Here is a 115,343-nt window from a genome sequence, read left to right on the forward strand (position 1 = left end):
CCCAATGCCGCCGAGTCCCTTGGAAAAATACGACAGCCAGATGGGAATCTCGTTGCCCTGAGACAGTTCGGAGGCCTTGCGCTCCTTGTGCAGTTCGAGCTTCCCTTTGGATTGATTGACCGCCTGGCGCAAGGTATCGAGGTCCTGATAGAATTCGTGGGCCTGGCTGATTTCCGCTTCGCTGATTTCGAAACTGGCGATCCGTTCTTCGTTCCAAGAGGGGTCGATTTTTGAAATTTTGAACTGAATTTTTTCGTGCAGATTGTCGCGGTCGTTTTCAACGACGGGCAAGTCCTGCAGAGCGGAGCGAACTTTTTCGGTGGATTGTTGAAGGTAGTGTATGTCGCTCTCGCATTCCAGTAATTCGGGTTGATAGCGGACCGCTTCCAAATCCCTCTGTATAGATGCGAGCACGGCGCGTTCTTCCTGCAGGCGTTTTTGGATCGCGTCTCGTTCCCGTTGCAACTGGCTCAGCGTCTGGAGTCCATTTTCAGGAAAAAAAGGATACTGCGGAGTTTCCTTCAACTCATTCTCCGCCGCGAGCATTGCGGCGATGGCCGGATAAAGATCCCGGCGCATTTCCAGGTGCCGCGCCGACCGTTCCAATTGTTCAATATTTTTTCCGATGCTTTCGCGCTGGCTTTCAAGATCGCGAATCGTTTCCTTCAGCTGATCAAATTTCTCGACGCCTTGCTGGATGGCGCGTATCTCCCGCTCGCATTCCTTGATCTCGTTGTGCAAGGCGTTCAGCGCCTGGGTGGAGCCCCTGGGGCGAAACAGGGAGAGAGACTGGTCGTTGATCCATTTTTCGACATCGCCCAAAGAAACGGAACCCAGGCCCAGACCGGCGCCATAGATTCGGTTTTTGATTTCGTCGCCGTGCAGGGAATTGACGCTTTGCAATTCATCGAGGGTGAAGGCGTAGATGTTCTGGTAAATTTCTTTCCCGGACAAGTTGAGCAGTTTGTTCAAGCTGTCCTGGCCGCTCAGCGATTGCGTCGGCGTTTCAACGATAACATCGCCTACTTGAGTTCCCTGTTGAACGCGCTTGATTTCGATGGACGAGCCGTCCTTCAACTGACAGCTCAGCGAACCGCCGCACAGGCCGCCGTTGCGCGGCTGGTAGAAATTAATTTTCTTTTCATTGCGTTTGGGAAAGCCAAATAAAGTGCGGCGGATGAATTCCAATAGCGAGGTTTTACCAATCTCGTTTGGACCGTAGACGACGTTGATGCCGGGACGAAAATCCACAAGACGCTTGTCGTTGAATATGCCGAAGCCGTCAATTTTGATTTCGCGAATTTGCATAAGGGTCAGTCTTGGGGAATGAGTTGGTTGAGCGTCAGGTCGCGGGCCTGCAAGAGCAGTTCCCGCAATTCGTCTTCTGATATTTCATCCAGAGAATTTCTGCCCGGCCAGTCTTCGAACAAGGGTTTCAGCAGGGCCATGAGTTCTTCCCGATCCGGTTCCGACAAGGTTTGATCGTATAAAGCCAGAACGTCGGAAATGAAGCTGGAACCGTTGCGATAGGTTTCGATATCGTAGACCCCGGCGGTTTCAATCTGGATGTCGACCCAGATCGGAGGGCTTTGAGAATCCAGAAAGGACTGAATCTCGCCTTGCAGATCTTCGCGGCCCTGGGGCTTTCTCAAGTCGCCGTCGATTTCGGCGCGCCCGACAAGGTGGAGTCGAATCACGCTTTCGCGTCCTTCGGATTGCAGGGCGAGGTCCATACAGCGCCGTTGAGCCTGTTGCACTGCGTCGTTGAGGGTGGTCGCTCCGCTCAGGTCGAGCGTGTCTTCCATGAAGCGGATGGCGTCGATAGGAACAAATGCGATCTGCGGCGAACTGTGTCGCGTCAGGTTGACGATACAACAACCTCTGGGACCGGCTTCGCGAAATTGACGGGCCTGCACGTTGCCGGGATAAACCACGGCGGGATGTTCCTGGCGTAAAATTTTGTGAGCGTGAACGTGTCCGAGCGCCCAGTAGTCGAAAGGTTTGGAGACGAGGTCCTGCAAGGTGCAGGGCGCATAATTTTCATGTTGGGAATCGGCTCCGACGTTGGCGTGCAGTACGGCGATGGAAATGACCTCGGCGTTCTTCACGTTGAACTGGAGCGACAGGTTGTCGCGGATGTCGCGCCGCGGAAAACTGACGCCGTGAACATGCGCAAGTTCCCTGCCGTTGCGAATGACCGGCATGCACTGCGGTTCGCGTCCTGAAAAGATGTGAACGTTTGCGGGTCTTTCGAGCGAGGCGGACCAGCTGTCGAGCGGGTCGTGGTTGCCGTGCGCGACAAAAGTCGGAATCCCGGCGTCGGACAGTTGTTGCAGACCGCGATGAAATTTGAATTGCGCTTGCAGGCTTTTGTCGGCGCTGTCATAGATGTCGCCGGCGATGACCACGGCGTCGACTTCCTCGCTGATGGCGAGGGCGACGATATTTTGAAAGGCCTGATAGCCCGCCTCGCGGAGTCGTCGCGCCAGTTCAGGGCGCACCCGGGCCAGACCCTTGAAGGGGCTGTCAATATGCAGGTCGGAGCAATGCAGGAAGCGGAAAGAACTCATGCGCTGGATTCCCGGCGAGGACTCTCGCCGATTTCAGGATTCATGGCTTTGAATCTGTTGAATCAGTTTACCGCTGTTTTCGTACCATGGAAAACGGCGTTTGGCCAAATACACCAGCCGATCTCCACTCTCTAAATTTAAACTATTTAAAGGATTTAATAAAAGGTTTTCTTCATTCTCGCGTTTGAGTCCCATGACCTCGACCGGGTAATTCATCTGGATCGCCGCGATTTTGAGTTGTCCGAATGTGATCGTTTGAGTCGCGTTCCAGGCGCTGACGGGCGTCCGGCTGATGTAAATCTGGTTGCCGTTGCTGTTCGACGACAACTGGCTGTAGACTTCAAACACTCCGGGGTCTTCCAGTTCCTGAACCATGAGCCCCATCTGCAGATTGACCGCGCTGACGCCGCCGTCGATGTTGAAGTCTTTCAGGTTGCGCAGGGTTTCGGCGCGTCCGCAGGCCATCACCGTCACCACCTGCGGCCAGCGTTTTTCGATGAGTCCGGCGGTCAGCGCGTTGGTGTCGTCCATCATCGGATTGGACGGAGAGGACATGAGCAGACAGCCTCTGGAGGTTTTGACGTTCGCGCGTTCGAGGGTTTCCAGCATCGAAGGCAGTCCGTTGATATAGCCGTCGATCTTGTTGGCGATGAAATCCGGGAGTTCCTTGTCGCCTCCTGGCAATGCGGCGGTGATGAGGACGCGAGGTGTTTCTCTGAAATCGGGACTCAAATCCAGCTCTTTTAACAGATCGCGAATTTCCTCGTAGGAAGGAACGTTGATGATGGTCAGATGGCCGGAACCCTTGTAGCTTCCTTCACCTTTCATTTTGCGTGTTCTCCTTTGGATGGCTTTTTCAAGAATCATTCCGGTGAGGACGCCGAAGCACCCGATGCCGATCATCGACGCGACGACGGTGACAATGCGGCCTTCGAGGGTCTTTGCCGAAAAGTCGCCGTAGCCGATCGTTGTTAAGGTGACGTAGGCGGTCCACAGACCATCGCTGAAACTGACCCCTTCCTCATACTGGGAAAAAATGATCGCAAAGATGAGGAGGATGAGAAGGAGGACGACGGAAAGAACCACAAGGTTTCGCGCATCGGGACGACGCATCACCTGAACGAGGCGTCGGAATATGGGTAGTTGAATCATCGCTCTCCGGTGGTCGGCGTTGCATGACTGCTGGCTGTCATTATAGCGGCTAAGCGTGTAAAATGAAATCAGACCTTGCCGATTATTTGTGATTGCAGTTTGCCGTTGATTGGCGGGATGCCTTTGTTGACAGAGCGATGGAACTTGTTTAGGCTGGTGTCTGTTTTGATCTTTTTATGAGTCATTGAACTGAGATATGAAAATTCGAAGTTTGTTTTTAATGGTTATTGCGATTCTGTGTCTGACGACTCTGGGCGGCTGTTCGGGAAGTTCCGACCCGGTGGTGAATTTGCAGGAGAAGCTGGCGGATAAGCCGGAGTACGCGATCATTCTTAATGATATGCGCGCTGAGGGCAATTTTGTGCCGAGCTATTATCATCAGTACCGCGTCGACGTCGGCGAAAAGAAAGACGAACTGCCGTTTCAGGAAGTGGACGAAGAGGTCTATAAAAAGTATGAGCCCTATCTGGGCATGGTGATCGCCTCTAAAGGCGCCGACGGCGCTGTGAGCAACACTCCTTTTCCCAACGGCTATCAACACGTGGGCAACCCACAGTATGGGCAATGGCGCACCGATTCGAGCGGCGGTAGTTTCTGGGAGTTTTACGGCAAGTACATGTTGCTGTCTCAGGTGATGGACTGGGCGGGCTATGGACTGAGCCGAAGGAATTACGATCAGTACGCTTCGACCCGGCAATCAGGCAAACCTTATTTCGGTTCCCAGCGCCAGTTTGGCACCGCGGGAAGCGTCACCCAGAAGAAGAAACCGGAATTTTACAAGCGTCGCTCCATGCGCAAGGCGTCGTCGGAGAAACGTTTTCAGGATAAGGTCAATCGCAGGATCGGCCGCAGTAAAAACACCTTCCGAAGCCGCGGCTTCAGCTTCGGGAAATAAGAGCTATGGATCTCGATCATTTACTGACATCTCTGGTTTATCTGAGCGCCTGCATGGCGGTGTTCATCCTCGGTCATGCTTCTTTTTTGCTCCTGCGCAGGGACTACAATATTCAGTATGAACTGGTGGAGCAGGATAATCCCGCGCTGGCCCTGACCATCAGCGGATTTTATCTCGGCCTGGTGGTCGCCGTCGGCGGGGTTGTGACGGGGCCTTCCCTGGGACTGGGAGAGGATCTGATTGATTTTTGCATCTACGGTCCGCTGGCGATTCTGCTTCTGCATGTTTCTGCATGGGTCAACGATACTTTTATTCTCACCCGCTTTAAAATCCGCGAGGAAATTCTGGAGGACCAGAATTGCGGCACCGGCGCGGTGGAGTTTGCGGTGTATGTGGCTTCGGGCATGAATATTTACGGCGCGGTGTACGGTATCGGCGGTTCCATTTTCACGACGCTGGGTTTTTGGGCTTTGGGTCAGATGACCCTGGTGGGCTTCGGTTTGTTTTATCCGCGCATGGTGGGTTACGACGTTCACGATCAAATCGAAAAGGATAATGTGGCGGTCGGCGTGGCGTTTGCCGGCGCTATTATCGCCGTGGGCAATCTTCTGCGCGCGGCTTCGGCGGAGGATTTCCATTCCTGGGGCGAAAACACTGCTCTGTTCGCCGGTTACGTTGTCGTGGGCCTGTTACTTCTCCCTGCCGCTCGCAAGCTGACGGATCGCGTCTTGCTTCCCGGTCAGGATTTGTCCGAAGAACTGGTCGGTCAGGAGCGGCCGAATCTTGGCGCGGCTTTCCTCGAAGCGGGATCGTACATTGGTTCTTCCTTTCTTGTGACCTCGTGTCTGTAGTCTGAGCGTCTTCGCTCGCCGTTATGCAGAATCCTCAATTACCCGGCGGTTTGTCTCCCTCCCGACTTTCATTTTTTCTCAAGCTCTGCATGTTCGCCACCGGCGCGGCGGCGATGGCTACGGAATACACGCTGGCGACGCTTGCCAGTTACCTGCAGGGCAACGCCATCTTGCAATGGACGGTGGTGATCTCCCTGATGCTGTTTGCGATGGGCGTGGGAAGCCGATTCAGCCGTTCGCTGGAAGACCGACTGCTTGACGTGTATGCGGCGACGGAGCTGGCGCTTTCTCTGCTGTGCGCGGTCTCGGCCCTGTTTTGTTTCTGGGCGTCTTCCTTCATTCAACCGTCGGGCTGGGCGGTGTACCTCATGGCCTTCGGTATTGGTTTTCTGATCGGTCTTGAAATCCCGCTGGTGGCGCGCATCAACGACCGCTTTGAATCCTTGCGGATGAATATCTCCTCGGTGATGGAATACGATTATTACGGCGCCCTGGTGGGCGGCGCCTTGTTCGCCTTTGTGTTTTTACCGGTACTGGGTTTGACCTACACGCCGATGATTCTGGGCGCGGCGAACTGGCTGGCGGCAGGGCTGATCCTGTTCCCTTTCGCGGATTTATTGAAACGTTCCGCTTTATTGAAAGGCTGTTTTGTCCTGTCGGGACTATTGATTGCGCTGGCGGCGGCCTTTGCGAAGCCGATCATTTTGTACGGCGAACAGCACAAGTACAAAGATAAAATTGTTTACGAGGAACAGACGCAGTACCAGAAGATCATCGTGACGCAATGGAAGGACGACTTCTGGTTGTTCCTCAACGGCGGCGTGCAGTTCAGCACTTTCGATGAGGAGCGTTACCACGAGCCCTTGGTTCACCCGGCGCTGGCCCTGCTGAAAGAGCGGGACCATATTTTATTGCTGGGCGGCGGCGACGGTCTGGCGGCGCGCGAAATTCTGAAGTATGCGGATGTGAAAACCCTGACGCTGGTCGATCTCGACCCGGCGATGACGAAGCTTGCGAGCGATAATCCTATCTTCACCCGCGTCAACAAGGATGCGCTGAAAGACCCGCGAGTGACGGTGGTCAACGAAGACGCCTATCAGTTCATTCAGAACACCCAACGAATGTATAACGCGATCATCGTCGATCTGCCCGATCCGAAAACGGTTTCGCTCTCTTTATTATATACCCAGGGTTTTTACACAGTGGCGAAGCGGCAACTGGCGCCCTTTGGCGTTTTGATAACGCAAAGCTCCAGTCCCTTGTACTCGCGCGAGGCCTTCCTGTGCATCAAAAAGACGATGGAGGCGGCGGGTTTTTCAGTGGTCCCTTATCAGAATTCCATCCCGACGATGGGGCGCTGGGGATGGAACCTCGGAGTTTCTTCCGGCTGGCTGGATGCCGGTGCGCTGAAGACGCGATTGAACGAGCAGAATTTCAATACGGCTCCCACGCGATTCCTGAATCGCGATGCCATGATTTCCATGACGCATTTTGGCAAGGGCGTGTTCGACGATGAGGCCGACATTGAGGTCAACACGCGTTTCAATCATGTGCTGATGAAGTACTACCGCCGTGGAGACTGGGAAGTGTATTGATTTTTTTCGTCCACCCTTCCGGAAAAAAATTAAAAATTTTTAAGAAACTTGCCATCCTTAATTTTCGTTTTATATATTTCAGGAACTAACGAAGTGGACGCTTGGACGATCCGCTTTATTCAATTTAAAATCATTATCTAAAGGGAGGTTTGTCATGAGAAAACTGATGTCATTGTTGATCGCGATTTCCTTTTTCTTAATGAGCGTGGGAAGCGCGCTGGCTTCGGAGCCAATCAATGAGCCGTGGGATCGTCACGCAGTCTGGACGAAGAATTATGATCAACAGGACATTCGCGATGGTACCGACTGGAGTCCGGGCGCTATGGACGAAGCCCGGGGAGAATCTTCATCGGGAGATTCGGAGTCCATGGAAATGAAATCAGGGGATTCAGGTTTTGATTTCGTTCAGGAAACCAAGTTCTATGATTTTAGCAAAGACCAGAATGATTCAGCCTGACCTCGATTGTTCGAGTGGAAATCGTCAACGGCCTCTCCAACTGGAGAGGCCGTTTTTCTTTGCGAAGATTATTGTTAGAAAGGTTCGCCGGGGAGGATATTGGAGAACTGGTATTCTTCGACGGAAAAACCGAGAGTGAGATCGAATTTGCTTTCGCCCCATTGTTCGATGGTGAGAAATTTCTGCTCCGTCTCGTCCTCGTAGTCCCATGAGACAAAATGCATCGGTTCTTTGGAATCGCCGCGAAAAAACTCGCCGATATCGTCTTCCTCGAAATGGAACTGCGTACCCTTCAAGGTTACGGTTTCAGGCGGGTCTTCATGTTCTTGAATATGAGCGGCGATATCGCCTTCGAGTTCTGAGATGGAAAATTTCTGGCACAGCGACCACTCGACATAACCGTCTTCTTCAATGCGTTCCAGATAGAATACCTGGTCGCCGAGCTTCAACTCCCATTCGTCGGTGACTCCGCCTTCCTCCCATTTGTAGCAGTTCCTGGCGGCCACCTGGTAGGTGTTCATGTCGTAGTCCACGAGATAGCCGGGGCGTAGCTTGGAAAGGACGAGGTCCTCCAGTTGAGGCGCTTCCTGTTTTTTATCGTCTTTATTTTTTTTGAAAAAACCGAATACCATGAACGCTCCTTCAGGAAATTCCCATTTTTGCTTTTAACTCAGCGAGGCTGTCCGATGCTCCGGGAACGGCGCCGCCAGAGCTCAGGGCTTTGTTGATCTGGTCGTCGATGCTGGTGTTGGAGTCGGCCATTTCGCCGTAAGCTTTGGACAGCGATTCGTCTTCCTCCACCTTGGCGCGCATTTTTTCCAGCATGGCGATGGTGCCTCCCGCGTCCACCTGCGCGATCTGGGCGTTGAGTTTCTTGGTCGCCGCCGCCGTCTTGGCGCGCGCGCGCAGGGTCACGAGGTCGTTCTCATAACGTTGAATGGTGGAACGGAGTTTGTCCACATTTTTCTGCAACTGATTGGACATGTCCTCTTGCGCAATGAGTTCTTTTTGCAGACGCAGGGCCTCTTGTCCGCTGGTCTCCTTGCGCGAAAGCGACTCCGTGGCCAATCGTTCGGCTTCCGTAGGTTCGATAGCGCCGCCCTGGCCTTGTTGCAAAAGGGCCATGGCTTTTTTCTCGTAGTCTCCGGCAAGGCGTTTGTGCTTTTCAACGTCGTTGCGCATGCGAATGACGATGCCCTTGACCTGCGCCAGACTCTGCATGGCGGTGGTCAGATCTTTTTTCAGATCGCGTATGCCCTGCTCGGTCATTTTGATGGGGTCTTCGATCTGGTCGACGACGGAATGCGCTTCCGACTTGCTCCAATTGATGATTCTTGAAAATAATCCTGACATGAGCGGCCTCTTCGTTTGATGGGTTGAATACGTAAGTTATTGGGATTTTGCAAACTCAAGCAGTTCGGAGCCGTGTTCCGCCATGGCCAGGCTGAGGGCGTCGATGCTTCCTTCCAGTTCATTGCGGTCGAGATTCTCCAGTTGCAGAGTGTCGCGGAAAATGAGAATTTTCCCGTCTTCGTCGAGCGCGTAGGCGCCATGCACCAGGGAACGATTGAGTTGCAGGAGTCGTTTGTGGAATTTGGGATCGTCCTTGTTTATTTTCAGGATGACCTGTTCGAGGATCAGAATGGGGTCTTCGCAATCGACCACCAGATTGTTGATGCCGCGTTCTTCGTCGTTGATGACGCACAATTCTTCCGCTTCGTTTTCCGAATCGATGCTGAAACCCATTTCCAGCAGGTGGTTCTTTACGGTGTTGAAATAGTCCATTGATGGCTCCAGTTGCTGATAGGAAAATTTTTCAAATCACATTTATAAATTGTCGGCGTTGTTCCGGCGCAACGCCGGGCCAATGCTTTGTTCTTTATTTAGACAGTTCCTTGTTCAGCGTATGATACGCTTCGGTCAGGCGCTGGGTCAACTCTTCCGCAACCTGTTTCTTCTGCGGGTCTTGCGAATGCAAATCGGGATGATATTGCTTCATCAATCGCCGCCATGCTTTCTTGACCTCGTCTTTAGTCGCGCCCGGTTGCAATTCCAGATTGGCGTAGAATCCGGCGAGACGGTCGCTTTGCGCATTCCTCGGCGGAGGCGACTCGGGCTGGAAATAATCCTGTTCTGTAAAATTTTGTCGCGAAGGGTCCGCAGAAGCGTCCTGCCGTTCGCGCCAGTCGCCCCAGTTCGCTTTTGCGATGTCGAACAATCGTTTGATCATGAGATCAGGCTCGCCGACTCTGCCATATGCGCCGGATTCCGGCTCGAAATTCGAGTTTCGCTGAGAATTGAAAAACCGTTCTCAGGATAGGTGTGTATGGTGAAAAACCGGTTGTCGCGAACGTCGATAGCGATGCCGGTGAAGGGCGCGTCCTGTGAATTTTGCGACGGATTCTCGAAGCCATGCGAGATGCATTGCAGGGCGGCGTCCGTCGGAAGCGCGGCGCGATAGGCGTCCATGTCGATATAAAGCTGGTTGACCACTTCAATGCGATAATGGTATTTGAAACCGGCGCTCGTGAATTCGTTTTCGTGCGTCGCTCCGGGCTGGAGAGGGGTCTGGTCGATGGAATCTCCGACCAGTTGCTCGGGACCGCAGGCGATGAATTCTGTGAGAACTTCCCTTCCGGACTGACTGATGATACGGTGACTTTGCCCGATGATGGCGACGTCCAGTCGGGAACCGTTGGCCAAAGCCCAGGCCCCGCGTTTGAATATCGAAACCGGGGCGTCGTGAAAGCCGCGGAACAAGCTGAATGAAATCTGATTGTCCAAGTGTTGTTTCGCTACAATTAAAAGAAGTCGTACTCATTTTTTAACACGATTGAGGATGTGAAATCAATTGCCGAACTCCGCCGCATCGGTTGCGTGAAGCGGCGGCGCTGATGAACAGAACTATGGAATACCGACGTTTTGGAAGAACCAACGAGAGCATTTCCGTCATCACCCTGGGCGGAATGCGATTCAAAAATGTGTGGACGCCGCCGCGCGACCGATTGCCGAAGGAATCGATCGCGCATTGCATCGACATCACCCGGCGCGCGCTCGACCACGGTATCAATCATATTGAAACGGCCTACGGTTACGTCAAAAGCGAGCATCTATACGGTCTGGCGCTTCAGGAACTGAAAACGCCGCGCGAGCAGTTCAAAATGATGACCAAGGGCGCGCCGAAGACGGCGGATGAAACCCGGGAACTGGTCGAGCGGCAATTGGATGCGCTGAAACTGGACTACGTCGATTTCTACGGCTGGCACGGAATCAATAACGATGAATTGCTGGCGACTGCCGTGAAGACGGGAGGCCCGGTGGAGACGCTCCTGCGAATGAAGGAAGAGGGACTCATTCGCCATGTGGGTTTCTCGACGCACGGGCCGCTGGACGTCATCATGAAGGCTCTGCAAACCGATTTATTCAGTTTTGTGAACCTGCATTATTATTATTTTTTTCAGCGAAATTATCCAGCGGTCGAACTGGCGCGCGAAAAGGATATCGGAGTGTTTATCATATCCCCGAATGAGAAGGGAGGGATGCTCTGGAATCCATCGGACAAGGTTCGGGATTTATGCAAACCGCTCACGCCGATTCAGTTCAACGGGCGATTTTGTCTGAGTCATCCGCAAGTCACGACGCTCAGCTATGGCATCCACGAGCCGGAGCATTTCGAGCAAAACCTCGCCATCTTGACGGGCGGCTCCTACCGCGAGGAAGAGGAGGTGCGGGTTCGCCAGCGTATGGACGCTCCATTAGAGATGTTGCCCCGGCAATGCACTTATTGTAGCGAGTGTTTGCCTTGCCCGGAGAATATCAATATCCCCGAAATCCTGCGGTTTCGGAACCTGTTGAAAGCCTATGATATGGAGACCTACGGGCGCTTTCGCTACAATATGCTGGAGGAGCACGGTCACTGGTTTCCCGGAAGTTTTGCTTTTGCCTGCACGCAGTGCGGGGACTGCCTGCCAAAATGCCCTGAAAAACTGGACATCCCGGTCTTGTTGGATGAAACGCATAAAGCGCTGTTCGATCGTAAGTCCTATCTCAAAACCCAGGTCAAAAATAAGATCAAATCCCTTCTGAATTTCTTTAAAAGCTGATTTAATTTGTCTCTCTCCTGAATTACTTATGTATTTTCAATGGCTTTTCAATTAACTCCCGTTGGCCTGGCTCCAGCCTTCCTTGCCTTAGGGTGTGTCCCCTCAACTACCGCAATTTGAATAGCATTCCGAACCCCAATTTATAAAATCTGATCGGGTCGAAATTTTGTTGACCTGCTATTGGACTGGGGATAATATGTGGCCACACAGAAAGTCTAGGTAAATTAAAATATTGGGAGAAAATTATGGAATCTCCAGATATCAAACTGGCAAAAATTCTCATTGTTGACGATGAGTCTGGCAACGTACGTATCTTGAACCGGATATTGAGGAATGAGGGCTATGAAAATGTCCATGCGATCACGGACCCACGCCAGGCTAAAGAAACATGCGGCACGTTTGAACCCGACCTGGTCATTCTGGATCTCAAAATGCCGTATCTGAGCGGTTTTGAAGTGATGGATTTGTTGAAATCGGAAAATGGGAGATTGGAACGCTCCGTTCTAATTCTATCGGCTCAAATGGACCGGGAGACTCGCGTGAAGGCCTTGGAGTCTGGGGCGAGGGATTATATCAACAAGCCGTTGGACCGTAGCGAGGCTTTGTGTCGTATCCATAATATGTTGGAGACGCAAATGCTGCACCGGCAAGTTCAGGAGCAAAATTTTGCTTTGGAAAAACGGGTCAAGATGCGCACGCAACAGCTGGAGGAAACACGCCTGGAGGTCATTCATCGACTGGCGCGCGCGGCCGAGTATCGAGATAATGAGACGGGAGAGCATGTCATTCGTATGAGTATGATGTGCGCGCGGCTGGGAAAAGAAATTGGAATGAACGAGCAAGAGTGCCAGATTTTGCAGGATTCCAGTCCCTTGCACGACGTTGGCAAGATTGGAATCCCCGACAACATCCTTCTTAAGCCCGGAAAATTGTCGGAAGAGGACTGGCATATCATGAAACTGCACCCGACCATTGGCGCGCAAATTTTATCCGGCAGTAGCTCCCGCACCATGCAAATGGCGGAGGTGATTGCCTTGACGCATCAGGAGCGTTGGGACGGTTCGGGATATCCGGCGGGATTGAAGGGCAAGGAAATACCCATTGAAGGGAGAATTTCCGCGATCTGCGACGTGTTCGACGCATTGACCAGCGAACGACCTTATAAAAAAGCGTTCTCAGTAGAACAGTCGGTGGCTTTGATTAAGGAAAATCGCGGCATCATGTTCGATCCTGAACTGACCGACGCCTTCATATCGATTTTGCCGGATATGGTGAAGATCATTCAAGAGCATCATGACGATGATGAGCCGTCGCCGGAAGACCTTAAAGTCTATCGCCTGGCGGCCGTTCAAGGCGCGACGGCTAAGATAAACTGAAGGGCGTCTCTGGCGCTTGAACGGAATCGATGCAGTCGTCGTACAGACGTTGGGCCTGCGGGTAGGTATCGTCGGCTTTCAATACCTTTTTTAATCTGGGCACGGCCTGATCGCAACGCATGAGTTTGGCGTAAATCTCGCCGAGGATGAATTGCAGATGTATGTCCTCGGAATCCAGCATTTCAAAGCGTTCGCCGTACATGATGACCTCGTTGGCGATCCCGAGCGAACGATAGCTGAACACGATGCTCTGCAACACCTTTACATTATTCGGATCCAGTTCCAGAGCTTTCAAAGAATATTTCAGCGCATTATAATAATCTTTCTTCATATTGAAAAACTGCGCGGCCGAAATGAGCAGGCCGACGTTGTCGGGTGTTTCATCCAGTTTGTCGAGCAAGTCTGCGAGCGCCGTTTCCTGCATGACAACGCTGAAATTCTGCGGGTCTTTTTTTGCGGCGTGTTTGAAGTAGGATCTCGATTCTTCGCGACGGCCCGCTTCCGCAAGATTGAAGCCCATGTATAAATTCGCATGCGGCTGATCCGGATCTATCGCCAGCGCCGACTTCAGGGCGGCCATGCTTTTATCGTATGCGCCCATTTGGAAATAGGCGTGTCCGAGGTTCAGATAATTGAAAATTTGATCGGGCTCTTCCCGCGTCAATTCGACCAGCTGTTGGATTTGTTTTTCATCCGCCTGCAAGTGATAACGGAGTAAAGCCGGGTTATCCCCAATCGCCGCGGCTTCCATCAACTGACTGCGGTTGGCGTACATCACGCCTCTCTGGTAGAGGTCCATGCGATGGTAATATTTTTCAAAAATTTTACGATCCTCGGCGGAGAGATTCTGAATGCGTTCGGAAATGTCGTCGAATGAAGAGCGGTTGAAGACGTATTTCTCCTGAGCGGACAGGTCCACCACGCGACCGAGGTCGAGGTAGAACTCGATATACGGCCGATTGTCTGTAATAACGGGAGCGCGCTGGCCCAGTTCTTCAATCTTGTCTTCCAGATACCAAAGGTTGCTGAGGAAATCATACACGTTGGCGATTTCGATCTGCTCGAGCAAGGCTCGCGTCTCTTCGTGATTTTCGATGCGGCGTTTGAGGGTTTCGAAATCGAGGGTGATCGGCTGGTCGGAACCGATGATAAGAATCTCATTGGCGACGGACATCCAGGCCAGCGAATGCGGAAAGACTTCGTGGAAGGTCTTGAAATGCATGTCCACTTCTTTTTCGCCCTGCGAATGCATGGGAATCCATTGCGCGACAATGCCGCCGGGCTTCAGACGGTTTTTAGCGGCTTCGTAATACTCTTTGGTGTACAGGTTGACGGTGCCCGCAGTGCGCGGCGGCGGCGGTTCGGCGGTGATGACGTCGTAACGCTTGTCGGTGGAGAGCAGATGGTTGCGCCCGTCTTCGATGATGAAGCGGACCTTGGGATTGCCCAGCACGTTGTGGTTTTCTTTCGCAAACACAGCGCCTGAGTGAATGACTTCAGGCGACAGGTCGACGGCGTCCACGGCTCTCGTTAGAGGATGAATAGCGGCGGCTCCGGTGGTCTGTCCCGTGCCAAAGCACACCACCAGCACGTCGTCCGGGTTGGGAGACAGCAGGATCGGGACGTAGGCGAACAGCTTCATGTAGCGCGTGGCGATCAGGTTCGACGCCGACATGGAGATGCCGTTGGTGATCAGCCGTTTGGCGTCCGGGTCGAGAATGCCGTAATTGTCCTTGAACACGGCGACGGTGTCGGTCAGCCCTTCCTTGAAATAAAGCAGTTGCTTGACGTTGCGTTTGCCTGCGCTGTCGCGCATGAAAAAAGACTGGAGCAGGTTTTCCGGGATCATCACATTAACGAACAGGATGAGTCCGGCAAACACCACGGTCAGCCCCTTGCGGACGGGCAGGGTCAGATAAGGTCCGGTGCGAAACAGCAGGGTCGCGGCAAGCAGATTCAATGCGGCGATCGCCGTCAGACTTTGCTGAACGCCAAGACGCGGCAGTAAGAAGAAACCGGCGGCCAAAGAGCCGGTGATCGCTCCCAGCGTGTTGAAGGCATAAATCCAGCCGGTGCCTCGACCCACTTGTTCTTTGTCCGGGGAGATGATGCGGATGAGGATGGGAAAGCTCATGCCAATCATCGCCGTCGGCAAGAGCATCAAAAATGTGGAATCCGCAAAATACTGCCGGAAGGCCTTGAAGGGTTGTTCCAGGTTGTAGCTGTTCCAGGGCGCGGATAAAATCAGTTCCATATTGTATATGGAGATGATGACGTAGAGGCCGACTCCCAATTGCAGGAAGGCAAGCCATTTTCTCAGGTCAATCGACCGGGTCAGCAGGGGCGCGGCGACCAGGCTTCCAAGCACGATGCCGAGCAGGAAGACGGCGAGCATCATGCTGAATGAATAGACCGTGCTGGAAATGCTGAAGACGAGCAGACGCGTCCAGAGAATTTCGTATGCCAGAGCGGTGAAACCGCACAGAAAGCTGATGCCGATCCACAGATTATTATCTTTATTCCAGACCAGTTCGGGGCGTTTGAAAGCGGGCCACTGAATCTTCGGGGCGTCGTCGCCGCGTTCCTCCTGATAAATGCGAATCGCGCCGATACCGATGACAAGGTTCAGGAAAGCGGCGAACAGAACGGTTTGCAAGACGCCGAAAACGCTGATGAGGAAAAAGCCCGTCGCCAAAGCGCCCACCGCCGCGCCGAGGGTGTTCAATCCGTATAAAAGTCCTATTTGGGCGCCCAGTTTAGCGCTGTTTGTGACGGCATATTTGCTGATGATGGGCAGGGTTGCGCCCATCAGAGTGGTCGGAACGATCATGAAAACGATCGCTAAAACGGCTTTTGCCAGATTGTTCGCCGCCGTCGAGTCGGGCAAAATCAGATGCACCCATGAATAGATCAGGTCAAAATTGGCGAACAGTAACGACAGCCCGGCCCCCGTCAAGGCGATTAGAATTTCAATCCAGCCGTATACCAGAAGAGGGGCGGGGGAATCCGGCGGGCTTGCCGGGTCCTGATTTCCATTGGCGCGCGCAGGGACGACGCCGACAGGTCCCCTGGGGCGACAAAGCGCGTCGACCCAGGCGCCGAAATAAAACGCTCCCAATCCCAGCCCGGCCATGAATGCGCACAAGACGACGGAAACCGAATACACGGTGTGCCCAAAAGTGAGCGTGAGCATGCGCGTCCAGATGATCTGATAAATCAGAGCGGAGACGCCGGATGTGAAAAACAGCAAATAAACGATTGGGGAACGTTTCATGAAAATATTATAATCCATTATGGAAGCAGGGAGTCTTTAAAGCCTTCCAAAATAATTGACATTGCCCTGCGCATCAAGTAATTATTTAATATCAATCCTTTTATTGAATTCAGGCCCAGGAGAATCCCATCAAATGAGCGAGCAAGCAAATCCTGCTGAGGTGATTGATCATCCTTACGCAAAGGAAAACGGGGTGGAGTGGTCGTTGGACGCCTGGGAGCGGGTCAAACACGCTCCTGAATTTGTCCGACCCGGTATCCGCAAATTAATGGTTCAGCGCGCCATGCGCCGCGGTTATAAGTTGATCACATCCGATTTTTTGACCGACATTCGCAATGAATCGATGATGCTGGTCTCCAAACGAGTCAAACAGTTCGGTTTTGAAGAATTGTCGATGGGCGCGTTTGAGGAAGCCAAGGAAAAGATGAAGGAAAGCCCTCGCAAGGTCGAGGTCATTGAAGAGATCACGGATTTTCTCGATCAGCGCACGCAGAAAAAAGACGATATCATCGAGAAATTCAAAAATTATATGGACGTCGCCCCGACTTCGGGAATGCCCTGGACCAAAGAAGCGATGGCCAAAATGGAAAAAGTTCCGCCCTTTGTACTGGGCATGGCCAAGCAGACCATTGAGGCGCGGGCCCGAGAACGCGGCGATAAAATGGTGATGCCCGATATCATCGAAGAAGTGTTCGACAATATCATGCCCGCATCCGCGAAAAAAGCGATGGGCATGGAAGTGACGGAAGAGGACGAGGCGCGCGACGAGGAATACGCCAATAAAGCGGACGAGCCGGTGGTGACCGCGTTGAAATGGACCGATGATGCGGTTGAAAAAGTCAAACGCATTCCGATTCCCTTCATCCGCAATATGGCGATCAAACGCATTGAGCAGGAAGTGTCTAAAGAAGGAAAAGACGAAGTGACCCTGGAGTTATTTGATAAATACCGATTCACCTTCTAAGGAGTTATATTGTATGTCTCTCACTGCTGAATGGTTCGCGCCAATGGGCGTGGTTTTGATCGTCGCGACGGCGATCCTGATGGGTATGCGTAGCGCGATGACGGCGGTTCGTATCAAAAATAACAATGACGCAAGGCGTCGAAAATAGCTTTTAAAGATTGTTTTCTTGAATCTGTGAGTCCGCAACCTGCGCGGGCGATTGAGTTTTGTTTATGATTGACGACGACGGGGAAGGGTCCGAGCCGACGGAGAACGAAACTCCTACAGGCGGAATGGCGGAGACCGACCTTTTCATGGAAATGCTGGATGCGGTCGAAGACGATATCGCCGATTTTGAATCGCGCAATATGGACCTCGGCGCCAATGAATGCGTGTTCCTCATGTTCGCGTATCTGAAAGGCTATTGCAAGGAAGTCGGCGTTAATTTCAACGAAGTGTTCCAGAGTTTTGAGCGGCTGGACAAAAACTGGTCGCTGGAACACAGGCGACCGCAAGCGCCGGATCATCTGGTATTGAGTCTCAGTCAGAAAGAGCGGCGTTTGATGATCGATCAGGAGCTGGCTCCGGATTATCTGATCGACCGCATTAAAATCGCGCCTCTGGAAGGCAATGGGGATTCGAACTTCAAATATTCCGTTGGCGAGTTGGAAGAGCTGGAAGATTACCTTGCGGCGGAAGTGGACGACTCTGAAGACGATCAACTGGGCGAAGAATTGGGCGTCATTCGCCTGAAAATTTTTGAGACCCTTGAAGAACATTCCTCAAAATAATCCGTATTTCCCCTCAATAAGACGTCAGGCGCAACGCGCGCCTGAAGCGAAGCGGGTCTGATGTTTCGATTCATTCTTAGAAGCGTTGGCCAGCGAATCATCCTTCTGGTTTTCATTTCCATCATCTCGCACGCCATCATTCATCTGGCGCCGGGCGAGCCGAGTCTGGTCGATCCCTCCAATCCCAGAATGAAGCCGGAGGACATTCAGAAAATCCGCGCCGCGTTCCATCTCGACGAACCCCTGCATATCCAGTACGTCTACTGGCTCCGCGATCTGTTCAAAGGGGACTTGAAGTCCTTCAAAGACAATCAGCCTGCGCTGGAAAAAATAGGCGAGCGTTTTTTGAATTCCCTGCCGCTGTTCATCGTCGCCACCCTGCTGACCTGGACGCTGGCGTTCCCGCTCGGCATCCATTCCGCTCTGCGTAAAGGCTCGACCTTTGACAAATCGACCACTTTTCTATCCTATGCGTTGATCTCCATTCCCGGATTTTTTCTTTCTTATATCTGCATCATCGTCATGGTCAAACAGTTTCACATTCCCGTCATCGGCATGGAGACCTTTGGTCTTGAAGAAGCCGACGCCTGGTCGCGGACGATGGACCGACTCGCGCATATCGCCATTCCCGCCCTGATGTCGGCGGTCGCGGGTATCGCGATACTGTCGCGTTATGTGCGTTCGCAAATGCTGGAAGTGATCGGTCAGGACTACATTCGCACCGCGCGCGCCAAGGGCCTGTCCGAAGACGTGGTGGTGTATCGACACGGATTGAGGAATGCGCTTCTCCCCTTCATCACCATGTTCGGACTGATGATACCGGGATTGATTGGCGGTTCCGTCATCATAGAAACGATTTTCGCCTGGCCGGGCATGGGGCGTTTGGGTTACGAAGCGATTCTGGCGCGGGATTTTCCGGTCGTGTTGACGCTGAATTTCATCGCCGCCATTCTCGCCCTGGTGGGAACGTTATTATCGGATATTTTGTACGCCGTGGTCGATCCGAGGATCAAATTATGAAAAGTCCGGAGACTGCGACATTGGATGCGCCTCAGTCCGCCAGCCTGTTTCACGAGAGCTGGGGCTTTTTCAAAAAAGACAAGATGGCTTACTCCAGCTTTCTGTTTCTGGTCGGCCTCGGTATTTTTGCCGTTCTTGGAAAAGCGGCGACGGCATGGATCGCCGCGTTCGATCCCTCTGCGGTGCGCCTTGCCGATAAATTCATGGCTCCGTTTTCGGCCTACCAAGGCGCTCCGGGAGACACGCCGCCGTTGTTTGGAATCTACTGGATGGGAACGGACGAATTGGGACGCGACGTTTTGTCGCGCATGCTGGAGGGAACCTCGGTGTCGCTCACCGTCGGTTTCATCGCCGTGGGAATCGCGATGGCGGTTGGTATTTTCATGGGCGGCATCGCCGGATTTTACGGCGCGAAGAAAATCGGATTCGTCACCGTGGACACGCTCATCATGCGCTTCGTCGACATCATGCTGTGCTTTCCCGCGTTCTTTCTGATTCTCACCGTGGTCGCATTGTTGCCGCCGAGCATTTACAACATCATGATCGTGATCGGCCTGACCAGCTGGATGGGCGCGGCGCGATTCGTGAGAGCGGAGTTTCTGGCGATGCGCGAACAGGATTTTGTGGTGGCGGCGAAAAGTCAGGCGATACCCGAATGGCGCATCATCTTCATACACATGGCGCCCAATGCGCTGGCTCCGGTTCTTGTCTCCGCCGTGATCGGCGTGGCGATGGCCATCCTGACGGAGTCGGGCCTGAGTTTTCTCGGCTTTGGCGTGCAACCGCCCGACGCCACCTGGGGCAATATTCTGGCGGACGGCAAGCAGTTCATTTTTGATGCGCCCTGGCTCACCTTCATTCCCGGTTGCGCCATCCTTGTGGTGGTGCTGGCCTTCAATCTTTGCGGCGAAGGTTTGCGTGAAGCCTTCAATCCCAAACTGCGCGAACGCCGCTAGAAAGGCCGAACGAACCGCTCATGATTTACCTGCGAGATCTTTCAAAACGTTTCGGCTCCAAACTGCTGTTTGAAGGCCTCAACCTGCACCTGCGCCCGCGCGAGAAAGTCGGGCTGGTGGGAGAGAACGGCGCGGGCAAATCGACCCTCTTCAAGATCATTGCCGGACAGGAACTGCCGGATGCAGGGCAGGTGGACTGGAAAAAGGGCGTGCGCTCCGCCATGCTCACCCAGGAACTGGAGCAGGAAAATGTCAGCGCGCTGGAACGCGCGCTTTCAGGACTGGAACCTTATTATCAGGTGCGGCGCGACAAGGAACGTTGCGAAGCCGACGAAGCCCTGCATCGGGAACGACCCGACGAGTGGGGCCGCCGTCTGGCGGAACTGGAAAACGAGTTCCAGCATTTGGGCGGAAGCGAACTGGAAGCCCGCGCCAAGAAAATTCTGCAGGGCCTGGGTTTCAAGCCGGGAGAAGACGCGCGCCCGCTGGAGGAATTTTCCGGCGGCTGGCGCATGCGCGTGGAACTGGCGCGGCTGTTGTTGCAGGCTCCCGACTTGTTATTACTGGATGAACCGACCAACCATCTCGACCTTCGGTCGGTCGTCTGGCTGGAATCCTTTTTACGATCTTATGAAGGCGCGCTCCTGCTCATCTCGCATGATCGCAGGTTTCTCAACGCCCTGGTCGGGCGCATCGCCGAACTGGATCGCGGCGTGTTGACCGTCTATACGGGGAATTACGACCGCTACGAAACAGAGAAGGCCGCCAAGGAAGAACGTCTGGCGGCGGAAGCGCTCAATCAGGGCAAGCGCATCGCCGAGATTGAGCGTTTTGTCGAACGCTTCAGGGCCAAGAACACCAAGGCCAAGCAGGTTCAGAGCCGTGTCAAAATGTTGGATAAAATGGAGCGGGTGCAGGTCGCGCAACAATCCAAATCCGTTCATTTTCGATTTCCACAGCCCCCGCGCACCGGGCGCATGGTGGTGCGTTTGACCGATATTGGAAAATCCTATGGCGCGGTGGAAGTGTACCGGGATTTTTCCATCGAGCTGGAACGCGGTTGGCGCATCGCGCTGGTGGGCGAGAACGGCGCCGGAAAGTCCACTTTGCTCAAGCTCATGGCGGGCGTTCTCGACGCCGATTCGGGACAGATCGAACTGGGTTCGAATGTGAGCCGCGCTTATTACTCACAGCACCATTCCGACGCGCTGAATCCGAACCACACGGTGATGGAATCCATGGAGGAAGTCGCCGGGCATTTGACGCGGACAGAGAAACAGAATCTGCTAGGCGCTTTTTTGTTTTCAGGCGATGATGTGCAGAAGAAGGTATCGGTGCTTTCCGGCGGAGAACGCTCCCGGCTGGCGTTGGCGCGTCTTCTGGCCCATCCGTCTCCGCTGATGTTTCTGGACGAGCCGACCAACCATCTGGATATGAAAACCTGCGAGATTCTGGCGGCGGCTCTGGCGGATTTCGACGGCACGCTTTGCGTGATCTCGCATGATCGTTTTTTTCTCGACGCGATCATCGACCGGGTCTGGGAAGTGGACGGCGGCGGCGTGAAGGAATACTCGGGAAACTATTCCGAGTTTGAAGCGGCCAAGGCCATTGAAGCGGAACGCGCAATGGCCCTGAAGACGGATAAAGACAATCAAAACGCATCGCCGGGCGGCGATAAAGAGCGCAAGCGGCGAGAGGCCGAAGCGAGAAACCAGAGGTACCGAACGCTCAAACCTCTCGAGAGTCAGTTGAGCAAGACTGAAACCGAACTCGAACGGGTGATGGACGCCAAAAGCGAAATGGAGCAGGAACTCGCCGGTCCCGATGTGTATGAAGATTCGCAAAAAGAACGCTTACGAAGCTTGTTGCAACGATGCGCCGAACTGGATAAGGAAGAGACGGCATTGCAGAACGAATGGACGCGACTTACAGAACAGATCGAACAGCTGGAACAAGAGTTGATGGAAGAAGCGTGATTTTTCGAAAGGGTGGGTATGGGAAAAGAAAAGGTTCTCGTTGTTGAGGACGAGGAAGATATTCAGGAACTGCTGGCCTATAATTTAACTAAAGAAGGCTACGAGGTCTATCGCGCCGACACCGGCGAGATGGGGCTGGAACAATTCCGAAGTAAAAACCCCGACCTGGTTTTACTGGACCTGATGTTGCCGGGTTTGAGCGGACTCGAGGTGTGTCGCAAGATTCGGGAGGATTCCAAACATGCCAATGTGCCTATAGTTATGTTGACAGCCAAGGGCGAAGAGTCGGATGTGGTGAAGGGGCTGGAGTTGGGCGCGGACGATTACGTTACCAAACCCTTCAGTTTGAAGGTGCTCATCACGCGCATTCGCGCGGTATTGCGTCGCAGTCCACAGAAAACGGATGAATCGGGGCAGACGATGCATTTTCCCGACCTGGAGATCAACCTGGACAAGCATGAGGTTCGCGTGAAGGAAAAGAACGTGACGCTGACCCTGTCTGAGTTCAGCATTCTGCATGCGCTGGCGCAACGCCCTGGCTGGGTGTTCACGCGCTCCCAGATCGTCAACTGGATTCGCGGCGACGACTATGCGGTGACAGACCGGTCGATCGATTTCCAGATCGTGGGATTGCGGAAAAAACTGGGCGCGGTGGCGCATTATGTCGAGACGGTTCGCGGCGTGGGTTATCGCTTCAAGGATTTCAACGAAGAGTGATTTTTCTGATAGATTAAGAGACGAACGTTTTCAAAAGCGAAGAAATATCAAATGCCCAAGCAAAGAAAATTCAAACGCAACTACCCGGCCTATTTTCTGATGCCATTTTTGATCGTGGCTGGAGCGTCCTGGTTTTTGCTGATCGCAATCAAGGAGCGTCTGATTGAAAACGCCTATCAGAATTTAGAGCATGAGGCGCTTCTGGTTGCCGGGCAATCAGCGGGATTATTTTCGGAAGGAAAGAAGCAGTTCGTTCAGGAGATCGTCCGTAAATGGGAAACGGACACCGGTCAACGCTACACCCTGGTCGACCCGACGGGTAAGGCGCTGGCGGACTCAAGAGAAGTTCCGGATCGAATGGAAAATCACGCCGGTCGGCCGGAGTTTCAAGAAGCGATGGCGCGAAAAACCGCGCGATCCGTTTATGAGGAACCGCATGGCGACACGCAGTGGTTTGTCGTCGCCTCGCCGATATTGTCTGGAGAAAAATTGAAAGGGGCGATCATCGTCTCTTCCCTGCAGAGCAAGGCGACGGATGAGTGGAAGGACTGGGTTGTCTGGTCGCTGGTCAGTTTTGGCGTCGCCGGTTCTTTGCTGGTCTGGGCGATCGGTTTCACCTCCCGGCAAATCTGGCAGAATTTTTTGAAGATAGAAAAAGTTGCGGGTCGTTTTTCTTCAGGAGAGGTCGCCGCCGAGTTGTCCACCCGTGAAAGGGATGAATTTGACGGCGTGTCCATGGCGCTCAATCAAATGTCGCAGTCCATGAACGAACGCATTCAGGAACTGACTTCCCAGCGCAACGAGGTCGAAGCGATCTTGTCGAGTATGGTGGAGGGCGTGCTGGCAGTCGACCCGCAGGAAAAAATACTTCGCGTCAACGACGCGGCAAGCCGTTTGTTCGGCGTCAATGCGGCGGATGTTTGCGGTCGTCGATTCCAGGAAGCATTTCGCAACACCGAGTTGAGAAATTTTATCAAGCAGGCTTTGGAGAGTTCGCAACCCATCGACGCGGAGTTCCTGGTGCAGAGCGACGGGGAGAAGATCGTTCATGCCAGAGGCACGTCTCTCAAGGGCGCCCACAACAACAGCATTGGCATGTTGGCGGTTTTGAACGACGTGACGGAATTGCGGCGCCTGGAAAATATCAGAAAAGATTTTGTCGCCAATGTCTCGCATGAACTCAAGACCCCGGTGACGGCGATCAAGGGATGCGTTGAAACTCTGTTGCAGGAGGCTTCACCCGACCCTGATATGTCTCAGAGATTTCTGAATATTGTCCTCAAGCAGGCGGACCGTCTCAACGCCATCATTGACGATCTTCTCAGTCTTTCCCGCATTGAAAAAGATTCCGAGGATCAAGAGATTGCGCTTGAAGACGCCTCGGTCTTGAGCGTGTTGAAGTCCGCGGTTCAGGCAAGTTCGATCATGGCGGAAAATCATGGTATTGAAATTGAACTGGACTGCGATTCGAATTTATCGGCGCGTATGAATCCACAACTGATCGAGGAAGCGATCGTGAACTTGTTGCAAAACGCCATTCGCTACAGCGGAGACGGCAAGCGCGTTCGGGTCAGCGTCCACGAGAAAAACGAAAACCTGATGATCTGCGTGCAGGATTGGGGCATTGGCATCGAACCCAGACATCATGCGCGCATCTTTGAACGATTTTATCGCGTCGACAGGGCGCGCAGTCGCAAGCTGGGCGGCACCGGACTTGGCTTGTCGATCGTCAAACACATCTCCCTTGCCCATCAAGGGAGCGTTTCTTTGGAAAGTTCTCCCGGCCGGGGAAGCCGATTCTGCATCCATATTCCCATTTAGTTCCCTCCATTTTTCCCTCTTCAATCTAACAAAAAACTAATACTTGCCTCATCAAAGGCAAATGTTTGTTTTCTATTCTGCTCTCGTTGGAACACAAAAGCGCATTCAGGCGCGTTGACCCTTGCGGTCCAATGCGCATTGATATTGTTGAAGCACGCTATAAATCTAAGGAGAGAAAATGGAAAAAACGAAGAACAAGTTGTTAAAACCTCTGGCCTGTTTGACCTTGGCGGCGGCCTGTCTGATTCCCGCAACCTCGTCTGCATTGACAAGCGAGGAGTTGCGGGTCATGGCGATGGAAGAACGAATCGGCGCTAATTCTGAAAAGTTGAGTATTCTGGATCGATTTTCTTTCAACGGCGATTTCCGCATGAGAATGGAAAATATCAATGCGGATCTTCAGAATGCAAATACCACCGGTGATCGAACGCGATTGCGAATCCGCTTTCGTATTGGCGGAGATTTTCATCTCGCCGAGAATCTGGATGTGGGTTTTAGACTCGCGGGAGGCGGTATCAATAATCCAACTTCCACGAACATCACGCTGGACAACACGGCGGGCACCAAGGATTTTGATCTCGACCGCGCATTCGCAAAATGGACTCCGGGGCAATTTGAATTGATCGCGGGTAAGTTCGGCGTTCCCTACCTCAAGTCTGAAATGATCTTCGACAGCGACCTTAGCCTCGAAGGATTCTCTGAGAAATACACTCACAAAGCAGGCGACACCACAATGAGCATGGCTCTCGGACAGTATGTCGTGGAAGAAACAGGCGATTCTCTGGATAGCGATGTTTTCATGATCGCGTATCAGGGGCAATTGGAGCATAAGGTTTCTGCCGGCAAATTGGTTCTGGCGCTGAGCTACTACGACTTCGCTAACCTGCAAGGCTCTGCAGTGACCAACAACGCGGGCGCAGGTCGAAGAAATACCATCGCTGGCGGCGTTTACTCCTTTGACTTCAATATTTTTGAAGTTGCGGCGCAATTCAAGACCGATGTGATGGGCAAACCGACGACCTTTATCTACGGCAATGCCACCAACACCGCAGATGGCGTTAACAACGATCAGGCATGGGAAGCGGGCGTGAAAATTGGCAAAGCCAGGGATTTTGGCGATTGGGAGGCCAAGGCCCTCTATCGAGTGACCGAAGCCGATGCCGTGTTCTCAGCCTGGAACGATTCTGATTTTCATGGCGGCGGCGTGAACTCAGAAGGCGTGGAACTGGGAGTTAAAGTGGGTTTGTACAAAGGCGTTGTTCTTTCTGTCAGCCAGTTCTTTACGGATGAAGAATCCGGAGCGGCTGAGAAACACGAATTGACCCATGTTGATCTGGTCTTGAAATTCTAAGGTCATTGAAAACATTGGTTTTTATAGGTTTGATGGCGATGTTTTTTGGGCTGAAGGGGTTAAGCGCTCTCCTCCAAGAGTCCCTCGTGCAAGGCTTTAGTCCTTGCGTCGAGGGGGCCCCAACCCTTCATCTCAGTTAAATAATTATCATGTCCTAATCAAATCCTAACAAACGAAGGTTATCTTTTTAATCAACAGGAGAAATAAATCAATGAAAGCAAAATTTAAAGTATTCAGCGTGGTGGCGGTTTCGATGTGGATGGCGACGAGCTTTCCTGCAAGCTCCAACGCGATTGAAGTGGACCCCAAATTGCCAAGCTACGCGAAGGTTCAGGGAGTCAGCGGCAACTTGAACAGCGTGGGTTCGGACACCTTGAACAATCTGATGACCTTCTGGAGCGAGAAATTTGGCGAGTTTTATCCCAACGTCAATATCCAGGTCGAAGGCAAAGGCTCCTCCACGGCTCCCCCAGCGTTGATTTCTGCGGTATCTCAATTAGGACCGATGTCCCGAAGAATGAAAAATACGGAAGTGGATGAATTCGAAGCGCGTTTCGGTTACAAGCCGATGGAAATTCGCGTTGCGGTTGATGCGCTTGCCGTCTTCGTTAATAAAGATAACCCGATCAAAGGCTTGAACATGGCGCAGGTGGATTCGGCGTTTTCCAGCACCCGTCGTCAAGGTTATAAAGAAGTGACGACCTGGGGCGATCTGGGCATGACCGGCGACTGGGCGGGACGCAAGGTGAGTCTGTTTGGTCGCAACTCGGCTTCGGGAACCTACGGTTACTTCAAGAAATACGTATTGAAAAAAGGCGATTACAAGAATGAAGTGAAAGAGCAACCCGGTTCTGCTTCTGTTGTGCAAGGCGTGAGCGTGGATCGATATGCGCTGGGTTACAGCGGAATCGGTTATCAAACGTCCAATGTGCGCGCGCTCCCTCTCGCAGAATCCGGTACGGATTATGTCGAAGCGACGCCTGAAAATTCTCTGACGGGCGATTATCCTCTGGCGCGTTTTCTTTATGTGTACGTCAACAAAGCGCCCGGCAAACCCCTCAACCCGCTGACGCTTGAGTTCTTTAAAATGGTTTTGTCTAAAGAAGGGCAAAAGGTTGTGGCAAAAGGCGGTTATTACCCAATCCCGGCGAATGTAGCCGCCGAAGATCTGGCGCTATTGTCAGGGTCGGCTCCCGTTAACTAGGATGTCCAAAACACCTTCATCAGATAGTTCGGCCGAGGCGACCGCGCAAGCGAGTCGTCCGGCCTCTTCCATTTTTGATACCACTCTTTCCAAGGCGAAGCTGAAACGACGCCTTGCCGACAAGATCGCATCGGGAGTGGTCACGCTTGGCGGGACGATCATCATCTTTTCGATCCTTGCCATCCTGCTGGTCATCGTCATCGAAGCGCTTCCTTTGTTTCAAGACCCCACGGTAGAGCTCAAAGAGAAGAAAGCGGGCGCGGTGCAAGAGCCGACCTATGGACTCGGAGTGGATGAATATCAGAAAGTCGCTTACGTTATTGGAAGCGAAGGCATTCAGTTTTTCAATCTCCCCGACTGGCATCCGGCCGACGCGATTCCATTAAATCAATTGCAGGGAGCGACAATCACTGGAGCCGCGCACTCGCCCAATGGCGCGGCGGCGCTGGGTCTGTCCAATGGAAGCGTTCTACCCGTGACAATGGCATTTGATGTGGTCTATGGGGAGGATCAGAAAACGGTTCAGCCGCGCCTGGATGAAGGGGACGCTCTGGTGATGAGCGAGACGGGACAGCCGATCACCGTCGTTGGATTTTCCAAACGGGAGGCTCAAACGACGATCGCCGCCGGCACGGGCGGTAACGAGATTTCCACGGCGCAGATTAAAGTGAAACGTTCTTTGATGGGTGGCGTGAAAAGAAAAGTCAAGCAAGCCCATTGGAATCTTCCTGTACAAGGCGAGATAACGGCTCTGGCGGTGGACGTATCCGGTAACAGCGTGTTGGTTGGAACCTCTTCCGGTCAAATTCTGAAAGTCAACATCAACAGCGAAGACCCGAAAAATGCAATCTTTGTCGTCGGCGCGACGGCGAATTCCGGCGTGGGCGTTTCCTTCCTGAATTTTTTAAACGGCGGCTACACCTTGATCGTAGGCGACACCGAAGGGCGAATCAAATCCTACCATCTCGATAAAGACCATCCCGCCGGAAAATTGAAGCATATCTACGAATTCGATAAAAATCAGTCGCCCCCGCGCGCCATGACAATCTCCCTGCGCGACAAGGGATTTTTCACAGCTTCCGAAGATGGGAGTATTGAATACCGTTACGGCACAACGGGAGAAACCCAGTTTTCCATCGACGGCTCAAAAGGCGTCTATTTCACCCAGCTTGCATTGTCGCCCAAGAACAACGCCTTGCTGGCGTTGGATACGAAAGGCGATTTTTATCACTGGGACGTCGACAACCCGCACCCTTCCATTTCTTTGAAAGGCCTGTTTGGCAAGATCTGGTACGAAGGGCACGACGAACCCAAGTACATTTGGCAGTCGACCGGCGGGAGCGATGATTTCGAATCCAAATACAGTTTGATGCCCCTGATTTTTGGCACGATGAAAGGAACTTTTTACGCGATGGTTTTTGCTCTGCCTTTGGCATTGCTTGCGGCGTTCTATTCATCCCAGTTCATGCATCCGCGTTTGAACGAGATCACCAAACCGGCTGTTGAATTGATGGCGACCCTTCCGACGGTTGCATTGGGCTTTGTCGGGGCGTTGATCGTCGCGCCGCTTCTCGAAAAATATTTTGTTGGTTTTGTTCTGTTCCCATTATTGGCGATGTTGTTTGCATTTTTGGGATGGTGGAGCGAACGGCGCTGGAAACTGGGTCAGCGTTGCGGTCTCAAGCCGGGAATGGAAATGATACTCCTTTTTCCTCTGGTGCTCCTCGGAGCCGTTGGTTCGATTTATATCGGCGGGCAAATGGAGCAGGGACTCATGGATGGTGATTTCAGATACTGGTTGCTTGAATTGTTTCAAATCAATTACGACCAGAGAAATGCGCTTGTCGTCGGCATTGCGATGGGTTTTGCCATTGTGCCCTTGATCTTCACGATCGCCGAGGATTCATTGTCCAATGTACCGTTTCATCTGAGGGCCGGTTCGCTGGCGCTGGGCGCGACGCCCTGGCAGACAGCGGTGAAAGTCATTTTACCCGTCGCCCTGCCCGGAATATTCTCCGCCGTGATGATTGGGTTTGGAAGAGCCGTTGGCGAGACCATGATCGTGCTGATGGCGACCGGCAACACGCCTATCATGGACTGGAGCGTGTTCAATGGATTTCGCGCAATGTCCGCCAATATCGCCGTGGAATTACCCGAGGCGCCTGAAGGGGGGTCGCTCTACCGAGTCCTCTTCCTGATGGCGTTTCTCTTGTTCATCATTACCTTTGCGACGAATACCGTAGCCGAACTGGTTCGACTGAAACTGAGACAAAAATTCAAAGCCTTATGAAAAAAAGTATCTGGAAAACAGGCGATCTCTTTATCTGGCTCACAGGCGTGTGTCTGGCCTTTGCCTTGTTTCTTGTCGTCGCTCTTTTGTTGAATTTATTGGTGAACGGGGTCTCGGCATTCTGGCCGTCGCCTTTGCACAGTTTTGCGCTTGAAGGCGGACGAGCCGAACTGGGTTCCGTCACCATGAAGGAAATCATTCCCAACCATTCAAAGACCGACGCAGACCGCTTTCGTACGCAGATCAAACGAGGCAACCGCGATCTGGACAACTCGGACTATATCTGGATGGACGACGATAAAATCAAGTCAACCACGCTGGAGCTCAATGCCGTTGCTCTTGAGCGCAGGGAATGGGGCGATCTCTATGGTTTTCTGGAAGCCTATAAAGAAGACGGAAAGGTGATCGCCGAAGGATTTGAAAATACCTTGTCAGCCATTAAAAGCCGTTTGCCGGGGATGAACGATTTGGTGGCGGAATTGGATAAGGTATCTAAAGACGACGTCGGAAAGATCAATTACTATCTCGAAAAAAACCGCATTCGCTTGAACCGTCTCAAAAGAGACAACGCGGACGCGGGCGAGATCGCCGAAGTGGAGCAGGCGATTGCGGAACTGAACAGCGAGTACAAAGGGCTGGAGAAACAACTCGCGGAGTTGCGATCCAGAATGAAGGGGGATGTGATCGTTAAAACGGCCTCAGGGGCCACAACCTCCGTCGCGCTTGAAAAAATAATCAAGATTCATCTTCCAAATACCTTTGGATTTTTTGACAAGCTTGGATTTTTCATCGACAAGTTCGCTCGATTTCTTTACGAAGACCCGCGCGAGTCGAATACGGAAGGCGGCGTGTTCCCTGCCATTTTCGGCACGGTCATGATGGTTTTGCTAATGAGTCTGATCGCCGCGCCGCTTGGCGTTCTTGCTGGATTTTATTTGAGAGAATACGCCAAGCCGGGGCTGTTTGTGAGCATGATACGGATCGCCGTGAACAATCTGGCGGGTGTTCCTTCCATTGTATTTGGCGTGTTTGGAGTGGGTTTTTTCATCTACTTCGTTGGCGGCGGTATCGACCGGTTTTTCTATGAGGACGCCTTGCCCGCTCCCACTTTTGGCACCGGCGGCATTCTCTGGGCTTCGTTGACGATGGCTTTGCTGACGGTTCCTGTGGTGATCGTTTCAACGGAAGAAGGGCTGGCTTCGGTTTCTCGCGGGGTGCGCGAAGCGTCTCTGGCCCTGGGCGCGACGAAATGGGAGACGTCCTGGCGCGTGGTTTTACCTGCAGTGATGCCTTCAATTTTGACCGGTTTGATTTTGGCGATGGCCCGCGCCGCAGGCGAAGTCGCTCCCTTAATGATAACCGGGGTCGTTAAATTGGCTCCCTCCCTGCCCGTCGACGGATTCTGGCCGTTCTTGCATCTTGACAGAAAGTTCATGCACCTTGGCTTTCATATTTTTGACGTTGGTTTTCAGTCGCCAAACGTGGATGCCGCACGACCCATGGTGTTCGCCACCACATTGCTGTTGATCATGATCATATTGTGTCTGAACCTCTCCGCCATCTGGTTGCGCAAACGTTTGAGAAGAAAATTGGAGATAAGTGCGGTATGATAACCATTGAAAATAAAATCATGAAAAATCAAATGAGCTTTTCGACCAAAGATAAACAAGAAGAAAAGAAGGCCCAGTCTTTAAAGCAGGAAGTCGCGGTGCACATCAATCGCGTTTCGTTTTATTACGGTTCCAAGCAGGCCCTCAACGAAATCGAGATGATCATCCCCAAGAATAAAGTGACGGCCTTCATCGGTCCTTCCGGTTGCGGAAAGTCGACTTTGCTTCGCTGTTTGAATCGCATGAACGATTTGGTGGACAACACCCGGCTGGAGGGCGAAATCAATATCGGCGGCTTGAATGTGTATTCGCCGAGTATGGACGTCAGCGATTTGCGCAAGAGCGTTGGAATGGTGTTTCAGAAATTCAATCCTTTCCCCAAGTCGATTTTTGAAAACGTTGCTTACGGCCCGCGCATTCACGGTTTGAGCAATAAGAATGAACTGGAGGAAATTGTCGAAAACAGTCTCAAGCGCGTGGCGCTTTGGGATGAGGTGAAGGATCGCGTACATGAAAGCGCCTTGCAATTGTCTGGCGGTCAGCAACAGCGCTTGTGCATCGCCCGGGCGATCGCGGTGGAACCTGAAGTGTTGTTGATGGACGAACCCTGTTCCGCTCTTGACCCGATCGCTACGGCGCGAATTGAAGAGTTGATCGTTGAGTTGAAATCTCAGTACACCATCATCATCGTGACGCACAACATGCAACAGGCGGCCCGGATTGCAGATTACACAGGCTTCCTGTTCATGGGAGAATTGATCGAGTTTGACGACACAGAGCTTATTTTTAGAAAACCCAAAGAGAAGAAAACAGAAGATTATATCACCGGTCGGTTTGGATAAGGATTGAATCCATGGCTAGGCACCCGTTGCATCTCGAAAGAGAAATCACTCGTTTAAAAGATCTGATCCTGTCTCTCGGCACCAAGGTTGAAGAGAACGTCCAGAACTCCGTCAAGTCTCTCGTGGAGCGGCAGACGGAACTGGCGATGAAGGTCATTGAATCGGATACGGAAATCGACCAGATGGAAGTTGAGGTGGAAGAGGAATGTCTGAAAATTCTCGCCTTGTATCAACCCGTCGCCAATGATTTGAGATTCATCGTTTCCATATTAAAGATCAATCAGGATCTGGAGAGAGTCGGAGACCTGTCTTCCAACGTCGCGGAACGCGCCGTTTTTCTGGCCTCGAAGGAAGACCTGCCCATCCCTCAGGAAATTCACTTGATGGCGGACAAGGTGAAAGAAATGTTGAAGGAAAGTTTGAACGCTTTCGTCAACGCCGACGCGCTGATGGCGCGTAACGTTTGCGCCAAGGACGACGAGGTGGATGATTTGAATCGGGAAATGTACGTGCAGATGGAAGAGGCGATGCGCCGGAACCCTGAACGCATCAGCGGTTACATTCATATTTTGTCCGCGTCGCGCTATCTGGAGCGCATTGCCGACCATGCCACGAACGTGGCGGAAGACGTGATTTATCTGGCGGAGGGAGAGATCATTCGCCACCGTACCAATATGCGCGGGGAATGATTTCTAGTCATTAGCATCTCTTACGCCGCGCACGCCGCCGTTCTGGCAAAAGGAAAAGCGGCGAATGTGCGACATGCCGTTCACGAAATACAAGGTCCTGCCGCAACAATCGCTCATCTTCGTGTTTTTGAAATTGGCCGACCAGTACCAGTAAGCCGCCCCGTCGGCGAAGCGGTTGTCCAGGGCTAAAGGATTTTCCTCGCTGTGATCGAGGCTGATGGCATTTTCCTGGGTGTTGTCGTAGATCGAAGCCAGTTCCTGCAGGGTGGGCAGTCGCCAGTCGTCATAGCCCGCCACTTCCAGATTCTCAATATAATCCACGGATTGATGAAAGTTCAGACAACGCTTGAGGTCGGCGTAGCTGTCTTCCTGCGCCCACATGAGGCCGGTGTCCAAATCCGTCAGAGTCCCGTCGCCGTTGTCTCGATAATGTTTGGGTGATTCTGGTTTGGGAGGAGCGACCCATGCCGGGGCCTGGTATTCGGGCCTGGGGCCGATATCGTCAATGCCTGCCGCGCGCGCCGGGGAAGTCTGCGTTGCGCAGAGCAGTAGCGCGGCTAATGTGAAAAACCTTACTGAAGAAGATAAGAACCCTGTCATCCAGATTCCTCCCGCGAGGGTCAGTATTATCCTCTATATACTCCGAAATTCTATCCATGCCAAGCGATATTATAAGCCCGTTCAAGTCGCTTCGCGCAGGGTTTTGCCGGGCTTTCCGTTGAGCGAGTCGAGACTGCTCACGATGCCGGTCACAGCGGCGGCTACGGCGGTCAGGAAAATCGCCGAGAAGGTGACGGAAGGATAAAAATGCCAGGGGGCTTTGACCAGATATTCCATGACGCCCCAGGAGAGCAAGGCGGACAGCCCGGCTCCGATCATTCCCGCGAGTAATCCGAGGAGAGCGTATTCCACTCCAAGAATTCGCGCGACCGCAAAACGTCGGGCGCCCAGAATTTTCAGGATCGCAGATTCCTGCATGCGTCGGTATTTGGTCGACGCGATGGAGCCGGAGAGAATGATCAAACCGGAAAGGATGCTGAACCCCGACATGAAATCGACCAGAGCAGACAGTTTTTCAGTGATGTTCTGCACCGTTTTAACGATATCGCGCGAGCTCAGGGCGGTCACGTTGGGCAAGCTGTTCACGACGGCGCGTTGCACTTCCATCTCCTTGTCTTCAGGAACGTGGGCGGTGGCGACGAAGGTGAGCGGCGCTCCTTCAAGCGCGGAGGGCGAATAGATCATGTAAAAATTAGTGCGCATGTTGCGCCAGTTGACCTTGCGAATATTGGTCACAGGAGCTTCAATCTGCACGCCCTGAATCTCCATCGTTAAAGTCGCGCCGACGTCGATATTCAATCGTCTCGCGGCGTCTTCTTCCAATGAGACCTGCGGCGTCGAGGCGCCTTCCTTGCCCCACCATTTCCCCTTGATGATTTCATTGTCCGGCGGCGGTGCGTCGGACATATGAGTCAGCACGAACTCGCGGTTGATGAACCATTCCTCTGCCGCAGGGTTGTCGAACTTCCAATCCTGCGCCTTCACTCCGTTGGCTGAGTAGAATTTGGATCGAACTAGCGGCGTCAAACTACGTTCCGCCTCCGGAGCGACGGAATCAAGCGCCTGGGTGAACTGCTCGGTCTGGTCGGACTGGATGTCGATGAAGAAATAATTGGGCGGCGAATTTTCCGTGTTGGAGGAAAGCATCGCCATCATGTCCATTTGCGTCAAACGCACCGTCAGCAGGAGCATGACGCCCATTCCCAGACAGGCGACGATCGGCAGAGTCTGATTGTTGGGGCGGTGCAGATTGGCCAGCCCGTATTGACCGCTGACGGTTCCCGTCCATGAATATTTTTTGAGCAGACGGACGACGAGGAAGGCGGAACCCATCGACAGCAAAATAGCGACCAGGATTGCGGCGAGAAAAACCGCCGCATTTTTTACGGAGCCCGCTTGCCAGATAGACAAAGCAATCAAGCCCGCGGTGAAAGCGAAGCCTGCGGCGATGCGTTCCCTGCGCCCAATGTTGGGTTGATGTTCGTCGTCGAATCCGCGTCGGAACAAGCGGAGCGGTTTCACGCGCGAGGCGCACAGCAGGGGCCAGGCGCAGAAGAGCAGAGTCGTTCCCAGTCCAAGGATGATGGCGCGGAAAGTCGGTTCCCAATAAAATTCGGGTTTCACTTCAATAGCGAGCAGTCCGGCGAGTTTGGCGGGAAGCAGGAATTGAAAGCCGTAACCCGCCGCAGCGCCCAGGATCGAGCCGAGCAGGCCAAGGCCGAGCGCCTGCAATAAATAAATATTCCAGATGGTTCGAGAGCGCGCCCCCAGACATTTCATGATCGCCGCCGAATCGAGTTTCTGGGCCATGAAGACGCGAACGATCATCGCCACGCCAATGCCGCCCATCAGCAATGCGACCACGGCGATGGAGCCGAGATAACGACCGATGCGGTCGATGGATTGGGCGAGATTGGATTTGCGATCTTTGTAGGTTCGCGTTGAAGCGGCCTTGTCAGATAATTTGTGTTCGATATTGAATGCGACGATTTCCGGATCGCTGGAGTCGGCCAGACGAACAAGGGTTTTGTGGCGGACGCGACTGCCCGGCTGGATCAATTCCGAGGCATCCAGGGTTTTCAGGGAAACGAACAGGCGCGGCCCGATACTGAAGGCCCGCGACAGGCGGTCGGGTTCGGAGATTACGATGCCGCGAATGGTCACGCGGGATTTGCCAAGGTCGAAGGTGTCGCCGGCTTTCAGGTGGGTGCGGGCCAAAAAGGAAGTTTCGACCACAGCGCCGGAATCTTCAAGCAGGACTTCGAGCGCTTTTCCGGGTTTTGCTTCAAACTCTCCATAAAGCGGGTAATAGGGCGCTTCGGTTGGAACCGCTTTCAGTTCGGTGAGAATGGAACCGTTCTCCCCAGGTTTCGCGGGATCGGGAAAGCGCGCCATGGCGTGCAATTCCTTGATCGAGAGAAATTCCGCTTCCGGCCCAAGTTCTTTGCGAAGAATTTGCTCGTCTTTCGCGCTCATCGCCCAACTGCTTTTGATCTCGATGTCGGCGGCGAGCAAACCCTTCGATTCGTTTTGGATAGAGTTTTGAAGCGTCAGGGTGAAGGAGTTTATCACGGTAACGGCGCCCACGCCGATGGCGATGCACAGAATGAAAAACGACAGACGCGCTGAGGCGCCGCGACATTCCGCCAAAGCCAGGCGGAACAACTGCCTGAGGGGTAAGGTTCCGTATGTCATGAGGCGGCGTTGCGTTGCGGGTCCGTCAGGACGTCTTCGATGATTTGCCCATCAGCCATCTTGAGGATGCGTTGCGTGCGTTCGGCGACATGCGCCTCATGGGTGACGATGAGAATGGTGGCTTGCCGGGTTTGATGCAATTCCTGAATCAATTCGAGAATATGCTGGCCGTTTTTTGAATCGAGATTCCCCGTCGGCTCGTCCGCCAACACAATATCCGGCTCGTTGATGAAGGCGCGCGCCAGAGACAGGCGTTGCTGTTCGCCGCCAGACAACTGCGCCGGGTAGTGCAGGATGCGGTGCCCAAGGCCCACGGTTTCGAGAAGTTCTTTCGCCGATCCGTTTGTGTGCGCATTCCCGCCGAGTTCTGCGGCGAGAGAAACGTTTTCCAATGCGGTGAGCGTGGGGATCAGATTGAAATTCTGGAAAATGAATCCGAAACGCTGACCGCGCAGGACGGCGAGTTCATCTTCATTTAATTTCGTGATATCCTGCCCGTCGATGAGAATCTCGCCGGATGAGGGAAGGTCGAGTCCGGCGATCAGACCGAGTAAGGTGGTTTTGCCGCTTCCGGACGCTCCGGTGATGGCGGTGAATTGACCTTTTGGCACGTGCAGGTTGATGGATTTGAGAATGTTGACCTGGGTCCCTCCCGCCATGAGGGATTTGGATAAGTTATTTATTTTAATCAATGATTGATCTCGTTAAGTTTCGGATTGAATGAATCGTTATGAATAGGATTGTATATGGTATCTATTGTCGCAAAATCTGGATTAAATTTCCGGTGTTTTTTTTCCTCGCTTTTTTTATGCAGAGCGCCTCGGTTTGGGCGACGCCGATGGAGGAGCGCCCGGTGATTCTTGCATTCGGAGACAGTTTGACGGCGGGCTATGGCACGCCGCCGGAAGAAAATTATCCGGCCCGGCTACAGGTCATGCTGGACGCGGCGGGTTATGAATACCGCGTCGTCAACGGCGGCGTCAGCGGAGACACCACGGCGGGCGGATTGCGTCGCATCAACTGGTCGCTGCGTCTGAAGCCGAGCATCGTGATTCTGGAACTGGGAGCGAACGATGGCTTGCGCGGACTTCCGCTGGACGCCATGCGCTCCAATCTTGATGGAATCATTCAACGTTGCAACGAAGCCAATGCGCAAGTTCTGCTGGCGGCCATGAAGATTCCTCCGAATTATGGCGAAGAGTACACGACTGGATTTGAACAAACCTTTCATCGACTCGCTAAAAAACACGAATTGCCGCTCATTCCGTTTTTTCTGGAAAACGTCGCGGCGCGCCGGGAGTTGACGCAAGACGACGGCATTCATCCCACCGGAGAGGGTTACAAGATCGTCGCTGAAACGGTGATGGCGCATTTGAAGCCTCTACTCAAAACGACGACCTCGCCCTGATCATTCGTTTTTGAGAAATTGCAGATAGCCTTGTAGCGATTCAAAGACGCCACCGTCTTTCAGTCGGTCCATGCAGGCATCGTATGCCTTCTGGTAGTCGTCGAATTGATTGAACAAGACGGATAAGGCCGCCGCCTGGCAGGCGATCAGCGGAGCGGCTGGTCCCGATCCGGATTCCAGCGCTTCCTCTCCGAATTGAACAATCGCGGGTGCGGTCGCGGGCAGATTTTTAATTTCGGCGCAAGCAGAGGCGATCTTTTTTGCAGTTTCCGGGGCAAAGGTTTTTCCCGCATCAAAAAGAATTTCTTCCGCCGGATTCTGCCCCACAGCGCGAAACAAACGCGCCGGTTTGTGCACTCCATAGAGAGAGGTGCCTTCCATCCCATTGCCGATGACGGTTGTGTCGAAGCCGGCGAGCGCCGCGATGGCGGTCATCGGAACTTCATATCCCTTGTGGAAATAGGTGGAGGCGAGGAAATTCTCTTCCGCCTTCAGCGGGATCAACAGTTTTTCCAGCGTCGAAAGCGTTGTGCGTTTGACGATTTCCGAGCGAAGCGAGGCCATACGGTCCAACAGAGGGTGGGTGTGTCGTAAGGAGAGATAGCTGAACTGGAACTGTTCGAGAGCCGCCAGGCGGCGGTCGCGTGCGGCCTCTACAGGAGATGCGGGAATCTGATAATGTCCGATCAGCAATTCTTCAAAGGTCACGCCGAATTTGGGCGCGGCGGGCGCGGAGGAATGACCGTAGACCGGAAGTCCGAGCGCGGCGATGAGCGGGATCGCGTAAAAACCGAAATAGGGCCAGCGCGTGACGCCGTCAAAAGGATCGGCGATTTGCAGTAAACGCGGCAAGGGAACGGAAACGTTTTCGCAGGTCGCGTGCAAAGCGCGCCAGTAGCCGATATTTTCTTCGAGCGTTTCCAGCTTCATGCGCGCGGCGATCAGGAAAACGGCGGCGCGCGTTTCAGAGACGGATTGATTCAGGATCAGGCTCAAAGCGTCCTCGGCTTCCTGTTCCGTCAGGTTCTTGCTCATTTTCGGGCCAGCGGCGATTCTTTCAATATAAGACTTCATGCGCGCTGTGGGGTCGTTATTAATATTTGACGTCATATGGGGGCAATCAGTGGTTTGAAACTGCGTTTTAGAGTATCATATGGAATTCGATTCCATCGCCGGGCGACCGGTTTGAAAAATACTATTCCCATTATAAAGGTTTTATGTTGAAGGTTCTCCTGGTTTATCCCAATACGTCCGACGTTGCTTTGGACAATCTGGGATTTCAGCGCGTCTATGCGTTGTTGAATTCTATTGAAGATGTTGAATGCGATCGTTACAGCCTGCCCTTGGGTTGGGTTCCTGAAACGCAATCTCTGAATAAAGACGCTTTGGTTTCGCACGAACTGGGCCGCCCGGTTTCGGATTTCGACGTGCTTGCGTTTTCCGTTTCGTTTGAACCGGATTACCTGCATGTTGCGACGATTCTGAAATACTTCGGCCTGCCCTTGCGGCGCGAAGAGCGGGGGGCGGACGCTCCACTGGTCATTGCCGGCGGCTCTGCAATCTTCATCAACCCGGAACCTTTGGCGGAGTGTATGGACGCCTTTCTGGTCGGCGAGGCGGAGAATCTTGCCGAGACTTTTTTTGCGGAACTGAAGGCGGCGCAGGGAATTTCCCTGAAAGAGATTTTACCCAAGACCGCGTCGATTCCCGGCGTGTATATCCCGGCTTTATATCGTCCGATTTATAACGACTTTGAGTTTTCCGGTTTTGAGGTCGATGACGGAGCGCCCAAACGGGTGGCGCGTTACTGGACGCCGAAGCAGGAAGATTTGTGTTCCCACTCGGTCGTTCACGACGGAGCGTCGACCTTCAATGGAATGGCCTTGCTGGAAGCCACGCGAGGGTGTATCTGGGCCTGTCGCTTTTGTACGGCAGGATTCATTTATCGTCCGCCGCGAGAGCCGGATTTGCAACGCACTTACGACAGTCTGGAAGCCTCGCTGGCGAAGTCGGGCGTGGAAACCCAGACAGTGGGTCTGATCGGCCCTTCGGTGACGGATCACCCGGATTTGATGGGGCTGGCGAAACGCATCACCGATGCGGGCAAAACGCTTTCGTTTTCCTCCTTGCGCATGGAGACGCTGACCGATGAGTTGGTCGACCTGATATTACAGAGCGGACAAAAAACGCTCACCGTCGCGGTCGACGGCCCGTCCGAGCGAATGCGCGACGTGATCAACAAGGCGGCAACGGATGACTTCATCGTTGAGAAATGCCGCTTCCTCACGCAAAAGGGCTTACTGCATCTAAAAATCTATTCCATCATTGGATTGCCTGGCGAAACCGACGAAGACCTCGATCAGTTCATTGCGCTGGTTGAGCGCATCATGGCGGCTTATGTTGATGAAGCGCGGAAAAAGAAAAAGATCGGTCAGGTGACGGTGAGCTTGAGTCCGCTGGTTCCCAAGCCGGGCACGCCCTTTCAGTGGCATCCGATGGAACACGCGGCGAGCCTTAAGAAAAAATTCATGCGCTTGCGCAAAGTATTCTCGCGTCTGCCGCATTTGAAGCTGAGTTTTGGATCGCCTAACGAAGCCTATCTGCAAACGAGTCTGTCTCGCGGTGATCGCCGACTCACCGATTTCTTTTTGGAATACCTCGATAATGGGCACAATGAGAAAGAGGCGTTGAAACGTTATCGCCCTCTGGCGGATCATTTCGCCTATCGGCAATTCGAGGCGAACGACGCCTTGTGTTGGGACATTGTCGATCATGGTTATCGCAACTCCTTTCTCTGGGAGGATTACCAGAGAGGTTTGAAGGCCGCAAGAACCCCTGTCTGCGATACCGCTGTCTGCAAAATCTGCGGGATTTGCTGAGTTCCTGAGCGGTTGTCGACCTTCCGCAAAGAAGCAGGCGTTGGCATCCGTCGCGCTTCCATTCGGTCCGGCATTCCTTATTGAATCGGTTACAATAAATTGAACTGCGCAATACGCCTGTCAGGCGTTTGCGTCGCGCGCCAGCGTGTTTTAGTTTTTTCAGGCCCCTTTAGGACGCCGAGGGTGAAAGTGAATCAAGCGCCGTTTGATCCCAACTCAATGAACAAGTTACCGCCGGAGGATCGCTTCTTCGACGTCAACGACCTCTGGTATTTCTGGAATGTCTGGGTGGTGCGTATTCTCTACCGCGCGCCGGTCACGGCGAATCAGATCACCGGTCTCACTCTGGTCCTGGGCCTGGCGTCTGCGGCCTGTTTCCTTTGGGACGATCCGAACGCTTTGTTATGGGCTGGGGCCCTGCTCTACGGAAAAATTTTTTTTGACAATGTCGACGGCAACCTCGCCCGCGCTCGCAAAGAGGAAACGCGGCTCGGAAGGTTTTTCGACTCCCTGACCGATTTTCTGTCTTCTGTACTGGTATATCTGGCCGCCGCCTGGCGACTTTATGACTCGACCGGACAATGGGAATGGCTGGCGCTGGGCGCATTCGCTCTTGTGTCCTGTCTTCTACAATGTTCCTACTTCGTTTTTTATCTGGTGCAGTACACCTCGATCTCCGGTTCGTACCGCAAGAATCGCGTGGATGAAAGCGTGACAAAAGCGGATATTCGTGCAGTTGAAGCGGGAGCGTCTCCGTTCATTCTTTTTTTGCAACGCATGCATGTCTTTTTTTACGGCTGGCAGGACAAATCGATCTTGTGGCTGGATCGTGTTGTGAGAAGCCGCGTCGGCGCTCAGGAAGGCGACCCGGACTGGTATCAGGACAAACGCTTCATGACCCTGGTAAGCCCGCTCTGCGTATGCACCTGCAACATGGTTCTGGTGGTGTTCGCGTTGGCGGACCGCCTGGATTTGTTGTTCCTTGTCTATGCTCCTCTCAGCATTGTCTATTGGTTTGGATTGATTGTCTGGCAATGCCGCCGTTATACAACGCAACGTATCGCCCGGACTGAATGCCCATGACAGATTCTCAGCAAATCATGCAGTCGGCGATGGAAGTTCTGCAAAGCGGCGACGTGAAATCTGCGATTGAATTGTTCGAACAGGCGTTGGCGATGACGCCTGCGGATTTCGATGCGCTTCACATTCTGGGCGTCCTCGAACATCGACAGGGCCATTGTGAGCGAGCGGAATCTTTGATCCGACAGGCGCTTGAAGTGAATCCGCAGTTCCCGGAAGCGCATTACAATCTGGGGCGGGTTCTGGATGATCTGAATCGAGGCGATGAGGCGATCGCGTCTTATCGTATCGCTCTGTCTCTGAATTCGAATATGGACGCGGCCTGGTTCAATCTGGGGCTGGCGCATGAGCGAAGGCAGAATCTGAATGAGGCCGCCGAGGCTTACCGGAATGCGATTCGGGTCAACGCCGAGGATGCGGATTATCATTTCAATCTCGGCAATATTTATTTCGTTCAAAAAGATCCTGTGCTCGCCATTGAGAGTTATGATGCGGCGTTGAATCTAAATCCTTCCTATTACATGGCCTTGAACAATCGCGGCATCGCCTATCGGGAATTGGGGAATCTGGAGCGCGCGATCGATTCCTATCAGAAGGCGATCGGCTTGCGTCCGGATTTTGGGGATGCGTATTTCAATCTTGGCAACGCCTACGAGGCGGCGGGCAACCTGCAATGGGCGGGCGAGGCGTACGAGACGGCGATTGACTATCGCCCGGATATGACCAAGGCGCACAATAATCTTGGCAATGTTTATTATTCGCTGGGTCAATGGGACAAGGCCTTGTCGGAGTATGAAACCGCTGTAACCCTCGATCCCGACAGCGAGTCCGCACAGCATATGTTGCATTCGCTCAAAGGAGAAAATGCGAACAAGGCTCCAGACCGTTACGTCGCGACCTTGTTCGACAAGGCGGCGACGGATTTTGAAGACCGGCTGGTCAACGATTTGAAATACGATTCTCCGAGAGAATTGCGGGAAGAGCTTTCCAAATTAGTGTCGGCAGACAAACGCTTTGCCAACGCGCTCGATCTGGGTTGCGGCACAGGCCTGTCCGGCGCAGCGTTTCGATCGATTGCGGATCGTCTGACCGGCGTCGATCTTTCATCGCGCATGGTGGCGCTGGCAAAGGCGAAGGGGATTTATCAGGAACTTGCAGTGGGAGAGATTCTGGACTATCTGCAAGGAACGGAAGAGAGCTTCGATTTGTTTCTGGCGGCGGATGTTCTGGCGTATTTGGGCGACCTCTCCGCTTTGTTCGAAGCGGTGCGACGGCGCGCCCTGCCGTCGGCCTATTTTCTGTTCACGCTGGAAGGCGTTGAAGGCCAGGATTATGTGTTGCGCAAGACCGGGCGGTTTGCGCATTCACGTCCGTACATCGAGAGGCTGGCGATGCAATTGCAGTTTCACATCGAAGTTTGCGCGGAGACGGTGATCCGAACGGAGAATGACAAGCCGATCACCGGCATGAACCTGATATTGAAATGTTTGTGATTTTCAGATCAGCGGTTTTTAAATTAAAGATGAACGCTTCGACTCAGTTCATGCGCGGGTCGACTTTCTTTTTCGACAAGGCGTGCGATAGAGAGATCAGGTCGGTTTTGAGTTTGATTTCTTCGAGGAGCGTGTCGGCGCGTTTCATCACGTCCTGTTCTTCAAGATAACCTTGTTTTTGTTCCGGGGTCAGGTCGAGAGACATGATCATGCGGTCGACAAAGACGCTCAGCCGGTCGCATTGCGGGATGTCTGCGATTTTCGGTTCTCTTGCGATCTGCGTCAACTTTTCGCAGTAAGCTGTCAGCCGCGCCGCCAGTTCTTGTGCGATGGGGTCGTTATGCCCTTCGAGCGCGCGGTCGTTGATTTCTTTTAAAAGAAGCACTTCCGCTTGACGGTAGGGCGCATCGCCGATTTCGCGGACGATTTTATAGCGACTGAAACCTTTGAGCGCGAAGTTGTATTTGCCGTCGGGCAATTGGTGGCAGTCTTGAATATGTCCGACGCAACCGAAGCTGTGAATGGCGGGGCGATCGAAATATTCCGCTTCGAATCCGGGCTTCAGCAGAACCATGCCGATCTGCCTGTCTTTGCCGAGCGCGTCGGCCGTCATTTGGCGGTATCGCGGCTCAAAAATATGCAGGGGGAGCATGATGTCTGGATAAAAAACTGTGTTGGGCAGGGGGAATATGGAAATGACGCCGCCCGGCGTGGCGTCCTTGAAATCTTCTGTCATAAGTCGAATAGTTTCCGTTAAATTTTGTGGTATTCTAACCGCTTTTCCGCTGACCCGCGAGAATAATCTGGAACCTTGGGGTGGTTTGAGGCCTGTCTTCAATGCCCTTGCGTTTTTAATCGTTTGAACTACAAAAAATAAATGAACATCCCTACAGCAAAGAATTGTACCGAAATTCAGGAGGCTCTGGTTTCGGCGGGCCTGTATTCGCTCCCGGGCGAGTCGGAGACCGACCCTGAGGCGGCGAATCATTGGAGAATCTCTCCGGAGCCTTATTATTTGACGCAAGAGGAGCTGCGTTTTTTTAATGATCTGGGTGGACACCTTCTCAAATTCTATCAGGTTCTCGGGAAATTGTACGCCGACAGCGCCAATGGCAAAATGCCGGGCTGGGTGGCGGGCTATCTGGACCAGGGCAAGCCGCAGGACCTGCTGAAATTTTCGCAGATGAAGCGTTTTCGAAACGATCTGCCGGGCATCATCCGTCCTGACGTCATTCCCACGGAAAAGGGGTATGCGGTCACGGAGCTGGATTCGGTGCCGGGCGGTTTCGGAGTCACTTCGCACTTATCGGATTTATATGCGGAAGCGGGCGCGCGCATTGTTGGCGCGGAGGCTGGCGGCATTATGGGCTTGTTTTACGAGATGCTGGAATCGTCGGCGAAGAAAAAAGGTTGCACCGTTGCGGTTGTGGTTTCCGACGAGGCGGCGGATTATCGGCCTGAGATGGATGATCTGGGCAGACGTTTGCGGGCCAGAGGATTGCCGGTATATGTGACGCATCCGAAGGATTTGAAGTACACTGAGGAGAATCTCTGGATTGTGGACGAAGATCAGGAGATCGCGGTGGATGTGGTCTACCGTTTCTACGAATTGTTTGACCTCGCCAATATCCCGAAGTCGGAACTCATTCAATACAGTCTCAAAAAGGGCCGGGTCCGGGTGACGCCTCCCTACAGGCCGTTCATGGAGGAAAAGCTGGCCTTTGCCTTGTTTTCGCATCCTATTCTGGAATCGTATTGGGAAAAAGGCCTCGGAAGCGAAACTTTTAGCGTTCTATCCCATCTAATTCCAAAAACCTGGATACTCGATAATTGCGAGTTGCCCCCACAAGCGGTCATTCCAGGATTGAATTTCAAGGGATCGGCGGTTCAGGATTGGAAAACGCTGGAAACTTTGACGCAGAAAGAGCGCGAGCTGGTGGTCAAGCCCTCCGGGTTTTCTCCCGATGCATGGGGAAGCCGTGGTGTGGTGATTGGACACGACGTGTCTGGCGAGGAGTGGAGCCGGGCCTTGCGCGAGGCTCAGGATCGTTTTGAGTCGCGTCCCTCGATCCTTCAGGAATTTCACAAGGGTCGTCAGGTGAACTGCAGGTTTTGGGACTGGCGGACAGAAACGATGAAGGAAATGGCCGGGCGGGTTCGATTGACGCCCTATTATTTTGTTGTAGAGGGAGAAGCGCGATTGGGCGGCATTCTGGCGACGGTTTGCCCCAGGGATAAAAAGAAAATTCACGGCATGACCGACGCCGTGATGGTTCCCTGCGCTGTACATTAACCGCGCGATCCGCTTTCGTATTGAAAGGAATTGAATGATTCTCAGACTTTATAATATTGACGGTTGCGGCTATTGCGCCATGGTTCGAGAAACGCTCAGCCAGCTGGATCTGGAGTACGAAAAAATCGACGTTCCCTGGCCTCACAATCAAAGGAAAGAAGTCTTTGACGTGTCGGGACAGACGACGGTTCCAGTTTTAGTGGATGGAGATGTGATTCTTGATGATGAGTATGCAATAATCGATCATTTGAAGCGAAATTACTCCAAGCAGTCTCCCTCTGCCTGAACGGGCAGGATGTTTCCTTGCGAGTTGTTTTTAAATTAAACCCAAACAAGGTTTTTTTATGGAAGAATGGCAAAAACTTTTGAGCCGTAGCGTGGTAAAAGTCGAAGATTTACCCTTCATTCCCGAATCGGAAGAATACCGGGAGAAACTGGAAGAAGTGTCGAAGGTTTTCCCCATTCGCATCAATTCCTATTTTCTCGATCAAATAAAAAGCGCCGACGATCCTTTGTGGAAACAAGTGGTTCCCACGATCGAAGAGTTGGACGATATGCTGGACGATGAAGAGCTGTTGATTTCGGACCCGCTCAACGAAGAGGGCGACATGCCGGCTCCGGAACTGGTGCATCGCTACCCGGACCGCGTGTTGTTGATGATCAATAACCATTGCCCGATCATTTGCCGTTTCTGCACGCGCAAGCGCAAGATTGGCTTTCCGGGAATCGTCACGCGCGAGACTCTGCGTCAGGGCATTGAATATATTCGGGAGCATACGGAAATTCGCGACGTCATCATGTCCGGCGGCGATCCTCTGCTGGTCCCCGATAAAGAGCTGGATCGCATACTCGCCGAGTTGCGTTCCATCCCGCATCTGGAGATCATTCGCATCGGAACGCGCGTTCCCGGCACTCTGCCCCAGCGCGTCACCCCGGAACTTTGCGAGATTCTAAAAAAATATCATCCTCTTTATTTCAATATTCATTTCAATCACCCTGCGGAGATCACGCCGGAAGTCGAAAAGGCTTGTGGCATGCTCGCCGATGCGGGGATTCCACTGGGCAGTCAGACGGTTTTGCTGAAAGACGTGAACGATAATTCGGAGACCATGCGCGAGCTGGTCAAGAAGCTTTTGCGAATTCGCGTGAAACCTTATTATCTGTTTCAGGCGGACATGACTCTGGGCACGAACCACTTTCGCACGATGGTGGAAAAGGGGCTGGATATCATCCGCGACTTGCAGGGGCATACCTCCGGCATGGCGGTTCCGGCTTTTGTTATCGACACGCCCGGCGGCGGCGGCAAGGTGCGCCTGCTCCCGGATTCGGTCATCGAATTCAACGATGATGAAGTCATCCTGAAAAATTACGACGGCAAAACCTATCGTTACCCGCAAGCCAACGGCAAGGACAAGGCCGCCGCGCAAAACGATAATGGAGATGCGTCGTCTTCCTCAGAAGTTTGCAGTATGACCGCGTGAATTTGTTTTGATTTTGAATCGCGGCGATTGAAGTGAAATAACGCTATTAATTTCGCGTCTGCCGATTGAGAGCTTGACGCGCATTTGCGCCTATAATATGGTTACTTGATGGGGTTCTTCTCATCCAGTTTGCGTCGTGAATGCGCGTTATTGTTTTTGATCGGCGCTTGCCTGAGCGTCGCCCAATTCATCATGATCCGCGATTTTGTCGCCATTCTTTATGGCGAAGAAGTCGTGATCGTTTTGGTGACGGCGGCATTTTTTACAGGTCTGTCTTTCGGATACCTGCTCTCCCTGCGTCTGTCCCGCTCCGTTTTTGAAGCGCTGTTTCTGGCGTCCATCTTCATCCATCTCACCTTTCCTTTTTCTTATCGCTACTGCGCGGTCTGGCTCAGCTCTTCCGACAATAACGGCGTCGCCTTCATGGCCTTCATGTTCGCCTACGCTTTGATTTTCAGTTCCGCCTTTGCGGCCTTCCTGCCGCAGTTGATTCATGGCGAGGGTTCTGGTGAAAATACATTGCAACGATTGAAGTTGTTTTATTCCTTCGAATTGGTCGGTTTCGTTGTCGGCTTCGCGCTTGTGGGCTGGAGCTGGAATCGTTCGCTGGATCAACTGCTGATGGTGTATTGGGGATTGTTGAGCGTGGTTCTGTATCTCGCCTTGAAGGATAAATTGTTCACGGCCTTGTTTGTGGGCCTGGCGATCTGGTCTTCGTTTCAATTGCCGGCGCGCGATCTGCAAAGCTCGCAAATGCTGTATGAGGTCAAGCATGGCAAAGACGATTCGCGTATGTTGATGTCCATCAACTCGCCTTATCAAAAGGTGGAAGTGCTGGAGCGACCGGGCGGCAACAAATATCTCTATCTGGACGGCTTGTTGAATCTCAACTCCAGCGATCTTGAGACCCTGAATTATTATATCGCCACCGTTCCCGCCAGTTTGATAAAACCCGACAAGGCGCTCATCATCGGCAACGGAACGTTGTCTTCAGTGACGAAGGTTTACCCGCACGCGAAAGAACTGAAATCGGTGGAACTGGATTCGGGCGTACTGCTCGCCGGACAACGCTATTTCACGCCGCCTGAATCTTTGGAAGGGCTGGAGCGCTGGAGTTTGCAGATCGACGACGGCAAACATTTCCTCAAGACCAGCGAAACGATTTACGATCTCATCATCATGGACATTCCCTCTCCATTGACGGTTCAGGAAGCGGTTTTGCACACGGCGGAATTTTACCAGTTGGCGCGTAGCCGCTTGAGCGAAAGCGGAGTCATCGCCGTGCAACTGAGCGGTCCGCTCCAGCAGAACAATCGGACTCCGGCGCGGGTGACGGCGGCGCTTGCGAAAGCCTTCAAGGAAATCATGGTGGTCGACAGCGAAGAGGGCGACCGCAGTTTTGCCTACGCCTCAGATCGATTGCCGTTCAGCTTGAAGCAGGTGCGGGCGTTTACGGAAGATTTTGAGGACGAAGACTCTCTGACGCTGATCGGCCCCGAGGAGGTCCCCGCATATTTGACCGAAGCGACGCCTTTGCAAATTGATAATCTGGATCTCGTTTTACGGCGTGGCTGGGAACGCTTCGTGGGGAGGTATTTCGACGATGATTAAAAACGCGCTCTCGGCCTTCCTCACCGGATGGCTGTTTTCAAATCTGCAATTCAGCTTCCTCATGCTATTGCAAATCAATGTCTCATCGGCCTACCGCACCTATATGCTCATCACCCTGGCCTGGATGGCGGGAACCGTCGCCGGATTATGGATACCGCGCCTGACCATGCGTGTGGGTATCGCGTTGGGTTTAGCGGGTTATTATGTCTCAGCCTTCCTGCTGTCGAAATTCCCCTTTTCTCCCGCAACGCTTCCCATTGCGGCGGTGTGCGTCGCGCTCGCCGGTCTGTGGGCGGGTCGATTTTTTGTCGTGATGTTTCACCGCTTCAAAAGCGCCGACCGGATTTTCTTTCACGAGAACAACGGATTCATCCTTGGCGGAATCACGCTGTTCATCGGCTTCACACTCTGGGGCCGCCCCTTCCTGATGGCGATGCCCCTCGTTCTCTCCTTGGCATTGCTCATGATTCACAGAACCGAAAATAAGCCGGATTACTCGTAAGACGGGTTATTGTTCACGCGGGTTTGTAGCGACCTCAAGTTCATTTTGCCTTCGCTTATTTTCCTGAGCGACACGCGAATGTCAGATCGCGGGTAACTGCAGTGATATATATTGATAATAATTATCAAAGTTTTCTATATTTATATCCTGTTTAACCTTCTGAATATCTATTGTTCATTCTCCCTCTCCCTGCCTGGTAAGAAATAAATATTCGTTTTGAGTTAATTTTTATTTAAATAAATAACTGATTTTAAATTGGTTTAACGTTTTCATTCGAGTTATTTGGGGGGACTTTCGCTGATTAATTTCGTGAAAGAGGTTGAATTAATCCTCTGTTTTTGCGATAGTTCGGATTTTATATTTATGATAATCATTTTCAATATTAGTATTTAAAGGTTTTTTGTGCGTATTGAAACTTCATCCGCAGAGAGGGGAAAAATCAATGTTTATATCAAAATCACTGAAATGGAATCTTGCGCGTTTGGCAACGATTCTTTTCGCTAGCGCGCTATCCGTATCCGTGGTCTGCGCTGAAGAGGAGGCCGATCCCGCGGAAATTGCGATCGGGGAACGCTTGTTTCTGGAAACCCGGTTCGCCCAGTTTTTCTTCGCCAATTCGGGGGGAGACGCCAATCACGAACTGCTAGCGGGGGATCCCGTTATGGATACGACTGCGACTGTCAATGGATCCCTGCCGGGGCCTTTCGCCGGGCAGTCGATGAATTGTTCGGCCTGTCATCTGGTCGATGCTCAGTTGGAAGAGCTTGGCGGGGGAATGCGGTCCTATGGCGATTTTGCGCCGCGCAGTCCAATCCCCGATCGCCCGGTTTCTGAAGGCGGCGACGGTCAGTTGTTTGCGGTGCGTAATTCTCCGCCTCTGGTGAACGCTTCCCTGCCGCGGCGCGGCGGTTTCTTTTTTCACTTCGATGCCGAGTTTGCGACGATGGAAGATTTGGTCAAGGGTACTTTGTCGGGCCGCAACTACGGCTGGTTAGCGACGGAAAGCGAGCAGGCGATAGCGCATACGGCGTCGATCATTCGCGACGACAACGGTCTTGGAGAACTGGCGCAGGAATTTGGCGGGGCCTATAAAGAAGTTCTGCGCGGCAATCCGCGGGATGGTGGCGGAGCCCTGATCGAAGACCTGGTCCTGCCGGAAGAATTCCAGGTCGACGTGGACGATCCGGCGACGACCGACGATATGATTTTCTCGGCGGTCGCCAAAATCATTTCCGCTTACGTCACCGACCTGGCCTTCAGTCGGGATGAGGCGACGGATGAATTTAATCTCTCGCCTTATGATGTGTTTCTTGAAAAGAATAGTCTGGATCGTAAACCGGCGAATGGCGAAAGAGAGCTGGAATACAGCCAGCGTCTGTTGAGAGAAATCAAGAACCTGTCGAGTCCGGTTTATGTGCGGGACGGCGTGGACGGGAGCTTTCAGTTTCACGATCAGGATTTTGAATTCGGTCGGGAGGAATTAAAGGGGTTGGAAATTTTTCTGACGCAATCCAGCAACAAGCATCGACGCGGGCCGAAAAAGAAGAGCGGCGTTGGAAATTGCGTGGCCTGCCATGCGGCGCCGAATTTCACCGACTTCAATTTTCATAATACCGGGGCGACGCAAAAAGAATACGACGCAATCCATCGCAGGGGGGCATTCAAACGGATCAAAATACCGGGACTGTTCAAACGGCTGGCGCATCACGACCGCTACCTTCCGGCGACTCCGGCGCATCCCAACGCTTCCGGAATGTTTCGAAGCGTGCCTGAAGCAGATAGTACCAAAACCGATCTGGGCTTGTGGAATGTCTATGCCAACCCGGATTTCCCGAGTTCTCAACAACGGCTGTGGAAACTTCTTTGCGAAAAGGAAATTGGCCAGCAATTTGAGATGGAGACGCTTTACCAAAACCGTCGCCTGATTAAGAAAGTCTTCGGCAAGTGCTGGAACCACAAACTGCTGGACGGCTCCGTGGCTTTATTCAAGACGCCGGGATTGCGCGATCTGGGACATTCCGCTCCGTACATGCACAACGGACAGGAGAATCGCATTGAAGATGTCGTTGAGTTTTACAGGGAGTCTTCGGATCTGGCGCGCAAGAAAAAGTTGCGCAATGCAGCGCCTGAACTGAAAGATATTTTTATTAAGCAGAGGGATGTTCAACCTCTGACTCGTTTCCTGAAATCCTTGAATGAGGATTACGAGTAGGAAATATTTCCCAAGGGGTCAGGCGGTTTGACGGGTATCCATGAGACCGCCTGATCCTGCAGGGAATCTGCGTAGTGAAATGATTTTGTAGATGAGGCTAATATTATTATTGCCGTTCCTTGAAAAACGAAATGTGTATCCAGACGAGCAGGCTGGAGCCCGCGAGTTCGGACATTTCCTCGATATTGGAAAGGGTTTTGTATCGGCTCAAGCTCTGCGCGTCGATCGCGCTTCCAAACAGTTTGGCCTGAACGGTTTCGAGTACGGCGGCGAAAACGAACAGGGCGGTCATGACGACGGCCCATTTGAACAGATGCGGCGTGGATCGAAATTGCAGGTAGTAAAAAATGCACAAGGCGCCGCCGATCCCCAGAAGAAGGGGCGATAGCAGGACGACCCACAACAAGGCGCCGCCCGCTTCGGACACGCCAAAATAATCCCGCAGATTTTGTCCCCCTTCGCTTTGCATGATCCATCGCGTCGCGGTTTCATGAACCTGTCCGGTTTCGTCGGCCGACATGGCGAGCATCAGGACTGCGACTGCAAACCATCCATAAACGCTGAAATTATTTTCACGCGGGGAGCGTTGCGCGCTGTCGTAGCCGCAGGCGAGGGCGGCGATAGCGGCCAGGGTGAATTTGAAACTGGAATACCAGGTCGGCAGGTTGCCTTCGCCGCCGAGATCGATGAGCGTTCCGATTTGCGAATGGTCTGCGTAGGCGCTGTGCAGTAACAGGAATAGCAAATCGCAGGCAAGCAGGACGCAGAGAATGGTTTTCGTCGGCAAAGTTTTCATGGCGTTTCCTTTGGCAGATAGCCGCCTGCAATCAGCGCGGCGCGCATGGCGTCGCTGATTTCTTTATTGTCCTGAACTGAGGGCTTGGAAGTATGATCGCGCCTCCATTGATCGAGGAGCGCGACGTACTCGCTGACTTTTTCGGGATGTTGTTCAGACACTTCATTTTCTATTCCTGCGTTGCGCAGATCAAACAGGAGGCGACGCTCGTCGCCAAAGTCATCAGTTTCACGGACCAATTTCCAGTCCTTGGAGCGAATCATTTCATATTCGGTTTCATAGGGAGTTTCCTGCGCGAACACATAGGGCGTGTGCGTATCGTTCAGGAGCGAATGACCGGCTAGCCCGGCGACGGACGGGAAGCCGAGCAGGTCAAGAGCGGTCGGCGCAACGTCGATGCTTGAGACCATGCGTTTCACCCGGTGCGGTTGCATCGCTTTTGCTTTTGGCGGTTTGATGATTAGCGGAATGCGGATGGCCGGGTCGTAATATCGGGCGGTGTGCCCCGGTCCCTTTTTAAAAACGCCTCCCTCTGGATACTCGAACAGAAGTTCTCCGTGATCGGCGACCAGCAAGAGGGCGGTGTTGTCGTAAAGGCCTTTTCGTTTCAGCAGGTCGATCAACTCGCCGAGTTGATCGTCGACCAGACGGATTTCGCCATCGTACAAAGCCTGAACAGGTCCTTTGAATTCGTCCGGCAACAGGCCTTGTCGCCATGCCGTCGCCAGATCGTTGGAGCAACGGATGTTGAAGAGACCGTCGAACCCTTCCAGCGTTTGAGGCGGCGGAATGTCGGCGTACATGGAATCGTAGGGCGGCGGCGGGTCGTAACTTTCATGAATATTTTGAACATGCAGCCAGACGAAGAAATTTTCTCTTTGACTGACCTCATTTGACGGCTCTTTTGTGAGATTGCTCCAGTTTTCGAGCCAGTTGCGAAACGCCGTGAATACGGCGATGTCTTTTTCCAGAGATTTATCGTCGTGGTCGTGGCTTTCTATTTTATGATATTCAAAGGTGTCGAAGCCGCGGTTGAGACCCGATTCCTCGGCGAGCGCATAATAACCGACAAAGGCGGCGGTTTCGTAACCCTTGCCTTTTAAAAAATCTGATAGAATCGGCGCGTGATCGGGTAGAGCTTGCCCGTTGTCGACCAGCCCATGCTGGAAGGGGTACAGTCCTGTCAGCAGGCTGGCGTGCGAAGGCGCGGAATTGGTGGCGATGCTGAAGGCGTTTTCAAACAGCAAACCTTCATTGGCGAGCGCTTGCATGACGGGGCTGGTGTCGCGCGAGTAACCATAGGCGTTGAGATGATCGGGGCGCAAGGTGTCGAGGGTGACGATGATGAGATTCGCTCGCGTGGGAGAGGCTTCGCCGCTAAAGATTTGGACGAGTCGGATTCCCTGCCATGAAGCCGCGCCTAGCAGAGTGAACGCAAAAACGATGAGGAACGCCCGTTTTTTTATTGAGAGATGTTGAGTGATGGTCATTGCAAAAAATAATTCTGGGAATCCATGAATGCTTGAAAGATCAAGTCGTGCTGGCGATTGATTATTTGAAAACGACGGTTGAACGATATCCCGACAAGACGGCGATTGTCGACTCCGGCGCAAGCGTTTCGTTTTTACAAGTCTGGAATCGCGCCCTGCATCTGGCTCGCTGGATCAGCGTTCGATTTCCTGATCGCGGTTTGCCTGTGGCGATCGACCTGCCCAAATCCATCGACGCCATTATAGCTCTGGTCGCGGTTCAATTGAGCGGTAATATTTACGCGCCGCTCGACCCGGAAAGTCCGCCGGGGAGAAAACGAGAGATTTTTAAATCGCTGGGCGAGTTCCTCTGGCTCAGAGAAGAGGCTGGGCGGATCACATTGAACGACGAGGTCTACGACGAAGCGCCCGTTCAATCAGAGAATCTGGCGGGATTGGAGCAAGCCTTGCTCGAACGATTGGCGCACGGAGCCGACGCTTGTCCCCTGTACATCATGCACACTTCGGGCACGACGGGCAGACCGAAAGGCGTCGCCATTTCCAACGCTTCGGTGATCGATTATATTGAATGGGCGATTGAAACCTACGCGGTCAGCGAGGCCGAGACGATCGGCAGTCAGGCGCCGCTTTGTTTTGATAACTCGACTCTGGACCTTTACCTTTGTTTTTTCACGGGAGCGACTCTGCACTTGATCCCGCGGGACACGCTGGCCTTTCCCCCCTTGCTGGGAGAATACCTGGAATCGATCCGGATCAATTTCATTTTCTGGACGCCTTCCTTGATTTCCAATATGCTTGCGTTGAAAATCTGGCGCAGTGGAGAGGTTCCCGGTCTGAAAAAAATTCTGTTCGCCGGTGAGGCGATGCCCTTGAGCGTGTTGCGTCAGTTGCGGGAACTATTTCCCGACGCCTTGTTGTCCAACTTGTACGGACCGACGGAAGCGACGGTCGATACGACCTACTGGATTTTCGGCGATGAACTGGAATCGCTCGAAGCGACGCCAATCGGCAAACCCTGCCGCAATCACCGTATCCTTCTGCTCGACGATGCGGGGCATTTGATCGAACGCGCGGATACGCCTGGGGAAATTTGCATCGCCGGAGCGGGGGTCGCGCTGGGCTATTGGAACGAGCCGGAGTTGACGCGACAGGCGTTCATCGCAAACCCGGAGCCGGGGCGCTGTGATGAGATCATTTATAAAACCGGCGATATGGGATACGTATCGGGCAAGGATGCCTTGATTTATCTGACGGGACGCAACGACGGTCAGTTCAAGCATCAGGGGCATCGCATCGAGTCCGGGGAAATCGAAAACGCCTTGAACGCGCTGGAGGGAATCGCGCAGTCCTGCGTGTTTTACGACGCGGACAGCAAGGCGATCATCGCCTGCTATATGGCGGTGAAGGGCTACGAAGGGCCGCCGCAACGCGCGGACTTCAAAGACCGTTTACCGACCTATATGTTTCCACGACGCTTTATCAAGGTGGAGACCTTTCCGCAGACGGTTAACGGCAAGCTGGATCGAAAGGCTCTCCGCGAACAATACAATCAAGGGCGTTATGAGTAAGACAGAAATCGAATCTCAACTCCGCGACTTCATCGAAGCGGAATTTCCCAATCCCGGCGTTGTTCTGGAGGCGACCACGAATCTGCTGGAGGACTGGTTTGTGGACTCCTTCGCAATCGTAAACACCATCCTTTTTATCGAAACGCAATTCGGCGTTGAAGTGGCGCGCGCCGATGTGAACCCCTCTCATTTTCAAAGTATTCAAACCCTGGCGTCTTTCGTCGAAGAGCGCCTTCAGTCAAACGCAGGCTGATGGCCGGATTACTGGGAGCCGCCCCGGTCAGCCGCGAAACCCAATTGGCGAATGATCGTCATTCGCCCGCTTTGGTCGTCCTCGTTCTCGCTTTTCTGTGCGTCTATATTTATTTGTTCACCCAGGCGGCGGACGAGATTGGCGCGCCGCTTCCGAAAGCGGTCGCCGATGCGGTGGGATGGCACCCGGAAAAAGTTTTTGACGACGATAACGTCAGCAGTGAACTGTACGTTCCCATGACCTGGCTATACGATAACGACGATGAACGGTTTGTTTTGTTCGTCGGCGTCGCCATCGCTTTCCTGCTGGTTTATTTTCTTCCTCTCGATTTAAAACGTCCGTCCCTTGTAATCTCATTTTGCGTGATTGTGTCTATCCTTTACGGGCTAAGGGGGATCGCCGGTCTGGCCGCATCGCACGCTATTGTGTATCTGGTTCTGCACCCGGCGCGCGGTCTGCGCGTCTGGCTCGCGGGATGGCCCGGTTTTCTCGGCTATCTCGCGCTGGGAACTTATGAAGCGCTTTCTGTTTGGGCGATTTTGATTGCTGTGACTTGCGGCGTCGCTTCAGCAGTCCTGTATCGTTACCTTTTGATCCGCGCGCTGGACGCTCCGCGTCTGGCGCCCTGTCTGCGCGTGGTCGCAACGCAGTCCGCCATGATTGTGGCTCTGGGAGGCGCGGTCTGGGAAGGTCTTTCCGGGCAAACTTTTGAGCTTGCGCTCGGCGTTTTACTATTCTTCTGGCATTGGGAGCGCCTGCTTCTTTATTACGTCGACTATAAGGATGGGCAGATTCCGGCGGATATCAGCTTCTGGTCCTATCTCTCCGTTTTCATGGCGCCGGGGCAGATAGGCAACTGGAACTGGGGCGTGACGATCGGGCAGGGCTACGCCTATTGCCAGAATAATTTTTATTGCGAAGACAAGAATCGACTGATTGTCGACGGCTTGCGATTGTGGGCGCTTTCAATCACCTATCTGGTTCTGGCGCAATGGGGCGTTTATCTTTTGCTTGCTGTATTGCAGGATTTGGGGTTTGTCGTTTTTTCAAGGAATAGACAGATGACCTGCCATTTTATTTTTGACGGGCAGGTAACTACGTCTACCGTTCTGTTGACCAGCTTGATGGATTTATTGAGGTGGACCGCCATATGGGGCGGCGTCGTGCATTTCAAGGTGGGCTTGTGGAGAATTTGCGGTTATCGCATTGATCCTTATTTCAATTACCCCTGGCTTTCGACCAATATGGTCGCGCTGTGGTCGCGATTTACTTTTCATTATCGCGAATTCCTCGTTAAGGTTTTTTACTATCCGGTCTTTTTTCGTTGTTTCCGTACTCGACCCTATTTGCGGATCGCCTGCGCCACCTTTGCGGCGGCGGGCGTCGGTAATATGGTGTGGGGGCATCTTAGTGAAGCGGTTTTTTATAAGGGCGTGGCCTGGGGAAATATTGCCGGAGCCTTGCGCCAATGGCCTTATTTTGTTTTGTTGAGTCTGGGGATCACGGTTGCGCAGTTCTGGTTGATGCGCAAAAAAAGGGATTCGCGCAAGCCCTGGACTTTTGATCGCCGAATCGTGCTGGACGCATTTGCCGCATACGTTACGCTACAGTTTTACGCTTTGATCCATGTATTTTATCACTATTGCCAAGAGGGAACGACAGCGCAACACTTCAAATTGTTTTTGATTGGTTTTGGAATCGGGGGGAACTGATTTTTTTAATACGGGCAACCACGGTTTCTGAATGAACTGAAGAACACGTAGTTTTTACTTTCTCCCTGAAGCAGGAAGCGACAGCTGGGGCAGTTGCTGAACTTGTTGACGGTTTTTGAGTCGACAGAAATGAATTGATTGTTGAATTTGGAATCCCTCGGAAACAGAAAGTTCACCGCGTTGCCGCCTTCCTCGTCTCCGGCATCTTCTGCATCGGTCGAGTCTGCGATATCATCTAGCGCGACGGTCTGATTGACCGTCAAAACCTTGTTGCCGCCGATCGAATCGGGCTTCACGCAATATTGAACCCGAATATTTCCTTCAATCGTATCAAATTTTCCATGACCGATCAGGCCTTTGCCTGACAAGTCGCCTGTTGTGGACTGCAAGGTGACATTCTTTGAGGTTACGTCTGCGAGAATACTTCCAGAGCTGGAATAAGCGTCCATTTTCGCTTTCATCCCTTCGATCTTGACGACGCCTCTGGCGGCGCAAATACCTCGCTCTAAAATGGAGCAAGCATAGTTAGCGTCCGCATCGGTATCCTTATCCTTGTCTTTGTCTTTGTCCTTATCTTTATCTTTGTCTTTGTCTTTGTCCTTATCTTTATCTTTGTCTTTGTCTTTGTCTTTATCTTTGTCCTTATCCTTATCGCTATTATGGAAGAAGGCCAAAGCGCTTTGAGGAGACAGAGGCTGTAAGGTTCCTTCAAGGACAAACTGCTTCCAGTCCGCCGAAAGAACGGCGAAGGCAATGAACGCTGACACTATGTATTTTTTATAGTTCGTCATCTGTTTCAGGGACCGGAGGGTTTTTAGGGAAAATTTTAGTTTCTCTGGGGATGATTGCGGAAATCGTCATCTCGCAATTACTGGCCGAATTGATCGCATCGGTCTGGACGCGCAAAATATTTTTCGTTTTGCTCCAGTAGAAACCGCAATCTTCGCCGCCGCTGATTTTAGTAATGGTCAGCGTGCAGGTGGCTTCGTCTGTTCCCTGGACCAATATATTGGGGCCGCCCGCGTCGTCGGTGGCGGCAAAGTCTTCATCGTATTCAATCTGGATTTTGTTGATCTCGCATTCGGTCCAGGTGTGGTTAAAGCTGGACTGATCGTAAGTATAGGTTACGCCCTCGTCCTCTGCCGCTTCCGTATCGACGTCCTTATCTTTGTCTTTATCTTTATCTTTGTCTTTGTCCTTATCCTTATCTTTGTCCTTGTCTTTATCAGACGAAATGACGGGATTCAGGAGAGGGTTCAGTAAAGGAGTAACTGCAAAGGACGATTTCGGAGACAGGTCTGCCACGACAATCGCGGAAGCGATCAGAGCGATTCCCAATTTGATTTTCGAGTCGGTTTTCATGTCGCGGCAAATCTTCTTTTAGTATTTTTGATTACACTTAAAGTATAAGAACAGGAGGTATGGGACTCAAGCGAAATTTTTGAATCTGTTGGCGGCGCTGGAAGACAGGGCGATTTTTCAGTCTATTTCATTGAAAAAAAAATTGTTGCGGTTTTTCTTGTTTTGACTCTTTTCCCGCCCACTCCTATAATAAAATGGATAGGAGACGAGAAAAAAATATGCTTCATTTTCAAAAAAACGAAGGTTTCCGCAAGGGAGATTCCGGGTTCACTCTGATAGAAGTCATCAGCGTGATCCTTATTTTAGGGATTCTCGCCGCAGTGGTCCTGCCCTTAATAAACACCGGCAACATTGGCGTGACCACGGCGGCTTCTACCGTGCGCACGGATATTCGTTTTGTTCAGGAACTGGCAATGTCGCGCAACCCTTCGACGACGGGTGAAATCGGGATCACTTTCACTACAGGGCAGACGAGTTACAGCATCACGGACCCCAAGAATATGTTTAGCGTCACTCGTCAACTGCCTGAAGGCGTCTTTATATCTTCAGGAGCCACGGTTTCATTCAACAAACATGGCGAACCGGAAAACGGCGGACTCGATACAACGGTACAGATCAGCGATGGAAACGAAAGCGTGACGATCACCGTGAAGGCCTACTCGGGGCGGGTGACTTATGCTTGATTCTAAAATTAGAACCGCGTGCCCGGGGCCGCGACTTCAATTCATGAGGCGCCTTGCCAACGATGATTCGGGCATGACCTTGATAGAAATCATCATTGCCATCGTGCTGATTGGCATTGCGATTCCCAGCATCATGATTCCGTTTTCCGGTTTGGGCGATTCGCAGAGACCGGAGATCGCCGTGCAGGCCACTTATCTTGCGCAGAGGCAGATGGAGGCCTTTGCCGAACTGGGCTATGACGATCTGGCCGCGTCGACGGATTCGCATTCAACCTGCGCCAATTTTGTCGCCAATGGAACCGGGCTGGGGAATATCTCCTGCTCGGTAGCGGATTTTACGGATTACACTTATACATGGTCTATAGAAGACGTCACCGCCGGAACGCCCAGCACGCAGAGCGGCGGCGCAACGTTTGGTAAGAAAGTCACCTTGACGATCACGCATTCGTCGGGCGACTCCTACGAATTCTATGAATTTTTTGGAATGTGATGATGACGCGACGGGTACGTACAGATAATCGGCGCGGAGGCGAAGCGGGCTTCACTTTGATCGAACTCATCATCGGCATGGTGTTGATTGGTATTCTGGGTGGGTTCTCGGTCCAGTTCCTGTCGCGCACGATGCAAATGGGGCAGTTGGTGTCCGGGCAGAAAAGTCTGGTGGATGAAGCAAAAATTGCGCTCGACCGTATGGCGCGCGAGGTTCGATTCGCCAATAGCATCGCCAGTTTCACGTCGACCTCGATCACGATAACCACTTCCGGTTATGCGCAGGACACGTCGACAAATGTCAGCTATTCGTATTCCGGCGGAGTTTTGACCAGAACGGGCGACGTTTCCGGAGCGCACACGATTGCTGAGAATATTTCCAGTTTCTCGATCACGCAATCGGGAAGCAGTTTTTATGAATTCAAAATGACTCTGACCGATACGGATGGACAGAATTTTAAATTAATGACGGCGGTATTTCCAAGGTCCAAAGTGGGCGTATGATGAAACCTTCTCTAAAGAATTTGCCGGGTCGTTTGCGCAGGCAGGAAGACGGCGTTTCCATGTTGATCGCTGTCGTTGTGGCGATTGCGATTATCGGAGCGATCAGTCTGAATTTTCTCGCCGAAACGTCTCAGAAACAATCTGGCGCATCGGTGGCTTACACCTCTCTCAACGCCTTCCTCGTTGCCGATGCGGGAGTGCGTTATGTGGAAAAATGTTTGCGCGACCACGACGCCAATTGCCCCATCGCCAGCAGTACGGACTGGAAAACGGATTTCATTACTACGCCGGGGACCAAGATCAGTAAGAATTTTCCCAGCAATACAGGGGAAGAGTTTTTTACCGTTGAGTTCTCCCAGCACTCGATCAACGACGCCGACAATATCCGCGTGACCTCGACCGGCACCTTTCGCGGGGCGGAGCGGGTGATCTCTTCGACGGTCTCGCGAAGTTCGACCTGCGTGCTCGGCGAACAGGCGATTTCCTATTGCACGGGGGTGAATATTCTCAACAGCGCCAGTTCCAGCGATCCCAACGGCCCGGAGTCAGTTTGTCCGGTGACATCGGTCACCAGTATTTTCCCGAGTGGGTTTCCTGGCGATCCCAGCGGTTGTACGGATTACCCTGTCTATTCGAACGGCTCTCCGTCCTTTGCCTCTCCTTATCAATATTGTAGCTTCACGTTGGACGGAACTAATTCCGATGAGATCGGCGCGCAGAGTTATTTTACCGCTCAGGCAACAGCGGGGACGTCTACAATTTCTGTGAGCGACGCTTCAGATTTCGTCGTGGGTATGAAGGTGCGTTTGACGCCGGGCGCCCAAATTGGATCGTCTGGAGCATCGGGAACATCGGTGGATCTTGACACGAATTCTCCCGCGCTGGGTTCATCGCCGCTTGTCAAGATTGTCAATAGCGTTACGGGTTCGAGTCCCTACGACGATGCGGAAGAGGAAACGGTGGATTCCGGGGGAGGGACTTCGACCTTGACGCTTTCCGATTCGCTCATTGACACCTACGGCACATCCGCAGCCGCTGATTTTACCGATTCGTCGACGGGCGTCACGAGCGAAGAGAAAACGATCTCCAGTATCAGCGTCAATGATATTACCTTCACGACTCCGTTAGGGAACGCTTATGAAACAGGAAGCAACGCGGAATCGATGATTACGATGTATGTGGCGAATGATTTTAAAATGAGTAATACCTCCAGTTTGGATGTCAAAGGCATCCTGACGATCAACATCGGCGGCGAGATGGAGTTGAAAAATTCCTCAGAGATTCTGGTCTATGGGGCGCTCGACGTTTTAGTCGAAACGGATTTCCTCCTGTCCAATTCCGCGCGCATCAACGATGTGATGTCCTTCGCAGGCGATTTACTGGTTCAGGCGGTGGACGATGTTTCGATCAAAAACTCGACCACTTTCAAAGGCGCCATTCTGGCGAACGATACGGTGATTATTAAAAACAACGCCGACGTGACGGGGTCGATATCCGGCGATTCGGTGACCTTGTCGAACAACGCCACCTTGACCTATGACGATGGCGCGGGGTCGGATTCAGAGGGCATTGGCAATTGCGCCCCGACGACATTCAATCCTCCCGACCAGAGCGGCGGTTGATCCTAAAAACCGTTCAAACGAGAGCTGATCCAATTAGTTCAATTTTTTCAATGGCTTTTGCGATTAAAGTCGTAGCCGACGCCAGAAGAATATGCGATAATGAAAGCGGTCTCTATGGTTTTTCGAGACAGGGGCGCACTTGGGTCAACGCATTGGATGTGTAGATGAAACTTCAACTTCCCTCAAAAATAAATAAAATCAATCAACCAAGCATCGGCCTGGATATCGGCTTCAATTCCATCAAGGTGGTGGAAATTATAAGCCGTGAAAAGGGTTTTGAAATTGTCCGGTTTGGTTTGACGGAGATTCCCGCCGAGATCGCGCAGGAGAAAAAACGCGCGCCAGCCCTGGGCGCTTTGATCCGCAGAATGTTTTCGGAAAATAACATTAAAGGGAAAAAAGTTTATATTTCTGTCAGCGGACACAACGTCGTTATCCGAACTGCCGTTCTTCCCAAGATGCCGCTGGATGAGTTGAAAGACGCGATCAAGTGGAATGCAAGAGAGGAAGTTCTGTTCGATCTGGAAAAAGCGGACATTGCTTATCATATCGTCAAGGAAACTGAAATAGACGGCTCCATTTTCTACGAAGTCCTCACAGTGTTTGTGCGCGAAGATGTGATCCCGTTCATGGTGGACATCGTCCGCCAGGCGGGTTTGCAACCCCTCGGCGTGACCGTCGTCCCCATGGCTTTGTGGGACTACGATTTGGCTGTCAACACGGTCAAGCCTCACCAGGTGACCAGCTATATCGACATGGGGTCCGAACGCACCCGCGTCTATTTTGTCAGCGAATCGCAATTGCTGTTCTCGCGCGAAATCCCCAATGGCGGAAAAAATATCACCGCCTCTCTGGTCGGCGATTATGAAATCGAGAACCGGGACACGGTGACGGTGGACGAAGTCCGCGCAGAGACCATCAAAAAAACATTCGGCCTGCCTGCCGAAGACGCCGCGGGAAAAACCGAGGAGGGTATACCTCTGACGGTCATCCGCGAACGCATTCTTCCCGTCGTCACCAAACAAGTTGAAGAGTTCAACCGTTCCATCGAATATTTCAAGAACAAGTACAAGACGGACAAGGTGCATCGTCTGATCATATCCGGCGGCGGAGTGGGGTTGAAAGGAATGTACCAGTTGCTCGATCAAAGTCTGGATATGGAGATCGATCGTTGCAACACCTTGTTTCAGGCTAAAACCGGTTCCCTGGAATTGACAAAGGAACAGGCGAAAATGATCGGTCCCAGCCTCACTGCGGCGGCAGGCCTGGCGGTGGGGCAGTGTTCGAAAATCGACTTGTTGCCGGAACGGTTCAAATTCTCCGTTAAAAAATTATTGATCAAACTCGCTCCGTTTGCTTTTATTCCTTTTTTGCTTGCGGGAATGGCTTCATACAGCATGCAATTGCGAGAAGAGATTAAAGTGGATGAGAAAAAGCTTGAGGAGAATAAAGCCCTTCTTGCCAGCCTGCAAAACAAATTGGGGGAGATGCAGGGACCCAAAAAAGAGATCGATGGGCTGGAAAACAAGATTCAGAATCTGAAGCGCGAGAAACGCAGTTTTCCCGGAAGTTCTTCCGCGCCTGTGGATTTCTGGGAAATCCTTGAAGAGATCGCTATGGCGACTGGAAGCAATGTGTCTTTGTCGCAACTGCATTATACGGACGCCAGTTTTGGTAAAGAGGATGATGAGGAGGAGGGTTTGGCGCCGCAACTCAACCGTTTGATGATTCGTCTGCAGGGCAATATTTTTGGCGAGGATCTCGGCGCGCAGGTTTCCCTGAGGAATTTTCTGGAGGATTTACGCAAGTCTCCAGCATTTAAAGAAATTCATATTATCAAGACGGAGCCTGTCAAGGATGGACGTTTTACAAGCCCTGGATTGACGTTTGAACTCAACCTGATTCCGCATGAGAGAAATACAGCGTGATGCTGGCAAGGCGATATTATGGCGGTTAAAGTCGAAAAAGTAGATCTTAAGAATATTTCCAAGCGGGATCAGCTCTTTTTATTGATCACCGTGGTTTCCGCGATTGGGTACCTGTTCTATGAGTTTGATTTTAAAATATTGGAACAAAAACATAAACAGGTCAAAACTCAAATGGTAAAGGTCGTCGAACCGCTGGGAGCAATTCAGCTATCCATGCAACAAATGGCGGTCAGCAACCCTGAGAAACGAATAGAAAAATTGAAGGAAGACGTTGACGCGCTGGATAAGGAAATCGCTGAAATGCGGGCGCTGCTGGAGGGCAAGGCGCTGGGTATCATGAACGCTCTGCAGACCGAGGCGAGTTATAACGGCATCATCATTAAAAATATCAGGACGAGGGAGAAGCAGATCAAACGCGGTTCGCTCGAATTGAAAGAATTTTCTTTGATCCTGGTCATGAACAGCGATTATGAAAGCGTCAAATATTTCATGGATTCGTTGACGCGCATGCCCGCGGTGATTGGGATCAAGAGTTTTGAGATTTTGCGGAATGAGGATATTTTGCCTCTCATTGAAACCCGATTGTTTTTGAAAATGTACGTTTTATGAACTCAAACGCTCTGGCTTCCAATCGCCCTGACTGGAAACGCGCGGCTTGTCTCGCCCTGTTTCTGGCGCTCCCTTGCTTGCTGGGCGCTTCGGGCGTAGATGACGTTTCGTCTTCGGAAACGCCTGCGCAGGTGAATGATGAGCGCGAGGAGATTTTTGTGATTCGGGACAATCCGTTCACCTTCCCTGCAGGCGTTTATCCCAAGGACAAAGTCCCGGAGGAGCCTCTGCAAACCTTGTTTCTTGAAGCGGTGATTCAGTCGGATGGCAAGAGACAGGCCGTAATCAACGGCTTCAACTTTTTTGAAGGGGACATGGTGTTCGGTCGGCAGTTGATAGAGATCATGGACACTCAGGTCAGCTTGCAGGATGGAACGGCGCGCAAGATACTAACCCTGCAAACGCCGGTGATCGATCCGATGCGTTTTTCATTGCAGGTGCGAAAACAGAGATCCCCTTGAGCGCGACCCCCTGTCTTTGAAATTTTCTGGACAGTCCCCCTCCCTCGAAACAATGCCCTGGAAGTTCCTTGAAAGGCATTAAGTTTAATTAATACAATAATTTAATGGACTTTTAGCGCGGCTTGCGTTATTTTGTCTGTGTATAAATTTATATAAATTTAAAGTAATTGTATGTTTTCTACTTTCAAACGATATCGTTCGTTAGCGCTCTTGTTTTTAATGAGCAGTCAAGGCCTGTCCTGCGCGACCGCGCAACTCGGGCCGGATAGCGATGCGTCTCCGGTCAAACCCTTGGAAAATCTGGTGCAATTGCAACCGGCGGCGACAGCGCACTCGGAGCCTGTCGCGACTGAACGAAAAGGTTTGCCTGATGAGATCACCCTGCTTCAGTCCGATCTGACGACTCACTCCGCTTCGACCAGCCCGACCTTTACGCTTTCGGCGCGGGATGTGGATGTGAAAACGGTTTTGTTCGCCTTGTCCAATGAAATCCCTCAGAATCTGGTGATCGACCCTTCGATCGACCAGCGCGTAACGGTTGATTTGAAGGACGTTCCATTGGAACAGGCGCTGGAAAATATATTGAGCCCTCTGCGTATTCGTTATGAGCTGGACGAATCCACCCTTCGGGTGACGCCGGAGAAACTTGAGACGCGGATTTTTCATTTGAATTACATCATGTCGCGCCGCGTGGGCAACAGCAATCTGTCCTCATCCAGCGGCGGCGGCAGGAGCGGCGACACGAGCGCGCAGTCTGGAGCCAGTTCGGGAAACAGCGGTTCGGGACGTTCCACCAGTTCCATTGAGTCCCAGGAAGTTGCCGATGTGTGGACGGAGATCATTGAAAGTCTTGGACAAATCGTGTCGGCGTCGGCAAGAAGCCCATCTTCCTCCGGCGTGGCGCCGGATGCAGACCTGGGTTCGGCCGACATAGGCAGCGCTACGGGAGATTCTTTGAGCGGTTCTTCAAGCGCGTCCAGTTCATCCAGCTCGTCATCCAGCGCTTCAAGCGCTGTCGCAGGCGACCCTGAGCGGCCCTATTTCACGGTCAATCGGCAGGCGGGAATGGTCATCGTTAAAGATTACCCTGACATTTTGATGAAAGTTGCGGAAGTCCTGGAAATGGTCGAAGGCTCGGTGCATCGCCAGGTGTTCATTCAGGCGAAGATCATCGAGGTGACCTTGAACGATGAATACAAGCTCGGCATCGACTGGAGCCAGGTCAGCCCGATCACGCTCGCATCTTCCGATACAGGGGCGGGCACAATTTTAGGCGGATTGGAGAATGCAACGATCACCGGAGCGGCTAATTTCACTTATGGAATCGCCAACGCGAATTTCAGCGTGGTGGTGGACGCCTTGTCCAAACAGGGCAATGTGAACGTTTTGTCCAATCCAAAAATCGCGACCCTGAACAATCAACGGGCAGTGATCAAGGTGGGCACGGAAGATATTTTCTTCGTTCCTGAAACGACCCCGGCGACGACGACGACGGCGGCGACGACGACCTTCACCCCGGAAGCGGTGACCATCGGTATTGTCATGGACGTGGTGCCGCAGATCAATTCCAACGGAAATATCATGATGAGCATCAACACCAGCATCACCGAGAAAAATGGAGAGCGCACATCGCCGGACGGGATCAACATCGTTCCTATTCTGGACGTGCGAGAATCGAACAACGTGGTGTTGTCCGGCAACGGGCAAACGATCGTGATCGGCGGTTTGATGAAAACCCGTAAGGAGGATAAGGATAATTCCGTTCCTCTGTTGGGCGATCTGCCCATCCTGGGGCGTCTGTTCCAGCATGTCGAACGCACCGTTGAAAAAACGGAATTGGTGATCATGCTCACGCCGCAAATCATGGCGGGGCAGGAAATTGATGAACGAAAAGCTCGTGAAATGGCAAGCCTGGGCAATATGGGTTTCGCCTATCCAAATGAGTCCCCTTGGGGCAACCCTGTTCAGAGGTAGGAGATATGTACGAGGATTTTTATCGTTTCAAAGAGAAGCCCTTCAGCCTGACGCCCGACCCGGAATTTTTGTACCTGAGCAAACAGCATCAGGGCGCGCTGGATCACATGATGTACGGCATCCGGCAGAGGGAAGGATTCATGGCGGTGGTGGGCGACGTGGGAACCGGCAAGACGACCCTGTCGCGTTGTCTTCTGGAACAACTGGATCCCGGCATCGCGGTGGCTTTGATCCTCAATCCGATGCTGTCGGATATGGATTTGCTGAAAACCTGTATTCATGACCTGGGCGCTCCGCCCGTGCCTTCGCGCCGAAGCATGGCGGCCTCGGGAGCGAGTCTGGGCGATCCCGGCTTCGCTCTTGAAATGGATGACAGCGGGACGGATGAAGACTGGGTGAACAGCGCTTCGAAAAAAGAACTGCTGGACGCTTTGAATCATTTTCTGATCGAGCAGTCTCAAAAAGGCGGGTCCACTGTGATCATCATTGATGAAGCGCAAAACCTGCCGCTTCAGGTGATGGAGCAATTGCGCATTCTGTCGAATCTGGAAACGGAAAAAGAAAAATTATTGCAGATCATTTTTGTCGGGCAGTTGGAATTGAACGACAAGCTGTTTCTTCCAGAACTCAAACAATTGAATCAGCGGATTTCGATACGTTATGAAATCACGCCCTTGTCAAAGGAAGAAACCCGAAATTATATCAACCATCGCTTGCTCGTCGCAGGGGTTGGCTCTCGCGTCGCCTTCGCCGCTCCTGCGGTGAACTTGATTTATAATTTTTCAAAAGGCTACCCGCGTTTGATCAATCTGGCCTGTGACCGCACCTTGCTTGCGGGCTATAACAGTCAGGCCGATGTCCTGCAATTGGAGCATGCCCGACAAGGGATACGGAGTTTGCAGGGGAAAGACGACCGCGAATCACGAACGCCTTTGCGCGCGTTTTCCTTGAAGAAAACGCTGGCGCTTGCAGCCGCTCTGGCGGTCGCAGGATTTTTGATCTGGAATGAAACGGCGGACGCGCCCAATGCTGAAAATTCAGTCGCTGTGCAGGCGGCGCAACCCACGCCGGTATCCGCGCCAGCGCCGCGTGTCGCGCCGGAGCCGACTCCGCAAACGATAGCAGAGCCTGTTCCCGCAGAAGCGCCTCAAAGCGAAGCGGTAGCGGTTCCAGTCGTGGAGCCGGAACCGAACGTCGCCGCGCCGGAAGAGGCGGGATATCGAATTCATGTCGATTCCACCAATTCAAAAAAAGAGGCGGATAACGAGGTAGCCCGGTTACAGCAAGCGGGCTTTGACGCTTTTTCGAAACAAGTTCAGGGTCCCGGCGGGGCATGGTACATGATCTATGTCGGCCCGTTTGAGGATGCGGCAAACGCTCGCGTTCATATGAAAGCCTTAAAATTTGCGGGTAAAAAGCCAATTCTTTTATCCATTATCAATAATGGTTGAAAAGGGCGGGAACATTGAGCCTGATTGCGGACAGTCTTAAAAAAGCGTTAAAGGATAAAACCTCTGGTAAAAAACCTGCGCCCGAAATCAACCTGATTTCTGACAAGAAACCTCGGGGCGGGGCCGGTTCGAACTCTCAGGCGATGAAAGTCGCCGTGCTGATCGGCATTCCGGGAATTATCCTTTCGTACCTGATTTATGCAGGCGCCTTCGATTCGAGACGCACCAAGATCACCGACCTTCCGATTTGGACGACGCTGGGTTTCAAGGCGCCGCCTCCAAAAGTCACACTGAGAAAAACGATTCCGCCTCCACCGGCTCCCGCTCCCGCTCCCGTCGCGCCGCCAGTGCAAGCGCCGGCGCCCGTTCCGGTAGCGCCCGCTCCCCAGCAACAAGCAGGGCTTGCTCCTGCAGTTGAAGAGCCGGTCCCTACAGCGGTCGTTCCGCCACCGCCTCCTGCGCCCCCTGTGGAGGTCGCGCAAGTCATGCCGAAGCCTAAGAAGAAAACGCCGCCGCCGAAAAAGAAAATTAAAATCCCGGCGGCCAAAGCGAAGACGCCGCTACCGGTTCGCAATGAAGATCCGGAAAAACTGGACAACGCGGCGGTCGCCCTGGGCGATATGGAGACGCCGCAAGAGATTGCCGCCCGAAAGGCGATGGAGCGTGAACGAAATGTTGAGTCGACGCCGGCTGTCATTGATGAGATGACGGCGGCAACTGAGAGAGGTCACAATCAGGCGGGTCAAGCGCCTCCCGAACAAGAAAAAATTGCGGCGTCTGCAGATGCAAAAGAAGACAAGGTGATGGAGGATGGACAGATCACCGTCAACAAGAGCGTCGATGCCAAAGCGCTGGGTTCAAGAGATCAGGAGCAAAAGAAAGCGGAGCCTGTATATCAGGAGACGCCGGTGCCTCCCGCGTTCAGAAACAGCGGATTTTATTTCAACCGCGCCGTCTTTTTTCAGCAATCGGGGGAATGGCAGAAGGCCCTGGAAAATTACCGTCAAGCGGCGGAGATGGCGCCGGGAAACGCCAATATCTACAATAATATGGGCGTGATCTATAAAGAGCTGGGGCAATACGATCAGGCGATCGATGAGTTTTTACGCGCCCTTTACCTCGATCCGAAGTATGGGAAGGTGTATAACAACATTGGAGTGGTATACTACCTCAAGGAAAATTATGCCGGGGCGGCGACCAACTACCAGAAAGCCATCCAGATCGATTCCGAGAATCTGGATGCGCTGAACAACCTTGCTGTGGTATATAAGGCGCAGGGTCAATATGCAAATGCGCGCGCGGCGCTCAATCGGGCCTTGGCGATCAATCCCAAGCACCCGAGTACGAACTATAATCTGGCTGTTTTATATGAAGCGGAAAAAAATATTGAACCTGCAAGGCATTATTACTGGCGCTTTGTCGAATTGGGCGAAGCGGCTCACCCCTCCCTTGTTTTTGAAGTCCGGCGTCATCTCGACACCCTCCGCTAAGCGTTTCCTCTCTGTAAAGTTTGCGCCAGTAAGGGGCGACGCAATTTCATGAAATCAATCAAGAGCGCCATCAAGAAAAACATGATCGCGGGTTTGCTCATCACGGTTCCCGCCGCGTTGACTTATATCATCCTGCGTTTCATTGTGAACAATGTGGATCAGGCGATGGCGCCTGTCATCGACAAATTCATTGGGCTGTCCAACTGGAGTTATCTGGAAGAAAATTCCATTCCAGGGACGGGGCTGTTAATCATCTTTCTGTTTATTTTGCTGGTGGGTTTGCTGGTCACCAATTTTCTGGGCCGCAAGCTGGTGGAGATTGGCGAGAATCTGCTGAATAAAATTCCATTCGTCAGGGCCATTTACACCAGCATCAAGAAAGTCATTCACACGATCTCGCAAACGGAGACGCCTTCATTTGAGCGGATGGTGTTGTTGACCTATCCGCGAGTACCCTTGAAAACTCTGGGCATCGTGTGTTGCGATGCGCGCGGGGAGATTGTTCAGAACACGCGCGACAAGATGGTGAACGTGTTTGTGCCGACCTCTCCCAATCCCACCACAGGATACTTGTTGATCGTTCCCATCGAGGATGTGGATATGTTGACGATGACGGTGGAAGACGGTCTTAAAATGATCATCTCGTTTGGAATGGTGACTATCGCAGAAGGCGCGCCGGGCGCTGTGACGGTCGATAGAAAAGAATTTCAGGAAATGGCGGAGCAGGCGCAAGTTGCGAACAAGGATGCGTCGGATGGGGATCGTTCCGCTTAAGGCGCCGTTTTGTCCTTCACCTCTCCCTTGCCGACCATGCGCTCGCTGATCGCTTTGGCTATTTTCACGTTGAGCTGGCTGAGCACCTGCCCCGCGATCTGAGCTTTCATTCCCGTGATGATCTGAATGGCGAGTTCTTCGTCGACGGCTTCCAGAATGTTGGCCGCTTCCTCAGGCTTCATGCTGGAATAAACCTTGATCAAAGATTCGATGTTCTGAGCAACCTGCTCGTTTTTGATTCCGATCTGACGTTCGCTCTTGGCAAGGGCCAGATTGATTTCGCGCAGTTCCTGCCGCACTTTTTGTTCGAGCGCTTGCAGTTGTTGTTCTTTGACCTTCAATTCTTCTTCTTTTTTCTTAAGCTCTCGATTTTTTTTCTCGATCATTTCGATCATGCGAAAGGTTTCGGGACTGATGACGGCTTTGTGTTCTGGCAGTTTGACCTCGATCTCTTCCTCCTTATCAAAGTCTCCGCGGCGTTGACGCAATGCGTGTTCCAGTCCTGAAGTTTTGCCTTTCGGCGATTCGGCTTCTTCCGCCTTCTCCTGAGCCTGCGCGCTCGATCCTTGAATGAACGAGGCGGTGAAAGTCAGATCGGCGGCGATCCAGCATAAAATCGCAAGAGAGAAGAGCGTCGTGAATTTTAGTTTCGATTTAGAATTCGTCATGTCTGCGCCATAGGTTGGTGGCCATTTCGTCCATTTCCTTGATCTCGCGTTTTTGCTGTTTCGCTCGAAATTTTTTTAATTGGGCGCTCTTGAGTATCTCCAGAGTCTTGCGTTTCCTCATGGCCTCGACCAGACGTTCCCGCGTTTTTTCCATACGCTCTGAAACTTCGGAAATGATTTGAGTCTGCCGGGCGTTCTGGATTTTTACGCCCTGAAAAAAATTATCATAAATCGCCAGGGTATTGGCGGTTACTGTTCCTGAAATTTTTTGGTTGCGCGATTCTCCGCGTTCTTTGGCGACGGTGGTCATGAAGTTTTGTCGCTGTTTCTGGTTCTGCAGATGATGATTGATCTTGCCCATCTCGCGCAGGACCAAGTCTTCCTTATTCTTATTCAGTTTTAACAAGGCTTCAAGTTTGAATTTCATTTCACATCCGCGATGATGGCGTTGAGTTGATTGACGCTGTCTTCAAAGGAACAGGTCTCCATGATGCCTTGCCGCAAGTATTGATTGATAGCGTCCATTTTGGAAATGGCGACGTCGATTTTTGGATTGGCGCCTTTGGTGTATGCTCCGATATTGATCAAATCTTCCGCCTCTTTGTAGGTGGCGACAAGGTCTTTCAACTTCATCGACCGTTCATGGTGTTCTTTGGTAACAACTTCGATCATCAAACGGCTGACGCTTTGCAAAACGTCGATCGCCGGGAAATGGTTGTGCGCCGCTAAATCCCTGCTCAGCGCAATGTGGCCGTCGAGAATGGCGCGCACTGCGTCGGAAATCGGTTCGTTCAGATCGTCGCCTTCCACCAGCACTGTATACAGTCCGGTGATGGAGCCCTCGGCGGCGCTGGTGCCGGCTCGTTCGAGCAAACGCGAAAGGGTCGAAAATACAGACGGGGTGTAGCCGCGCGTCGCCGGCGGTTCGCCGATGGACAGACCGATCTCGCGTTGCGCCTGAGCGAAGCGAGTGACGGAATCCATCATCAGCATGACATTGTTGCCCTGGTCTCGAAAAAATTCTGCGACCGTGGTGGCCGTCAAGGCGCCCCGCAATCTCGACAGAGGCGATTCGTCCGAGGTAGCGACGATCACGACGGATCGTTTCAATCCTTCTTCCCCCAGATTTTCGTCGATGAATTCCCGAACCTCTCGACCACGCTCTCCAACCAGCGCGATGACGTTGACGTCGGCGTTGGTGTTGCGGGCGATCATTCCCAGTAAAACCGATTTGCCGACGCCGGTCCCGGCCATGATGCCGACGCGTTGACCGCGCGCGCAACTGAGCAGACCATTGATGGAGCGCACGCCCAGGTCGAGCGGTTCGCGGACGCGCCGCCGTTCCATCGGGTTGATCGGTTGTCCCATGAGCGGGTAATAGGTTCCCATCGGAATGGGGCCTTTGCCGTCCAGCGGCTGGCCTTGTGAATTGATGATGCGACCGATCAAAGCCTCGGTGACGTTCAGGGAAGGGTAGTTGTCTTTGGATTCGATAACGCTTCCCGGTTCGATGCCGAACATGTCGCCAAGCGGCATCAACAAGGTTCGGTTGTCGCGGAAACCGACGACTTGCGCTTCTACCGAAGGGCGTCCGCCGCCGGGTTTCACGGTGCAGAGACTTCCCACGGGAGCGGCGGGGCCGTTGCCTTCCATAACGAGGCCGATGATGCGATTGACGCGACCGCTCTTGTTGATGAAGTCCGAACGTTCAATATAGGACCGGTATTTTTTCAGATTGATGGTTTTTTCCATGGTCGCGTTACTTGCTTTCAGGGTCGTCGAAGGATTCATCTTCAGGAAGCTCTTCAAGGTCTTCCAGATCATCCAGCGCGTCGTTCTCGGTTGTAGCTTGTTCAGGAAGTTCTTCAAGGTCTTCCAGGTCATCCAGCCGGTTGTCTTCAGCCGTAGCTTCTTCAGGAGAGGCTGGGGTCGCTGTTTCTTCGGCAGGCGCATCTTCCGCGCTGTCCTCGTTATTCACTTCGGCGTGTGAGATCTCGTCGGCCTTTGTAGCGGCGGAGGTATCTTCTTCAGGAATGTCCGGCAAGCTTTCTGTCGTTCCTTCCGTGAATTCTGCCGGAGTCAGGTTGAGGATGCGATTGATCTGGTCGTCGAGTTTGTTCAACTGCGCGTCGATCACGCCAAAATTGCTTTGTATCACGCATCCACCGCGTTGCACGCCGGGGTGCGCTTCGATAGCGATATTTTTAATATCGTTAAACATAGAGTGAAGCTCGGGGCGAAAACTTTCAGCGTATCCCTTGTCTTCAGGATGAATTTTGATCGTTAGATTTTCCCGGTCGAGAACCGACTGAATAGCCAGTTCGATCATCGACTGCACGCTGTCCTCGCGCGTCGCCAGTTCAAAGCGGATGATGCGTTTGACGAGTTCGATCACCATTTCCATCATCTCGCGTTCCAGCTTGTCATACATCTTTGAGCGGAAAACGCTGAGTTGAGCGATGCTGTCTTGCAGGGAAACCAGGAAAGGATCAAAATCCTGTTTGGCGGCGACTTCGGCTTGCTTGAGTCCGTCGAGAAATCCTTCGTCGAAGCCTTCTTTATAGGCCTTTGATTTGATATCACCAACTTGGGACTTGGCCTTGTTGATGGCGTCTTCGATCAGTTCCTTGACGCCGACCTTGGCGCGCTTGATGTTGGAGTCGTCGAAGTTTCTCGCCGTTTCCGATTCGTAGGCGAACTCGCGGTTGCGGCGTTTGCCTTCTGCGACCAGATCGGTGAACTTGAAGGTCCGGTCCTCGACAGGCTCCATATCAACGGGGATGTCGCCGCTTTCGATGTCCTCCCGTGTGAGAGAACTTTTAATGAACTGGCTTCGATTAGACAAGAGCGTCTGCGCCTCCGCCGATCACGATTTTGCCTTCCTCTTCGAGCTTTTTACAAATCGCGATGACTTTTTGCTGGGCCTTTTCAACGTCGCTGATTTTTGTCGGCCCGAGGGATTCAAGATCTTCTTTCAGCATCAAGGCGGCGCGTTCGGACATGTTTGAGAATAATTTTTCCTTCAAGTCGTCGCTGGCGGTTTTCAGAGAAATGAGCAGGTCTTCCTGATTCACTTCTTTCATGACCAGCTGAACGCCCTGGTCGTCGATTTTGAGAATGTCTTCGTAAGTGAAGCGCAGGTTGCGAATTTCGTTTGCGAGATCGGGGTCGACTTCATCCATGGAAGTGAGGATCGAGGTTTCCGTGGTGCGGTCGAGCGAACCCATGACATGCGCGGCGGCTTCAATGCCTCCCAGTTTGCTGCCGGAAACGGCGCCGGAGGCGCGGAATTCGTTTTGCAGGGCTTCGTCGAGTTCGCGGATCACGCCGGGAGCAACGCGTTCGAGCGTCGCCATGCGTCGGATGATTTCCATGCGTTCTTCTTCAGCCAGTTCGCGGATCACCAGACTGGCGACGGGCGCGTCCAGATGCGCCATGATGATCGCCGCGGTTTGCGGATGTTCGTTGGCCAGAAATGCGGCGATGACTCTCGGTTCGAGCATGCGTACGGTTTCCAGTCCGCCGCCCATTTCTTCGCCAGGGGATGTGATGTTGTTCAGAATTTCGGTGGCCTTGTTGGGGTCCATGGCTTTCATGAGGGTGCTTTTCAGAAAGTCCATGCCCGGAATGCCCAGCCCGCCGGTGCCCGCTTCCACCATATCGTGAAATTCGCGGGTGACGAGATCCATCGTGGTGGTGTCGATATCGCCCAGCGCAGAGATGTAGTTTCCCAGCGTCTGGATTTCCCGGTCGTCGAGCGCCGAAAGCACGATGGCGGCGTTTTCTTCTCCAAGAGACATTAATAGGGCGGCGGCTTTTTCTGGCCCTGTCAGCTTTCTGGCCATTAGTTCCTCTCCTGTTTCGAGTGATGGTTGCGTGGTTTCATTAGATTGATCATGCCTTTTCCTTCATCCATTTACGAATGATGCCTGCGGTGAATTTTGGATCGGCGGCGACGAATTCTCCCACGGTTTCTCTCAGGCGGGCGGTTTCGTTTGCCAGTTGGCCGATGCGTTTTTTCTCTTCATCCAGGGCGACCATTTCGTGATCGGTCAATTCTTGTTGCTCGGGAACCACCTCGACCGTCGTCGTTAACCAGTCCACCAGAGGGCGGACAATTCGCGTGAAGAACAATATTATAAATATAGCGCCAAGGAGATATTTTGCAACTTGCAGACCGAGGTCGATCTGGCCTTCGCGCTCCAGTCGCTGTTGCTCATCCTGAAGCAGACTGCGGTCGAACTGGATGTTTTCCACCTTGATCTGATCGCCTCGGTCGGGGTTGTAACCGACTGCGGATTGGACGATTTCGAGGTATTTGCTCATTTCTTCCTGAGGGCGAGGCTGATATTCCAGCGGGTCGCCTGCCATCACGCCGTCGATGAGGACCGCGACGGAGAGACTGTCAATTTCGCCGGTGGGCTTGGTGACGTGGCGAACAACTTTGTTGATTTCAAAATTCTGCGTGAGATTGGATTTGTCGCGTTTGGCGGCCTGTCCTGCGGCGCCATCTCCGCCTTCGCCTCCGGGCACCAGAGTCTGCACTCCGGGAATGCCCCCTGGAGGTACGGCGCCGAGGGTCGCTTCGGTGACGGTTTGTTGACTGCGGACGACCTGAGAATCGGGATCGTAGATTTCTTCGGTGCGAACCACTTTCTCAAAATCCAGCGTCGCGGCGACGCGGGCGATGACTTTGCCTTTGCCAAGCGCTTCTTCGAGCATGTTCAGGATCTTTTTCTCCATCTCCTTTTCGACGCGCTGTTTGTGCTGGTAGTTGGAAGCGGTCATCATGGCCCCTTCGGTGGCTTCGCTGTCGCCTGAAAGGAGATTTCCCTTGAGGTCGACGACCACAACGTCGGCGGCGTTGATGCCTTCAACGCTGGCGGAAACGAGGTGGACGATGCCTTGTATCTGGCCTTTGCTCAGATTCTGACCGGGTTTGATTTTCAGTGTGACGGAGGCCTTGCCTTTTGGCTTGTCGCGGATGAACAAGGTTTCTTTGGGAATCACGAGGTGAACCCGGGCCTGTTCTACGGCGTCCAGCGTTCGAATGGTTCGAGCCAGTTCGCCTTGCAGGGCGCGCTGGTAATTCAATTTCTGAATGAACTCCGTCATCCCGAGAGCGGATTTGTCGAAGACTTCGAGTCCGACGTCGGTTCCTTCCGGCAAGCCTTCGCTGGCCATTTGCAGGCGAAGCTCATAAACCGCATCGCTGGGAACGCGAATGGTTTTTCCCTGATTGGCAAGCTCGTAAGGCGTTTGGGACGTTTTCAATTTGTCGACGATGGCGGCGGCGTCGTTCTCGGACAAATTGGCGTAAAGCAGTTGCATGTCCGGAGTGCGCGCCCAGAAAGACATGACGACCAGCGAGCCGATGGCGGCGGCGACCAGCGTCAGGGCCATGACCTTTTTGCCTTGCGACAGTTCGTTGAAGCGTTCCGAAAGGTTGGTGAAAAATTCGTTCAGGGAGTCCATATCGTCTCTTTTCAGGTGACGGGTTTAAGTTAAATTATCTTCCAAGATCGATGGCGCGTATCGCCATGGATTTCGCCGCATTGATCGCGGTGACATTGGCTTCAAAGGAGCGCGTGGCGCTGATCATGTCCACCATTTCAGTCATCAGATCAACGTTGGGCATCGCGACGTAGCCCGATTCGTTGGCGTCGGGATGGTCGGGATCAAAAACCAGTTTGGGTTCGGATTGATCTTCGACGATGTCGGTGACGAGGGCCTGCCGTACGTTTTCACCCATCTCGTTTTTCAAGGTCAAGCCGAATTCATCTTCGATGGGCATGGCGGTGATGGCGACGTCTTTTCGGCGGTAAGGCCCGCCTTCGGCGGTTCGGGTCGTTTCAATATTGGCCAGATTGCTTGAAATGGTTTCCATGCGCTTGCGTTGGGCGCTCAAGCCGGAGGAGCTGATTCGCATTGAGTTTAAAAAATCCATCGTTTGAAGCCTCTGTTGAGTTAACAAATGCGTTTTTTTTGACGCAATTCAATATTACAGGAATAAAAGCAAATACTATGCCAAACAGAGGGAGTTCTGGCGTTGGGGGGAGATTTTGAAAGAAAATTTGGAGGAACGCGCCTGACGCTCAGCTATTCTGGTATTCGGTCAGTTTATTACGCAGGGTGCGTATGCTGATGCCCAGACGCTCGGCGGCCTGGGTTTTGTTGCCGTTGGTTTCTTCAAGCGTTTTTAAAATAAGGGCTTTCTCCATCTCGTGGATGGTGCCCTGAAAGCCGGATTCGGCGAATGTGGCGCTTCCGTTGGCGTCTTCATCCTCGTCAAAAAACAGGTGGCCGGGGAGCAGTGTTTCGCCCTGACACATGAGCGCGGCGCGTTCGATGATGTTGCCAAATTCGCGAACATTGCCCGGCCAAGTGTAATTTTTGAGCAGGGCCAGGGTGTCGGGGTGAATGGAAGCGATTTTTTTGCTGATCTCCTTGCAGTGGCTGTCGAGAAAGTGCTGGGCCAGCGTCGGGATGTCTTCCTTGCGTTCGCGCAGGGGCGGCAGTTTGATGGGGATGACGTTGAGCCGGTAATACAAATCTTCGCGAAACTCGTTTTTCTTGATGCGCGATTTCACGTCGGCGTTGGTGGTCGCGATCACGCGCACATCGACGGGGATCGGGCGTTTGCCGCCGACCTTGTCGACTTCATGTTCCTGAAGCACGCGCAAGAGTTTGGCTTGCAGGGGCAGGCTCATTTCGGTCACTTCATCGAGGAGCAGAGTGCCGTTGTGCGCGAGTTCAAACTTGCCTTCCTTGCGTTGCGACGCGCCGGTGAAGGCGCCTTTCTCGTGTCCGAACAGTTCGGTTTCGAGCAGGTTTTCAGGCAGAGCGGCGCAGTTGATAGCGAGAAAGGGTTGAGATGCGCGCGGACTGCGCTGATGGATGAAACGGGAAAATAATTCCTTGCCGGTACCGGTTTCTCCGCTGATGAGAACGGTTGATTTGCTGTAGGCGATATGTTCGGCGAAGGTCAGCAGTTCCTGCATTTTTTTATTCTGGGTGATGATGGCCCGTTCGCCCGATCCGGCGATGCGCGGATTGTCGACAGAGGGCGTCGTGACGCCGGATGTTTTCAAAGCCCGGTGTACGGCGGAGACCAGCACGTCGGCCTGAAAGGGTTTGATGAGAAAATCGAAGGCTCCGGCTTTCATGGCGTCGACGGCGTTGTCGATGATTTCGAAGGCGGTCATCATGACGACCTGAGTCTGCGGCCATTGGGTCTTGATGGAGCGCAGGAGTTCGAGTCCGCTCATGCCCGGCATTTTGACGTCGGTGACGACCAGATCGTAGGCGTCGCTTTCCAGTCGCTCCAGCGCTTCGGCGCCGTTTTTCGCCGATTGGGTCTGATAGTTTTCGCGTTTGAGCGTGGTTTCGAGGGCGATGCGCATGTCCTCTTCGTCGTCCACCACGAGAATTTTTTTGTCGTTGTTATTGGTCATCGAGTTCCGCGTCCCAGCAGGGGATTTTTACGATGAAGGTGGAGCCTGGTCCTTCCGTCGCTTCCAGATCGATCGCGCCCTGGTGAGCTTTCACGATATTGTGGCAGATGGAAAGCCCCAGTCCGGTGCCCTTGTCTTTGGTGGTGAAAAATGGATTGAATATATTGTCGCGTTTTTCCGCAGGGATGCCCATACCGTCGTCGGCGATGCTGATCCTGACGAAGCGTCGCCCGGAGGGGTCGGCTTGCGCGTCGGAGCTTGCCGGGGCGTCGATGCAGGTTTCAACGCTCAGCGTTCCGCCGTCGGGCATGGCCTGAATCGCGTTGCGCAAGAGGTTGACGAAGACTTGTTTGAGCAGGGCGTCGTCGCCATTGGCGAGGATTTTTGCCGTCGCGAGTTTTTTGTGGACGCTTATGTTTTCGGGGATCATCAGTTCGCTGGAGTTTTCCAGCAGGCCATCGATCAATTCATCGACATCGCATTTTTGTCTCGACGGTTGCGCCGATTGCGCGAATAGGAGAACGCTGGAGATGATGCGGTCCATGTTCTTGACGCCTGATGAGATGCGTTCCGCCAGCGCGCGTTTTTCGTCGTCTTCCTTGAGATCCTGCTTGAGCAGGGAGGCGAACAATTCGATGCTGGCCAGCGGGTTGCGGATTTCATGCGCGATGCCCGCCGCCATTTCGCCGGTGGCGCGTAAACGCTGGTTGCGCTGGGCTTCTTCTTCGAGGCGGCGCAAGTGCGTGATGTCTTGCAGGATCAATACGGTGCCGATGGATTCTTCATTGGGCGTTTTGACGGGGGAGGCGGAAATCCTGAGCCAGCAGGCCTTGCGTTTTCCGATCTCGATTTCCCTGTCGATAGAGAGCGATGCGCCGGGCATCTGCGCCGAACGGGAGATGATATTTTCAAACAGATCGGTGTCGAAGGCGGCCTTGAGGCTTTTGCCCATGCAATGCTCTGCGCTGAGGGAGAAAATTGTCTCCGCCGTGCGGTTGAATGTGGTGATGATTCCGTTTGCGTCGACAACGACGACTCCGGTGGTCAGACTCTCCAGAATATTGTGCAGGTAATTCTTGACCTCTTCCTTCTCCTGAAGGTTCTGTTCCAGCTCTTCATTTTTCCGGGCGAGTTCGAGGTCGAGGACCTTGATCCGCGCTTCCAGATTGTCGTAAGAACTCTGCAGTTGCTGGGTGGCTTCGTTAAACGCGGCGAAAGCCCGGTTGAGCACTTCGACTTCTTTTTTGTCAAATTCTTTCAGTGGAGAGTCTTCCATAACGGGTTCGCAATTCATTCCGGTTCATTGTACGGGATTAGAGCTGGTCTTTGATCTTTTTTTCCCAGTCGAGCACTTGCATGCGCGTTTTTGCGGCCTGTTTCATCAGGTCATCGAAACCCTCTCCCGTCGCCAGGGAAGCCAGTTGCGAGAGGGCTTTTTCGCCGTCGTTGGTTTCTTTGTAAATCTCGGCGCGTAACATTTCAGCCCATTCTCTCAAAGGATGTTTGGGGTAGAGTTGTATTGCGGTTTCCAGAGTTTTGAGCGCCTGGGGGTAATCGCGTTGCTGGTAATTCAGGATTCCAAGTTTGTAGTAAGACTCCTGAATGTATTCCGGGATCGCGTTGACCATGGTTTTGTCGAAATTGGCGATGGCGTTGCCGTACTCTTGAATGGAAGAGGGGAAATCCTTCTGGATTTCGTGGATTTGCGCCATGCGGTAGAAGGTGCGGGAAATATCCGCGCCGTCTTTGCCGAGCAGGGTTTTGTAGTTGCCCAGCGCTTCATCGTATTTATTCTGTTTCTGATTGGCCTCTGCGAGCAGTTCGATCGCCGCTGGAACGCGCACGCTTCTCGGGTATTTGGTTAAAAAGCCCTGAGCGACCATTTCCGCTTCGTCAAAATTATCGTTGGTCAGGTGAATCCGTCCCAGATTGAGAAAGATACGGTCGGCAAAGGTTTCGCGCGAGTCCATGCGCTTGACCTGTTCGTAGAATTTCAAGGCTTCCTGAAACATGCCGATGTTCTGATAGGCCTCGCCAATTTGTATGAGGGTCCGTAAATTCTGGAGCTTGCCGAGAGACAGACCGGTGAAATCGCTGTATGCGTACAAGATGGGCAGGTATCCCTTTTCGCGTGTGTACACGTCGACCAGTTGAATCAAGGTCTGACGGATGTATTTTTTAGCTTCCTGATAATATTTTGAACTGGCGCCCAGGGGTAACAGTTTCTTGAAGGTTTCGATGGCGTTGAGGAAATTTTGTTCGCGCAGGTAAGCGATGCCTTTGCTCAATGTGACTTCCGCCAGAATGTCGACGCTCTTTGCGTTTTTTTCAATTTGCTCATAGGTTTTGAAGGGATTGAAATAAGGGTCGACCTTGAAAACAATATCCTGCACGGGCAGACCGGGGTTTTTCACGCCGATGTCCGCCATGCGAATGGTTCCGTATTGAGAGTCCGGTTTCCCCGGATTGCGCTTGGAGGATTCGTCGAACACGGACAAGGCGTCCATCTCTTTGCCTTCGAGAAGATAGGAGTCGCCAATCCGGTTGATGGCCTGATGCGCTATCGGGAGCGTGGGATTGAGATTGACCAGATCGAAATAATGCTTGCGCGCCGCGGGGAACTCTCTGCGCGCATAATAAATTTCGGCCATGTTGTAATCGATCTCCGGGCGTTCCGCCAAAACATCGGGCCAACGTTTGGTGGCTTCTTCGTAGACCTTGATGGCCTGATCGTAATCCTTGATTTGATAAAAATGATCGGCGATATCAAACAGGGCGACTTTGGCGTTGGGGTCTTTGGGCGCTTTTTTCAGCAGTTTCTGAAAGGCTTCGTAAGCCTCCTTGTATTGACCGACCTTCATCAACATGGAGGCGAGGCCGCCTTCTCTGGCTTCGTTGTAAAGGCTCCTTGAATTTCTCTTGATGCCTTCGTTGTAAAGCGTCCGCGCTTCCAGCACATAGTTCATGCGGTCGTAAATGAAAGCCAGTTTGTGCAGAGCGTGATCGAAGAAGCGCGACTTTGGAAAACGCCTGACGGCTTGTTTGTAGGCTTCCAAAGCGTGTTCGTAGATCGGGTTTTCTTCGGTCGTGAAGACGGCGTTGAATTCAGCCTCGGCATTGAGATAGTAAATATGATCGAGGTATTTGCTTTCGGGATGATCCTTGATGAATTGAGTGAACAGCTTGCCCGAGCCTTTGTAGTCCCTCAGTTGAAACAGGGTCAGAGCTTTCTGATAGTCTTCCCAGCCGTCTTTGTCTTTGCTGGTTTCGTGTTGTTCGACGATATTTTTGATTTGTTGCTGATTGATGCCTGGAATGAAGGGGGCGTCTTTTTTCTCTGGTTCTGGCGTTGTCTGTGTTTTGGTTTGGGCTTCTTTTGGAGCTTGTTTTGCTTTAGAGCTTTTACGAGTCGATATTTTACCCAGTTCGGTTGTGCGACCTTCCAGATCGAGCACGACCTGAGGCGGGTCCATATTCAGATGGTGAAAAAAACGGGTGTTTGCGTTTTGTAATTTTAAAGAAAGACGAACGACATCTCCTAAGTTCTCGACTGATATTTGTTCGAGATTTTTATCCACGAAACGGCGAGAATGGAGGTCCGGTCCGGCGGCGACGTTGGGGAATTCCAGGACAATCAGCTTCTTCAGGAAATCAGCTTTTACCTGATAAGTCGTCGGTTTGCTGAGATCTACCAGAATTCGGGTGTATTCGGGGTGCGGCCCGATGCGCAGTCGCTTGATGGTGGAATCGGGCGCGAAAAGTCCGCCAATCTCCTGCGCGTTGACAGAAGAGGCCGAGAGGCCGAGGGCCAGGATCAGGGCGATTCGAACAAATGTTTGTAGTTTTGTATTCAGCATCGGAATTTTGTCGCAATTAGTCTTGCCAAAGTACAAAGCAAAATATATGCCGCGGCTCATAGCCTTGTCATTTCGGGCTTACTTTTATAGGGTTATTGCCTTATTATAAAGGAATGAGGGGCCAGAGCGCTGATATTTCTTTAATGTCTATCTTATTCTTGTCAAAATTTTGACCGCCCAGATTCCTGGGATTTGAGTTTAGAGTTCTTATGAATCCAAACGATAAAGAGCATCTCAAGCACAGTGAGTTGATCATGGTGCGATCTCTGCTCAAGCGCCAAAACTCGATGCTGGGCAAATCCATGGAGCATTTGGATCGTCTGATCTATCTGCAAAAAAGCATGAGTTTGTTGAGCTGCGATGAAATCAACCGGGTTTTGATCTCCAAACTGCCCTACATTCTATCCGTCAACTATTTCAGCCTTTTTCTATACGACAAGAGCAGACGGTATTTGCAAACCGAATGCCACAACCATCCGGGCATGGACAAGATGGTGCAAATTCACTATAGCGAGTCGGAAATCATGCGAGACGCGATCACGAGCGGCTCTTATGTTCTGGAGCATGATTTCTTAAAATGTAAGTATTTTACGGGCAAGACCAATCCACTTTTTAAAAGCCCGTTTTTTGTTTCGATTCCTTTAATGATCGAAAATGAAATCATTGGCGCCCTGAACCTGAACGATAGCGAGAATGATTTTTTTAATGTGAACGATCTGGATTTTGCCCTGAACATCTCCGAGTTTATCGCCCTGTCTCTGAGCAACGCCAAGCTCTATGAGAAAACGCAAATCGATGCGGTGACGGACGGTTTGACGGGTTTGACCAACCGGCAACAAATGGCGGTACTTCTGGACAAGGAAATGGAGCGTTGTTTGCGTTACAGTTCCACCCTGTCCGTCATCATGCTCGATGTGGACTATTTCAAGAAGGTGAATGACACTTACGGGCATCAGGTGGGGGACGATGTGTTGATGGTCTTGTCGGACATGTTGAAGCGGGTGTGCCGCTCCAACGACGTCGCCGCTCGCTACGGCGGCGAAGAGTTCCTGATGGCTTTGCCGGAGACGCCAGAAAAGGGCGCCCTGCAGATCGCAGAGCGGATTCGAAGCGAGATGGAGCGTTATGAGTTTCAGGCGGGGGAATTGAAGTTCCAGGTCACGATCAGTTGCGGCGTGGCCAGTTTTGACTCTAAGGATTTGAACAGCGTTGACGCTCTGATCAAAGTTGCCGACTCGGCTCTGTATCGGGCGAAGGAAAGCGGTAGAAACCGGATCGTTTTGGGAAATGCGGGAGAAGACCTTGGCTCTGCTTGAACAATTCAAATCGCAGGATTCCCTGCCGTCTCTGCCCACGCAGATCATCCGAATTCTCGAAGAGACGAGTCGTAGTTCGTCGATGGATTACAACATCATTGAGTTGATCCAATACGATCCATCGATGGCGATGCGCGTATTGAAACTTGCGAATTCCCCTCTCTATGGCTATTCGGGAGAGATCGGTTCACTGCAACAGGCGGCGGGTCTTCTTGGCCCGGACGCCTTGAAAAATATTATTTTGACGACTCCCATTCTGGAGCGTTACTACGATGCGGAGCGAGCGGCGCTGGACCTCGATTTTCCCGTTTTTTGGTTGCACATGCAATTGAAGGCGGCGATTGCTGGACGGATCGCGCGATTGCGGGGACAAATGGAAGTCGACGTTTGCTTCACGGCGGGGCTGATTCACGAAACCGGCAAGCTGGCGCTGGCGATTCGCGCTCCGGCTCTGATGAAAAAAATCATGACTCACGCGAAGGATCACAATTTGTTTCTGACGCAGGCTGGAGTGAGCGTTGCGGAATTTTCACATCTGGATATCGCGGTTCATCTCGCTGAAGCAGGGCGCTTGCCCAAACGTTTGTCGCAGTCGCTGGCGGTTTGCGATTATGACGCGAACGCGGATTTTGCCAGCGCGATCGGCGCGGTGGTGAGGCTGGCGAATTACTATGCGTGGCGTCTGGGGTACCCGGATGGCATCGAAGTCAAGGGGCCGGACAAGCCTTTGACAGCTATTGCAGCGTTGGAAATTTCAGAGCAAAACTTCGATTCCTGGGAGGAGCCGTTGCGGGTGTTAGCCGCTGAAACGGTCGAGTTTCTGGACTACTGAGCTTACAGGTCGGGTCCCATGTGTTTGATAAACAGATGCATGAGTTTGGGGTCGAAATCTCCCGCCATTTGTTTGGTCATGAGAGCGAGGGTGTCAAACGGCCTCATGGCTTTCTTGTAGGATCGCCGCGTCGTCAGGGCGTCGTAAACGTCCATGATCTTGCAGATGCGCGCGTAGAGGGAAATCTCATCGCCTTTCATCCCTTGTGGATAACCGCCGCCGACGAATTTTTCGTGATGCTGTCCGGCCATTCTCACGACTTTCCCGCTGTAGCAATCCATTTCCTTTAAAATTTCCATCCCCAACGGTGCATGGACTTTCATCGCTTCGAATTCTTCGTCGCTGAGTTTGCCGTTTTTATTGATGATGTTGGTGTCGATTTTGGTTTTGCCAACGTCGTGCAACATCCCTCCAAGGCCCAGGGCGCGAATTTCGTCGCGCGGCATCTTGGTTTTTACCGCGAAGGTCATGCAGTACAGGCCAACGTTGACGCTGTGCGTGTGGGTGTAATAATCCTTGCTGGTGATGGCGGCGATTCCCTTGAATCCAAACCCGGCGGTGGACATGCATTCCTCCATCATGCCCATGACCTCTCCCGATGACTCAAGGATTTTATCCGAGGCGTGGAATTCAAAAAATTCCTGCATGACGTTCTTTGAAACTTCGTAAATCTTTTCCGTTTTCTTGTTGAGGGGAACGCCGGGATTGCTGACCAGAGTTTTGAGAGATTGTGTTGCGTGCTGGTAATATTTGAACAGGTCTTCTTCCTGAATATAAAGCTCCATGTCGGAGTCGCCTTGCTCCAGCATGCGCTTGACCTTGTCTTGATGTTGCGGGGCGCTGGAGGCGAAGAGCATGAATTTCTCTTTGCCGAATTCACTAGTGCGATAAAAAATATCAAAAGGTTCGCTTCCGCCGTCTACCAGAAACTCAATGTTGATTTCTCTATATCGACTGTCTTTTTTGGCTTCTGAACTCACAGCTACTCTTTAGCAAAGCGGGTGGAAATTAATATTAACTCTGAAATGCCATCTAATGGATAACAGTATCAGTTGCGCTTTTTTTGCGCAACCAATTCATACAGGATTTTCAGAATTTTTTCAGTTGGTGCATGAAATACACGATGGAGCGCGCGCAACCCAGAAGGTCAACCATGGACATGCTTTCATTGGGTTCGTGCATGCGCGACTCCGGGTCGTAAGCGCCCAAACATAAAGGCGGAGCGTCGCCCAGGGCGTCCATGAGCTTGGGCACGAAGGGAATGCTCCCGCCGCATCCATAAAGGCAGGCGGCTTGTCCAAATCCGCGTTCCAGAGAATCCATCATCATGCCGAATATGGGGTGAGCGATTCCTGTTCTCCAGGGAGAAGCTCCCTTGTCTTCCTCGATTTTTAAATGAAATCCGGGAAGGGTTTGCGTTGTCAAAAATTCCTTGAGCTGTGCCTGGGCGGTGGCGGATTCGTTTCCCGGAGCCAGCCGGATTTCCACGATGGCTTTAGCTTCCGGTTTTGAAAACAGGCTCGCGGAGCCTTCCAATGAAACGTTGAGGGATTGCGTCGTTAAAGAAATTTGTTTGGCGTCGTCGCCAATCGCGTTGACAAACTCGGCGCTTGGAGCGCCGTCGTCCTGGATCATCGCGTCAATCCATCGCGCGACTTGAAGTTCTGCGATGGGAAACGGCCCGCCGGTGACGCCGGAATGCGGGTCTTTGTCGGCGGCGACGGCTTGCAGGTCAAAAACGATGCGGTCGGGTTCCGACGCTGTTTCATTGAGAATGATTTCGAGATTATAGCGATTGCGCGCGGTGAGAAAGGCGAGCAGTTTCTCGCGAAACCCGCTTGAATTGACAGGCCCCGAAAAGGTCAGTCGCGCTCCGGCTCTGCCAAAAATAACGCTTCCCGAAACGCGGTGGCCCGGGCGCGCATTGACGAAAGAGGTTCTGAGCTGGGCTTTCAAAATGGACTGGATCGTGCTCTCGACCGTTAATGCCGCCTGGGGGATGAGCCCGGCGGCTCCGCGCAAGTCTTCCACTGTGGTGGGAATGCGGCCCAGGCCATCCATCTCTTCGTCGGTGACGGGGGCGTCGGCCCTGGCGATGGCTTCCACTGCGAGCGAATGATCCTCGCGAATCAGGCGGGCGAGGAGTTTGTACAGCGCCGTTTGAGCGTCCAATCCCGAGTTGGAGTTTGTTTGAGTCATTTCAACATTCATCTGGATGATGCCGCGTAGCGACGCGGTCAGGCCGGGGACTCCGGTGGCGGGATTCACGACGTCGGTGATGATGACGCAATCGATATCCTTGAAAAAATCCCGGTTCTGTTCGATCTGAGCGGCCAGGGAGTGCGAGCCGCATTCCTCTTCGGTTTCGTAGATCACCTTGATATTACAGGGGAGCGCGTCCCAGGCCGCGTCCATCGGCGGGCGAAGTTGGTGCGCGCGCAAGGCGGCGTCCACGCTGAGGCCGATACAGACCACGCCGCTCAAGTCATCCGCCGCGCCGCGCCCATAAGCGCGGGTTTTATCTTCGTTCCAGCGCAGCGTGGTGGGCGCAACGCCCTCCCATCGTTTGAAGGCGCCGTCGTCCATATAGGGTTGCTTGTCCAGATGCGCGTAAAACAGGATTGTGGGTTTTTCCGGCGACACAGGGATCTCCGCCATCAACAAGGGGTTGGGGAGCGTTTGACCCGGTTCCGGCTGGTTGACGCGGACCTGCGGAAAGCCGATTTCTTTGAGATATGAGGAGGCGCATTGCAGAATTTCTTTCATGTCGCTGGGCGTTTCGCGATCGCCGGGAAATTCATTCACGCCGAAACTTCGGCTGTCGATGCCGACCATTGTTTCGAGATAGCGCAGGTGGCGTTCCACCAGATCGGTTCCCGGTTGAATTTCAGAGCAAGGGTCGGGATGGTTTGTTTCGGTCGCGTTCAATGCAATCTCCGTCGCTGAGAATGGAAAATTCCAGCGCTATGCTGGCTTTACTTGTCCCAAGGGTTGATATAGTATAAACAGGTTTTAAAACAATAATGAAATCGTTTTTTATATTTATTTTACGGTTCTCAACTTCCGCGGGCGTTCATGTTCACCAGGGTTCTCAATGGCATTCGGTTGCTTCAAATATTCAGGGAACGGGCCAATTGGAAGTTGATCCGCCGATCGCGCAAACACCTTCGCGACTTTATCCTGTTTCGTAGCGGGGTACGCCGAGCGAGTTTGCTCAGCGCGCTATGGCACTGGTTTTACATGCTGAAAGGGCTGGAGGTTTTAGTCTGGCGGCTGGAGACTTTTGGCATTCTGTTTCTTCCCGGCGCGACGCCCCAGGACAAAGAACGGCTCAATCAGAACCTCTGAATTTAATCTTCCCCTCCATTATGGAAGTTTCTCCTTATTTATCGGTCGTCATTCCTGCGTATAACGAAGCCGTTCGTCTTCGCAAAACACTGCCCTTGGTTAGAGAATTCTTTCAGGCTCAGGAATTTACATGGGAGCTGGTGTTGGTTGATGACGGTAGCGTCGATGGCACGGCTGATATCCTTGGCGAATTTTTTGAACCGCATGAGGCGCGGGCCGTTTCCCTTCCCGCCAATCGGGGCAAGGGTTATGCCGTGAGAACGGGAGTCTTGGAGTCGAAAGGGAAACTTGTGTTGATCTCCGATGCGGACCTTTCAACGCCCTTGAAGGAATTTGCCACCTTGCAATCCTGTCTTGAAGAGGGCTTCGACGTGGCTATCGGTTCGCGCTCTCTGGCCAATTCGAATATTGTAGTGAGGCAGGCTTGGTATCGCGAAGGAATGGGCCGGTTCTTTAATTTTCTGGTGCAGACAATCGCTCTCAAAGGTTTCATTGATACGCAGTGCGGTTTCAAATGTTTTGAACGTGAAAAATTACTATCCGTTATTCAGTCCATGCGAATAGACGGTTTCAGCTTCGATGTGGAGTTATTGTATATCGCTATGAAAAAAGGGTTCTCGGTGAAAGAGGTTGCGGTGGAGTGGCGCCATATGGAAGCTTCCAGAGTGCGGATCTGGATCGATCCGGCGCGGATGATTCTGGATCTGTTTAAAATTCGTTGCAACGACTTGCTGGGCCGATACGGCTCGCGGCAACGGCGGGAGACCTCTACGTTATGATGGCTTTGTTGAACGACCGTAAGTTTCAGCTTATTTTTCTCGTTTATTCGATGATCCTGTTGTTCTGGGGGCGCCAGCTGGATGGGGGGCTGACCAATTTCGACGACGCGTTTTACGCGCAAAAAGCCACGGAAATTTTTAGCTCAAAAAGTCTGTGGCTGGTGACCTATCATGGCAACCCTTCTTTTGAAAACCCTCCTCTGATTTTCTGGATGATGGCGCTGGGCTATAAGATGTTTGGCGTGTCGACCTACGCGGCTATATTTTTTCCAGCATTGTTGGGATTGGGAACGGTTTTAACGACTTATGCGTTCGCGCGCAACTTATATGGCGACTGGGTGGCGTTTTTCTCGGCAATCGTTCTTATTTTCCCGGGGATGTTTCTTGATGGCGCGCGCCGGGCTATGTTGGACGTCCCGCTTGCTTTTTTTGTCACGGCGGCCTTGTTCGCCTTCTGGAAGGCGCGTTCGAATCCAAAGTATTTTTTATTGTATGGCTTGTTCACCGCCTTCGGCGTGTGGACCAAAAGTGTACTTGGGTTTTTCCCCCTGGTCATCGGTTTTGTTTATTTGTTATGTGGTGGAGGCTGGCGCGGACTACTCAATAAAGGTTTTTGGGCGGGCGCAGTGGTCGGCGTTTCTGCCGGATCGATCTGGTATATCGTCAATTGGTTGGAGTATGGCGACTATTTTTATCAGAGCCATTTTGGTCGTCCGCATATGACCTTGTTTGGAGCCAGTTTTGGAACCGGAGGCGATATTCTATTTTTTCTTGGATACATCAGGGATTTCTGGAAAACCCATTGGCCCTGGTTTCCTTTAGCGGTGGCGGGACTTTATGTATTTGGACGGAAGGCGTGGAAGGAAAAGGATGAAAAGGCTCTGCTGTTGTTTTTATGGCCGGTCGTTGTGTTCGCGATCATGAGCTTGAGCGCGAATCAGACCTTGCGTTATCTATTCATGATTTTTCCGCCTCTTGCGATTGTGACGGCTAAGTTTATTGGAGACTGGGCGACTCCTGTGTGGCGGGATCGTCTGGTTTGCATCGGGATGGGTTCTGTGATGGCGGGAGCTATTGTCATCAATTCGACTCCCGCAGAAATCAAGGTGACCTTGAAACCCAGTAGCGTTGAGGTACGGCTTTTATCCCGAATCATCAATCTGAACGTTGACCCGGGCGGTATGCTGTATTCCTACAAATTATCGAAGTGGAATCCCCGTCATGCGGTTGTGTTTTATACGGATCGTTATTTTGAATACCCTATCAGCGATCCTGAAGAATTATTTGAGACCATTAAAAAGAATCCCCGGTCGACCTGGTTGACGGCGACCTTTCGCTGGAAAGAACTGGATGCGGCCTATCCGGGGAAGTTTTATTTGATTCAGGCGGAGAAAACATACGCTTATTTCACGTCGATGGAAAATCGTAAGAACGTGATTTATGATTTTTCTGCCAGGGAAGTCACCGCGGTGCGTTGACCACATCTCAGCTATTTGAGGCCGAGCAGGAAATAGGTTTCAAGCAAATTGTCTTTCTGGGAAAGAATTCCCTCTTGCCAGATGGCTTTGATCAAAGGCCCCTTTTTTCCTCCTTTTTTCCAGCCGGTATCTCGCGCGATGATTTTCAAGGGGAGCGATTGGAAATGCGTGTTCCAGTCTTCTTCCCGAAGGACAACGAAGCCAGGTTGTGGGGATGCGGCGACGTTTACAATTTCTTGAACGTCTTCAACGTTGATTGCCATCTGCCCGGTCATGATTCCGAGACGAGCGCGGTGGCTCCCCAGTTGATAAGCGGTGATTTTTTCATCGCCATTTCCCTGTGCGCGGATGATCTCTGAAAAATGTTTCATGGGATAACGGTCGAGGAAGGGGTGCGCGGCGCCGTTGAGCAGGCCCAGGAAAATGATTTGCAGGAAGGCGAGCGAAAGAACCAGCCGAAAACGTTCTCCTTTACGGTGCATGCGCCACAGGACGAGCGAGCCAAGTCCGAGGCAGAGCGGCATGAATATCACGGATAGAGGGACTTCAAAAAGAGGCTGGATCGTCCAAAGCGCGACGCCGCCGGCAAACGCCAGGATCATGTAAATCCCGAGCGTCGCAACGAAGGGGTATTTGAAGTAAGCGTTGGATATTTGTTTGCTGTCGGCAAGTTGGCAGAGAAAATAGCCGGTGATCATCGCCAGCGCAGGAGACAGAGGCAGGAGATAGCGGCTGTGTTCAATGCGAAACAGAGTGAAGATCAGCGTCGGCGCGACAACCCATGCCAGGCAAAACAACAGGGATTTGTTGGAGTCTTCCAGCAAGCCGCCCGCCCGGTTTTTGATCCGCAGAAATAAAGAATCTTTCAGCGTTGATGGGTCGGTCTCCGTTTGCGGCGTGAACCAGAAGATCAGCGCGGCGAGCGTGAACAGAGACCAGGGAAGGTGGTAGCGAAACAGCACGCCAAAATAATAAAAGCTGAAGGGCAGGTCGTGCATGACCCGATCCCTGATTTCAGCGCCGAGAATATGGTCGCTGAATTCGTCGCCGTGAAGCAGAAACATCGTGGTAAACCAGGGTAGATTCATGGCGATGACCAGCGTCAGGCCCTGAAAGATGCGCAAGGGTTTCAGTAAAGAGGCGTCCCGTCGCAAAGCAAAAAAAGTCGCCAGCGTGGCGGCGGGAATCAGCAATGCGGGCGGCCCTTTCGTCATGAAGCCGAGGCCGATAAAAATATAGAAGCCGTAAATCCATCCCGCATGTATTTTTTCCGTATCGACGGCTCTGATGAAACAGTACAGAGAGGTCAGGATGAACAAGGCTACCGTCATGTCGGTGATGGCCCAACGCGAAATCTGGGCGTGCAGGTACAGACCGGGTAATATGGATGCGCTGATGAAGGCAGTGCGGCTGTCAAATAATCGCCTTGCCAGCAAAAATGTCACGAAGACACAGAGCGCGCCGGACAAGGCGGAAACCAGACGCGCCGAGGCGTGATCGGCGCCAAACAATTTATAACTTGCGGCGACCAGCCAGTAGTAAAGGATGGGTTTGGCGAAACGTTTTTTCTCGTGGTAAACCGGCGTGATATAATCGCCGCTTGCCGTCATGTTTTTCACCGACTCGACGTAAAAATTTTCGTCGGTATGGTAAGGAGGAACCGCGTCGATGCTATAACTGAAGGCGAATAACGAGATAAGCGCAAGAGTCGCCGCCAGCAAGAGTTCTGATGTTCTGGATGCGGGTGAGCTGTGTTGCATTGTCACGATGTGGAGATGAACAGGGCGCCTGCCGTTTCAGGAAAGAGTACCTGAACGCATTATACACGGATCAATTGCAAGCTATACTAAATCCTTATAAGCTCTGGCGGAGATATTTCAGATCTCCCCTTCCAGCCAAAAATAATGAATAAATTGTGGAATCAAAAACCAGCTTTCTTCTTTTTAACCGCGATCATTCTCTGGATGTTCCTTGGAAATATTGTCTGGGCCTTGCTGGATCGTATGCCGCCCCCCTGGGATGCGAGCGCTCACATGCACATTGCCTTCAAGTATTGGGAGGCCTTGCGTTCAGACTCGGCGAGCTGGTTTTACGACATTTTGAGCGTGGAGCCGTTTTACCCGCCGCTGTATCACCTGAGTCTGGTTCCGTTCATATGGGCGATGGATTTCAATACAGACGGAGCGGTCCTGCTAAATTCCCTGTGTTTGATGGCGACGATCCTTTCGGTATATGGCATTGGTAAAGAATTGTTCGATTGGCGGGCCGGACTTTGGTCGGCTCTCATCGTAGCGTGCTATCCCTTTCTTATGTTTGCCGCGCGATTGGCTTTGATCGAATCAATGCTGGTTGCGGCGGTCTCGGTTTCCTATTATTGCTTCATTCGATCTGAATATTTTGAAGATCGACGCTGGACCTTTGTGTTCAGTTTGTCGATTGCCCTAGGAATGATGGTTAAATGGACCTTCATGTTCTTTCTTTTTCCTGCAATGGTTTTCGGGTTATTTGGTGGTAAATCGTTCTCCTTCAAGCATTTGACCGCGCAGGCTTTGTTTTATCTTGGAATGTTAATAGGGGTCTTGGTTCTTCCTTTTCTTATTTATATATTGGAAACGGGTCGTTGGATAGCTCTGACAGTTGAATTGTTTTTGATCATTGCCCTGATTGCAGGGCTCTCTCGCGTCTCCATTTCGGTCGACAAAGCATTCAATTTGCTCGTGATGGTCGGCTCTGGATTGATGATTTGTTTTCCCTGGTACGCGCATACGCTATTCAGCTTATCGAAAGGGTCTATCAAATCCAATTTGTCTGGGTTAAAGGAAGGCGATCCGACAACGGGGCTGGATCAGTGGCTTTATTATCTGAAGATATTCAAAATTGAGCTGGGCATTCCGTTGATGGTTCTGTTTTTTGTCGCTCTCGCCGTAATGCTGTGGCGGCGTAAAGTTCCGTGGATTCTTCTGGTATGGATGGCGGTTCCTTATGTGATTTTGTCCATGTTGACGAATAAAGATCCGCGTTACATCATGCCGATCTTGCCTGGAATGGCTTTAGTAACAGGGGTGTTTTTAACAAGTTTGCGAGGGCTGAAATTTTATCGCCCAATCCGCGCCGGTGTACTCTCTGTTTGTCTGGTAATTTTTTTCGCATGCAGTTTTATACCCTGGAATGAATGGACCTTGTCTCGACCCTGGGTGAATTCCACGATCATGTTTTTGGGGTATTGGTATCCTCCGTCGGATCAAGACTGGCGTATTAAACAAACGTTGGAAGATATTCTAAGGGAGAGCAATCCTGCTCCAGGCGATGCCCTGATCGTTCGGACCCTGACCAATCATCGATCCTATCAAAGAGGCATCTTCCGCAATTACAGCGAAGCGAACGATCTTCCAATTCAGATGAAGAGCGTCAAACGCAACCTGGGTGAATTCACAGACTTTTTCATTACGAAGGAACTCAACGTTGGGCCGTCTTTCTCGAATGAAGATATCAATCCCAAGCGGGTAAGATTGACCAGCGATCCGGCCCTCGTCAATACCTTCGAGATATTTCGAGAATACCCACTGCCGGATAAGTCAAACGGATTAGTCTTGAAGAAGAATGTGAAACCGGCGACAACGCTCGATGGCGCTCTGGATATGGAAAGAGTGGCAGAGAAACTGAAGAAGGCGTTGGTGGATTATCCGCTCTATGGATTCAAAAAAGCCCGCAACCTGCAAATCGAAATTGTTCCGACGAATGATCCTGCGGACGCGGCTTTGGGTCGCTACGCGTCGATCACCGCCCGCGCCGATTTTCTGGAAATCAACAAGGTTCCGGTTCGAGAATTTGAGGTTGTCTTGTCTCAAGTTCAGATCAATCTGTATGATTTATTGCTGAATAATAATTTGATATTTTTTGAACTCAAGCGCATCAGGCCGCGTATGACGATCGAGTTCAAAGACCTCAATGCGCTGGCGGATAAGGCGATGAAGGGCAAGGGGAAAGCGACTCTTCAAGGGAAAGACGGCAAATTGGTATTGAATGCGTCTTACCCGGCGGGCGGCATGCAATTGAACGCTGAGGCGATCATCAGTCTTGCTCTTGATCCGATGTCGCGCCTGACCCCCAGACTGGATCGTTTGGCCGTGGGGCCTGCGGTGATTCCAAGGGCGTTTTACCGCCGCGATACCGATCAGGAAGTCGCGCTGACGCCGACGGGCGGTTGGCCGATTTACACGGATATAGCAACCTTGCAGGTCCATTCTGACCGTTTGGAAATCAATGGGAAACAATTCAATTGAAAATTTCATTTTTGTGTTTTGATCTTTCAGACAACTCTTTGGGCCGCGCGGCTCTGCTTGCGAAGGCGGCATCGAAGGATCACGAAGTTGAATTGATCGGGCCGATCAAGGCGTCCGGTTTGTGGGAGCCCATGAAGGATCTGGACCTGCCAATCAAATCTTTTCCCTGGGGCCGCTTTCCTTCTTTTGCAGGAACCATGAAAAAAATGGCCGCCGCCGTTGAAGGCGATGTGATGGTCGCCTGTAAATTGCGCATGGCCAGTTATGGCGTTGGCTTGATGGCGCGCAAAATAAATGGAAAACCTTTGCTGGTGGATATCGACGACTGGGAACTGGGTTTTTTTCTGCGCGCCAATTTTTGGGGACGGCTGGGGAGAATGCTGAACTGGTCCAATCCCAACGGCATGCCCAGCGCATGGCTGATGGAGCGCTGGGTTGCGCGCGCCGACGGCGTGTTTGTGAGCAATCGCTTTTTGCAGAAGCGCTTCGGCGGGGATATGATTTATCATTGTCGCGACACGGAAATTTTGGATCCGGATCGGTTTGATTCCAATGCGATCAAGAGGCGATTGGGCCTGGAAGGATTCAAGACCATCATGTTCCTGGGAACTCCGCGCGCGCACAAGGGCGTCGAGGATTTGATTCAATGCATGCGTTTTGTGGAGGACCCGAAGGCGCGTCTGGTGATCGTCGGCGCGGGTTCCGAACTGGAAGAAATTCTGGAGCGTTACCCTGAAGTGAAAGATCGTGTCAAGGTGTTTCCGCGCATCCCATTCTCCGAGTTGCCGGACTATCTGTCGGCGGGAGATATCGCGGCGATTCCCCAGCGCCATACCAGCGATACGGTCGGGCAAATGCCCGCAAAAATTTTTGATGCGATGGCGATGGCGAAGCCCATCGTCTCGACGCGCGTTTCCGATATCCCCGACGTCCTGGGCGGCTTTGGGTATTTAGTCGAGCCGGGCAATGTGAGGGGCCTTGCCGAGGCCTTGAATTATATAATCAGTCACCCTGAAGAAGCGCGGCAAATGGGAGCCAATGCGCGTCGTCGGTGCCAGGAGAATTTTGATATTCGTATTCTCAGGGAACAGTTGATGGAATGTGTGGGCAAGGCAGGGGGGAAGATAAGATGACGCAACTTTTGAAAGATCGTATTCCCAAAAATGCGAAAATACTTCTCATTAAATTACGCTCGATTGGCGACGTGGTCTACAACACCTCCGTCTACGGTCCGCTCAAGCAATGTTTCCCGGACTCTGAATTGACGGTGCTGGTGGAACCGGCTTCCTACGATCTGGTGCGCTCGCACCCGGCGGTGGACGTCGCCCTGTGTTTTCGCAAGGGATCTTTTCTCGAACAGGCGCGATTCTATTTCAATTTATTCGCCCATCGCTACGACGTGGCCATCGACATGCACGAAGGCACGCGCGGCGCGGTGATGTGCTTCGTCAGCCAGGCGCGCTATCGTGTGGGACATCGTTTCGCCAAACGCTCGTTTCTCTATAATGAAACATTACAATTTGAAGATTTGGCGCCGCGTTTTCCGATTGAGTATCAGGCGGCGCTGGTCAATAAAATGGGTGTGGCGATCGACGCGCCCCGACCGGAAATTCATCTCGATGATTCGGTCGAATCAGCGGCGAGGGAGCGTCTACGCGCCCTGGGCATCGCTGATGACGAAGACTTTTGCATCGTGCATTGCGGCACACGGAAGGTTTACGACCAGTGGCAGTACAAAAAATTCGCCGAATTATGTCAGGAATTTCATTCACAGTTGGGCGTGAAGGCAGTGTTGACTTGCGGGCCGGGTGAAGAAGCGCAGGCCCGTCAGGTCCTCGATCATGCGCAAGGGACGCCGTTTTTTGTCGCGGGATTGCAGGAGCTGGGCTGGATCAGCCGGCGCGCCCGGTTTGCCGTTTGCCATAACGGCGGTTACATGCATTTCGCCTCGGCATTGGGAACTCCGGTCATCGCCTTGTTCGGCGTGGTCAATCCCCGGATTTGGAAACCGCTTGGGGAACGCGATATCGTCTTGTACAAGGAAATCGAATGCAGTCCCTGCAATTCAAAGACGCGCAAGCCGGAATGTTACGACGGCGACGCCGAATGCAAACGCAATATTGAAACTGAAGACGTGTTGAACGCGGCGCGTCGCATCTTGTCTCCCGCCTGAACGTATTCCTTGAGTTATCCGAGTCGAAACAATTTTTGAAGTTCTTCCCACACGACCTCGACGCTGATCGGATCGAAATAATTGAAATCGACATTTTGACTGCGGTCGCTCAGAGGGGTTCCCTGTGAACTCGCGCGGATGACGGAGCAGAGCGATGGGTCGATCTGGTAGGGGCCGGATTCTTCCGGACGGGTGGGGCCGAACAGGGCCAGCGTCGGGGTTTTCAACGCCAGCCCCAAATGCATTGGACCGGTGTCTGTCGTCACCAGCCCGATTGCGCGCTCAATCAGCGCGGCGTTGGCGCGAATGGGGCGGTCGCAGACTCCCGCCACTTTATCGCCTTTGAACTGTCTCAGCGCCTGATCGATCATGGGTTTTTCTTCCGGGCCGCCGCCAAGGAGAACCGAGCAGGGCGTGTGCCGAAGTATTTTTCCTGTGAGTTGCAGGCAACGTTCGACCGGCCAGCGTTTGTGCGGGAGCGATGCGCCAAGGTTCAGGTAAATACTGCGATCCCGATCCAGACCGTTCCTGGTCAGAAACAACCGGGCTTCTTCTTTTTCCTCTTCGCTGAGGACCAGTTCCATTTGCGAACCGTCGGGTTCCGCGCCGATCTGTTTGATCAATTCCAGACGGCGCTGAATGCCGTGCACTCGCGCGTCAAACCGCAAAATGGAGATGCTGGGGAGCCAGTCGAATTCCTGATGTGCCAGAAAGGATGAACATCTGAGTAAGGGGAGCATGCGCCGGAAATCTTTATTGACGTGGAACAGGAGCGCGTGATCGTAAGCGCGGCCCGACAGCCGAGCCGCCGTCACAAGTTGCCGACCCCATTGCGGATGATAACTCAGAACCGAGGCGAGGTGCGGGTTGTGATCGAACAGCGAGGTCCACTGCGGAAGGGCCAGCAGATCGATAGAGGTTTCCGGGAAACTTTTTTTAAGAGCGCGTAGGGCGGGACTGCCCCAGAGCGAGTCGCCCATGCCGGTGGAACTGACGACGAGAATTCGTTTCATACGAGGATTCGTTGAAGGATCGGAACGATCTCAGGGAGTGTAATATCCGTTTTCCTTGCAGGTGTGGCAAATGGTTTTCATGTCATTGGGTTGATCCAGCAGTTCCTTGCGGGCCGCAATGTATTTGGGGCCGTTCCAGATATCTTCAAACTCCTGTTCGAACACATTGCCCATGCTGTATTGCTTTTCGGTCATCACGCAACCGCAGGGGAAGACGTCGCCGTTCCAGTTGACAAAGGTTTCCATCCAGGGGCGTTTGCAGAAGGTGATGGGATTTTTCCGTTCTTTCTTCTCAAGGTCGTAGGGGTTGTAGTCCGGCGATTGCGGAATCCACTCTTTGTCTTTTTCGACGTTGTCTTCGACCTTGCCGAGAATATCGTCTTTGAGATTCGTGCGCATGATGCTGAAGGTCAGTTCGACGCCGATCTCTGCGGCGATTTGCCGGGCCATATCCATTTCGTGTTCGTTCTGCTTCATGACCAGAAAGTTCCAGACGATCTTGATCGACGAATTATTTTTCCGTTTTGCGGCGACCAGTTTGCGCATATTGCCGAAGACCGCGTCGATCTGTCCTCCGACCCGGTACTTCTCATAAACTTCCTGAGTCGCGCCATCGACGGAGACGATGATCTTGTCCAGTCCTGATACGGACAATTTTTCGATTTGCTCGTCGCTGATATTGTTGAAATGAGAGCTGGTGATGGTGCGGATTTTGTTCTCGTTCGCCGTGTAGCTGACCATGTCCACGACGGACTTGTTGAGGAACGGCTCGCCCCAGCTATAGAGGTTGACGGATTGCAACCACTTGCCGAGTTTGTCGACGACCTTTTTATATTCTTCCAGCTTCATGGTTCCGCGGTCGACAGACTCGTCGCCCAACCCGGTCGGGCAAAGAGGACATTTTAAATTGCAATGATTGGTTGGGTCGAGATTGAGCATCTTGGGCATGGACGACAATCGGGAAATCCCAAGACGGTACGAAAGTTTTATTTTGAGCCGGTTGAACCGGCGGCGTAAGTCAATCATGAGTCTATCAGTTGTTGAACTTTGTTAAATACTTCTTCGACGGTAATTGACTCGGGCGGACTGAACGGTTCGTGAGCAACCACCACCGCGCGGGGCGATAGCGGCCCGCTGCACTCAACGGGGAATCCAATGTGTATCGAGAGCATTTTAATGTCAAAGCAGGACGCAATGTGGGTCAACCCATTATCCAGACCGATAAACAAACTGGATCGCCGGATGATCGCGGCGCTCGGCCGCAAGGGAAAACCTTTAGCGGATATTGTACCATTGAATGGGTGTGGATTCTCTTCTGAAACGAAATTCAGGAATTTTACCTTCTTGTGTGCATGAATTTTTTCGATGAGCTGGTCGAAACGCTCCGGCGGCCACTCCTTCATCTCTTTCTTGGATCGGGTTTCCGGAGAAAGGACGATCAGGTAATCGTCGTCTTCAATTCCTTTGGATTGTAGAAATTCTCGCGCTCTTTCCTCATCGCGCCTGTTCAAATACATTTCGGGTTGTCTGCGCTCGAGTTGAACGCCGCATTTCTCCTGATAGATATCCACAAGGTGTTTGCCTTCTTTCCACCATTCGCGCGATGCATTGTCCAGCAGTAACACCCAGTCGTGTTTTTCGTATTGCTCGCGCTCCATATTGCGACGCTCGCGCGATTTCCAGACATTGTAGAAGAAGGGGCTTTCGTAAGAGTCGATGCCGGGATGCCCCAGGATGACGTCTTTAAAGAAACTGTTGCCGACGCCAAAGCGGATGGTCGCGTCGGGAAACTTTTTTTTCAGAGCCGTGACGGAAGGCGCCGCACAGACCAGATCGCCAACGCCGCCGATCAGGCCGATGAAGATGGACTTAGGGTTTTCTGGCGGCTTGCGACTGCCGAACAGGGATTTGAAAAAGTTGAGCATGTAGCGGAATGGGATTCGAAGGGCTGACGTTGAACATCCTGGCGGCTTGAAGCGCGGCGCATCGTTACGACTGCGCTATTCTAACATGGTCCTGCATTTATGGAACACTTCTTCGGCGGTAAAATCCATGCAAATGCGGTCGTCGCAGGTCGTCAAACCGCATTCCCGGCAATCGACGTCCTTGTAAAAAACAAAGTGACGGTCGGCGGCTTCATCGTAGGGGCGAAAAATTTCGCGGATGGCCTGACTGAACAGGACAACGGCGGGTATGTCAAAGGCCGCGGCAACATGGCTGGGCGAAGAATCGTTGTCGACGACGAGGGCGGCGCAGTGAATGGCCGCCATCATCTGGCGAATGCTGGTCTGGTGCAGAATTTTCAAATGCGGCGAATACGCCAGAAGCGGATCGAGTCGAGGCCGTTCGGTCGGCGAACAAATGGCCAGGACCTGCGCGTCTTCCAGCGCGTCCAGACGCTGGATCAATTGCCCGAAACGATCCATGCCCCATTCGCGAATGGCGACGGCGGCGGTCGGGTGAACGACGATCAATTTTTTCTGCGGGTCCAATCCCATCGCCTGTAATTCGTTGCGAGCCCAGGCGATCTCTTCATCGCTCAAGTGAATTTCAGGTTTGATGCGCGTCGGTTCAACGCCCATCACGCGCAGGCAGTCGAGATCGCGTTGAGTCGATGAACGATAATGATCGGAAATCGGCGTCAGAGCGGTATAGTATTTGTTGCGGCCGATGTAGTGATTGTTGATCTTGTGCTCGACATCCAGCCCGTTCAGAATGTCCGAAGAAACGCGCCCGCCATGGGTGTTGACGACAAGGTCAAAGCCTTCCGCATTCAACTGCTCGATCATTTTCCTGATCTCTTCCTGAGAGGCGGTCTTTGAAATCCCATAGATGCGTTCGATGTCCGGGTGATTTTCGAAGACGGGGCTGGAGTAATCGTAAGTCAGCACAGACTGGGAAAGCTGGGGAAACGCCGCTTTGAGATTACCGAACAGCGGGCTCAGTAAAATATTGTCGCCAATATCGCGGAGTTTGATGATCAGTATCTTCTTCGCGTTCGGCAAGGAACGGCGCAGGCTTTCGCCGCCGCGAATATACTGTTCATGATATCGCAGAAAGCCCAGAGCCGTTCGCAAGGCTTCTGTCAGGGTCCAGACGGCTCCTTCAAACCCTTCCTTGTAAGATTTTTGCGTGAGCAGGGAGTTTCCGAGCGAGCGCAGGGTCGCGGAAACGCCTTCGCAGACGAGGTTTTTCGAGGTTTGTTTAGAATTTGATGAATGCCATTCATCGGCAAAGCTCTGCGCGCGGTTCAGCGTGTTATGAATCGCCGTCTCCAGCGTCGCGTCGCCATAATGAATCAATTCGCCTTCAAAAGCATGCTCTTCGATGTCGGGGAATAGCGCATTTTCTCCGGCGGGTTGAAAACATAAGGTCGAAGGCGGCTCCGATGGAGACTGCAAGGGGCGCTTGAGACGTTTTTGCAAATACACGCTTGTGTGCGGGAGACGATAGCGGGCCGAGCGGGATGGCTTGCTTGTCATCGCCTGCAGAATGCTTTTGCGTAATTGTCCGGTGACGATTTCATTGGAACGGATCAACAGCGTCCACGATGTAGCCGAAGCTTCCAGGCCTGCCTGCCAGAGTCGGCTGGCTGAAGGCGACGCGGATGTCTGGTAACGCGCTCCCTGACTCTCCGCGCATTTCTGTAAGCCGGCATCCTCTGTGGGAGAAACGACGGTGATCGAGTCGATCCATCGCAGGCTATCGAGGCATTGTTGCAGGCGCTGGCCTGTATCGACGACGGCGATGATCGCCGATAATTCTGTATGCTGGGAGGTCATGATTCCAGCGACCTTGTTTTGCGCGCTATCATCAACAGATTGAATCCGTAACCGGCCCAGTCGAGAATCGGATCGAGATAGGTCAGCGGATTGAAGAAATTTTTCAGGTCACGTTTCATGGCGAAGCCGATACGGCCCGGCAGGTCGGCGGGCTTTTCAATTTTTTCAAAGCTGAGCGATTCCTGGGGAATGAGAAGTCCCTTTTTGGTCTTGTTGGTTTTTGCGTAAACGACTTTAAATCCGGCTTGATTCAACAGGCGTTCTAGCGTTGCGCGCGAGAAGAAATGAATGTGTTGCGTTGGGCCATAACCGGTCCAGCGTGATTTTAGATACACGCTGTTCTTCACGTTCGGCGTCCACAAAACAACCAGCCCCTGCATTTTCAAAAGCGCGTTGACCTGGCGAAGGTAATCGAGCGGGTGCGGGATATGTTCGATCAGGTCCCAGAGCGTTACGACGTCGAAAGAAGCCGGGGGCAGGTTGGCGTCTTCCAGAAAGGCGCATCGCACCCGGTCGAAGTTCAGGCGTTCTTTCGCGAGTTGTTCGTATTCCGGGAGAATGTCGAGGCCCTGCGTTTCCCAACCGCTTTGTTGCGCATGGCGGATAAAAAATCCGGCGCCACAACCCAGGTCGAGCAAGGAGCCTTTTTTGCCCAGCGTTCTTTCTATCAGGTCGAGACGCGACCGGTAAATTTTTTCGTAGGAAGCGGCGCGGCGCTGGCGCTCTTCAAAATATTCCAGATAATAGGGGGAGTTCGTTCCGGCGCCGTCCATTTCCGAGCGATGAATCGTTTTTAAATCCGATGCGTCGGGTAGGGGATTGACGGACTCCAGGGCGCAATTCTGGCATTGCCAGATATTGGCGTCGCTTCTTTCGCAGACCAGATTGAACTGGAGCGATCCGCAACACTCGCAGGGTTTCAGATTGTGGACCAGCGTTTCCGACATGAATTTTGGATGCGTTGGATGAGACGGCGTTGGGAGGGTTTTCGGCTGAAAACCCGAATATCGACACGATACTCCGGATATGCTAGATTAATTTTCGACTTCGATCAACCATCATTCCGCTATCATTAAGGTTTCCAGGTTTGAACTTTCCTCATATTTTGCATTCAGAAGCCGCCGTGGGCTGGGGCGGTCAGGAAATCCGGGTGTTTCAGGAAACGCAGTTGCTGTTGGAAAAAGGCTGTCGCGTGGACATCGTGTGCCGCAAGAATTCGCCGCTGGCAAAGCGTTGCGAATCCCTGTCCGATCCCGGATTTCATTATTTCTCTCGGGCTATGGATAAAGCCTTCAACCCTTCGGCTTTGGCGGGCGTTTACCGTCTGCTGAAAAAGTTGAAGCCCGATATCGTGCACACGCACAGCTCGATTGATAGCTGGCAGTTTTCCATCGCGGCGCGTTTGCTGGGCATCCCTGTCGTCAGGAGTCGGCATGTCTCGCTCCCGATTCGCGATTTTTTTCCTAATAACTGGCTTTACTCCAAGGCGCCGGATCATATCATCACCAGCGGCGAGGCGATTTCGGATTTGGTCCGCCGCGTCAAGGGCGTTCGTCCGGAAAACGTGTCTTCGGTTTCCGCAGGGGTGGATTTGAAGCGCTTTGATTTTCATTTGTCGGGCGGTTGTGTTCGACAGGAATTGGGCTTGCAGGCGGGGCAACCGCTCATCGGCAAGGTCGGCGTCATTCGCGGCTGGAAGGGGCACGATCATTTTCTGGAAGCGATCCCTTTGATCCAAAAACAGATTCCCAATGCGCGTTTCGTCATGGCGGGCGACGGGCCGGGCTTCGATGAGATCAAGCGAAAAACCGAGTCACGCGGGCTGGGCGCGGTCGCAACAATGTTGGGGCATCGCGAAGACGTTCCTGAAATCATGGCGGCCTGCGAAGTTCTGGTTCTGGCCTCCACTTCGGGAGAAGGCACGCCGCAGGTGATCCCGCAGGCCTTCGCCATGAAAACTCCGATGGTGGCTTCGCGGATTGGTTCGACGGAGTCGCTGCTGGGCGATGGCGAACGCGGTATTCTGGTCGCTCCGGGCAAGGCGGACGAAATCGCCGAAGGCGTCTGCCGCTTGATCGCTCAACCCGGTCTGGCTGAAGAATTGGCGGCGAAGGCCTATCAATATTGCCTGCGCGAATTGACTGCGGAAAAAATGATTCTCGATACCTTGCAGGTTTATAACAAAGTTCTCGACTCCCGGTCGGCGTTGCCTTAACGCGCATCCGCAAACCCGCGGAACCGTTTGAGTCGTTGCTACTCTTCTTTCCAGTGAAGCGTTCATGAAAATTGCGGTGATTCGGCAAAAATTTGTCAACTATGGCGGGGCGGAGAGCTTTGTCGCACAGTACGCGGACGTGATGGCCAATCAGGGTCATGAGATTCACATCTTCGCCAATCAATGGACCGAATCGAAACACCCCCAAATCCATATCCATCCGGTTCCTGCTCTGAAAATCAATTCATTCATTCGCTCGCTGTCTTTCGCCTGGTTTGCCGGACGCGAGGTGGCGAAGGGGTCATACGACATTGTGCAGAGTCACGAACGTATTTTTCATCAGGATATTTATCGCGCCGGGGACGGGTGTCATCGCCAGTGGCTGGAAATACGCAAAAAAAACCTGTCGCCCTGGAAACGCTGGAGCCTGCGCTTCAATTTGTTTCACCGTTTCATTTTAAGTCGCGAGCGGGCGATTTTCGAAACGGAGGCCTGCAAGAAAGTCATCGCGATTTCGCAAATGGTCAAGCGCGATATCGAAAGTTTTTACAAGGTTCCTGAGAATAAAATTGAAGTGATCTATAACGGCGTCGATCTGGAACGTTTCCATCCGCAGAATCGCTGGGGGGCTGGGAAAGCGGTTCGCCAAAAGCTGGGTTTGCGCGAGGACGAGGTCGCGATCCTGCACGTGGGTTCGGGATTCGAGCGCAAGGGAACCGGGGCCATTTTACAGGCGACCGAGGCTTTAAATGAATTCCCGTGGCGATTGGTTTTGTTAGGCAAGGCGGACTGGCCGCGTCGTTTAGCTGGATTGCCGGCGTCGATTCGAGATCGAATCATCGCTTTGGACCCGGTCGACGATGTTGAAAATTATTACGCCGCGGCCGATATATTCATCCTTCCTTCGCTTTATGAACCCTTTGGCAACGCCAATCTGGAAGCGCTGGCGACGGGCCTGCCGACGGTGGTCGGTAAAAATTGCGGCGCGGCTGAGGTTATTGATCATCGAATCAATGGTTTACGGCTGGAGCAGGTTGATGATTCCGATGAAATCGCCTGCGCGTTGAACTATTTGTCTGATAAATCGATTCGACGAGAAATGGGTCAAAAGGCCCGGGTTTTGGCTGAAACCTTCACCGGGCGGCGCAATGCGGATGAGATGATACGGGTTTATGAAGGTTTATTGAGTAAAAAATAAAACAAGCGAGGTTATTCCAGATGCCGGGGGCGCTTTTCAGGCAAAAAAAATGGCGCCAGACAAACAAGGAATCGCGGTTCCCTGTTTGACCGGCGCCGTTCGCGCCCGATCCTAGGAGGAGTAGGAGAGCGTGCTGTCCATATGCGTCGGGTATTCCAGGTCCAGTTTCTGCTTCATCCATCGAGGGATTTGCGGTCGTCCGTTGCTCACGAGGGAAATGCCGTTTTCGGATTTCTGGAAACTTTCCCAATATTGCTCGCTGAGGCTCTTGCTGGGGATGATTTGTTTGGTTTTACCGTTGGCTTTGAGAATTTTTACAGGATGAAACATGGTCCACCTCCGAATGTTTATTTAATTTTTAGTTTGGCCGCCAACTCGCTGTGCTTTGTTCATCGTCAGCAATTTTTGTTAGCGTTGAACCCCTTGCTCTATGTTTACAATTATAGGAATTCAATGTTTCGGATCGGTGAAGAAAAAGTAACAGTTGTGTTACAAAAATGACCAGATATTCTCAGGCAAACAAAGCGATAAATTATTATAACTATATGAAATATAGCGCTTTATTTTGATTTTGACGCGTGCGGGAGTTTGTTGCAGGACTTGGGGAAAGCGGATTTTAAGGGCTTGAGATCAAGAATACGGTCATTGAAATTTTTTTTTCAATGACCGTAATCATGTATTTTAAGGCGATCAGGCTTTAGAATGGGTACCGTCGCAAAGCGGCGAGTTGGCGGTTTTCCCACAGTCGCAAATGACCAGGCGTTTGGCTTCGGTCACTTCGTATGCGGCTGGAGATTTGCCCGTGTTCATGCGCGAATGCGCGCCGTCACAGTAGGGTTTATTTGCAGACTCGCCGCAGGTACAATAACGTTTGGTTCCGGGCGTTTCCTGAACAATATGGGGGCCATTTTCATAAGGCATGAAAGAATCCTTTCGTATCTGGGTTGTTAAACATTAGTTAAGTTACGGATATTTTCCGCAATATCAATGCTTAATCTCTTTACTAAAGGAAATACTTCGCTCCATTCGGAAGAATGGGCCGATCTGTATGGGCTAAGGCTATGAATCTATTACTGACAGGGGCGACCGGTCTCATCGGTTCGCTTCTTGTTCAAAAATTACTTGAACGAGGCGAGCGAGTTACCGTATTAACGCGCGATGCGTCCAGGGCGGGCGCAACTTTGCCAGCGAAATGCCGGGTGATGGAATGGGATCCCCTGGCGGGACCAGCTACGCTCGATCTGGACGAAGAGTACGACGCCGTGGTACATCTGGCTGGCGAGTCCGTCGCTGGCGGACGCTGGTCGGCTTCTTTCAAAAACAAAATATATCAATCGCGAATTTTGTCCACTCGCTTACTCGTTGAAGCGTTGAAACGCGCGGAGCGTAAACCTTCCGTATTTGTTTGCGCTTCCGCCGTTGGTATTTATGGAAATCGTGGAGATGAAACGCTTGCGGAATCGTCTTCCCTGGGGAGCGGTTTTTTAGCCGAGGTCTGCCGGGAATGGGAGTATGAAGCGGCGGCGGTGGAAGCGTTGGACATTCGGCGGGTGTCCTTGCGCGTCGGTCTGGTTCTGGATTTTGAGGCGCCCGCGTTCGAAAAAATGTCCTTGCCCTTCAAGTGGGCATTGGGAGGAAGCATCGGTGGCGGACAGCAATGGATGAGCTGGATTAATTTACAAGATGTCGTGAAGTTGATCCTGCATTCGATCGATCATACGGAATTGCAGGGCGCCGTCAACGCGACTTCGCCCAACCCGGTTCGCAATGAAGAGTTTTCCCAGATGCTGGGAATCAGTTGCAAACGCCCGGTCTTTCTTGAAATCCCCGGCATCGCCTTGCGCGTTCTCATGGGACAAAGCGCCGATCTGGTCCTGACCAGTCAGCGCGCATCGGCGGAGAAAGCGCTGGCCTCGGGTTTCGAGTTCGACTATCCCGACATTCGGTCTGCATTGAAGGAGGTTTGTTCGCGGCGTCGGCACGGCTTCGTCCGGGAACAACGGGTGAATCGACCGATTGAAGAAGTGTTTGATTTTTTCTCGCGCGCAGAAAATCTTGAACGGATCACGCCTAAGGAACTCAATTTTAAAATCCTGCGCACCTCAACGCCCGGTATCGAAAAAGGCACGATTCTGGATTATCGACTGAGTCTGCACGGGATTCCATTTCACTGGAGTTCGCACATCGATCAGTTCAACCCGCCCAGCGGATTTTCAGACGAACAGATGCGCGGCCCTTACGCCTATTGGCGTCATGAACATGAGTTTGAGGTCGACGGCGATAGCACGATCGTTCGGGATAAGGTGCAATATGAAATGCCGCTGGGTCTGCTGGGAGAAACGTTCGGATTGTATTTCGTCCGCAAGGATCTTGATCGCATCTTCGCTTACCGGCGCAGTCAAATCGAAGCCTTGCTGAACGCCCCGTCATGACGGCTCGCATGGCATTGCGCGCGTACCCGATTGATTAACTCACCGACTTATTGAAATGTCGTTTGCCTCCTACCCATTCCTCCTTTGCTTGCTTCCTCTGACCTGGGCCGGATTTTATTTGTTGAGGAAACGCGCTTCTGGCCGTCTTTCGATTTCCCTGCTGATTCTGGCGTCTCTCATATTTTACGGATTGGACCGTCCCTGGGGACTGGCCGCGCTTGTGTTCTCGCTACTGGTGAATTACGCGTTCGCTTCCCGGCTGGCGCGGGAGGACGACGCTTCAGCTTCCCGCCCTCTCCTTCTGACAGGAGCTTTGGTGAATGTCTTCCTGCTGGTCGTGCTGAAATGGGGAGCGCAGGTTGATGCGATACCGCTGGACGGTTGGGAGTTTCTGGAAAACTTCGGTTTGCCTCTGGCCTTTTCATTTTTTGTATTCCAGCAGATTGCCTTCTTGACGGAAGTGGCGCGCAAGGAATCTTCGCTTCCGGATTTTTTGAACTATTGCCTTTATATGTTGTTTCTTCCGCAATTGCTGGCGGGACCGGTGACGCGTCCGAAAGAAATGATGTGGCAGTACGAATCCCAAGAGTTTTTTCGTGTTCGCTGGGATCATGTGTCCGCAGGGCTGGCGCTGTTTTCATTGGGATTTTTTAAAAAGACGGTTCTGGCGGATCCCGTGGGTCGCTTCGCCGATTCCGCCTTCAATGCCGCGGCCAGCGGCGCGACGCTCAACCTTGCGGAGGCCTGGAGCGGCGCGCTCGCTTTCAGTTTTCAGATTTATTTCGACCTCTCCGGTTACGCCGATATGGCGATGGGAGTCGCGTTGCTGTTTGGCATTGTTTTGCCCTGGAATTTTGACTCTCCCTACAAGGCGGGCAGTCTCATTGAATTCTGGCGTCGATGGCATATGACCCTGGCGCGCTGGTCGCGAGATCATCTCTATCTTCCCTTGAAAGGTGCTTCCAGAGATCTCATGCGCCAGGGTGTCTGCCTGTTCGTCGTGATGATTTTGACGGGGCTTTGGCATGGCGCCGGACTACATTTTGTTTTATGGGGAGGTTTGCACGGCCTGCTCCTTTGGGGTAACCACGCCTGGCGGCGCTTCGCGGGTCGCTCGGCGCAGAGAGTGGGCTGGGCGCGGAGACTGCTCAACACAGCCCTAACGTTCATAACGGTGACCTTTCTCTGGGTTTTGTTCCGCGCCGGAGACCTTCCCACGGCGATTTCGATGTACAAGTCGATGCTGGGCTTGCAGACGGAACTCTGGCAAGGCGCCAATCATGTGAAAATCAGCGAGGATCGTTTGTGGTTCCTGTTCTTCATCGTCTGGTTCCTGCCCAGTTCGCGGCAATGGATGCAACGCTTCGAAGCGCTTTCGAGCGGCGAGTTCGATACAAGGCAGGCGCATACTGAGAAAAGCCCTGGCTGGCTGGCGAAATTACAGAGCCGTATGGAATGGAAAGCGGATGAATGGTGGGCGGCGGCGGTGGCCCTGATTTTTCTCGTCGCTTTCCTGCAAATTTCGACGGGACGCCCCTTTATCTATTTTCAATTTTGAGCGGAATGAAAACTTCGATTAAATTCGTCATCGTTTTTTTCCTTTGCGTGGCGCAATCCTTCGCGGTCGTGGCTCTGGCGACCTGGTGGGTCAATCCCTATTCGCTCTATCGGGAGGTTGAAAGCGATCCGCAGGCTGCGGTCTGGTTGTCGAAACAATTGCGACTCGCCAAAGGATTTTATGCGCGCGCCCTGAAGCCGCAGGGAATCGCTCTGGGCGCGTCGACCTCGCAGTTGGCGATTGATGTGGACCATCCCGGATGGAACGCGGATGCCCAGCCGCGCTACAATCTTTCTTTTCCCGGCGCCTACATGTATGAGAATTTGCGTTATTACCAGCACGCCCGGGCATTGGCTCCGGTCAAACAAATTCTTCTGGGCCTGGATTTTGTCGCCTTCAATATATTCGCTCCCTTGAGCGATGATTATCGCGATGCGATGATCGCCGCTGATGCGAATGGAGCGCCGCGAAAAGACGATTTCCATGTCAACGCCGTCGCGCTGGTATCGCTCGACGCGGTGACGGCGAGTCAGAAAAAAGCTCTGGCGGGTAAGCGCGGAACGCATTATTCAAACGGCAGAGAAATTCCCGAAGAGACGGAAGAACGTCGCTGGCGCAGCGCCATGCTGGGCTCGGCGACGGGCTTCATCACCCGACTGCTCCTGCCGCCTCCAGCGCATCGTTTTTGTCTGGAAGATGCAAACGGCGACAACCCGAATTTCGAATATTTGGAAACTCTCTTGAAAACCGCGCAGGCGGACGGAGCGGACCTGCGTCTCTACATTCAACCTGCGCACGCGACCTTATTGGAAGCGCTCGCCGAGCTTGGCTATCTTGAGACCTACATGGATTGGGAGCGTAAACTGACCGCGCTCGTCGAGCGAGTGAACGCCAGCGCGTCTGATTCCACACCGATCCCCTTATGGGATTTCAGCGCTTACAGCGCTTTCACTGCGGAAACCTTGCCGCAGGACGAGGCGACCCCGATGCAGTGGTATTGGGACGTGGGTCATTACAAGAAAGAACTGGGCGACCGGGTGCAGGATCGCGTGTTTGGCTATGTGTCGCCAGAACGTCCGGGTCTGGAATCGTTTGGCGCGAGGTTGACCGGAGCGACGATTGAGTCGCATTTGGCGTCATTGCTTGATAAGCAAAAGCGTTATCGGAAGGCCAACGCAACCGATCTGGAGGAGTTGAAAGCGCGAATTAAAGATATCGAGCAAAACCTTCCCGCCTTCGACTGCAAGGCCTTGAACGCGAAAAATCAGCCCAGATAATTGAAGCTGGATTCAGGGTTGAGAGCGCCGAGAACGAGAACGAGGATCGTCAGAACCACGATCATGATGAGCGGAATGAGTAGAACTTTTTTATATTCTTTTACAAAACCTGCGATTTTATCCATGTCGACGGTGTTGGTTACTTTAGGTTGCCGGTAGAACAAAGCGAACAAGGTTGCGACCCTGCGAGCGCTCCATTCGCGTGAATTTTCAATTGAGAATATCTGAAAGCGCCTGTTGTCGCAACTGGAAAGGATCGACGGGCGGGTCTTGCAGGGCGGCAACGCTTTGCGCCAGCGCCTTGGCGACTTTTTCCTGTCCGGTATCCGTGAGGTGCGCCTTGTCGAAAAAATTGATGTTCGCTCCGCTTTCATTTTCGAACAAAGTGGACAGGTCGAGAAACTCGGCGTCATTCTTTTGAGCGACGCTTTGGAACAGCTTGCGGATTTTAGGATAATAGCCGTAAATTTTTTCAATCTCCTCTTTTTCGACGGCGCTGTCGTTGGCGAATCCGCTGAGCGGTTGCAGGGCCAGAATGACCCTGCGATCCGGCGGCGCGGCGAGTTTGCAGATCGCTTCCAGATTGTGATACTGGAAGTCGAAAGCGAAGCGTTCCTCCGCCTCCTCTTCTTTTCCGCTCCACAATCCCCATGCCAGTTGGCCGCCCTTGGATTCGTAGGCGAGGTGGTAGCTGTCGGCGTATCCTTCCAGAAGAATGACGATGTCCGGCTCCAGGTGCCAGGCGATGGAACTCAAACTGAACAGGTCCATGAAACTGGTGAAGCCGCCTTGCGCCAGGTTGAAGACTTCGTAGCGTTCTGAATCCAGATGTTGATTCAGCACAGCGGCGATGGATTGTTCGTCGCCTGTGGCGCCGTAGCCGAAAGCCACCGAACCGCCAAGCAGGATGATATTTTTAATGCCATTGGATTTGTTGGCGCGGGCCTTTTCAGCCATCGCGCGCAGGCTCAGCTTCGAACGCATGCCGAAATCGTTGGTGGAGACGAACTGCCCCTTCACATTGGGCGTGAAGGATTTGTAGGCGACCCAGCCGCCGAGGTCGCGTTTGTGATTCATGGTGATGATGCGTTCCATCTCCTTGACGAAGCGTTCCTGATCGAGATTTTTGAAATGCGGATCGCGTTCGACTTTTGCTATCAGCTTCTGATGATGCTCCGCCATGATATTTTTTGAGTTGAACCATTGCGCCAGTCCCAGCGAGCCGGGAGAGGATTCCATGAAATGCTGGATGACGGCGTAGGCGAAGACGACGCAGAGGACGATGACGATGTTGACTGCCTTGTTTCCCTTGTTTGGCTTAGAATCCGGCATAGATGAATTCCCCTGCGGATTGCGAGATCATGGCGGCAACGAGGATCAGCTTGACGAGGATCCAGCACAACAGACCCGTCGTTTGCCAGAGCGAGAGCGGCGGTTTGACTTTGAAGAAGAAAAAACGAAACTCGTTCATGATGTGAAGACCTCCTCGCCGACGAAGTAGGCGCTTACCGCGAGCGCAAAGAATACATAGATTGGGCCGATGCATTGCAAAGCCAGAGAGAGGCCGGGAGAACGGTTCCAGCCGCGCCGAAACGCCAGGGACTGAATCTGTTTTTCAATCGCCATCAAAATGCCCATGCCCGCTCCCCATAAAAACCAGGCTGGACTGAGGCGGTGCCATAAGCCGACAAATCCGAAGGACAGGATTAAGGTGAAGACGCTGACCGCGCCTGCGCGTTTCACGCCCGCCCAGCGCACCAGATTCAACTGCATGGGGGTGAACAGATTGCGGCGCACGAATTGTCCCATGGACATATGCCAGCGCGTCCAGAATTCGGTGACGGTCGGAGAGAGAAAGGGCGCGGAAAAATTTTCCGGCGTCGGCACATTGTACAACAACCCCAGCCCGCGAGCGATTCTGGAGTAACCGGCGAAATCAAAGAAAACGTAAACGACGAGAAAGGAGGCGTCGCTCCAACTGGAGACAGTGAAAGCTCCGTCCATTCCAAAATAATAGATGCGCATTCCCTCGGCGATCACAAATTTATAAAACAGGCCGGTGGTGATGGCGTTGAGGATCAACAGCACGGAATCTTCCGTCGGCGTTTCCGGTTGCGGGTCTGCGTCCATTGCCTGATGCTCTTCGTAGCTGTTGACGGGGCCGGACAAGAGCATGTGAAAGGGAATCAGGTAGCCGGTCAACGAGATCGGGTCCATCAAGGCTTGTTTCTTCCAGCACACGCAATGGATGGCGTCCAGACAACGAACGAATACGTAGGAAAATGACAGCGTAGCGAGAAAGGGCAGGAGCAGGTCGGGCCGCGCCCAGGGCGCGCTTTCATTCAATTGACCCAGGAAACCGGAGTTTTCCAGATTCAATTTATGCAGAATGAAGAAAAAAGTCAGCAGGCCGATGATCGAGAATCCGCACAGAGTCCGCGTTCGACCTTCCGTCGGGGACAGGGAGGAGAAGGCGCGCAGTAAGCCCCAGAACAAGGTGATGATAGCCATCGCGCCGAGGGCCGGGAGCCAGCCCAGAAGAGCGCCGAGCGCCAGCAGGTTGACGACGCCGAAACGCAGGGTCGGGCGGATTTTAACGTTGATAGAAAGCGCGAGATAAACGGCGACGGCGACGATCCAGAACGTAGGGTTGATGAAAATTGCCACGGTTGTTTGTGCGGGAACGCCGCTTGGCCCAGAGGCGGGGAATGGATTAGCCCGATAATTTGGAGGCCAGCAGGGCTTTCAGATTTCCGACGTTTTGCAAACCGCCGACTTCGTCGTTGGAGAATCGGATATTGAATTCTTCTTCAATATTAATGATCAGGTTCACATGGTTGAACGAGTCCCAGCCGGGGACGTCTTTTGCGGTCAGGTCGTCGCTCAGATTCAGATCGGGGGAGTTGAAGAGAACGCGAAAAATCCCCGTCAGTTTTTCAAGTTGGTCGTTTGCTAGTTCGTTTTGGCTCATAATTCCTTGATGGTAGTGAAATGTTTGGGCGGCGTCGCATCCGCCGCTTGCGGATCGTATAACCAGATTTCCGTTTCGCTGTCGTCGCCGCCTGTTTTTGAAAATCCCAGGCTGGAATAGAGCGACTTGACCAGCCCGTTTTTCTCGGTGGGTCTGAACTCGCCCCGGACTCGCCTTCCTTCAGCCTTTCCTAATATAAACGAAAAAATCGCCTGTTCAACCGTTCGATTCAATACCCGGCAACTCATCAGCCAGCTTTCGATGGTCATGAGGCATTCATCCGAAATCAAATTGACGACGGCGATGATTCCCTGAGAACCGAAAGAATCTTCATAAGAGACGGCGTACATCGCGGCGCCGTCATCCATCATGCGCTTCAGATCATTTTCCCGGTGACGCCGGGTGGTCAGATTGAACTGATTGGTTTTCTGAAATAATTGTCCGACCCGATCCATGATGCCGTCGTTGACGGGAACGAAAGTCAGGGTCACTTGAATGGCGCTTAAAAATTCTTCGATGTTGGCAAAGGACGCTTTGAATTCGCGTTGTTCCTTGAGGCGGACCGCGCGTTCGCCGCGTTGCAAGTCTTCATCCGACAGGGAGATGGCGTTGAACAAGCGGGATTGAGAGAGCCGCTCCAGCGTTCCCTGCGCGTCGGGACCGGCCCAAAGCACGTCAATATAAGGGTGCATGGACATCACCTGAGCGATTTCGTACAGGCTGTCGTCCATAAATACCATGAATTCTGGCCCGAAACCAAGCTCTTTTGAAATTTGCGAAATGCCGTCGCTCTTCGGGTTCCAGCCCAATTGGGTGGAGGCGAAATCGTTGAGGACGAGCGGCAGGTCCTTGTTGTCGTCGAAGATGCTTTTTACGGCGGGATCGTTCCGGCTCATGCCTGCGAGCAGAACGCCCAGGGCTGGCAAGGCCTTGAGGTATTCCTGGATCATGTAATAACCGAGCGCGTCGGGAGAGTCTTGACCGCAGACCACGCCAAAGCTTCCCAATTCCGCGACCTCTCCTCCCCACAAGGTGTTGTCCCAGTCGCTCACCAGGGCGCGATGCGTTTTGCCGCAAACATGGGCGATGCCGGAAGCCAGCTCGCGCGCGGCGGCGAGAGCGCCCTGCATTTCGTAAGCCATGCGCGCGCGCAAATAATTGGAGCGCCCCATGCTCTGGCGTCCGCCTGAACTGAACATTGCGCCTGCGAGATCGACGACGCGAACGCGGCGGGAACTGAGGCGCGTCAGCCCTTCGTTGAAACGCGAGACCGCCAGGTTCCAGCCCATCAATTCGTCGCGCGCCACCATGCCGCCGGGCAGGGCGTAGGCGGGGCCGGGAAGATTGCCGATCAGGATGTCGGCGTCGCTATGCGTTTCCAAAGCCTGAACGAGACTGGACAAGGCGTTTTGGGCCTGCTCCAGATCGCTTTGATGCGATAGAGAAGAAGAGCCGGTGTAGCGTTTGAGCCAGCGCTCTGAAAAAAACAGCAGGGCGATGTCGGGCTTGTTTTCGTAGAGCGGCGACTTCGGGTCGAGAACGCTTTGCTCGATGGAATCGAAACCGGGAAGATAAGTTTCGACTTGAACGCCTTGAGCCGCGGCGAAGAGCGAGATCATCGGGCCGAAATGGTCGGCGGTGAAATCCGTAATGAGCGCCGCTTTCTTGCGAACGGCGTTGGGTTTGAGTTCAGGTTTGCCCCAGCCGGACCAGATATTGAACAGGCGCTGATAGCTCATGAAAGTGTGGCCCGGTTGCAAAATCGCCAGTCGCAACATGGCGGCGGATGCGGGGCTGACCGGTTCTTTCGCCGCTTGTTCAAGAATTTGCAGGGCCTGGCTCAGCTTGCCGGTGAACAGTTCGCGTAAAAAATCATTGAGCATGAATTTGTCTACCAGATGTCGTTGTGTTTTTTTTGCAGAACGACCGCCATCGAGCGCGGCAGAAACTGTTGCGAGCGCGGGTGCGTGTCGGGAGCGGCGGAATGCATGGCGACGGCGCGGAACCCGGCGCGTTCCACCATTTGCAAAATTTCGGATTCTTTTTTGAACTCGGCGATATGGTCCGCTTCGGCGGCGGTCAGGGCGGCGGTCACGAATGCCCAGGCTCCGGGTTTCAGGTTGCGGGCGAGATTGTCGAACAGGCGTTGCGGTCCTTCGAGGTGTTCGAGAAGGAAGCAGGACACGCCGGCGTCGTACAAGCTCTCATCCTGGTGCTCCAGGGCGTCGGCGACGGAAAACCTGACCTGGCTTGAGGCTTTCGCGGTTTCCGCCATGGCGGAAGCGATGCCCACCGAATGGCGGCTGATGTCAATGCCCTGCGAGATCCAGCCTTTTTTATCCTGCAAGGTCAATAAACTCCAGACGCCGGAGCCGGAACCGAGATCGAGCAGTCTCCCTTCCTTTCCCTGTAGTTTGGGGAGAAAGGCGCTCCTGAAAAATTCATAGATTTCGAGGTGGTGTTCCCAGGCGAAGGTGGTGACAAAAACGCCCCAGTGGTAGCGGTCCATGAACTCGGGATTGTCGTAGACCGTCTTGTAGACTTCGTCGTAGCTTTTATTCGGGTAATGTCCGCGCCGTTCGTATTCCATCTGCGAGCGGTTGACGTCCATCAAAAAATGCATGTAGCCTGCCGATAGCGTTTCTTCCCAGCCATCGCCCAGTTTTTGCGAGGCCCAGCCCAGCAATGTTTCTCCCAAAGCGTCGAAGGTGTCGGGGTGTCTGCGACGGGCTTTTTCGATCGCGGGGTAATAGACCTGGCAACGGTCGGAGAAATGTTCTAAAAAACGGTCGATCAGTTTCAAAATTCTATCCTGAATTATTGTAGCGGGTATCGGCGAAACATCG

At 52.7% G+C, this 115,343-nt stretch carries 100 protein-coding genes and 1 pseudogene (1 of these 101 cut by a window edge); 56 read left to right on the forward strand and 45 right to left on the reverse strand.

Annotated features, from left to right (window positions below; translation table 11 throughout):
* The 3 genes in view from G3M78_06850 to G3M78_06860 are tightly spaced (at most 33 nt apart) and all read right to left on the reverse strand, a layout consistent with a single transcriptional unit that may run on beyond the window.
* Positions 1–1,308: the 5' end (the start) of an AAA family ATPase gene (locus tag G3M78_06850; protein ID QPJ65121.1), read on the reverse strand. 1,413 nt of this gene lie to the left of the window's left edge; only the first 1,308 of its 2,721 coding nucleotides appear in the window; it begins with the start codon at positions 1,306–1,308; the stop codon falls past the left edge of the window.
* A 5-nt stretch (positions 1,309–1,313) separates the two neighbouring features.
* Positions 1,314–2,570: a DNA repair exonuclease gene (locus G3M78_06855; protein QPJ65122.1), complete on the reverse strand. Its 1,257-nt coding sequence runs from the start codon at positions 2,568–2,570 to the stop codon at positions 1,314–1,316.
* A gap of 33 nt (positions 2,571–2,603) precedes the next feature.
* On the reverse strand, positions 2,604–3,722 hold the full coding sequence (locus G3M78_06860) for a hypothetical protein (protein QPJ65123.1): 1,119 nt from the start codon (positions 3,720–3,722) through the stop codon (positions 2,604–2,606).
* Between the two features lie 196 nt (positions 3,723–3,918).
* Here G3M78_06860 and G3M78_06865 point away from each other — a divergent pair, with 196 nt between their 5' ends.
* The 4 genes from G3M78_06865 to G3M78_06880 all read left to right on the forward strand — a co-directional run bounded on the left by G3M78_06865 (position 3,919) and on the right by G3M78_06880 (position 7,520).
* A complete protein-coding gene (locus G3M78_06865) occupies positions 3,919–4,617 on the forward strand; it encodes a hypothetical protein (GenBank protein QPJ65124.1) in 699 nt (232 codons plus the stop codon).
* 5 nt (positions 4,618–4,622) lie between these two features.
* The gene (locus G3M78_06870) at positions 4,623–5,468 is read left to right on the forward strand and encodes a DUF350 domain-containing protein (GenBank protein ID QPJ65125.1); all 846 of its coding nucleotides are present in this window, start codon (positions 4,623–4,625) and stop codon (positions 5,466–5,468) included.
* A 23-nt stretch (positions 5,469–5,491) separates the two neighbouring features.
* A complete protein-coding gene (locus tag G3M78_06875; protein ID QPJ65126.1) occupies positions 5,492–7,063 on the forward strand; it encodes a polyamine aminopropyltransferase in 1,572 nt (523 codons plus the stop codon).
* A 154-nt stretch (positions 7,064–7,217) separates the two neighbouring features.
* Positions 7,218–7,520, forward strand: coding sequence for a hypothetical protein (locus G3M78_06880; GenBank protein QPJ65127.1), 303 nt, complete (start codon positions 7,218–7,220; stop codon positions 7,518–7,520).
* 74 nt (positions 7,521–7,594) lie between these two features.
* On the opposite strand, the gene G3M78_06885 is transcribed toward G3M78_06880, so the two are convergent.
* The 5 genes from G3M78_06885 to G3M78_06905 all read right to left on the reverse strand — a co-directional run bounded on the left by G3M78_06885 (position 7,595) and on the right by G3M78_06905 (position 10,304).
* Complete coding sequence (locus G3M78_06885) at positions 7,595–8,152, reverse strand: DUF4178 domain-containing protein (protein QPJ65128.1); 558 nt, start codon at positions 8,150–8,152, stop codon at positions 7,595–7,597.
* A 10-nt stretch (positions 8,153–8,162) separates the two neighbouring features.
* Positions 8,163–8,873 carry a PspA/IM30 family protein gene (locus G3M78_06890; GenBank protein ID QPJ65129.1) on the reverse strand — a complete coding sequence of 237 codons (711 nt, stop codon included), beginning with the start codon at positions 8,871–8,873 and terminating at the stop codon, positions 8,163–8,165.
* Between the two features lie 36 nt (positions 8,874–8,909).
* Complete coding sequence (locus G3M78_06895; GenBank protein ID QPJ65130.1) at positions 8,910–9,305, reverse strand: YbjN domain-containing protein; 396 nt, start codon at positions 9,303–9,305, stop codon at positions 8,910–8,912.
* A gap of 94 nt (positions 9,306–9,399) precedes the next feature.
* Positions 9,400–9,750: a J domain-containing protein gene (locus tag G3M78_06900; protein ID QPJ65131.1), complete on the reverse strand. Its 351-nt coding sequence runs from the start codon at positions 9,748–9,750 to the stop codon at positions 9,400–9,402.
* Entirely contained in the window at positions 9,747–10,304 is a 558-nt protein-coding gene (locus G3M78_06905; protein ID QPJ65132.1) for a DUF2617 family protein, read from the reverse strand. Before G3M78_06905 ends, G3M78_06900 begins: the two co-directional genes overlap by 4 nt.
* A 122-nt stretch (positions 10,305–10,426) precedes the next feature.
* On the opposite strand from G3M78_06905, the gene G3M78_06910 reads away from it, so the two are divergent.
* Both G3M78_06910 and G3M78_06915 read left to right on the forward strand, forming a co-directional pair.
* Positions 10,427–11,623: an aldo/keto reductase gene (locus G3M78_06910; GenBank protein QPJ66793.1), complete on the forward strand. Its 1,197-nt coding sequence runs from the start codon at positions 10,427–10,429 to the stop codon at positions 11,621–11,623.
* A gap of 245 nt (positions 11,624–11,868) precedes the next feature.
* Positions 11,869–12,999 carry a response regulator gene (locus G3M78_06915; protein ID QPJ65133.1) on the forward strand — a complete coding sequence of 377 codons (1,131 nt, stop codon included), beginning with the start codon at positions 11,869–11,871 and terminating at the stop codon, positions 12,997–12,999.
* Here the strand turns inward: G3M78_06915 and G3M78_06920 are convergent.
* Positions 12,986–16,273, reverse strand: a complete 3,288-nt coding sequence (locus tag G3M78_06920) for a tetratricopeptide repeat protein (protein QPJ65134.1) — start codon at positions 16,271–16,273, stop codon at positions 12,986–12,988. The two genes, G3M78_06915 and G3M78_06920, sit on opposite strands and share 14 nt — an antisense overlap.
* A gap of 133 nt (positions 16,274–16,406) precedes the next feature.
* Between G3M78_06920 and G3M78_06925 the strand changes: the two genes are divergently transcribed.
* The 13 genes from G3M78_06925 to phoU all read left to right on the forward strand — a co-directional run bounded on the left by G3M78_06925 (position 16,407) and on the right by phoU (position 32,483).
* Positions 16,407–17,237, forward strand: coding sequence for a hypothetical protein (locus G3M78_06925; protein QPJ65135.1), 831 nt, complete (start codon positions 16,407–16,409; stop codon positions 17,235–17,237).
* 212 nt (positions 17,238–17,449) lie between these two features.
* Positions 17,450–18,007, forward strand: a complete 558-nt coding sequence (locus G3M78_06930; protein QPJ65136.1) for a hypothetical protein — start codon at positions 17,450–17,452, stop codon at positions 18,005–18,007.
* A gap of 60 nt (positions 18,008–18,067) precedes the next feature.
* Positions 18,068–19,027 (forward strand): ABC transporter permease, encoded by a 960-nt coding sequence (locus G3M78_06935; GenBank protein ID QPJ65137.1) that lies wholly within the window; start codon positions 18,068–18,070, stop codon positions 19,025–19,027.
* Positions 19,021–19,983, forward strand: a complete 963-nt coding sequence (locus G3M78_06940; GenBank protein ID QPJ66794.1) for an ABC transporter permease — start codon at positions 19,021–19,023, stop codon at positions 19,981–19,983. Before G3M78_06935 ends, G3M78_06940 begins: the two co-directional genes overlap by 7 nt.
* A gap of 20 nt (positions 19,984–20,003) precedes the next feature.
* Positions 20,004–21,959, forward strand: coding sequence for an ATP-binding cassette domain-containing protein (locus tag G3M78_06945; GenBank protein QPJ65138.1), 1,956 nt, complete (start codon positions 20,004–20,006; stop codon positions 21,957–21,959).
* Positions 21,960–21,977: 18 nt separating this feature from the next.
* A complete protein-coding gene (locus G3M78_06950) occupies positions 21,978–22,676 on the forward strand; it encodes a response regulator transcription factor (GenBank protein ID QPJ65139.1) in 699 nt (232 codons plus the stop codon).
* Positions 22,677–22,727: 51 nt separating this feature from the next.
* Entirely contained in the window at positions 22,728–24,497 is a 1,770-nt protein-coding gene (locus G3M78_06955; GenBank protein QPJ65140.1) for a PAS domain S-box protein, read from the forward strand.
* Between the two features lie 178 nt (positions 24,498–24,675).
* Complete coding sequence (locus G3M78_06960; GenBank protein QPJ65141.1) at positions 24,676–25,848, forward strand: hypothetical protein; 1,173 nt, start codon at positions 24,676–24,678, stop codon at positions 25,846–25,848.
* A gap of 211 nt (positions 25,849–26,059) precedes the next feature.
* A complete protein-coding gene (locus G3M78_06965) occupies positions 26,060–27,052 on the forward strand; it encodes a PstS family phosphate ABC transporter substrate-binding protein (GenBank protein ID QPJ65142.1) in 993 nt (330 codons plus the stop codon).
* Position 27,053: 1 nt separating this feature from the next.
* A complete protein-coding gene (locus tag G3M78_06970) occupies positions 27,054–29,342 on the forward strand; it encodes an ABC transporter permease subunit (GenBank protein ID QPJ65143.1) in 2,289 nt (762 codons plus the stop codon).
* The gene (gene pstA, locus G3M78_06975) at positions 29,339–30,952 is read left to right on the forward strand and encodes a phosphate ABC transporter permease PstA (GenBank protein QPJ65144.1); all 1,614 of its coding nucleotides are present in this window, start codon (positions 29,339–29,341) and stop codon (positions 30,950–30,952) included. The genes G3M78_06970 and pstA overlap by 4 nt, the downstream gene beginning before the upstream one ends.
* On the forward strand, positions 30,949–31,794 hold the full coding sequence (locus G3M78_06980; GenBank protein ID QPJ65145.1) for a phosphate ABC transporter ATP-binding protein: 846 nt from the start codon (positions 30,949–30,951) through the stop codon (positions 31,792–31,794). Before pstA ends, G3M78_06980 begins: the two co-directional genes overlap by 4 nt.
* 11 nt (positions 31,795–31,805) lie before the next feature.
* Positions 31,806–32,483 (forward strand): phosphate signaling complex protein PhoU, encoded by a 678-nt coding sequence (phoU, locus tag G3M78_06985; GenBank protein ID QPJ65146.1) that lies wholly within the window; start codon positions 31,806–31,808, stop codon positions 32,481–32,483.
* A 3-nt stretch (positions 32,484–32,486) separates the two neighbouring features.
* On the opposite strand, the gene G3M78_06990 is transcribed toward phoU, so the two are convergent.
* From G3M78_06990 to G3M78_07000, 3 genes are all read right to left on the reverse strand, one after another.
* Positions 32,487–33,083, reverse strand: a complete 597-nt coding sequence (locus G3M78_06990; protein QPJ65147.1) for a DUF1566 domain-containing protein — start codon at positions 33,081–33,083, stop codon at positions 32,487–32,489.
* Between the two features lie 81 nt (positions 33,084–33,164).
* On the reverse strand, positions 33,165–35,738 hold the full coding sequence (locus G3M78_06995) for an FtsX-like permease family protein (GenBank protein QPJ65148.1): 2,574 nt from the start codon (positions 35,736–35,738) through the stop codon (positions 33,165–33,167).
* The gene (locus G3M78_07000; GenBank protein QPJ65149.1) at positions 35,735–36,430 is read right to left on the reverse strand and encodes an ABC transporter ATP-binding protein; all 696 of its coding nucleotides are present in this window, start codon (positions 36,428–36,430) and stop codon (positions 35,735–35,737) included. The genes G3M78_06995 and G3M78_07000 overlap by 4 nt, the downstream gene beginning before the upstream one ends.
* Before the next feature lie 146 nt (positions 36,431–36,576).
* Between G3M78_07000 and G3M78_07005 the strand changes: the two genes are divergently transcribed.
* The gene (locus G3M78_07005; protein ID QPJ66795.1) at positions 36,577–37,146 is read left to right on the forward strand and encodes an arylesterase; all 570 of its coding nucleotides are present in this window, start codon (positions 36,577–36,579) and stop codon (positions 37,144–37,146) included.
* On the opposite strand, the gene G3M78_07010 is transcribed toward G3M78_07005, so the two are convergent.
* A complete protein-coding gene (locus G3M78_07010) occupies positions 37,147–38,256 on the reverse strand; it encodes a hypothetical protein (GenBank protein ID QPJ65150.1) in 1,110 nt (369 codons plus the stop codon). It abuts the gene before it with no gap.
* 107 nt (positions 38,257–38,363) lie between these two features.
* Here G3M78_07010 and G3M78_07015 point away from each other — a divergent pair, with 107 nt between their 5' ends.
* From G3M78_07015 to G3M78_07025, 3 genes are all read left to right on the forward strand, one after another.
* The gene (locus G3M78_07015) at positions 38,364–40,025 is read left to right on the forward strand and encodes a radical SAM protein (protein QPJ65151.1); all 1,662 of its coding nucleotides are present in this window, start codon (positions 38,364–38,366) and stop codon (positions 40,023–40,025) included.
* A gap of 219 nt (positions 40,026–40,244) precedes the next feature.
* The gene (locus G3M78_07020; protein QPJ65152.1) at positions 40,245–41,108 is read left to right on the forward strand and encodes a CDP-alcohol phosphatidyltransferase family protein; all 864 of its coding nucleotides are present in this window, start codon (positions 40,245–40,247) and stop codon (positions 41,106–41,108) included.
* Positions 41,105–42,598, forward strand: a complete 1,494-nt coding sequence (locus tag G3M78_07025) for a tetratricopeptide repeat protein (GenBank protein QPJ65153.1) — start codon at positions 41,105–41,107, stop codon at positions 42,596–42,598. Before G3M78_07020 ends, G3M78_07025 begins: the two co-directional genes overlap by 4 nt.
* A 43-nt stretch (positions 42,599–42,641) precedes the next feature.
* On the opposite strand, the gene G3M78_07030 is transcribed toward G3M78_07025, so the two are convergent.
* Entirely contained in the window at positions 42,642–43,334 is a 693-nt protein-coding gene (locus G3M78_07030; GenBank protein ID QPJ65154.1) for an LON peptidase substrate-binding domain-containing protein, read from the reverse strand.
* Between the two features lie 141 nt (positions 43,335–43,475).
* Here G3M78_07030 and G3M78_07035 point away from each other — a divergent pair, with 141 nt between their 5' ends.
* The 6 genes from G3M78_07035 to G3M78_07060 all read left to right on the forward strand — a co-directional run bounded on the left by G3M78_07035 (position 43,476) and on the right by G3M78_07060 (position 50,697).
* On the forward strand, positions 43,476–44,891 hold the full coding sequence (locus tag G3M78_07035; GenBank protein ID QPJ65155.1) for a hypothetical protein: 1,416 nt from the start codon (positions 43,476–43,478) through the stop codon (positions 44,889–44,891).
* A gap of 34 nt (positions 44,892–44,925) precedes the next feature.
* On the forward strand, positions 44,926–45,177 hold the full coding sequence (locus tag G3M78_07040) for a glutaredoxin (protein ID QPJ65156.1): 252 nt from the start codon (positions 44,926–44,928) through the stop codon (positions 45,175–45,177).
* Between the two features lie 58 nt (positions 45,178–45,235).
* Positions 45,236–46,372 (forward strand): KamA family radical SAM protein, encoded by a 1,137-nt coding sequence (locus G3M78_07045; protein ID QPJ65157.1) that lies wholly within the window; start codon positions 45,236–45,238, stop codon positions 46,370–46,372.
* 192 nt (positions 46,373–46,564) lie between these two features.
* Complete coding sequence (locus tag G3M78_07050; protein ID QPJ65158.1) at positions 46,565–47,983, forward strand: hypothetical protein; 1,419 nt, start codon at positions 46,565–46,567, stop codon at positions 47,981–47,983.
* Entirely contained in the window at positions 47,976–48,485 is a 510-nt protein-coding gene (locus tag G3M78_07055; protein QPJ65159.1) for a hypothetical protein, read from the forward strand. Before G3M78_07050 ends, G3M78_07055 begins: the two co-directional genes overlap by 8 nt.
* Before the next feature lie 442 nt (positions 48,486–48,927).
* Complete coding sequence (locus G3M78_07060) at positions 48,928–50,697, forward strand: hypothetical protein (GenBank protein QPJ65160.1); 1,770 nt, start codon at positions 48,928–48,930, stop codon at positions 50,695–50,697.
* A gap of 106 nt (positions 50,698–50,803) precedes the next feature.
* Here G3M78_07060 and G3M78_07065 read toward each other — a convergent pair whose 3' ends face one another.
* Positions 50,804–51,493, reverse strand: a complete 690-nt coding sequence (locus tag G3M78_07065; GenBank protein QPJ65161.1) for a hypothetical protein — start codon at positions 51,491–51,493, stop codon at positions 50,804–50,806.
* Positions 51,490–52,983, reverse strand: a complete 1,494-nt coding sequence (locus G3M78_07070) for a sulfatase (GenBank protein QPJ65162.1) — start codon at positions 52,981–52,983, stop codon at positions 51,490–51,492. Before G3M78_07070 ends, G3M78_07065 begins: the two co-directional genes overlap by 4 nt.
* Before the next feature lie 32 nt (positions 52,984–53,015).
* On the opposite strand from G3M78_07070, the gene G3M78_07075 reads away from it, so the two are divergent.
* The 3 genes from G3M78_07075 to G3M78_07085 are packed head-to-tail and all read left to right on the forward strand — an operon-like array spanning position 53,016 to position 56,516.
* A complete protein-coding gene (locus G3M78_07075; GenBank protein QPJ65163.1) occupies positions 53,016–54,551 on the forward strand; it encodes an amino acid adenylation domain-containing protein in 1,536 nt (511 codons plus the stop codon).
* Positions 54,544–54,804, forward strand: coding sequence for a hypothetical protein (locus tag G3M78_07080; GenBank protein ID QPJ65164.1), 261 nt, complete (start codon positions 54,544–54,546; stop codon positions 54,802–54,804). Before G3M78_07075 ends, G3M78_07080 begins: the two co-directional genes overlap by 8 nt.
* Positions 54,804–56,516 carry a hypothetical protein gene (locus G3M78_07085; protein ID QPJ65165.1) on the forward strand — a complete coding sequence of 571 codons (1,713 nt, stop codon included), beginning with the start codon at positions 54,804–54,806 and terminating at the stop codon, positions 56,514–56,516. The genes G3M78_07080 and G3M78_07085 overlap by 1 nt, the downstream gene beginning before the upstream one ends.
* 542 nt (positions 56,517–57,058) lie before the next feature.
* Here G3M78_07085 and G3M78_07090 read toward each other — a convergent pair.
* Positions 57,059–57,175 (reverse strand): annotated as a pseudogene (locus tag G3M78_07090) (ATPase).
* A gap of 118 nt (positions 57,176–57,293) precedes the next feature.
* Positions 57,294–57,878, reverse strand: coding sequence for a hypothetical protein (locus tag G3M78_07095; GenBank protein ID QPJ63874.1), 585 nt, complete (start codon positions 57,876–57,878; stop codon positions 57,294–57,296).
* A 218-nt stretch (positions 57,879–58,096) separates the two neighbouring features.
* Here G3M78_07095 and G3M78_07100 point away from each other — a divergent pair, with 218 nt between their 5' ends.
* The 11 genes from G3M78_07100 to G3M78_07150 all read left to right on the forward strand — a co-directional run bounded on the left by G3M78_07100 (position 58,097) and on the right by G3M78_07150 (position 69,863).
* The gene (locus G3M78_07100; GenBank protein ID QPJ65166.1) at positions 58,097–58,561 is read left to right on the forward strand and encodes a type II secretion system protein; all 465 of its coding nucleotides are present in this window, start codon (positions 58,097–58,099) and stop codon (positions 58,559–58,561) included.
* Positions 58,554–59,051, forward strand: coding sequence for a prepilin-type N-terminal cleavage/methylation domain-containing protein (locus G3M78_07105; GenBank protein QPJ65167.1), 498 nt, complete (start codon positions 58,554–58,556; stop codon positions 59,049–59,051). Before G3M78_07100 ends, G3M78_07105 begins: the two co-directional genes overlap by 8 nt.
* 2 nt (positions 59,052–59,053) lie before the next feature.
* Positions 59,054–59,554, forward strand: a complete 501-nt coding sequence (locus G3M78_07110; protein QPJ65168.1) for a prepilin-type N-terminal cleavage/methylation domain-containing protein — start codon at positions 59,054–59,056, stop codon at positions 59,552–59,554.
* Positions 59,551–61,176 (forward strand): hypothetical protein, encoded by a 1,626-nt coding sequence (locus G3M78_07115; protein ID QPJ65169.1) that lies wholly within the window; start codon positions 59,551–59,553, stop codon positions 61,174–61,176. Before G3M78_07110 ends, G3M78_07115 begins: the two co-directional genes overlap by 4 nt.
* Before the next feature lie 164 nt (positions 61,177–61,340).
* Entirely contained in the window at positions 61,341–63,104 is a 1,764-nt protein-coding gene (locus G3M78_07120; protein QPJ65170.1) for a pilus assembly protein PilM, read from the forward strand.
* Positions 63,105–63,122: 18 nt separating this feature from the next.
* On the forward strand, positions 63,123–63,713 hold the full coding sequence (locus G3M78_07125; GenBank protein ID QPJ65171.1) for a hypothetical protein: 591 nt from the start codon (positions 63,123–63,125) through the stop codon (positions 63,711–63,713).
* Complete coding sequence (locus G3M78_07130; protein QPJ65172.1) at positions 63,710–64,174, forward strand: hypothetical protein; 465 nt, start codon at positions 63,710–63,712, stop codon at positions 64,172–64,174. Before G3M78_07125 ends, G3M78_07130 begins: the two co-directional genes overlap by 4 nt.
* A gap of 171 nt (positions 64,175–64,345) precedes the next feature.
* Positions 64,346–66,148 (forward strand): hypothetical protein, encoded by a 1,803-nt coding sequence (locus G3M78_07135; protein QPJ65173.1) that lies wholly within the window; start codon positions 64,346–64,348, stop codon positions 66,146–66,148.
* Positions 66,149–66,153: 5 nt separating this feature from the next.
* Complete coding sequence (locus G3M78_07140; protein QPJ65174.1) at positions 66,154–67,599, forward strand: AAA family ATPase; 1,446 nt, start codon at positions 66,154–66,156, stop codon at positions 67,597–67,599.
* Between the two features lie 14 nt (positions 67,600–67,613).
* The gene (locus tag G3M78_07145) at positions 67,614–69,089 is read left to right on the forward strand and encodes a tetratricopeptide repeat protein (GenBank protein ID QPJ65175.1); all 1,476 of its coding nucleotides are present in this window, start codon (positions 67,614–67,616) and stop codon (positions 69,087–69,089) included.
* A gap of 48 nt (positions 69,090–69,137) precedes the next feature.
* On the forward strand, positions 69,138–69,863 hold the full coding sequence (locus G3M78_07150) for a DUF502 domain-containing protein (GenBank protein QPJ65176.1): 726 nt from the start codon (positions 69,138–69,140) through the stop codon (positions 69,861–69,863).
* Here G3M78_07150 and G3M78_07155 read toward each other — a convergent pair.
* The 10 genes from G3M78_07155 to G3M78_07200 all read right to left on the reverse strand — a co-directional run bounded on the left by G3M78_07155 (position 69,860) and on the right by G3M78_07200 (position 81,902).
* Positions 69,860–70,531: a hypothetical protein gene (locus tag G3M78_07155; GenBank protein QPJ65177.1), complete on the reverse strand. Its 672-nt coding sequence runs from the start codon at positions 70,529–70,531 to the stop codon at positions 69,860–69,862. The two genes, G3M78_07150 and G3M78_07155, sit on opposite strands and share 4 nt — an antisense overlap.
* Positions 70,518–70,958 (reverse strand): flagellar export protein FliJ, encoded by a 441-nt coding sequence (gene fliJ, locus G3M78_07160; GenBank protein QPJ65178.1) that lies wholly within the window; start codon positions 70,956–70,958, stop codon positions 70,518–70,520. The genes G3M78_07155 and fliJ overlap by 14 nt, the downstream gene beginning before the upstream one ends.
* The gene (locus G3M78_07165; GenBank protein QPJ66796.1) at positions 70,955–72,283 is read right to left on the reverse strand and encodes a FliI/YscN family ATPase; all 1,329 of its coding nucleotides are present in this window, start codon (positions 72,281–72,283) and stop codon (positions 70,955–70,957) included. The genes fliJ and G3M78_07165 overlap by 4 nt, the downstream gene beginning before the upstream one ends.
* 7 nt (positions 72,284–72,290) lie before the next feature.
* Complete coding sequence (locus tag G3M78_07170) at positions 72,291–73,376, reverse strand: hypothetical protein (protein QPJ65179.1); 1,086 nt, start codon at positions 73,374–73,376, stop codon at positions 72,291–72,293.
* Complete coding sequence (gene fliG / locus G3M78_07175) at positions 73,369–74,376, reverse strand: flagellar motor switch protein FliG (GenBank protein QPJ65180.1); 1,008 nt, start codon at positions 74,374–74,376, stop codon at positions 73,369–73,371. The genes G3M78_07170 and fliG overlap by 8 nt, the downstream gene beginning before the upstream one ends.
* A 49-nt stretch (positions 74,377–74,425) precedes the next feature.
* Positions 74,426–76,006 (reverse strand): flagellar M-ring protein FliF, encoded by a 1,581-nt coding sequence (fliF, locus tag G3M78_07180; GenBank protein QPJ65181.1) that lies wholly within the window; start codon positions 76,004–76,006, stop codon positions 74,426–74,428.
* A gap of 34 nt (positions 76,007–76,040) precedes the next feature.
* Positions 76,041–76,478 (reverse strand): flagellar basal body rod protein FlgC, encoded by a 438-nt coding sequence (flgC, locus tag G3M78_07185; protein QPJ65182.1) that lies wholly within the window; start codon positions 76,476–76,478, stop codon positions 76,041–76,043.
* A gap of 148 nt (positions 76,479–76,626) precedes the next feature.
* On the reverse strand, positions 76,627–77,985 hold the full coding sequence (locus G3M78_07190) for a sigma-54-dependent Fis family transcriptional regulator (GenBank protein QPJ65183.1): 1,359 nt from the start codon (positions 77,983–77,985) through the stop codon (positions 76,627–76,629).
* A complete protein-coding gene (locus G3M78_07195) occupies positions 77,975–79,261 on the reverse strand; it encodes a PAS domain-containing protein (protein ID QPJ65184.1) in 1,287 nt (428 codons plus the stop codon). The genes G3M78_07190 and G3M78_07195 overlap by 11 nt, the downstream gene beginning before the upstream one ends.
* Before the next feature lie 37 nt (positions 79,262–79,298).
* Positions 79,299–81,902: a tetratricopeptide repeat protein gene (locus G3M78_07200; GenBank protein QPJ65185.1), complete on the reverse strand. Its 2,604-nt coding sequence runs from the start codon at positions 81,900–81,902 to the stop codon at positions 79,299–79,301.
* Positions 81,903–82,051: 149 nt separating this feature from the next.
* Between G3M78_07200 and G3M78_07205 the strand changes: the two genes are divergently transcribed.
* Together G3M78_07205 and G3M78_07210 are read left to right on the forward strand one after the other, a co-directional pair.
* Positions 82,052–83,158, forward strand: coding sequence for a sensor domain-containing diguanylate cyclase (locus G3M78_07205; GenBank protein ID QPJ65186.1), 1,107 nt, complete (start codon positions 82,052–82,054; stop codon positions 83,156–83,158).
* The gene (locus G3M78_07210; GenBank protein QPJ65187.1) at positions 83,130–83,990 is read left to right on the forward strand and encodes an HDOD domain-containing protein; all 861 of its coding nucleotides are present in this window, start codon (positions 83,130–83,132) and stop codon (positions 83,988–83,990) included. Before G3M78_07205 ends, G3M78_07210 begins: the two co-directional genes overlap by 29 nt.
* A gap of 2 nt (positions 83,991–83,992) precedes the next feature.
* Here the strand turns inward: G3M78_07210 and G3M78_07215 are convergent, their stop codons facing one another.
* Together G3M78_07215 and G3M78_07220 are read right to left on the reverse strand one after the other, a co-directional pair.
* Complete coding sequence (locus tag G3M78_07215) at positions 83,993–84,970, reverse strand: HD-GYP domain-containing protein (GenBank protein ID QPJ65188.1); 978 nt, start codon at positions 84,968–84,970, stop codon at positions 83,993–83,995.
* Positions 84,971–85,079: 109 nt separating this feature from the next.
* On the reverse strand, positions 85,080–86,825 hold the full coding sequence (locus G3M78_07220) for a M20/M25/M40 family metallo-hydrolase (protein ID QPJ66797.1): 1,746 nt from the start codon (positions 86,823–86,825) through the stop codon (positions 85,080–85,082).
* A 240-nt stretch (positions 86,826–87,065) separates the two neighbouring features.
* Between G3M78_07220 and G3M78_07225 the strand changes: the two genes are divergently transcribed.
* The 3 genes from G3M78_07225 to G3M78_07235 are packed head-to-tail and all read left to right on the forward strand — an operon-like array spanning position 87,066 to position 89,595.
* Positions 87,066–87,338 (forward strand): hypothetical protein, encoded by a 273-nt coding sequence (locus G3M78_07225; GenBank protein ID QPJ65189.1) that lies wholly within the window; start codon positions 87,066–87,068, stop codon positions 87,336–87,338.
* Positions 87,339–87,358: 20 nt separating this feature from the next.
* Entirely contained in the window at positions 87,359–88,117 is a 759-nt protein-coding gene (locus G3M78_07230; protein ID QPJ65190.1) for a glycosyltransferase family 2 protein, read from the forward strand.
* Positions 88,057–89,595 (forward strand): glycosyltransferase family 39 protein, encoded by a 1,539-nt coding sequence (locus G3M78_07235; GenBank protein ID QPJ65191.1) that lies wholly within the window; start codon positions 88,057–88,059, stop codon positions 89,593–89,595. Before G3M78_07230 ends, G3M78_07235 begins: the two co-directional genes overlap by 61 nt.
* A gap of 11 nt (positions 89,596–89,606) precedes the next feature.
* Here the strand turns inward: G3M78_07235 and G3M78_07240 are convergent, their stop codons facing one another.
* Positions 89,607–91,355 (reverse strand): glycosyltransferase family 39 protein, encoded by a 1,749-nt coding sequence (locus G3M78_07240; GenBank protein QPJ65192.1) that lies wholly within the window; start codon positions 91,353–91,355, stop codon positions 89,607–89,609.
* A 144-nt stretch (positions 91,356–91,499) separates the two neighbouring features.
* On the opposite strand from G3M78_07240, the gene G3M78_07245 reads away from it, so the two are divergent.
* Genes G3M78_07245 through G3M78_07255 form a run of 3 tightly spaced genes read left to right on the forward strand, consistent with a single transcriptional unit; the run spans position 91,500 to position 96,051 of the window.
* Complete coding sequence (locus G3M78_07245) at positions 91,500–93,878, forward strand: phospholipid carrier-dependent glycosyltransferase (protein QPJ65193.1); 2,379 nt, start codon at positions 91,500–91,502, stop codon at positions 93,876–93,878.
* A complete protein-coding gene (locus G3M78_07250) occupies positions 93,875–95,011 on the forward strand; it encodes a glycosyltransferase family 4 protein (GenBank protein ID QPJ65194.1) in 1,137 nt (378 codons plus the stop codon). Before G3M78_07245 ends, G3M78_07250 begins: the two co-directional genes overlap by 4 nt.
* Complete coding sequence (locus tag G3M78_07255) at positions 95,008–96,051, forward strand: glycosyltransferase family 9 protein (GenBank protein ID QPJ65195.1); 1,044 nt, start codon at positions 95,008–95,010, stop codon at positions 96,049–96,051. The genes G3M78_07250 and G3M78_07255 overlap by 4 nt, the downstream gene beginning before the upstream one ends.
* 14 nt (positions 96,052–96,065) lie before the next feature.
* Here the strand turns inward: G3M78_07255 and G3M78_07260 are convergent, their stop codons facing one another.
* The 5 genes from G3M78_07260 to G3M78_07280 form a co-directional block, all read right to left on the reverse strand.
* Positions 96,066–97,064 carry a glycosyltransferase family 9 protein gene (locus G3M78_07260; GenBank protein QPJ65196.1) on the reverse strand — a complete coding sequence of 333 codons (999 nt, stop codon included), beginning with the start codon at positions 97,062–97,064 and terminating at the stop codon, positions 96,066–96,068.
* A gap of 30 nt (positions 97,065–97,094) precedes the next feature.
* Positions 97,095–98,090, reverse strand: coding sequence for a radical SAM protein (locus tag G3M78_07265; protein ID QPJ65197.1), 996 nt, complete (start codon positions 98,088–98,090; stop codon positions 97,095–97,097).
* Positions 98,087–98,989, reverse strand: a complete 903-nt coding sequence (locus tag G3M78_07270; GenBank protein ID QPJ65198.1) for a glycosyltransferase family 9 protein — start codon at positions 98,987–98,989, stop codon at positions 98,087–98,089. Before G3M78_07270 ends, G3M78_07265 begins: the two co-directional genes overlap by 4 nt.
* 75 nt (positions 98,990–99,064) lie before the next feature.
* Positions 99,065–100,846: a hypothetical protein gene (locus tag G3M78_07275; GenBank protein QPJ65199.1), complete on the reverse strand. Its 1,782-nt coding sequence runs from the start codon at positions 100,844–100,846 to the stop codon at positions 99,065–99,067.
* Positions 100,843–101,793, reverse strand: coding sequence for a class I SAM-dependent methyltransferase (locus G3M78_07280; protein ID QPJ65200.1), 951 nt, complete (start codon positions 101,791–101,793; stop codon positions 100,843–100,845). Before G3M78_07280 ends, G3M78_07275 begins: the two co-directional genes overlap by 4 nt.
* Before the next feature lie 140 nt (positions 101,794–101,933).
* Here G3M78_07280 and G3M78_07285 point away from each other — a divergent pair, with 140 nt between their 5' ends.
* Both G3M78_07285 and G3M78_07290 read left to right on the forward strand, forming a co-directional pair.
* The gene (locus G3M78_07285; GenBank protein QPJ65201.1) at positions 101,934–103,061 is read left to right on the forward strand and encodes a glycosyltransferase family 4 protein; all 1,128 of its coding nucleotides are present in this window, start codon (positions 101,934–101,936) and stop codon (positions 103,059–103,061) included.
* A 64-nt stretch (positions 103,062–103,125) separates the two neighbouring features.
* A complete protein-coding gene (locus G3M78_07290; GenBank protein QPJ65202.1) occupies positions 103,126–104,259 on the forward strand; it encodes a glycosyltransferase family 4 protein in 1,134 nt (377 codons plus the stop codon).
* Between the two features lie 111 nt (positions 104,260–104,370).
* Here G3M78_07290 and G3M78_07295 read toward each other — a convergent pair whose 3' ends face one another.
* Both G3M78_07295 and G3M78_07300 read right to left on the reverse strand, forming a co-directional pair.
* The gene (locus G3M78_07295; GenBank protein QPJ65203.1) at positions 104,371–104,589 is read right to left on the reverse strand and encodes a hypothetical protein; all 219 of its coding nucleotides are present in this window, start codon (positions 104,587–104,589) and stop codon (positions 104,371–104,373) included.
* 360 nt (positions 104,590–104,949) lie between these two features.
* The gene (locus G3M78_07300; protein ID QPJ65204.1) at positions 104,950–105,180 is read right to left on the reverse strand and encodes a CDGSH iron-sulfur domain-containing protein; all 231 of its coding nucleotides are present in this window, start codon (positions 105,178–105,180) and stop codon (positions 104,950–104,952) included.
* Positions 105,181–105,320: 140 nt separating this feature from the next.
* Between G3M78_07300 and G3M78_07305 the strand changes: the two genes are divergently transcribed.
* The 3 genes from G3M78_07305 to G3M78_07315 are packed head-to-tail and all read left to right on the forward strand — an operon-like array spanning position 105,321 to position 109,526.
* Positions 105,321–106,691, forward strand: a complete 1,371-nt coding sequence (locus G3M78_07305) for a TIGR01777 family protein (GenBank protein QPJ65205.1) — start codon at positions 105,321–105,323, stop codon at positions 106,689–106,691.
* Between the two features lie 55 nt (positions 106,692–106,746).
* Positions 106,747–108,249 (forward strand): MBOAT family protein, encoded by a 1,503-nt coding sequence (locus tag G3M78_07310; protein ID QPJ65206.1) that lies wholly within the window; start codon positions 106,747–106,749, stop codon positions 108,247–108,249.
* A 5-nt stretch (positions 108,250–108,254) separates the two neighbouring features.
* Positions 108,255–109,526 (forward strand): hypothetical protein, encoded by a 1,272-nt coding sequence (locus G3M78_07315; GenBank protein QPJ65207.1) that lies wholly within the window; start codon positions 108,255–108,257, stop codon positions 109,524–109,526.
* Here G3M78_07315 and G3M78_07320 read toward each other — a convergent pair.
* The 7 genes from G3M78_07320 to G3M78_07350 are packed head-to-tail and all read right to left on the reverse strand — an operon-like array spanning position 109,514 to position 115,300.
* On the reverse strand, positions 109,514–109,699 hold the full coding sequence (locus G3M78_07320) for a hypothetical protein (protein QPJ65208.1): 186 nt from the start codon (positions 109,697–109,699) through the stop codon (positions 109,514–109,516). The two genes, G3M78_07315 and G3M78_07320, sit on opposite strands and share 13 nt — an antisense overlap.
* A 37-nt stretch (positions 109,700–109,736) precedes the next feature.
* Positions 109,737–110,858 (reverse strand): SGNH/GDSL hydrolase family protein, encoded by a 1,122-nt coding sequence (locus G3M78_07325; GenBank protein QPJ65209.1) that lies wholly within the window; start codon positions 110,856–110,858, stop codon positions 109,737–109,739.
* The gene (locus G3M78_07330; GenBank protein QPJ65210.1) at positions 110,845–110,997 is read right to left on the reverse strand and encodes a hypothetical protein; all 153 of its coding nucleotides are present in this window, start codon (positions 110,995–110,997) and stop codon (positions 110,845–110,847) included. The genes G3M78_07325 and G3M78_07330 overlap by 14 nt, the downstream gene beginning before the upstream one ends.
* Entirely contained in the window at positions 110,994–112,193 is a 1,200-nt protein-coding gene (locus G3M78_07335) for a hypothetical protein (protein ID QPJ65211.1), read from the reverse strand. Before G3M78_07335 ends, G3M78_07330 begins: the two co-directional genes overlap by 4 nt.
* Before the next feature lie 46 nt (positions 112,194–112,239).
* Positions 112,240–112,497, reverse strand: coding sequence for an acyl carrier protein (locus tag G3M78_07340; protein ID QPJ65212.1), 258 nt, complete (start codon positions 112,495–112,497; stop codon positions 112,240–112,242).
* Entirely contained in the window at positions 112,494–114,380 is a 1,887-nt protein-coding gene (locus G3M78_07345; protein QPJ65213.1) for an HAD-IIIC family phosphatase, read from the reverse strand. The genes G3M78_07340 and G3M78_07345 overlap by 4 nt, the downstream gene beginning before the upstream one ends.
* 8 nt (positions 114,381–114,388) lie before the next feature.
* Positions 114,389–115,300 carry a class I SAM-dependent methyltransferase gene (locus G3M78_07350; protein ID QPJ65214.1) on the reverse strand — a complete coding sequence of 304 codons (912 nt, stop codon included), beginning with the start codon at positions 115,298–115,300 and terminating at the stop codon, positions 114,389–114,391.
* Positions 115,301–115,343: the final 43 nt, after the last annotated feature.

Origin of the sequence: Candidatus Nitrohelix vancouverensis, from assembly GCA_015698305.1 — a bacterium.
Lineage (GTDB): Bacteria > Nitrospinota > Nitrospinia > Nitrospinales > VA-1 > Nitrohelix > Nitrohelix vancouverensis.

Coding starts and splice junctions, on each gene's coding strand:
- G3M78_07330 (QPJ65210.1), bottom strand. CDS start 110,997: ATGAACGAGTTTCGTTTTTTCTTCTTCAAAGTCAAACCGCCGCTCTCG.
- G3M78_07345 (QPJ65213.1), bottom strand. CDS start 114,380: ATGCTCAATGATTTTTTACGCGAACTGTTCACCGGCAAGCTGAGCCAG.
- G3M78_07315 (QPJ65207.1), top strand. CDS start 108,255: ATGAAAACTTCGATTAAATTCGTCATCGTTTTTTTCCTTTGCGTGGCG.
- G3M78_07265 (QPJ65197.1), bottom strand. CDS start 98,090: ATGATTGACTTACGCCGCCGGTTCAACCGGCTCAAAATAAAACTTTCG.
- G3M78_07195 (QPJ65184.1), bottom strand. CDS start 79,261: ATGGAAGACTCTCCACTGAAAGAATTTGACAAAAAAGAAGTCGAAGTG.
- G3M78_07150 (QPJ65176.1), top strand. CDS start 69,138: ATGAAATCAATCAAGAGCGCCATCAAGAAAAACATGATCGCGGGTTTG.
- G3M78_06855 (QPJ65122.1), bottom strand. CDS start 2,570: ATGAGTTCTTTCCGCTTCCTGCATTGCTCCGACCTGCATATTGACAGC.
- G3M78_06915 (QPJ65133.1), top strand. CDS start 11,869: ATGGAATCTCCAGATATCAAACTGGCAAAAATTCTCATTGTTGACGAT.
- G3M78_06885 (QPJ65128.1), bottom strand. CDS start 8,152: ATGGTATTCGGTTTTTTCAAAAAAAATAAAGACGATAAAAAACAGGAA.
- G3M78_07100 (QPJ65166.1), top strand. CDS start 58,097: ATGCTTCATTTTCAAAAAAACGAAGGTTTCCGCAAGGGAGATTCCGGG.
- G3M78_06955 (QPJ65140.1), top strand. CDS start 22,728: ATGCCCAAGCAAAGAAAATTCAAACGCAACTACCCGGCCTATTTTCTG.
- G3M78_07255 (QPJ65195.1), top strand. CDS start 95,008: ATGACGCAACTTTTGAAAGATCGTATTCCCAAAAATGCGAAAATACTT.
- G3M78_07275 (QPJ65199.1), bottom strand. CDS start 100,846: ATGACCTCCCAGCATACAGAATTATCGGCGATCATCGCCGTCGTCGAT.
- G3M78_07005 (QPJ66795.1), top strand. CDS start 36,577: ATGGAGGAGCGCCCGGTGATTCTTGCATTCGGAGACAGTTTGACGGCG.
- G3M78_07165 (QPJ66796.1), bottom strand. CDS start 72,283: ATGGAAAAAACCATCAATCTGAAAAAATACCGGTCCTATATTGAACGT.
- G3M78_06965 (QPJ65142.1), top strand. CDS start 26,060: ATGAAAGCAAAATTTAAAGTATTCAGCGTGGTGGCGGTTTCGATGTGG.
- G3M78_06930 (QPJ65136.1), top strand. CDS start 17,450: ATGATTGACGACGACGGGGAAGGGTCCGAGCCGACGGAGAACGAAACT.
- G3M78_07045 (QPJ65157.1), top strand. CDS start 45,236: ATGGAAGAATGGCAAAAACTTTTGAGCCGTAGCGTGGTAAAAGTCGAA.
- G3M78_07050 (QPJ65158.1), top strand. CDS start 46,565: ATGATCCGCGATTTTGTCGCCATTCTTTATGGCGAAGAAGTCGTGATC.
- G3M78_07225 (QPJ65189.1), top strand. CDS start 87,066: ATGTTCACCAGGGTTCTCAATGGCATTCGGTTGCTTCAAATATTCAGG.
- G3M78_07245 (QPJ65193.1), top strand. CDS start 91,500: ATGAATAAATTGTGGAATCAAAAACCAGCTTTCTTCTTTTTAACCGCG.
- G3M78_07025 (QPJ65153.1), top strand. CDS start 41,105: ATGACAGATTCTCAGCAAATCATGCAGTCGGCGATGGAAGTTCTGCAA.
- G3M78_07310 (QPJ65206.1), top strand. CDS start 106,747: ATGTCGTTTGCCTCCTACCCATTCCTCCTTTGCTTGCTTCCTCTGACC.
- G3M78_06870 (QPJ65125.1), top strand. CDS start 4,623: ATGGATCTCGATCATTTACTGACATCTCTGGTTTATCTGAGCGCCTGC.
- G3M78_07065 (QPJ65161.1), bottom strand. CDS start 51,493: ATGAAAACTTTGCCGACGAAAACCATTCTCTGCGTCCTGCTTGCCTGC.
- G3M78_06935 (QPJ65137.1), top strand. CDS start 18,068: ATGTTTCGATTCATTCTTAGAAGCGTTGGCCAGCGAATCATCCTTCTG.
- G3M78_07325 (QPJ65209.1), bottom strand. CDS start 110,858: ATGCCGGATTCTAAGCCAAACAAGGGAAACAAGGCAGTCAACATCGTC.
- fliG (QPJ65180.1), bottom strand. CDS start 74,376: ATGGCCAGAAAGCTGACAGGGCCAGAAAAAGCCGCCGCCCTATTAATG.
- G3M78_07080 (QPJ65164.1), top strand. CDS start 54,544: ATGAGTAAGACAGAAATCGAATCTCAACTCCGCGACTTCATCGAAGCG.
- G3M78_07110 (QPJ65168.1), top strand. CDS start 59,054: ATGACGCGACGGGTACGTACAGATAATCGGCGCGGAGGCGAAGCGGGC.
- G3M78_07085 (QPJ65165.1), top strand. CDS start 54,804: ATGGCCGGATTACTGGGAGCCGCCCCGGTCAGCCGCGAAACCCAATTG.
- G3M78_07030 (QPJ65154.1), bottom strand. CDS start 43,334: ATGACAGAAGATTTCAAGGACGCCACGCCGGGCGGCGTCATTTCCATA.
- G3M78_07130 (QPJ65172.1), top strand. CDS start 63,710: ATGAACTCAAACGCTCTGGCTTCCAATCGCCCTGACTGGAAACGCGCG.
- G3M78_06910 (QPJ66793.1), top strand. CDS start 10,427: ATGGAATACCGACGTTTTGGAAGAACCAACGAGAGCATTTCCGTCATC.
- G3M78_07140 (QPJ65174.1), top strand. CDS start 66,154: ATGTACGAGGATTTTTATCGTTTCAAAGAGAAGCCCTTCAGCCTGACG.
- G3M78_07120 (QPJ65170.1), top strand. CDS start 61,341: ATGAAACTTCAACTTCCCTCAAAAATAAATAAAATCAATCAACCAAGC.
- G3M78_06920 (QPJ65134.1), bottom strand. CDS start 16,273: ATGAAACGTTCCCCAATCGTTTATTTGCTGTTTTTCACATCCGGCGTC.
- G3M78_06880 (QPJ65127.1), top strand. CDS start 7,218: ATGAGAAAACTGATGTCATTGTTGATCGCGATTTCCTTTTTCTTAATG.
- G3M78_07230 (QPJ65190.1), top strand. CDS start 87,359: ATGGAAGTTTCTCCTTATTTATCGGTCGTCATTCCTGCGTATAACGAA.
- G3M78_07115 (QPJ65169.1), top strand. CDS start 59,551: ATGATGAAACCTTCTCTAAAGAATTTGCCGGGTCGTTTGCGCAGGCAG.
- G3M78_07135 (QPJ65173.1), top strand. CDS start 64,346: ATGTTTTCTACTTTCAAACGATATCGTTCGTTAGCGCTCTTGTTTTTA.
- G3M78_07240 (QPJ65192.1), bottom strand. CDS start 91,355: ATGCAACACAGCTCACCCGCATCCAGAACATCAGAACTCTTGCTGGCG.
- G3M78_06890 (QPJ65129.1), bottom strand. CDS start 8,873: ATGTCAGGATTATTTTCAAGAATCATCAATTGGAGCAAGTCGGAAGCG.
- G3M78_07155 (QPJ65177.1), bottom strand. CDS start 70,531: ATGACGAATTCTAAATCGAAACTAAAATTCACGACGCTCTTCTCTCTT.
- G3M78_07190 (QPJ65183.1), bottom strand. CDS start 77,985: ATGACCAATAACAACGACAAAAAAATTCTCGTGGTGGACGACGAAGAG.
- G3M78_07015 (QPJ65151.1), top strand. CDS start 38,364: ATGTTGAAGGTTCTCCTGGTTTATCCCAATACGTCCGACGTTGCTTTG.
- G3M78_07290 (QPJ65202.1), top strand. CDS start 103,126: ATGAAAATTGCGGTGATTCGGCAAAAATTTGTCAACTATGGCGGGGCG.
- G3M78_06995 (QPJ65148.1), bottom strand. CDS start 35,738: ATGACATACGGAACCTTACCCCTCAGGCAGTTGTTCCGCCTGGCTTTG.
- G3M78_07125 (QPJ65171.1), top strand. CDS start 63,123: ATGGCGGTTAAAGTCGAAAAAGTAGATCTTAAGAATATTTCCAAGCGG.
- G3M78_07020 (QPJ65152.1), top strand. CDS start 40,245: ATGAACAAGTTACCGCCGGAGGATCGCTTCTTCGACGTCAACGACCTC.
- G3M78_06895 (QPJ65130.1), bottom strand. CDS start 9,305: ATGGACTATTTCAACACCGTAAAGAACCACCTGCTGGAAATGGGTTTC.
- pstA (QPJ65144.1), top strand. CDS start 29,339: ATGAAAAAAAGTATCTGGAAAACAGGCGATCTCTTTATCTGGCTCACA.
- G3M78_07295 (QPJ65203.1), bottom strand. CDS start 104,589: ATGTTTCATCCTGTAAAAATTCTCAAAGCCAACGGTAAAACCAAACAA.
- G3M78_06925 (QPJ65135.1), top strand. CDS start 16,407: ATGAGCGAGCAAGCAAATCCTGCTGAGGTGATTGATCATCCTTACGCA.
- G3M78_07300 (QPJ65204.1), bottom strand. CDS start 105,180: ATGCCTTATGAAAATGGCCCCCATATTGTTCAGGAAACGCCCGGAACC.
- fliJ (QPJ65178.1), bottom strand. CDS start 70,958: ATGAAATTCAAACTTGAAGCCTTGTTAAAACTGAATAAGAATAAGGAA.
- G3M78_07010 (QPJ65150.1), bottom strand. CDS start 38,256: ATGACGTCAAATATTAATAACGACCCCACAGCGCGCATGAAGTCTTAT.
- G3M78_06875 (QPJ65126.1), top strand. CDS start 5,492: ATGCAGAATCCTCAATTACCCGGCGGTTTGTCTCCCTCCCGACTTTCA.
- G3M78_07070 (QPJ65162.1), bottom strand. CDS start 52,983: ATGACCATCACTCAACATCTCTCAATAAAAAAACGGGCGTTCCTCATC.
- G3M78_07340 (QPJ65212.1), bottom strand. CDS start 112,497: ATGAGCCAAAACGAACTAGCAAACGACCAACTTGAAAAACTGACGGGG.
- G3M78_06945 (QPJ65138.1), top strand. CDS start 20,004: ATGATTTACCTGCGAGATCTTTCAAAACGTTTCGGCTCCAAACTGCTG.
- G3M78_07270 (QPJ65198.1), bottom strand. CDS start 98,989: ATGCTCAACTTTTTCAAATCCCTGTTCGGCAGTCGCAAGCCGCCAGAA.
- G3M78_07105 (QPJ65167.1), top strand. CDS start 58,554: ATGCTTGATTCTAAAATTAGAACCGCGTGCCCGGGGCCGCGACTTCAA.
- G3M78_06900 (QPJ65131.1), bottom strand. CDS start 9,750: ATGATCAAACGATTGTTCGACATCGCAAAAGCGAACTGGGGCGACTGG.
- G3M78_07305 (QPJ65205.1), top strand. CDS start 105,321: ATGAATCTATTACTGACAGGGGCGACCGGTCTCATCGGTTCGCTTCTT.
- G3M78_07260 (QPJ65196.1), bottom strand. CDS start 97,064: ATGAAACGAATTCTCGTCGTCAGTTCCACCGGCATGGGCGACTCGCTC.
- flgC (QPJ65182.1), bottom strand. CDS start 76,478: ATGGATTTTTTAAACTCAATGCGAATCAGCTCCTCCGGCTTGAGCGCC.
- G3M78_07210 (QPJ65187.1), top strand. CDS start 83,130: ATGCGGGAGAAGACCTTGGCTCTGCTTGAACAATTCAAATCGCAGGAT.
- G3M78_06990 (QPJ65147.1), bottom strand. CDS start 33,083: ATGACAGGGTTCTTATCTTCTTCAGTAAGGTTTTTCACATTAGCCGCG.
- G3M78_07060 (QPJ65160.1), top strand. CDS start 48,928: ATGTTTATATCAAAATCACTGAAATGGAATCTTGCGCGTTTGGCAACG.
- G3M78_07200 (QPJ65185.1), bottom strand. CDS start 81,902: ATGAGCCGCGGCATATATTTTGCTTTGTACTTTGGCAAGACTAATTGC.
- G3M78_07220 (QPJ66797.1), bottom strand. CDS start 86,825: ATGGTCGGCATCGACAGCCGAAGTTTCGGCGTGAATGAATTTCCCGGC.
- G3M78_06860 (QPJ65123.1), bottom strand. CDS start 3,722: ATGATTCAACTACCCATATTCCGACGCCTCGTTCAGGTGATGCGTCGT.
- G3M78_07205 (QPJ65186.1), top strand. CDS start 82,052: ATGAATCCAAACGATAAAGAGCATCTCAAGCACAGTGAGTTGATCATG.
- G3M78_07095 (QPJ63874.1), bottom strand. CDS start 57,878: ATGAAAACCGACTCGAAAATCAAATTGGGAATCGCTCTGATCGCTTCC.
- G3M78_06950 (QPJ65139.1), top strand. CDS start 21,978: ATGGGAAAAGAAAAGGTTCTCGTTGTTGAGGACGAGGAAGATATTCAG.
- G3M78_07035 (QPJ65155.1), top strand. CDS start 43,476: ATGAACATCCCTACAGCAAAGAATTGTACCGAAATTCAGGAGGCTCTG.
- phoU (QPJ65146.1), top strand. CDS start 31,806: ATGGCTAGGCACCCGTTGCATCTCGAAAGAGAAATCACTCGTTTAAAA.
- G3M78_06970 (QPJ65143.1), top strand. CDS start 27,054: ATGTCCAAAACACCTTCATCAGATAGTTCGGCCGAGGCGACCGCGCAA.
- G3M78_07040 (QPJ65156.1), top strand. CDS start 44,926: ATGATTCTCAGACTTTATAATATTGACGGTTGCGGCTATTGCGCCATG.
- fliF (QPJ65181.1), bottom strand. CDS start 76,006: ATGGACTCCCTGAACGAATTTTTCACCAACCTTTCGGAACGCTTCAAC.
- G3M78_07280 (QPJ65200.1), bottom strand. CDS start 101,793: ATGTCGGAAACGCTGGTCCACAATCTGAAACCCTGCGAGTGTTGCGGA.
- G3M78_06865 (QPJ65124.1), top strand. CDS start 3,919: ATGAAAATTCGAAGTTTGTTTTTAATGGTTATTGCGATTCTGTGTCTG.
- G3M78_06980 (QPJ65145.1), top strand. CDS start 30,949: ATGATAACCATTGAAAATAAAATCATGAAAAATCAAATGAGCTTTTCG.
- G3M78_07055 (QPJ65159.1), top strand. CDS start 47,976: ATGATTAAAAACGCGCTCTCGGCCTTCCTCACCGGATGGCTGTTTTCA.
- G3M78_06960 (QPJ65141.1), top strand. CDS start 24,676: ATGGAAAAAACGAAGAACAAGTTGTTAAAACCTCTGGCCTGTTTGACC.